The sequence below is a fragment of the Mesohalobacter halotolerans genome, from assembly GCF_006120725.1.
GTDB lineage: Bacteria > Bacteroidota > Bacteroidia > Flavobacteriales > Flavobacteriaceae > Psychroflexus > Psychroflexus halotolerans.
Genome location: NZ_SWMU01000002.1, coordinates 115,343 through 230,685, shown reverse-complemented (window position 1 = coordinate 230,685; position 115,343 = coordinate 115,343). Strand labels below are relative to the sequence as shown.

Annotated in this window: 102 protein-coding genes, 3 tRNA genes, 1 other RNA gene, 1 pseudogene and 1 riboswitch (2 of these 108 running past the window's edge); of the genes and pseudogenes, 60 read left to right on the top strand and 47 right to left on the bottom strand. The window is 35.4% G+C overall.

Annotation, left to right across the window (positions count from 1 at the left end):
• Both ccoN and ccoS read right to left on the bottom strand, forming a co-directional pair.
• Nucleotides 1-37 carry the start of a cytochrome-c oxidase, cbb3-type subunit I gene (gene ccoN, locus FCN74_RS05580; RefSeq protein WP_138931610.1) on the bottom strand. Its footprint begins 2,159 nt before the window's first position, so only the first 37 of its 2,196 coding nucleotides appear in the window; its start codon is at nt 35-37; its stop codon lies off the left edge, out of view.
• 3 nt (nt 38-40) lie between these two features.
• Nucleotides 41-232, bottom strand: coding sequence for a cbb3-type cytochrome oxidase assembly protein CcoS (gene ccoS / locus FCN74_RS05575; protein ID WP_138931609.1), 192 nt, complete (start codon nt 230-232; stop codon nt 41-43).
• 150 nt (nt 233-382) lie between these two features.
• Here ccoS and FCN74_RS05570 point away from each other — a divergent pair, with 150 nt between their 5' ends.
• The 12 genes from FCN74_RS05570 (at nt 383) to FCN74_RS05515 (ending at nt 15,043) form a co-directional block, all read left to right on the top strand.
• Entirely contained in the window at nt 383-1,696 is a 1,314-nt protein-coding gene (locus FCN74_RS05570) for a TolC family protein (RefSeq protein ID WP_138931608.1), read from the top strand.
• Nucleotides 1,697-1,701: 5 nt separating this feature from the next.
• Nucleotides 1,702-2,775, top strand: a complete 1,074-nt coding sequence (locus FCN74_RS05565; RefSeq protein ID WP_138931607.1) for an efflux RND transporter periplasmic adaptor subunit — start codon at nt 1,702-1,704, stop codon at nt 2,773-2,775.
• A 13-nt stretch (nt 2,776-2,788) separates the two neighbouring features.
• Nucleotides 2,789-5,977, top strand: a complete 3,189-nt coding sequence (locus FCN74_RS05560; protein ID WP_138931606.1) for an efflux RND transporter permease subunit — start codon at nt 2,789-2,791, stop codon at nt 5,975-5,977.
• 152 nt (nt 5,978-6,129) lie between these two features.
• Nucleotides 6,130-6,315: a YgaP family membrane protein gene (locus FCN74_RS05555; RefSeq protein WP_138931605.1), complete on the top strand. Its 186-nt coding sequence runs from the start codon at nt 6,130-6,132 to the stop codon at nt 6,313-6,315.
• Between the two features lies 1 nt (nt 6,316).
• Nucleotides 6,317-7,027, top strand: coding sequence for an acetolactate decarboxylase (locus FCN74_RS05550; protein WP_138931604.1), 711 nt, complete (start codon nt 6,317-6,319; stop codon nt 7,025-7,027).
• Between the two features lie 35 nt (nt 7,028-7,062).
• Entirely contained in the window at nt 7,063-8,145 is a 1,083-nt protein-coding gene (gcvT, locus tag FCN74_RS05545) for a glycine cleavage system aminomethyltransferase GcvT (protein ID WP_138931603.1), read from the top strand.
• A gap of 33 nt (nt 8,146-8,178) precedes the next feature.
• Nucleotides 8,179-8,991, top strand: coding sequence for a sugar nucleotide-binding protein (locus FCN74_RS05540; RefSeq protein ID WP_317128766.1), 813 nt, complete (start codon nt 8,179-8,181; stop codon nt 8,989-8,991).
• A gap of 42 nt (nt 8,992-9,033) precedes the next feature.
• Nucleotides 9,034-9,735, top strand: coding sequence for a flavodoxin family protein (locus tag FCN74_RS05535; protein WP_138931601.1), 702 nt, complete (start codon nt 9,034-9,036; stop codon nt 9,733-9,735).
• Nucleotides 9,736-9,840: 105 nt separating this feature from the next.
• Nucleotides 9,841-11,766, top strand: coding sequence for a PQQ-binding-like beta-propeller repeat protein (locus FCN74_RS05530; RefSeq protein WP_171047120.1), 1,926 nt, complete (start codon nt 9,841-9,843; stop codon nt 11,764-11,766).
• A 79-nt stretch (nt 11,767-11,845) separates the two neighbouring features.
• Nucleotides 11,846-13,045 carry a metal-dependent hydrolase family protein gene (locus FCN74_RS05525; RefSeq protein ID WP_212751759.1) on the top strand — a complete coding sequence of 400 codons (1,200 nt, stop codon included), beginning with the start codon at nt 11,846-11,848 and terminating at the stop codon, nt 13,043-13,045.
• A 151-nt stretch (nt 13,046-13,196) separates the two neighbouring features.
• Nucleotides 13,197-13,997 (top strand): copper resistance protein NlpE N-terminal domain-containing protein, encoded by an 801-nt coding sequence (locus FCN74_RS05520; protein WP_138931599.1) that lies wholly within the window; start codon nt 13,197-13,199, stop codon nt 13,995-13,997.
• Nucleotides 13,998-14,005: 8 nt separating this feature from the next.
• The gene (locus FCN74_RS05515; protein ID WP_138931598.1) at nt 14,006-15,043 is read left to right on the top strand and encodes a DUF481 domain-containing protein; all 1,038 of its coding nucleotides are present in this window, start codon (nt 14,006-14,008) and stop codon (nt 15,041-15,043) included.
• 108 nt (nt 15,044-15,151) lie between these two features.
• On the opposite strand, the gene FCN74_RS05510 is transcribed toward FCN74_RS05515, so the two are convergent.
• The 3 genes from FCN74_RS05510 to FCN74_RS05500 all read right to left on the bottom strand — a co-directional run bounded on the left by FCN74_RS05510 (nt 15,152) and on the right by FCN74_RS05500 (nt 20,385).
• A complete protein-coding gene (locus FCN74_RS05510) occupies nt 15,152-17,380 on the bottom strand; it encodes a S9 family peptidase (RefSeq protein ID WP_246062568.1) in 2,229 nt (742 codons plus the stop codon).
• Between the two features lie 204 nt (nt 17,381-17,584).
• Nucleotides 17,585-18,616, bottom strand: coding sequence for a YncE family protein (locus tag FCN74_RS05505; protein ID WP_138931596.1), 1,032 nt, complete (start codon nt 18,614-18,616; stop codon nt 17,585-17,587).
• Nucleotides 18,617-18,627: 11 nt separating this feature from the next.
• Nucleotides 18,628-20,385: a TonB-dependent receptor plug domain-containing protein gene (locus FCN74_RS05500; protein WP_171047119.1), complete on the bottom strand. Its 1,758-nt coding sequence runs from the start codon at nt 20,383-20,385 to the stop codon at nt 18,628-18,630.
• 108 nt (nt 20,386-20,493) lie between these two features.
• Nucleotides 20,494-20,711: riboswitch (cobalamin riboswitch) on the bottom strand.
• 378 nt (nt 20,712-21,089) lie between these two features.
• Here FCN74_RS05500 and FCN74_RS05495 point away from each other — a divergent pair.
• The 9 genes from FCN74_RS05495 to FCN74_RS05455 all read left to right on the top strand — a co-directional run bounded on the left by FCN74_RS05495 (nt 21,090) and on the right by FCN74_RS05455 (nt 33,526).
• Nucleotides 21,090-21,512 (top strand): hypothetical protein, encoded by a 423-nt coding sequence (locus FCN74_RS05495; protein WP_138931594.1) that lies wholly within the window; start codon nt 21,090-21,092, stop codon nt 21,510-21,512.
• Nucleotides 21,513-21,565: 53 nt separating this feature from the next.
• Entirely contained in the window at nt 21,566-23,134 is a 1,569-nt protein-coding gene (locus FCN74_RS05490) for a type I restriction-modification system subunit M (RefSeq protein WP_138931593.1), read from the top strand.
• 1 nt (nt 23,135) lies between these two features.
• Nucleotides 23,136-24,380 (top strand): restriction endonuclease subunit S, encoded by a 1,245-nt coding sequence (locus FCN74_RS05485; RefSeq protein WP_138931592.1) that lies wholly within the window; start codon nt 23,136-23,138, stop codon nt 24,378-24,380.
• Between the two features lie 2 nt (nt 24,381-24,382).
• The gene (locus FCN74_RS05480; RefSeq protein ID WP_212751758.1) at nt 24,383-25,597 is read left to right on the top strand and encodes a hypothetical protein; all 1,215 of its coding nucleotides are present in this window, start codon (nt 24,383-24,385) and stop codon (nt 25,595-25,597) included.
• Between the two features lie 24 nt (nt 25,598-25,621).
• Nucleotides 25,622-26,728: a DUF4268 domain-containing protein gene (locus tag FCN74_RS05475; protein WP_171047118.1), complete on the top strand. Its 1,107-nt coding sequence runs from the start codon at nt 25,622-25,624 to the stop codon at nt 26,726-26,728.
• Between the two features lie 10 nt (nt 26,729-26,738).
• Entirely contained in the window at nt 26,739-27,485 is a 747-nt protein-coding gene (locus tag FCN74_RS05470) for a DUF3800 domain-containing protein (protein ID WP_138931589.1), read from the top strand.
• Nucleotides 27,486-27,977: 492 nt separating this feature from the next.
• A complete protein-coding gene (locus FCN74_RS05465) occupies nt 27,978-29,519 on the top strand; it encodes a Fic family protein (protein ID WP_138931588.1) in 1,542 nt (513 codons plus the stop codon).
• Complete coding sequence (locus FCN74_RS05460; RefSeq protein ID WP_138931587.1) at nt 29,516-32,368, top strand: type I restriction endonuclease subunit R; 2,853 nt, start codon at nt 29,516-29,518, stop codon at nt 32,366-32,368. Before FCN74_RS05465 ends, FCN74_RS05460 begins: the two co-directional genes overlap by 4 nt.
• Nucleotides 32,369-32,389: 21 nt before the next feature.
• Nucleotides 32,390-33,526 carry a glycerate kinase gene (locus FCN74_RS05455; RefSeq protein ID WP_138931586.1) on the top strand — a complete coding sequence of 379 codons (1,137 nt, stop codon included), beginning with the start codon at nt 32,390-32,392 and terminating at the stop codon, nt 33,524-33,526.
• A 32-nt stretch (nt 33,527-33,558) separates the two neighbouring features.
• Here FCN74_RS05455 and FCN74_RS05450 read toward each other — a convergent pair whose 3' ends face one another.
• Complete coding sequence (locus FCN74_RS05450; RefSeq protein WP_212751757.1) at nt 33,559-33,957, bottom strand: DoxX family protein; 399 nt, start codon at nt 33,955-33,957, stop codon at nt 33,559-33,561.
• A gap of 157 nt (nt 33,958-34,114) precedes the next feature.
• Here FCN74_RS05450 and FCN74_RS05445 point away from each other — a divergent pair, with 157 nt between their 5' ends.
• The 6 genes from FCN74_RS05445 to FCN74_RS05420 all read left to right on the top strand — a co-directional run bounded on the left by FCN74_RS05445 (nt 34,115) and on the right by FCN74_RS05420 (nt 37,936).
• On the top strand, nt 34,115-35,281 hold the full coding sequence (locus tag FCN74_RS05445) for an ABC transporter substrate-binding protein (RefSeq protein WP_246062567.1): 1,167 nt from the start codon (nt 34,115-34,117) through the stop codon (nt 35,279-35,281).
• The gene (locus FCN74_RS05440; protein ID WP_138931585.1) at nt 35,281-36,303 is read left to right on the top strand and encodes an iron ABC transporter permease; all 1,023 of its coding nucleotides are present in this window, start codon (nt 35,281-35,283) and stop codon (nt 36,301-36,303) included. Before FCN74_RS05445 ends, FCN74_RS05440 begins: the two co-directional genes overlap by 1 nt.
• Nucleotides 36,304-36,305: 2 nt before the next feature.
• On the top strand, nt 36,306-37,076 hold the full coding sequence (locus tag FCN74_RS05435) for an ABC transporter ATP-binding protein (RefSeq protein WP_138931584.1): 771 nt from the start codon (nt 36,306-36,308) through the stop codon (nt 37,074-37,076).
• A gap of 164 nt (nt 37,077-37,240) precedes the next feature.
• Nucleotides 37,241-37,504: a GIY-YIG nuclease family protein gene (locus FCN74_RS05430; RefSeq protein WP_138931583.1), complete on the top strand. Its 264-nt coding sequence runs from the start codon at nt 37,241-37,243 to the stop codon at nt 37,502-37,504.
• Between the two features lie 120 nt (nt 37,505-37,624).
• Nucleotides 37,625-37,759: a GIY-YIG nuclease family protein gene (locus FCN74_RS12280; protein ID WP_262710021.1), complete on the top strand. Its 135-nt coding sequence runs from the start codon at nt 37,625-37,627 to the stop codon at nt 37,757-37,759.
• Between the two features lie 103 nt (nt 37,760-37,862).
• Nucleotides 37,863-37,936 (top strand) — tRNA-Arg (locus FCN74_RS05420).
• 365 nt (nt 37,937-38,301) lie between these two features.
• On the opposite strand, the gene FCN74_RS12050 is transcribed toward FCN74_RS05420, so the two are convergent.
• The 15 genes from FCN74_RS12050 to FCN74_RS05365 all read right to left on the bottom strand — a co-directional run bounded on the left by FCN74_RS12050 (nt 38,302) and on the right by FCN74_RS05365 (nt 51,892).
• Complete coding sequence (locus FCN74_RS12050) at nt 38,302-38,457, bottom strand: hypothetical protein (RefSeq protein WP_171047117.1); 156 nt, start codon at nt 38,455-38,457, stop codon at nt 38,302-38,304.
• A gap of 532 nt (nt 38,458-38,989) precedes the next feature.
• A complete protein-coding gene (locus tag FCN74_RS12045) occupies nt 38,990-39,151 on the bottom strand; it encodes a hypothetical protein (protein ID WP_171047116.1) in 162 nt (53 codons plus the stop codon).
• A 162-nt stretch (nt 39,152-39,313) separates the two neighbouring features.
• Entirely contained in the window at nt 39,314-39,877 is a 564-nt protein-coding gene (locus FCN74_RS12190) for an alpha/beta hydrolase family protein (protein WP_246062566.1), read from the bottom strand.
• Between the two features lie 48 nt (nt 39,878-39,925).
• Nucleotides 39,926-40,408: an alpha/beta hydrolase family protein gene (locus FCN74_RS12185; RefSeq protein ID WP_246062565.1), complete on the bottom strand. Its 483-nt coding sequence runs from the start codon at nt 40,406-40,408 to the stop codon at nt 39,926-39,928.
• The gene (locus FCN74_RS12180) at nt 40,386-41,216 is read right to left on the bottom strand and encodes a TolB family protein (protein ID WP_246062564.1); all 831 of its coding nucleotides are present in this window, start codon (nt 41,214-41,216) and stop codon (nt 40,386-40,388) included. Before FCN74_RS12180 ends, FCN74_RS12185 begins: the two co-directional genes overlap by 23 nt.
• A 99-nt stretch (nt 41,217-41,315) precedes the next feature.
• Nucleotides 41,316-42,143 carry an HAD family hydrolase gene (locus FCN74_RS05410; protein ID WP_246062563.1) on the bottom strand — a complete coding sequence of 276 codons (828 nt, stop codon included), beginning with the start codon at nt 42,141-42,143 and terminating at the stop codon, nt 41,316-41,318.
• Between the two features lie 76 nt (nt 42,144-42,219).
• A tRNA-Arg gene (locus FCN74_RS05405) sits at nt 42,220-42,291 on the bottom strand.
• Between the two features lie 85 nt (nt 42,292-42,376).
• Nucleotides 42,377-42,808, bottom strand: coding sequence for an FKBP-type peptidyl-prolyl cis-trans isomerase (locus tag FCN74_RS05400; RefSeq protein ID WP_138931582.1), 432 nt, complete (start codon nt 42,806-42,808; stop codon nt 42,377-42,379).
• Nucleotides 42,809-43,022: 214 nt separating this feature from the next.
• A complete protein-coding gene (locus FCN74_RS05395; RefSeq protein ID WP_138931581.1) occupies nt 43,023-43,286 on the bottom strand; it encodes a hypothetical protein in 264 nt (87 codons plus the stop codon).
• Between the two features lie 21 nt (nt 43,287-43,307).
• Nucleotides 43,308-44,258 (bottom strand): OmpA/MotB family protein, encoded by a 951-nt coding sequence (locus FCN74_RS05390; protein ID WP_138931580.1) that lies wholly within the window; start codon nt 44,256-44,258, stop codon nt 43,308-43,310.
• A 264-nt stretch (nt 44,259-44,522) separates the two neighbouring features.
• Nucleotides 44,523-44,597, bottom strand: a tRNA-Pro gene (locus FCN74_RS05385).
• Between the two features lie 160 nt (nt 44,598-44,757).
• Nucleotides 44,758-46,263, bottom strand: coding sequence for a histidine ammonia-lyase (gene hutH, locus FCN74_RS05380; protein ID WP_138931579.1), 1,506 nt, complete (start codon nt 46,261-46,263; stop codon nt 44,758-44,760).
• Between the two features lie 151 nt (nt 46,264-46,414).
• Nucleotides 46,415-50,062, bottom strand: a complete 3,648-nt coding sequence (locus FCN74_RS05375; protein WP_138931578.1) for an ABC transporter permease/M1 family aminopeptidase — start codon at nt 50,060-50,062, stop codon at nt 46,415-46,417.
• Nucleotides 50,063-50,073: 11 nt separating this feature from the next.
• The gene (locus tag FCN74_RS05370) at nt 50,074-50,970 is read right to left on the bottom strand and encodes an ABC transporter ATP-binding protein (RefSeq protein ID WP_138931577.1); all 897 of its coding nucleotides are present in this window, start codon (nt 50,968-50,970) and stop codon (nt 50,074-50,076) included.
• Nucleotides 50,971-51,019: 49 nt separating this feature from the next.
• Nucleotides 51,020-51,892 carry an AraC family transcriptional regulator gene (locus FCN74_RS05365; protein WP_138931576.1) on the bottom strand — a complete coding sequence of 291 codons (873 nt, stop codon included), beginning with the start codon at nt 51,890-51,892 and terminating at the stop codon, nt 51,020-51,022.
• Nucleotides 51,893-52,084: 192 nt separating this feature from the next.
• On the opposite strand from FCN74_RS05365, the gene FCN74_RS05360 reads away from it, so the two are divergent.
• A complete protein-coding gene (locus tag FCN74_RS05360) occupies nt 52,085-52,666 on the top strand; it encodes a hypothetical protein (RefSeq protein ID WP_138931575.1) in 582 nt (193 codons plus the stop codon).
• Nucleotides 52,667-52,722: 56 nt separating this feature from the next.
• Here the strand turns inward: FCN74_RS05360 and priA are convergent, their stop codons facing one another.
• Together priA and FCN74_RS05350 are read right to left on the bottom strand one after the other, a co-directional pair.
• A complete protein-coding gene (priA, locus tag FCN74_RS05355) occupies nt 52,723-55,176 on the bottom strand; it encodes a replication restart helicase PriA (RefSeq protein ID WP_138931574.1) in 2,454 nt (817 codons plus the stop codon).
• A 24-nt stretch (nt 55,177-55,200) separates the two neighbouring features.
• Nucleotides 55,201-58,260: a S8 family serine peptidase gene (locus FCN74_RS05350; RefSeq protein WP_138931573.1), complete on the bottom strand. Its 3,060-nt coding sequence runs from the start codon at nt 58,258-58,260 to the stop codon at nt 55,201-55,203.
• Here FCN74_RS05350 and dnaN point away from each other — a divergent pair.
• The 3 genes from dnaN (at nt 58,225) to FCN74_RS05335 (ending at nt 60,987) form a co-directional block, all read left to right on the top strand.
• Complete coding sequence (gene dnaN / locus FCN74_RS05345) at nt 58,225-59,343, top strand: DNA polymerase III subunit beta (protein ID WP_138931572.1); 1,119 nt, start codon at nt 58,225-58,227, stop codon at nt 59,341-59,343. The genes FCN74_RS05350 and dnaN overlap by 36 nt on opposite strands.
• A gap of 85 nt (nt 59,344-59,428) precedes the next feature.
• Nucleotides 59,429-60,463 (top strand): COX15/CtaA family protein, encoded by a 1,035-nt coding sequence (locus FCN74_RS05340; RefSeq protein ID WP_138931571.1) that lies wholly within the window; start codon nt 59,429-59,431, stop codon nt 60,461-60,463.
• Nucleotides 60,460-60,987 carry an IS1096 element passenger TnpR family protein gene (locus tag FCN74_RS05335; protein ID WP_138931570.1) on the top strand — a complete coding sequence of 176 codons (528 nt, stop codon included), beginning with the start codon at nt 60,460-60,462 and terminating at the stop codon, nt 60,985-60,987. The genes FCN74_RS05340 and FCN74_RS05335 overlap by 4 nt, the downstream gene beginning before the upstream one ends.
• Here FCN74_RS05335 and recQ read toward each other — a convergent pair.
• Nucleotides 60,984-63,167: a DNA helicase RecQ gene (recQ, locus tag FCN74_RS05330; protein ID WP_138931569.1), complete on the bottom strand. Its 2,184-nt coding sequence runs from the start codon at nt 63,165-63,167 to the stop codon at nt 60,984-60,986. The two genes, FCN74_RS05335 and recQ, sit on opposite strands and share 4 nt — an antisense overlap.
• A 76-nt stretch (nt 63,168-63,243) precedes the next feature.
• Here recQ and FCN74_RS05325 point away from each other — a divergent pair, with 76 nt between their 5' ends.
• Genes FCN74_RS05325 through lptB form a run of 5 tightly spaced genes read left to right on the top strand, consistent with a single transcriptional unit; the run spans nt 63,244 to nt 66,744 of the window.
• Nucleotides 63,244-64,206, top strand: a complete 963-nt coding sequence (locus tag FCN74_RS05325) for a KpsF/GutQ family sugar-phosphate isomerase (protein ID WP_138931568.1) — start codon at nt 63,244-63,246, stop codon at nt 64,204-64,206.
• Nucleotides 64,206-65,027 (top strand): twin-arginine translocase subunit TatC, encoded by an 822-nt coding sequence (tatC, locus tag FCN74_RS05320; RefSeq protein ID WP_138931567.1) that lies wholly within the window; start codon nt 64,206-64,208, stop codon nt 65,025-65,027. Before FCN74_RS05325 ends, tatC begins: the two co-directional genes overlap by 1 nt.
• On the top strand, nt 65,024-65,377 hold the full coding sequence (locus FCN74_RS05315) for a carboxymuconolactone decarboxylase family protein (protein ID WP_138931566.1): 354 nt from the start codon (nt 65,024-65,026) through the stop codon (nt 65,375-65,377). Before tatC ends, FCN74_RS05315 begins: the two co-directional genes overlap by 4 nt.
• 3 nt (nt 65,378-65,380) lie before the next feature.
• Nucleotides 65,381-65,986, top strand: a complete 606-nt coding sequence (locus FCN74_RS05310) for a hypothetical protein (protein ID WP_138931565.1) — start codon at nt 65,381-65,383, stop codon at nt 65,984-65,986.
• A gap of 17 nt (nt 65,987-66,003) precedes the next feature.
• Nucleotides 66,004-66,744, top strand: a complete 741-nt coding sequence (gene lptB, locus FCN74_RS05305) for an LPS export ABC transporter ATP-binding protein (RefSeq protein WP_138931928.1) — start codon at nt 66,004-66,006, stop codon at nt 66,742-66,744.
• Here the strand turns inward: lptB and FCN74_RS05300 are convergent.
• From FCN74_RS05300 to tgt, 6 genes are all read right to left on the bottom strand, one after another.
• Nucleotides 66,741-67,964: an asparagine synthetase B gene (locus FCN74_RS05300; RefSeq protein WP_394348025.1), complete on the bottom strand. Its 1,224-nt coding sequence runs from the start codon at nt 67,962-67,964 to the stop codon at nt 66,741-66,743. The genes lptB and FCN74_RS05300 overlap by 4 nt on opposite strands.
• A 125-nt stretch (nt 67,965-68,089) precedes the next feature.
• Nucleotides 68,090-69,598 (bottom strand): replicative DNA helicase, encoded by a 1,509-nt coding sequence (gene dnaB, locus FCN74_RS05295; protein ID WP_138931563.1) that lies wholly within the window; start codon nt 69,596-69,598, stop codon nt 68,090-68,092.
• Nucleotides 69,599-69,760: 162 nt separating this feature from the next.
• Nucleotides 69,761-70,717, bottom strand: a complete 957-nt coding sequence (locus FCN74_RS05290) for an acetyl-CoA carboxylase carboxyltransferase subunit alpha (RefSeq protein WP_138931562.1) — start codon at nt 70,715-70,717, stop codon at nt 69,761-69,763.
• Between the two features lie 10 nt (nt 70,718-70,727).
• Entirely contained in the window at nt 70,728-71,351 is a 624-nt protein-coding gene (locus FCN74_RS05285) for a hypothetical protein (RefSeq protein WP_138931561.1), read from the bottom strand.
• 69 nt (nt 71,352-71,420) lie between these two features.
• The gene (locus FCN74_RS05280) at nt 71,421-72,497 is read right to left on the bottom strand and encodes an LptF/LptG family permease (RefSeq protein ID WP_138931560.1); all 1,077 of its coding nucleotides are present in this window, start codon (nt 72,495-72,497) and stop codon (nt 71,421-71,423) included.
• Nucleotides 72,497-73,627 (bottom strand): tRNA guanosine(34) transglycosylase Tgt, encoded by a 1,131-nt coding sequence (tgt, locus tag FCN74_RS05275; protein ID WP_138931559.1) that lies wholly within the window; start codon nt 73,625-73,627, stop codon nt 72,497-72,499. The genes FCN74_RS05280 and tgt overlap by 1 nt, the downstream gene beginning before the upstream one ends.
• 166 nt (nt 73,628-73,793) lie before the next feature.
• On the opposite strand from tgt, the gene FCN74_RS05270 reads away from it, so the two are divergent.
• From FCN74_RS05270 to FCN74_RS05240, 7 genes are all read left to right on the top strand, one after another.
• On the top strand, nt 73,794-74,639 hold the full coding sequence (locus FCN74_RS05270; protein WP_138931558.1) for a transketolase: 846 nt from the start codon (nt 73,794-73,796) through the stop codon (nt 74,637-74,639).
• An 11-nt stretch (nt 74,640-74,650) separates the two neighbouring features.
• The gene (locus tag FCN74_RS05265) at nt 74,651-75,604 is read left to right on the top strand and encodes a transketolase family protein (protein ID WP_138931557.1); all 954 of its coding nucleotides are present in this window, start codon (nt 74,651-74,653) and stop codon (nt 75,602-75,604) included.
• Between the two features lies 1 nt (nt 75,605).
• Nucleotides 75,606-76,211, top strand: a complete 606-nt coding sequence (locus FCN74_RS05260) for a DUF1684 domain-containing protein (RefSeq protein WP_138931556.1) — start codon at nt 75,606-75,608, stop codon at nt 76,209-76,211.
• Between the two features lie 78 nt (nt 76,212-76,289).
• Nucleotides 76,290-76,922 carry a flavin reductase family protein gene (locus FCN74_RS05255; protein WP_138931555.1) on the top strand — a complete coding sequence of 211 codons (633 nt, stop codon included), beginning with the start codon at nt 76,290-76,292 and terminating at the stop codon, nt 76,920-76,922.
• 30 nt (nt 76,923-76,952) lie between these two features.
• Nucleotides 76,953-77,114 (top strand): DUF2256 domain-containing protein, encoded by a 162-nt coding sequence (locus tag FCN74_RS05250; RefSeq protein ID WP_138931554.1) that lies wholly within the window; start codon nt 76,953-76,955, stop codon nt 77,112-77,114.
• Nucleotides 77,069-78,376, top strand: coding sequence for a DASH family cryptochrome (locus tag FCN74_RS05245; protein WP_138931553.1), 1,308 nt, complete (start codon nt 77,069-77,071; stop codon nt 78,374-78,376). Before FCN74_RS05250 ends, FCN74_RS05245 begins: the two co-directional genes overlap by 46 nt.
• A 93-nt stretch (nt 78,377-78,469) precedes the next feature.
• Complete coding sequence (locus FCN74_RS05240) at nt 78,470-78,877, top strand: DUF2452 domain-containing protein (protein ID WP_138931552.1); 408 nt, start codon at nt 78,470-78,472, stop codon at nt 78,875-78,877.
• A gap of 3 nt (nt 78,878-78,880) precedes the next feature.
• Here the strand turns inward: FCN74_RS05240 and FCN74_RS05235 are convergent, their stop codons facing one another.
• On the bottom strand, nt 78,881-80,416 hold the full coding sequence (locus tag FCN74_RS05235) for a cryptochrome/photolyase family protein (protein WP_138931551.1): 1,536 nt from the start codon (nt 80,414-80,416) through the stop codon (nt 78,881-78,883).
• Nucleotides 80,417-80,598: 182 nt separating this feature from the next.
• Between FCN74_RS05235 and FCN74_RS12410 the strand changes: the two are divergent.
• Together FCN74_RS12410 and FCN74_RS05225 are read left to right on the top strand one after the other, a co-directional pair.
• Nucleotides 80,599-81,337, top strand: a pseudogene (locus FCN74_RS12410) (DUF5995 family protein).
• Between the two features lie 58 nt (nt 81,338-81,395).
• Nucleotides 81,396-84,029, top strand: a complete 2,634-nt coding sequence (locus FCN74_RS05225; RefSeq protein WP_138931549.1) for an AsmA-like C-terminal region-containing protein — start codon at nt 81,396-81,398, stop codon at nt 84,027-84,029.
• A 4-nt stretch (nt 84,030-84,033) separates the two neighbouring features.
• Here the strand turns inward: FCN74_RS05225 and FCN74_RS05220 are convergent, their stop codons facing one another.
• Together FCN74_RS05220 and fumC are read right to left on the bottom strand one after the other, a co-directional pair.
• Entirely contained in the window at nt 84,034-84,858 is an 825-nt protein-coding gene (locus FCN74_RS05220; RefSeq protein WP_171047115.1) for a glycerophosphodiester phosphodiesterase family protein, read from the bottom strand.
• Between the two features lie 88 nt (nt 84,859-84,946).
• The gene (fumC, locus tag FCN74_RS05215) at nt 84,947-86,353 is read right to left on the bottom strand and encodes a class II fumarate hydratase (protein ID WP_138931547.1); all 1,407 of its coding nucleotides are present in this window, start codon (nt 86,351-86,353) and stop codon (nt 84,947-84,949) included.
• A gap of 146 nt (nt 86,354-86,499) precedes the next feature.
• Here fumC and FCN74_RS12040 point away from each other — a divergent pair, with 146 nt between their 5' ends.
• Together FCN74_RS12040 and rnpB are read left to right on the top strand one after the other, a co-directional pair.
• Nucleotides 86,500-86,676, top strand: a complete 177-nt coding sequence (locus FCN74_RS12040; RefSeq protein WP_171047114.1) for a hypothetical protein — start codon at nt 86,500-86,502, stop codon at nt 86,674-86,676.
• Nucleotides 86,677-86,703: 27 nt separating this feature from the next.
• Nucleotides 86,704-87,030, top strand: an RNA gene (gene rnpB / locus FCN74_RS05210) — RNase P RNA component class A.
• Nucleotides 87,031-87,340: 310 nt separating this feature from the next.
• Here the strand turns inward: rnpB and FCN74_RS05205 are convergent.
• From FCN74_RS05205 to FCN74_RS05190, 4 genes are read right to left on the bottom strand one after another with little or no spacing between them, the layout of a single operon-like run.
• Nucleotides 87,341-87,889, bottom strand: coding sequence for an RsmD family RNA methyltransferase (locus tag FCN74_RS05205; RefSeq protein ID WP_317128773.1), 549 nt, complete (start codon nt 87,887-87,889; stop codon nt 87,341-87,343).
• 19 nt (nt 87,890-87,908) lie between these two features.
• A complete protein-coding gene (locus FCN74_RS05200) occupies nt 87,909-88,430 on the bottom strand; it encodes a class IV adenylate cyclase (RefSeq protein WP_138931545.1) in 522 nt (173 codons plus the stop codon).
• 60 nt (nt 88,431-88,490) lie between these two features.
• Nucleotides 88,491-89,252: a DUF3822 family protein gene (locus FCN74_RS05195; RefSeq protein ID WP_138931544.1), complete on the bottom strand. Its 762-nt coding sequence runs from the start codon at nt 89,250-89,252 to the stop codon at nt 88,491-88,493.
• On the bottom strand, nt 89,236-89,880 hold the full coding sequence (locus FCN74_RS05190) for a hypothetical protein (RefSeq protein WP_138931543.1): 645 nt from the start codon (nt 89,878-89,880) through the stop codon (nt 89,236-89,238). The genes FCN74_RS05195 and FCN74_RS05190 overlap by 17 nt, the downstream gene beginning before the upstream one ends.
• Before the next feature lie 125 nt (nt 89,881-90,005).
• Here FCN74_RS05190 and FCN74_RS05185 point away from each other — a divergent pair, with 125 nt between their 5' ends.
• A complete protein-coding gene (locus FCN74_RS05185) occupies nt 90,006-91,430 on the top strand; it encodes an ATP-dependent DNA helicase (protein ID WP_138931542.1) in 1,425 nt (474 codons plus the stop codon).
• Nucleotides 91,431-91,828: 398 nt separating this feature from the next.
• The gene (locus FCN74_RS05180) at nt 91,829-92,374 is read left to right on the top strand and encodes a glycosyltransferase family 2 protein (protein ID WP_171047113.1); all 546 of its coding nucleotides are present in this window, start codon (nt 91,829-91,831) and stop codon (nt 92,372-92,374) included.
• Between the two features lie 34 nt (nt 92,375-92,408).
• Here FCN74_RS05180 and FCN74_RS05175 read toward each other — a convergent pair whose 3' ends face one another.
• A complete protein-coding gene (locus FCN74_RS05175) occupies nt 92,409-95,057 on the bottom strand; it encodes a valine--tRNA ligase (RefSeq protein ID WP_138931540.1) in 2,649 nt (882 codons plus the stop codon).
• A 110-nt stretch (nt 95,058-95,167) separates the two neighbouring features.
• Between FCN74_RS05175 and FCN74_RS05170 the strand changes: the two genes are divergently transcribed.
• A complete protein-coding gene (locus FCN74_RS05170; RefSeq protein WP_138931539.1) occupies nt 95,168-95,554 on the top strand; it encodes a DUF1573 domain-containing protein in 387 nt (128 codons plus the stop codon).
• Nucleotides 95,555-95,557: 3 nt separating this feature from the next.
• Here the strand turns inward: FCN74_RS05170 and FCN74_RS05165 are convergent, their stop codons facing one another.
• A complete protein-coding gene (locus FCN74_RS05165) occupies nt 95,558-96,886 on the bottom strand; it encodes a retropepsin-like aspartic protease (protein WP_171047112.1) in 1,329 nt (442 codons plus the stop codon).
• A gap of 76 nt (nt 96,887-96,962) precedes the next feature.
• Between FCN74_RS05165 and FCN74_RS05160 the strand changes: the two genes are divergently transcribed.
• Together FCN74_RS05160 and murB are read left to right on the top strand one after the other, a co-directional pair.
• Nucleotides 96,963-98,153, top strand: a complete 1,191-nt coding sequence (locus FCN74_RS05160) for a pyridoxal phosphate-dependent aminotransferase (protein ID WP_138931537.1) — start codon at nt 96,963-96,965, stop codon at nt 98,151-98,153.
• Nucleotides 98,154-99,167, top strand: coding sequence for a UDP-N-acetylmuramate dehydrogenase (gene murB, locus FCN74_RS05155; RefSeq protein ID WP_138931536.1), 1,014 nt, complete (start codon nt 98,154-98,156; stop codon nt 99,165-99,167). It abuts the gene before it with no gap.
• A gap of 60 nt (nt 99,168-99,227) precedes the next feature.
• Here the strand turns inward: murB and FCN74_RS05150 are convergent, their stop codons facing one another.
• Nucleotides 99,228-99,899 (bottom strand): hypothetical protein, encoded by a 672-nt coding sequence (locus FCN74_RS05150; RefSeq protein ID WP_138931535.1) that lies wholly within the window; start codon nt 99,897-99,899, stop codon nt 99,228-99,230.
• 133 nt (nt 99,900-100,032) lie between these two features.
• Here FCN74_RS05150 and FCN74_RS05145 point away from each other — a divergent pair, with 133 nt between their 5' ends.
• The 6 genes from FCN74_RS05145 (at nt 100,033) to FCN74_RS05120 (ending at nt 105,691) form a co-directional block, all read left to right on the top strand.
• Nucleotides 100,033-100,941 (top strand): transcription antitermination protein NusB, encoded by a 909-nt coding sequence (locus FCN74_RS05145; protein ID WP_246062562.1) that lies wholly within the window; start codon nt 100,033-100,035, stop codon nt 100,939-100,941.
• Between the two features lie 55 nt (nt 100,942-100,996).
• Nucleotides 100,997-101,488: a DUF1573 domain-containing protein gene (locus tag FCN74_RS05140; RefSeq protein ID WP_138931533.1), complete on the top strand. Its 492-nt coding sequence runs from the start codon at nt 100,997-100,999 to the stop codon at nt 101,486-101,488.
• A gap of 8 nt (nt 101,489-101,496) precedes the next feature.
• The gene (gene yajC, locus FCN74_RS05135; RefSeq protein WP_138931532.1) at nt 101,497-101,793 is read left to right on the top strand and encodes a preprotein translocase subunit YajC; all 297 of its coding nucleotides are present in this window, start codon (nt 101,497-101,499) and stop codon (nt 101,791-101,793) included.
• A gap of 62 nt (nt 101,794-101,855) precedes the next feature.
• The gene (locus FCN74_RS05130) at nt 101,856-103,790 is read left to right on the top strand and encodes a M1 family metallopeptidase (protein WP_138931531.1); all 1,935 of its coding nucleotides are present in this window, start codon (nt 101,856-101,858) and stop codon (nt 103,788-103,790) included.
• A gap of 348 nt (nt 103,791-104,138) precedes the next feature.
• Nucleotides 104,139-104,513 (top strand): fluoride efflux transporter CrcB, encoded by a 375-nt coding sequence (crcB, locus tag FCN74_RS05125; protein ID WP_138931530.1) that lies wholly within the window; start codon nt 104,139-104,141, stop codon nt 104,511-104,513.
• Nucleotides 104,514-104,530: 17 nt separating this feature from the next.
• Nucleotides 104,531-105,691, top strand: coding sequence for a GlmU family protein (locus FCN74_RS05120; protein WP_138931529.1), 1,161 nt, complete (start codon nt 104,531-104,533; stop codon nt 105,689-105,691).
• A gap of 8 nt (nt 105,692-105,699) precedes the next feature.
• Here the strand turns inward: FCN74_RS05120 and FCN74_RS05115 are convergent, their stop codons facing one another.
• The 6 genes from FCN74_RS05115 to FCN74_RS05090 all read right to left on the bottom strand — a co-directional run bounded on the left by FCN74_RS05115 (nt 105,700) and on the right by FCN74_RS05090 (nt 112,683).
• On the bottom strand, nt 105,700-106,233 hold the full coding sequence (locus tag FCN74_RS05115) for a porin family protein (RefSeq protein ID WP_138931528.1): 534 nt from the start codon (nt 106,231-106,233) through the stop codon (nt 105,700-105,702).
• A gap of 5 nt (nt 106,234-106,238) precedes the next feature.
• Nucleotides 106,239-107,411, bottom strand: coding sequence for a M14 family metallopeptidase (locus tag FCN74_RS05110; RefSeq protein WP_138931527.1), 1,173 nt, complete (start codon nt 107,409-107,411; stop codon nt 106,239-106,241).
• Nucleotides 107,404-109,275 carry a CBS domain-containing protein gene (locus FCN74_RS05105; protein ID WP_138931526.1) on the bottom strand — a complete coding sequence of 624 codons (1,872 nt, stop codon included), beginning with the start codon at nt 109,273-109,275 and terminating at the stop codon, nt 107,404-107,406. The genes FCN74_RS05110 and FCN74_RS05105 overlap by 8 nt, the downstream gene beginning before the upstream one ends.
• A 132-nt stretch (nt 109,276-109,407) precedes the next feature.
• Nucleotides 109,408-110,907, bottom strand: a complete 1,500-nt coding sequence (locus FCN74_RS05100; RefSeq protein ID WP_138931525.1) for a TrkH family potassium uptake protein — start codon at nt 110,905-110,907, stop codon at nt 109,408-109,410.
• Nucleotide 110,908: 1 nt separating this feature from the next.
• Nucleotides 110,909-112,258, bottom strand: coding sequence for a Trk system potassium transporter TrkA (gene trkA, locus FCN74_RS05095; protein WP_138931524.1), 1,350 nt, complete (start codon nt 112,256-112,258; stop codon nt 110,909-110,911).
• Nucleotides 112,259-112,341: 83 nt separating this feature from the next.
• Nucleotides 112,342-112,683, bottom strand: coding sequence for a rhodanese-like domain-containing protein (locus FCN74_RS05090; protein ID WP_171047111.1), 342 nt, complete (start codon nt 112,681-112,683; stop codon nt 112,342-112,344).
• Between the two features lie 161 nt (nt 112,684-112,844).
• Between FCN74_RS05090 and FCN74_RS05085 the strand changes: the two genes are divergently transcribed.
• Nucleotides 112,845-114,194 carry an MBL fold metallo-hydrolase gene (locus FCN74_RS05085; protein WP_138931522.1) on the top strand — a complete coding sequence of 450 codons (1,350 nt, stop codon included), beginning with the start codon at nt 112,845-112,847 and terminating at the stop codon, nt 114,192-114,194.
• A 3-nt stretch (nt 114,195-114,197) separates the two neighbouring features.
• The gene (locus tag FCN74_RS05080) at nt 114,198-115,010 is read left to right on the top strand and encodes an ABC transporter substrate-binding protein (RefSeq protein WP_138931521.1); all 813 of its coding nucleotides are present in this window, start codon (nt 114,198-114,200) and stop codon (nt 115,008-115,010) included.
• A gap of 262 nt (nt 115,011-115,272) precedes the next feature.
• Here FCN74_RS05080 and ung read toward each other — a convergent pair whose 3' ends face one another.
• Nucleotides 115,273-115,343: the final stretch of a uracil-DNA glycosylase gene (gene ung / locus FCN74_RS05075; RefSeq protein WP_138931520.1), read on the bottom strand. It continues 595 nt past the right edge of the window; only the last 71 of its 666 coding nucleotides appear in the window; its start codon lies off the right edge, out of view — the gene reads right to left on this strand; the stop codon is at nt 115,273-115,275.

Here is a 115,343-nt window from a genome sequence, read left to right as displayed (position 1 = left end):
CGATCTTGTTATCGTAGTGAAACCGTTCTAATTCCATAATTTATTGTGTTTCGTTAACAGGTTTTTCATCCCTTTCTGAGTCTTCATCCACAAGCTCGTCGTCAAAGAGCATCCGCACAGATGGAGTATAGCTATCGTCGTATTGTCCTTTTTTTACCGAGAAGATAAAAAGCACAAAGAAGAAAATAGCGACTATGGTGCTGATGGCTAAGAGGATGTAAATGACACTCATAAAAGAATTTTGGTCAAAAATAGAGTGGTCATAAAGTTTAAAAAATGACCATCATCATATTTTAATGTAAAGGCAAACATATTCTTGTAAGTAACAAAAGTTACTGATAGAGCGTACCTCATCAACTACTTTTGCACTAAAATTTGAATTATGAAAGCAATTTGGTTTGGTGGATTGATTGTGATGCTTACTCAAATAAGTTGGTCTCAAGACTATAAATCTATTTCTATGGATAGTTTGAGTTCAGCGATTCAATCCAAAAACTTATCTATCAAAATAAACACAGAAAGTTTGAATATGACTCAAGCACAATATCGTGAATCCAATGCGGCTATTTTGCCACAATTATCAATTAGCCATCAAGGTTTTAGAACCAACAATCCAGTGATGGCTTTTGGGTCTAAGCTTAACCAAGGTGTTTTTAATCAAAGTGATTTTGATGTTAATGCGCTTAATAACCCTGAGGCTTTATCTAACTTCACCACTACTCTTGAGGTAGCGCAGCCTGTTTTAAATATTGACAAACTTATCCAACGAAAAGCTTTAAAATATGCCTCAAGAGCTCAAGAATTTCAAAATAATTATAGGACCTCAGCTTTAATTTTAAAATCAAAAACGCTTTATATGCAATTGCAGTTAGCTTACGGTTCTGAAAAAGTCATAGAAAAAGCCTTAAAAACTGCAAATCTAAATAAAACGCAAACCCAAAATCTTTACGAGGAAGGCTTAATTCAAAAAGCAGATTTGCTGGCAGCTCAAATGAGACATTCTGAGGTGGAGACACAAAGCATTGCTGTTCAAAATCAAATACAAAATCTTTCAGATCAAATCAAACAGCTCATACAAGATGAGGCTGAAGCGATTTTGAAACCAACAGATTCTCTTCAAATGATTGATATGTGGTCAGATTCGAGAATAGAAAGCACCAATATTGAAAACACATCAGACATTAAAGCTTTTGAGCTCAAAGCGCAGTCGTTTTCAGAATTATATAAAGCACAGAGATACAGTTTTTTACCAACTTTAAACGCCTTTGGCCAATTACAATTTTTTGATGATGAAATTTTTGGCACCTCTAGTGATAACTATTTCTTTGGGGCAGAACTCAAATGGGATTTATTTAAAGGGTATTCCCGAATTGCCAAACTTCAAAAAACTAAAGCTGAAGCTGAAAAAGTAGAATTAGAGCAACAAAATTATCTACAACAAAAACAAAATGATGTCAAGCAAAGCATCAGAAATATTGAAATGGCTGAACAAAATATGAATAGCCACAAAATTGCAGTACAACAATCACAAGAAGCTTTTCGTATTCTCAAAAACCGATACGATGAAGGTCTCGAAAAAACCACGGATGTCTTGGCTGCAGAAACCAAGTATGCCAACACACAGCTGGCATATCTTCAATCGGTGTTTAACTATAATTACAACCTTTTATACTATCAATTTTTAACTGAAAAATAATAAACATGACAAGACATAAATTCATATACGGTATTTTAACTTTAGCACTTCTATCCTGCGGTAGTTCTGATAAAAAAGACAAGAGTTCTGATAATCAGGCTGTTAAGGTTGAGACCATGAAAGTCAATAGCTCTACTCAGAATAGATTTAGTTTTAGCGGAACCATCAGTGCAAAGCAAATGTCAACTATAAAAACACGCCACGCGGGGTACGTGAAAAATATTTTAGTCAATGTGGGAGATAAGGTAAAGAAAAATCAAATTCTACTCAATATTGATAATGCAGATCTCCAGACAAAACTTCAACAGGCTAAAGCCGGAAAAGAACAGGCGCAGAAGCAGTTTGAGATTGCCCAAAAAGACCTAAAGCGTTATGAAAGACTTAAGGAATCAAACAGCATTTCTGATAAAGAACTGGAGCAAATTCAATTACAATACCAGTCTAGTCTATCAGCGTTTGAACAAGCCAAACAAAGCTACAATCAGGTAGCAGCTATGATGGACTATACTAATATCAAAGCGCCTTTTACTGGGACTATAAGCAATAAAATGATTCAAGAAGGCGATATGGCCATGCCGGGTATGCCGTTGTTAAGTCTAACATCTTCATCTCAACTCGAAGTAAAGTCCAATCTAAGTGAAACACAAATTACCAAAGTAAAACCTCGACAGAAGGTGAGTATACAAGTGCCTTCAGTCGGAAAAACTTTTAAGGGCATTATCACAGAAGTCAGTTCGTCTTCTGAAACTAATGGTAACCGATACTTCGTCAAGACTGCTTTTAAAAATACACCAAAAGAGGTGCTTTCAGGCATGTTTGCTAAACTATACACCGATTCTAGAACCCAAGGAGATTCAAAGGAAGTTTTAGTAAGCATTCCACAATCCGTGTTAGTTAGACAAAACGGTTTAGAAGGTGTTTATGTGTATGGAAAGAGCAATACCGCTTTACTTCGATGGATAAAAACCGGGCGACAAATAGGCGATCAGATTGAAGTATTATCAGGTTTAACGCCGCAAGACAAAATCATAATTTCAGCTGAAAGCAGGCTGTATAACGGATTGAATATAACAGAATAAAAAAACTTAAATCGTGAAAAACGGAATAGCAGGAAATATAGCCAAAGTCTTTTTAGACTCTAAGCTCACCATATTGTTAATGATCGTATTTATGGTCATTGGGGTTTACAGTTCATTTTTGATTCCTCGTGAGGAAGAACCGCAAATCGATGTCCCTATGGCCGATATTTTTGTGGGTTATCCCGGAGCCAGCCCGACAGAAGTAGAATCTCGAGTGGCAAAACCACTTGAGAAAATTGTCTCCAACATTACTGGTGTAGAATATGTCTACTCCACCTCAATGAGCGGACAAGCCATGCTGATTGTGCAGTTTGTCGTCGGCGAAGATATTGAGCGTTCGTATGTCAAACTTTACGACGAATTGATGAAAAATATGAACCACATGCCTGAAGGTGTGACGCCACTATTGGTCAAAACTCGGTCGATCAACGATGTCCCTATTATGAATTTGACCTTGTGGAGTGAAGAAGTGGATGATACACAAATGAAAAAAGTGGCCTTAACACTAAAGGATCGCATCGAACAGATTGAAGACATTTCAGTAGTTGAGGATATTGGTGGAAGACGAGAGCAAATTGACATCATCGTAAATCCCGAAAAACTGAACACATTTAAATTGAACGTTACTCAGATTCAACAAATGCTGAGAGCCAATAATATGCGTTTATCAACTGGGGAAATGATTCAGTCTAACGAAAGTATTTCTTTAAAAACCGGTCAATTTTTTAGCAGCATTGAAGATTTAAAACAACTGATTGTAGGTCAAATGGACCAAAAACCCATTTACCTTGATCAGGTAGCCAAAATCGAATATGCCGCATCAAGTCCTCAGAATTTTGTAAGTTTTGGATATGGTCTAGCCTCTACTAAACAGACCGAATATCCCTCTGAATATCCAGCAGTGAGTTTGTCTATTGCAAAACGCAAAGGTGCGGACGCCATGCAGTTGGCCAACGTAGTTATTGCTAACATAGACCAGTACCAAAAAGAATTTATACCTGATAACATCAAGGTTGAAGTTACCCGAAATTATGGAGAAACCGCTTCACAAAAAGTGTCTGAACTTCTACTCCATCTTATAGGAGCTATTATTGCTGTTACCATTATAGTTATGCTAGCCATGGGTTGGCGCGGAGGTCTTGTCGTGTTTTTATCAGTACCTGTAACCTTTGCCTTAACTTTATTGAGTTATTACCTTCTGGATTATACCTTAAACCGGATTACACTTTTTGCTTTAATATTTGTAACTGGTATTGTGGTTGACGATTCCATCATTATTGCTGAAAATATGCACCGGCATTTTAAAATGAAGCAATTACCGTTTAAAAAAGCAGCGATCTACGCCATCAATGAAGTTGGTAATCCTACAATTTTAGCCACTTTTACAGTCATTGCATCAGTTTTACCTATGGCTTTCGTTAGCGGATTAATGGGGCCGTATATGAGTCCGATGCCGATAGGCGCCTCAATTGCAATGATTTTATCATTGTTTGTAGCTCTAACCATTGTGCCTTATCTCGGTTTTATATTTTTAAAGAAAACCGAAAAAGCATCAAAAGAGGAAAAACCTAAAGACATTACAGATTCTAAAATCTATAAATTTTATAAAAAACTTCAACAACCTTTATTAGAGAATAAAGCTAAACGTTGGGGATTTTTGGGGATTATCTTTTTAATCCTGTTTGCGTCCTTTATTTTATTTTTTACTAACTCGGTCATCGTCAAAATGTTACCGTTTGATAATAAAAATGAATTTCAAATTGTTATCGACTTACCTGAAGGCAGCACTTTAGAACAAACTAATGCCGTCACCCAAGAAATTGCGCAGTATGTTCGTCAGCGCCCTGAAGTGATCAATTATCAATCTTATGTCGGCACGGCTTCACCGATTACGTTTAATGGCCTAGTAAGACATTATGATTTACGTCAAAACCAATACCTCGCTGATATTCAAGTTAATATCACGAATAAACATGATCGGTCAGCACAAAGTCACGATATAGCCAAAGACTTTAGAGCTGGCGTAAAAGCCATAGCTGACCAGTTTGGTGCAGAAATTAAAATTGTAGAAGTCCCACCAGGACCACCGGTTTTATCGACAATTGTAGCCGAAGTTTACGGGCCTGATTATCAAAAACAGATTCAACTGGCTGACAGCATCAAAACTATCTTAGGTAAAACTACAGATGTGGTGGATATCGACTGGCATGTAGAAGCTCCACAACAGGAATATGACTTGATTATTGATAAAGAAAAAGCACAGCTCAAAGGCATTCAATCAGTACAAGTTATACAGAATTTAAACCTTGTGATGCAAGATAAACCAATAGCTCAACTTTATGAAGAACAGTCTAATTTACCAACGCGTATTTCTTTAAAATTATCGGATGCGGACAAAAGTAATATCAGTCAGGCTTTAAATTTGCCTGTAATTTCCCAACAAGGTTTAGCTTATCCTTTATCTGATTTTATAACTGTAGATCAAAAAACCATTGATAAAAGTATTTACAGAAAAAATCAACGTCGGGTAGTTTATGTCACTGCAGAGATGGCTGGTAAACTCGAAAGCCCCGTTTATGCCATTCTCGGTATGGAAGACAAACTCAAAGCTATTGATATGCCTAAAGGATATAAAATAAATGAATCCTATATAGGATTACCAAAACATACTGATGATTTTACAGTCAAATGGGATGGCGAGTGGCAAATTACCCTAGAAGTCTTTAGGGATTTAGGTTTGGCTTTTTTAGGGGTCATTATCATCATTTATATGCTCATTGTTGGTTGGTTTCAAAGTTTTAGAGCACCTATTGTAATGATGATAGCCATCCCACTTTCTCTGGTTGGAATTATACTAGGCCATTGGATTATGGGGGCATTCTTTACAGCAACTTCATTTATTGGGATGATTGCTTTAGCTGGAATTATGGTCAGGAACTCCGTGCTTTTAATTGACTTTGTCAATCTTAAACTAAAAGAAGGCATGCCACTGAAAGAAGCGATCTTGCAAGCTGGTGCTGTAAGAACAACCCCAATTTTATTAACAGCGGGAACCGTTGTTATTGGAGCGTTTGTGATACTGTTTGATCCTATTTTTCAAGGACTTGCTATATCCTTAATGGGCGGATCGATTGCTTCAACAGTATTGACTTTATTGGTTATCCCCTTGATTTATTACATCATTGAGAAAAAGAAAGGATAAGTTATGGAGTTAGAGGTTAGAAGTTAGAAGTTAGAGGTTAGAGGTTAGAGGTTAGAGGTTAGAGGTTAGAAAAATAATTTTTGAATTTTAAACTTGAAACCTGAAATGGAAAACTTGAAACATTAAAAAATTAAATTTAAAAATAAATAATTATGAAAAATAGAATTGTAAGAGGCGTAGCCGGAAGTTTTGTGTTAATTAGCTTGCTATTAGCGATTTATGTCAACATCAATTGGTTGTGGTTTACCGCTTTTGTCGGTGCTAATTTACTTCAATCATCATTGACCAAATGGTGTTTACTGGAAGATATCTTAAAGAAATTTGGTATCAAAAATTAAGATGAAAACACTATTTTTTAGTTTGGCTTTATTGTTTTTAGCAGTGTCCTGTCGTGAGTCAATTAAGCTTAACGAAGTACAATCGGTTTCCGCGATGAAAAATGTGATGTGGAAAGGCGAGCTTGGGGCTAAAATACAGCTAGACACTTTAAATAAAAACGGACTTTACGGTATTGGGCCTTTAGAAGGCTTGGCTGGAGAAATTACTATTGATGAGGGTCAAATTTATATTTCTACAATAGATGACAATAATCAAATACGCGTTGAAAAACAAGCTCATGTTGGGGCGCCATTTTTTGTTTACACCAATACTAAAAAATTTTTTGAGATTAAGTTACCAGAGTATGTAACCAACCTTAATCTTCTCAACAAATTTTTATCTAAAAATCATGTTAGAGACGACGCTTATGTGTTTAAGTTAAAAGGCGAAATTGAATCTGGTAAGATACACGTGCAAAATCTACCACCAAATACCAAAGTCTCTTCTCCAAAAGAAGCTCATCAAGGTCAGGTTGATTTTGAAATAGATAATAAAGCCGTAGAGATGATTGGGTTTTATTCCAATTCTGCTCATGGCGTTTATACCCATCACGATACAAATATCCACGTGCATCTTATCACAGAAGATAGGATAATTATGGGCCATTGCGACGCTGCAAGTTTTAACCCAAAAACTATTAAATTATACCTTCCTACTGGCTCTAAATCCTAATATTTGCTTTATTTTTGTGCTCCAAAATTATAATAATGCACAAAACAGCTTTATACCAAAAGCACGTTGATCTCGGGGCCAAAATGGTTCCTTTTGCAGGCTTTGAAATGCCAGTGAGTTATGAAGGCGTTAATGTTGAACACCAAAATGTTAGAAACCACTTAGGTGTTTTTGACGTGTCCCATATGGGGGAATTTTTTGTTGAAGGTTCTCAAGCCGAAGATTTATTACAATACGTGACCAGCAATGATGTGTCTAAACTCATTGATGGTAAGGCACAATACACCTGCTTACCTAACTTGAAAAACGGCATCGTAGATGATTTAATCATTTATCGTTTTCATAAAGAAAAATATCTTCTGGTCGTTAATGCGTCTAATATTGATAAAGATTGGAAGTGGATAAATTCGCATAATACGTTTGATGCTAAATTAAGTGATGTGAGTAGTCAATATAGTCTTCTAGCGGTTCAGGGGCCAAAAGCTATTGAAGCCATGCAAAGTTTGACTGATGTCGATTTGTCTGAAATTAAATTTTACCACTTTACAGAATCCCAATTTACTGACGCTGAGAATGTTATTATTTCAGCTACCGGTTACACTGGAAGTGGTGGGTTTGAATTGTACATTAAAAATGAATATGCCAAACAAGTTTGGGATAAAGTTTTGGAAGCCGGGAAAGATTTTGGTATAAAACCCATCGGTCTCGCGGCACGAGACACCTTGAGATTAGAAATGGGCTTTTGTCTCTACGGCAACGACATTGACGAAACCACGTCTCCGCTTGAAGCAAAATTAGGGTGGATAACTAAGTTTGATACAGACTTTATCAACAAAGATAATCTCTTGAAACAGAAAGAAGAAGGCGTTGAACGCAAGCTGATCGCTTTTGAAGTTTTAGACAAAGGGATTCCACGAAAAGATTATCCTATTCTTGATGAAGACAATAATCCCATAGGCTATGTTACATCAGGCACACAATCGCCAAGTCTACAGAAAGCTATTGGATTGGGCTATGTCAAAACTGGTTTTCATCAAGTAAATCAAGAGCTTTTTATTCAAATCAGAAAAAAACAAGTGCGTGCTAAAATTGTAAAATTGCCGTTTTACAAAAAATAAGTTTTCACTAATCATCAACCCAAAACCCTTATTTTGAGAATTTTTATCATTGGAGCAAGTGGGTTTTTGGGGCAAGCACTGTTTAAAGAGCTCAATCCCTATTTTGATGTCTTTGGAACTTATTTCACCTCTCAAAAAAGCTACAATTCTAATCGCAGATACTATCAATGGAATGTAGAAAGTGAGCCCCTTACGCCTATTCTCAATGATATCAAACCTGATATTGTCATCACAAGTTTCAAAGGCGCTTTTCCCGCTCAAGTAGAGGCTTATCAGGAACTTATCAGTTATGTAGTGAGACATCGTAAAAAACTCATGTTTATTTCAACTTCTAATGTTTTTGACGCTTTTACCAATTACCCATCTTACGAATACGATAAAACCCTTTCTGGAAGTATTTACGGTCGGTTTTTGATAAAAATTGAAAACGCCTTGTTGCGTTTACCAAATGCGTATTATAACATTTTGAGGTTACCCATGGTGTTTGGCAAAACCTCGCCAAGACTTCAAGAAATTTTAAAATTACATAAACTTAATGAAGCTATTGATGTCTTTCCAAAGGTCATCATCAATGCCACGACCGAGAAAAAGATTTGTCAACAAATGCATTACATCATCAATCAAAGTTTACAAGGGGTATTTCATTTGGGCTCTACAGATGTCATTCACCACAAAGACCTGATTGAGGACATTTGTGAAGTGAACGTTTTAGAAGATCCAATTTTTAGAAACAACTATCAATCTAATCTAGATCGTTATCTCGCACTTTTACCCAAACACAACAAACTACCGGATAATTATCAAATTTCTATTCAAGATGTTATCAAAAGTTCCAAAATATTGTAAGTTATATTTATAATATAGGACTATCTTATAAATTAAAATACTATGGAATTTAGAGGACTTAAAGCCGTTTTTGTTAATTGCACTCTCAAAAAATCACCCGAGGACAGTCACACTCGTGGATTAATGGACGTTTCTGCTGGTATTATGGAAAAAGAAGGTGTTGACGTCAAACACATTAGACTGGTTGACCATGATGTAGCTTTTGGCGTTCAACCTAACATGACAGAACACGGTGCTAATAAAGACGATTGGCCAGACTTGTTTAAAACCATTTTCGCTGCTGATATTTTAATTATTGGCACCCCAATTTGGCTTGGTGAACGCTCCTCAGTAGCTTCTTTACTGATAGAGCGACTGTATTCTATGAGTGGCCATCAAAATGATAAAGGTCAATATTTATATTACGGTAAAGCCGGAGGATGTATCATTACCGGAAATGAAGACGGTGTCAAACACTGTGCAATGAATACGCTTTATGCCTTACAGCATTTGGGTTATAGCATTCCACCACAAGCCGATGCCGGTTGGATTGGTGAAGTTGGTCCTGGACCAAGTCACCTTGATAAAGAAGCCAATGCTAAAAACAACGATTTCACCAATCGTAATACTACATTTATGAGTTACAACCTTATGCATCTGGCCAAAATGCTCAAAGAACAAGACGGCTATCCGGCTTATGGTAACTCTAGAAAAGATTGGGATAATGGTAAACGTTGGGGTTTTCAAAATCCTGAGTATCGGTAGATCTGCGAAATGTTCCTAAAAAAAAATTCAAAGCCCATCTTGATTTTTTAGGATGGGCTAATTTTTATGTGTAATTTTAATAAAAAATATTTCAGAAGATTCAAAATGAATAGGATTTTAATATTTATCATTTTTATTCTATCAAGCTTCACTTCTACTGCTCAAAATAAAATTGACATTAAGGGTAAAGTCAAAGCTAAAATCATCAATCAACAAAATAGCAATCTCTTAGTAGCCACATCAAAAGCTACATATGGTATAGACCCACAAACTCAACATTTGAAGTGGACAACTAAAAAACTCAAAAAGGTCATTTATAAATCTTATATGGAGTTAGGTGAATCGTCTTTGATTTTACTTGAAAAAAAGCCATTGATCAACTCCAAGTTTTTGTCAAAACTTTTCAATACTAAAGGTGCATCTTTTATTATCCTCGACACCGACACAGGTGAGATTTTTTTCGATTCGACTCGATTAAACTATAAATCTATCTTTAATCTAGAATATTTTCCAAAAGATAAATCAATTTTGTTTACGGGTATAAAACATAAATCTTTCTTTCTATATCATTTAAAGTTAACAGATAAAGCCAAAAATTGGGAAGTCAAACTTGCAGACAATAAATTTATAAAAGCTGCAAAACGACAACTTATTGGTAATGACAATTTAATACCAAATCAAAATGGTAATATTTTTTGGGTTTTAGATAATCAACTTCGTGTTTTTAATGCAAAAAATGGCCAGGTAACCTCTGAAATTAATAATGTTAAAGATATTGATTATGAACCAAATAGTGATATTTTAATTACATATAAAGAAAACATTAATGTCTCAAAAGCCAATAAAGAGACTTTAATTTCAGCTTACCTTAGTGGTGATATGAGTTTGCTTTGGGAACAACCTGTTAAGGTTTTTGGCAAAATCAAAAAATCTATCTTGGTAGATGGCAGATTGATTGTCATAACCCAAACGGGGTTTGATGTAATTTCTCTCAAAACAGGCCAAAAGCAATGGGAAAAAAGCGAAAGTTTACCTTTATTAGAAGATGTTATTCCAACTGTAAATAATCAATACTTTGTAATACAGGATCAATTTTTTTTTAAAATTGATAGCACAGGGCAAAAGGCTTGGAAAAACCCTATCAAAATATTTAAATCAGACGATAGAGGCTTGTATTTTATTAAGCAACAGCGCAAATACGTATTAAGTATCACCCCATCATTTATTCATAAAATTAATTCAAATACTGGTGAGTTGATTGGAGAATCCCCTAAAACACTTAACACCTCTTCTTTTGCCGAAAGAGGTTTAAAACTTTTTAATAATCGATATCATGTTTGGTTTGACAGCGTAGAAAATACCTTTTTGATTTTCTCTAATAGCCGTTTATACCGCACTAAAGTCGAAGAAAAATTACAACCTCAACTCATATTCACCTTTGAAGAAAAAAGTGTTCCACAATTTGAGCGACGCTCAAATGGATATTTTTTTCGTCAAAACAACCATTTTGTGTATTTAGATGAGGAAGGTCATAAAATATATGATACAACATCCTCAAAAATTGTAAAACCCTCATTAATTAATACCACGCAATCCTTGGGGAAACAAGGATATCGTATTTATAGTGCAACTTTAGGTTTTATTCCTAAACAAATTGATAATGCCTTCAAAAGTGTTTTAGTATCAACCAATGTTGGCGTCTTAAATCGTTCATCAGCATTCGTTTATGGAAATTATCATAATTATACCACGCTATATGATGACTTTACAAGTCTTCCACAAGTTGATGTTGGTTCATACTTAGAGGATGATTTTAAAACTTCAAAAAAAGGTAAAATCGATAAAAACACTTATGTTTTTGTAACATACGAAGAAGAAAAATTATATTTTAAATCCCTCAATAAAGAAACAGGACAAATTGTTAATTTAAAATCGACTCCCTTAAAATCAACCGATATCATGATTGATCAAGCTTTGAAAATAGCTTATGTATTTTTTAAAGATCATATAGAAATTTACGGGTTAAATTAAAATTTTGAACTTGTTAAAAATTTTTACGTATTTCCTTTAAAACAGTTTAAAAAATTTTAATTTTAAAAAAATTTTAGTTTTGAAACTCATCTTAAACATACTATTCACTGCTCTGACGACTCAATTCATTGTAGCGCAACAAAGTATATTAATAAACGATGTCGAAATATTTAATGGTAAAGACAAAAACACCTATAATGCCAATGTGCTAATTGTTGATAACATTATTCAAAAAATATCAAACAAACCTATAAGAACTGACAAAAGCGGTAAAACCAGAATAATCGATGGGCAAGGCAAATTTCTCATGCCCGGATTGATTGATGCGCATTACCATGCCATGTTTGCGAGTTTACACCAAATCGTTTTACTGACAGCAAACCTAGGTTTTGTAAATATTGTCGCTGAAAAGAACATTGAATATCTTATGATGAACGGCTACACGAGTATAAGAGATCTTGGTGGGCCTATTTTTGGACTAAAACAAGCCATAGACAAAGGCATTTCAAAAGATCCTCGAATATGGCCTAGCGGAGCATTTATTTCTCAAACCGGTGGCCATGGCGATTTTAGATTACCTAATGAAATTCCATCAGATCCAACGCGAGGTTTATCTTATGTAGAACGCATCAATGCTGCAGCTATAGCCGATAGTCATGATGCTGTAAGACTAAAAACAAGAGAGCAACTCATGCAAGGCGCCAGCCAAATAAAACTCATTGCAGGTGGTGGAGTTTCCTCAGCCTACGACCCGCTTGATGTTACCCAATATACCATTCCAGAAATTAAAGCTGCTGTTGATGCTGCAGAAAACTGGGGAACCTATGTGACAGTTCACGCTTACACACCAAGAGCTATCCAACAAGCCATAGAAGCTGGCGTAAAGTGTATTGATCACGGTCAACTGGTCGATGAAGAAACTGTTAAAATGATGGTCGATAATAATATTTTTTGGAGTTTACAACCCTTTACAGACGAAGGTAATAAAGCTGGATTATCTCCGGAAAGCCGAGCCAAACAGCTTGAAATGTATAGTGGAACCGATAATGCTTTTGCCTTAGCCAAAAAATACAATATTGAAATTGCCTATGGTACTGATGTGCTATTCAACAAAGAAAAAGCTGCTGAACCCAACAAGCAACTCATTAAAATGAAACGCTGGTTCAACAATTATGAAATTTTAAAAATGGCGACTTCAAATAATGCGGATTTATTAGCCATGTCTGGAAACAGAAGTCTTTACAAAGGTAAAATAGGTGTAATAGAAGAAGGTGCTTAGGCTGATATGCTTATCAATGATGGTAATCTTTAAGACACTTTAGAACTCTTAGAAAAATGCTGATCAAAATATATTGATGGTGATGAAAAACGGTAAAATCTATAAAAATCAACTATAAAATATTTTAAATTCAACAAACTAAAACCTCAGTATGATGAATAATTTAAGTCTTATTTTTCTTGCCCTACTATTTATTGGCGTGTCCTGCAAAAAAAAGTCAGACACTGCAGATCAAAAACAGAATACACCTGAAAATACCGAAACTCAAAAAAAGCTTCCTACCACAGACAACAGTCAAAATGCATTAGATTGGGATGGTACTTATCAAGGTGTTTTACCTTGTGCTGATTGTATGGGAATAGAAACCCAAATCACGCTAAACAACGATCTGACCTACACCAAAACTCAAAAATATTTAGGTAAAAGTGATTCTACTTTTTCATCCAAAGGTCAGTTTAAATGGAATGAAGCAGGGAGCAAAATATACCTTGATAAAAATGAAAAACAGGCTTATCAAGTTGGAGAAAACAAACTTTTTGCTCTAGACTTGGAAGGCAAAAAAATATCTGGAGATTTAGAAGACTTGTATATTTTAAACAAACTATCTGAGGATCTTCGATGGCTTGAAACTTACTGGTCTCTTACAGCAATAAATGGCCAAGCCATTGATCCCGCTAGCCTACAAAACGAAGCGCATTTGATATTTAGAGTCAATGATAGCCTCGTAGCTGGCTCAGGGGGTTGCAACAGATTAAGTGGTAGTTATACTTTAAAACCTAATCAAGGTATTGGGTTTTCACAAATGCGCAGTACGATGATGGCTTGTGAAAATATGAGTGTTGAACAAGAACTCAACAAAAGTCTCCAAAAGGTTACACAATATAAGCTTCAAGACAATAGCCTTAAATTTTTAAATCAAGACAGTCAAGTCATATTAGAATTTATTAAATAACTATAATTATGGTTTTAAACCACCGAAGTTTAACATTCATTTTCGGATTAATTACATTTTTTATAACGACTTCATCTTTATTTGCACAAACCGATTCCTTATATCTAAAAAATAATGATGTTATTGTCGGCGAACTTAAATCTTTAAATAAAAGTGTTGCAGTTTTTGAAACAGACTATAGCGATAGCGATTTTAAAATAGACTGGGATGAAGTACTCAAGGTCAAAACACAAACTGAATATCTTTTGACACTAAGTTCAGGTCGTAGGTTTTCCGGACATTTAGAGAGTAGTTCAGAAAATCAAGTGCACGTTATTGAAAATGATTCAATAATGGTTGAAACACCAATCGAAGACATTGTCTATTTGAGAAAAATTGACAGTGATTTTTGGAGTAAATTTGATGCTTCTTTGAGTGTGGGTTACAACTTTACAAAAGCTAATGACCTTTCTCAGTATAGCGTAAGAAGTTATTTTGGGTATAGGGAAAAACGCTGGCTAGCTTCCACACGCTATAATCAAATCATTTCTTCACAATCCGATACACCAGAGACCCAGAGGTTAGATGCCAATTTGATTTACAATCGGTTTTTAAGGAAAAATTGGTTTATCCTAGGTGAGGTAAATTGGCTATCCAACACTGCTCAAAATTTAGATTTACGTACAGTCAGCAAAGTCGGTTTAGGGAAATATATCATACAAACCAACAGTTCATACTGGGGTTTACAAGCAGGTGTTTCTTTTAATAACGAAAGTTTTAATACTGATATGGGTGGCGTTAGCAACAACAGTGCAGAAGGTTTCTTAGGCACCGAAGTCAATCTTTATGATATTGGTGACTTTAGTTTATTAAGCCGCGTGATGGTTTATCCCAGTTTAACAGAATCTGGTCGTTGGCGTACCGATTTTAATATGGACCTCAATTACGATTTACCTTTAGACTTTTTTATCAATCTAGGACTGAGTTTAAATTACGATAACCAGCCCGCTCAAGGCGGTGAAGAAACTGACTATGTTTTTCAGACTACTTTTGGTTGGAGCTTATAACCTCTTTTAAGGAAGACCAATTATATCTCCATTAATTTTACTCGTGGAAACGAAAAAAAGCGAACCCCAGTAAGGTTCGCTTTTCATTTGTGAATTTCAGAATCAAAACTAGCCTTTGACTTTGCCATACTTTAATTGCTGAGCCAGAAAGCCCATCATCGCTTCATACAAATCCATTCGGTTTTCCTCTTTCGCAAAACCATGACCTTCATCGTATTTCACCATATACGGTACATTTACACCTTTTGCTCGAAGCTGTCTAACAATTTGATCGCTTTCGTCTATATTAACCCGAGGATCGTTTGCTCCCTGAACCACAAATAATGGTTTTTTGATCTTATCCACATGGAATGCCGGCGAAACTTCATTCATAATGGCTTTTTCTTCTGGCACATCGGGGTCGTACCATACGGCTTTTAGAATATCTAAATAGGGCTTCCAGTAGGCCGGAATAGTTTCCATAAACGTAAACAGGTTAGAAACTCCTACGTAATCTACACCACAGGCATAAAGGTCCGGAGTTTTAGTCAAACCACGTAACACGGCATAGCCACCGTGGCTTCCACCGTAGATGGCTGCTCTGTCTTTGTCTACCCAGCCTTTGTCGATCACGTATTGTAAACCGTCTTCAACATCGTCCATAGCTTTACGACCAATTTCTTTAAAACCGGCTCTTAAAAATTCTTTTCCATAGCCACCGCTGACTCTAAAGTTGACTTGCAGCGTGGCGTAACCACGGCTGGCAAACAGTTGTGCTTCGGGATTAAAACCCCAAGAATCTCGAATCCCCTGCGGACCACCGTGTGGATTGACCACAACCGGTACCGGGCCATCAGCAGCTTCTTTAGGTAAGGTGATGTAACCGTGCAAATCTAAGCCGTCTCGACTTTTGAAGGAGATTGGGATCATATCGGCCATATCTTCTTCTTTTAATTGCGGCATAAGATCGTATAACAGCTTGATCTCATCATTTTTCACATCATAAGCATAATATCTGCCGTAAAGTTTATCACTGGTCACGTATATCAAATATTGGCTTTCATCATCCGTTTTATCTGAAAGGTAAAAATTGTAGTCGCCAAATTCTTTGGATAACTTCTTGTGCAGTTTCTTATAATACTTACTGACGGGAATGATCTTATTTTTTTCACCATTATAACTGAAATAATCGAGCTCCCAGTTACGGTGTCTGGAAATTGAAGCTCCACCCGCATCGTACTGATCGTTGGAAAACAGCTCCTCAATAATTTCTTTTTTAGCCAGGTCGTATTTATAGATCTTAGCTTTATCGGACTCCAGATTAGAGATCACGTAGGCATCATGCGGATTGTCTGATGCATAATCAAAGCTGATGATGCCAAAACTTTCATACCATTTGGTCGTCTGCATTAGTTGGTAGTCTCCGGGTTCAACTGCATAATAAAATTGGGTATTCACACCGTCCTTTAAACGCATAAATCCTCTTAGATTTCCGTCTTTATCAAATTCGTAACCCATAATTGGATTCTCCAGATCTTTGTTCTCGTACAATTGTTCCAGTTCACCGGTTTTGATGTTGATCTTATACGGATCAAATACTTGAGGATTGTTCTTATTCATAGAGATAACCATATGGTCTTTATCGTCTTTAAGCATGGCAAGTATCTCTACTTTCACGCCTTCGTAAGGCGTTAATTCTTTCTGGTTGCTACCATCAACGTCTACGGCAAACATATGGTAATCCTCGTTTCCACCTTTATCCATCACGTAAATCAAACGGTTTTCATTGGCCCAGCCGTAACCCCTTACGAGCTCTTCACCTTCGGTGATAACCCTTTTGACAGCGTTGGTTTTGGTATTCTTCACATAGACGTGATTTTTAAGATTTTCGTCTTTTTCACGATAGCTCATGTAAGTTCCGTCGGGAGATAACTGAAAGCTGGAAGATGCTGGTTTAGCAAAATAATCTTTGACCGAATATTTGTAATTACCGGTATCTTGCTCTGCCAGAGCTTTCAAATCTTCTTCTGAGCTGGGTAAACTCACATCGCCCGGTTTTTCTAATTCGCCTTTAGTGAGTGTTAGCGGAAACTCCATTCCGGCTTGCTTAAGGGTCCCGTTCATCGCGTCACCATCAACTTTAGCCTCGTAAGTAAGCTGGCCACCCATAGCTGACAGGGTGATGGTATTGTCATTAAATGACACTTCGTCTAATGGAATTCCTGTAGCGCCCTGAGCGGGGCTGTCCATCGTAGCGGTGAGGTTGTCATCTTCACCAGAAAAATGAAAAATAAGTGGTAATTCTTGTCCCATGGCGTTGAGCTTACCGCTCCAATCACCATTTATCGTTTGTCCCATAGTTACATTTAAAAACAGCAAAAATAAGACAACCCACGTGGTTTTGTAGTATTGCATAGTTATAAGTTGTTGATTATATAGTATTAGTAAGATTTTTGGAAAATTGTTACAGTCTCTGCTTTAAATTCTTAAAGTATTTAGAAAGTGATAATGTATTATGAGCTTAAGCGTTAGAAACTATTCAATAGATATAATCAATTTTATTTAATTAAAGTAAAACCCATTTGGCCCTAAGCCGACATCGGTTTCAAACACCAAATTGCCATCCAAATCGTAAATTTCCACAAAACCATTAGAGGCAAAGTCGGTGGCATCGGCAAGATAGATCAAACTTTCATTGACCTCAAACCCGTACATAGTTCCAAACTCAGAGTCGGAATCATAAGAAATGAAAGGATCGCTACTTAATACCGTTTCTGATAAAGGGGTTTGATAAACCGAATTGGCAAATGTATAATAAAGTACACCATTTGAAATCCTCAAATTTTTTGCCCCAGATATTTCTGAAGGAAGGCTTTTGGTGGTGATTAGCTCTTGCGAAACGAGATCAATCGCATCTATTCCTGTTGCATGAAGGGCATAGAGCGTATTGGCATTGATTGAAATGCTTTGCAACGCCTCACCGGTGTCAAGTTCTGCTTCAATAGTATTGGTGCTGGGATCAATCACAGAAATGCCACTTCCAAACCCAAAAGCTGAGTTTTGTACATAGAGTTTAGTCCCATCAGATATGATGTGTTCGACAACCACATCAAAAGCGATGATGGTTTCAGTTTCTAAGGTATCAAGATCTATGACTGATACAAAATCGTCTGCGTTGGTCGTAAACGAAGCTTGATTGGTTACATAAGCCTTACCGTCTACCACAGTTCCGTAACGGGGTACGTCCAAATTTGCAGTGATCTCCCCTACTTTTTCAAAAGTAAATCGCTTGACGATGGTGATGAGGTTAGACCCATTGCTGATGATGTAAGCTCGGTTATTGTCGTCAAAAAATATGCTTTGTACAAATTGCCCCAAATCTTCACCGGAATTGACGCTATTGTAGATCTGTTGGTCTACGCGACTGTAATCGTTAGAAATGAATGTGACACTTCCTATTCCGCCTTCATTAAGGACGAGTGTGCCGGAGTCAAACTCCCCTTTTGGTGCCGGCATGTTCACATCATCATCATTGCTGCACGCTGTAAGGATTAATAAAGCAAATAACAGGTAAATTCTAAAAAAAGTTTTCATCTTGTATGGTTTTAAAACGAGGTTAATAGTTGAATGGTCAATGCACGTCCCGGCATGGGTCTGTTGTCTACAGCTTCGTAGGCCAGGTCAAAAATATTTTGTGCCCTCAGGCTGAGTCTAGAATTTAACAGTATTGGAAATCGCTTTCCGATTTGCAGGTCCAGCAGGGCATAATCCTCAACAATTCGGTTGGGATTGTTGTCGGTTTGGGTAAAGACTTCGCCGTTATACAGCCAGGATAAGCCAAAATCCCATTGGTTGATGTTGTAGATCAGTTTGGCATTCGCCGTGTGAAAAGGCACGTAAATGAGTTGATTGTCGGTAGATTGATCTTCTGATACCGTATAGCCATAATTGGCCTGAAACCGGGCTGATTGATCGTCTGATATTTGATAATCATAACGCAATGAGGGTTCAAGGCCGTAGGTTACAACTTCGTCGGTATTTTGGGGTCGCCAAATTCCGAATTCGTCGGGAAGCCAACGGATCATGTCGTTAATATCATTGTAAAACCCGGTGAGCGATAAGTGAAGCCCCTTAGCCTCAAAATTTACACCGGCTTCGGTTTGAATAGCAGTTTCGGGCACCAGATCGGGGTTCCCGCCATTAACCCAAAACATGTCGTTGAAGGTTGGCAGACGGTAATTTCTGGAGGCATGTACACGTAAACTCCATCGATCTGTTAAATGGTATTGACTCCCAAAGCTGAACAAAAATGGGTTTTCAAAATCATCATTTACATCCTGGCGGAGTGTAAATTCGTAATTCCACTGCTCGGTTAGTTGTTGCTGAAACACCAGCGAAATTCCCGCCACATCACGTTCAGCACTATCGAGTTGATTACCTTTACCCTGAGCATTTTGATAATTAAGGATGGTTTTCAATTTGATGTCATCCAGACTGTAAAGCAATTCGTATTGCATAACCTGAGTGGCGACTTCTGAAGTTGAAGAGGTATTTCGTAAAAGGTTATCAAAAAAGGTGAATTGCTCGGTCAGGTAAGCCAATTTTAATTTCGATTGAATATGTTTTGATGAACTCTGCCACTCGATCATGTTTCGGGTATCGATATTATCGTAGCGAGTCCGTGGTTCGGTGGGTCTGATCAATGAAAAATGACGCTTGCCAAAGGTGAAGTTGCTGAAATAGCTCAGTATGTTGTCATCAGACAGGTCATATCTAATTACAGCATCAAGGCTGTTCATTTCAAATTGTCCGTTTTGATTTTGTCGGTCTTGTTCAGGAATCTCATAATCGTTATCCGATTGTCGACTGACCAGGGCCAATTTAAACTTCAAATCCTTCCATTGGTTTTGATAAGCATATTGGGTTTCAAACGTATTAAAGCTGCCGTAAGCGGTTTGGAATTGATGTTGTTCTTCAACATGCTTGCTAAGATTTTGATTGAGGTGAATACTTCCGCCGATAGCGCCGGTGCCGTAAATGTTGCTGCCGCCCCCAAATTTGACATCGATACTGGATAAGTTGGCCGTGAGCAATGTGTTGAAGTCGGTTTGCCCGGTCAGTGCGGAATTGATATTGATGCCGTTCCACAACACGGCAGTTTGAGCAGCTGTAGTTCCACGGAAGGCCGCTGAAGATACCATACCGTACCCGTTTTGCCTAAAATAAATTGGGGTCTGACGTTGCAAGAGGTCGGTCAGTGCAAAATTGTGCCGGGCAATGGCCTTTTCTGAAATGTGGTGTTGTTTCTGACCAGTGTTGAACAGCTTGAGGTTAGCATCAGACAGGTATACCGTATCCAGCATCTGGATCGGTTCAGTCTGTGCCCCGGCATTTACACATAGGCACAGCAATAGCATTAAAACAATGGTATACTTCATACACATTCTCAATCTTTATCCCGAAGATTGTCGAATTGATTAAAGCATGAGGCAGGTCTCCTGGCTGGCGTCTTCTTAAAAACCTTCCCGTGTCGTTGTCTCCGAAACAGTGGCATGAAGTTGGTTAAGAAGCTTCCACATCAAATTGGAATAAGCTTACAGTTGCGGGAACAGCTGTCGATTTTAACGACATTCCCTTTTAATCTACGAGCCTAAAATGGTCTCGTAAAACCAAATGCACTGCAAAGGTAGGGATTTTGTTTGGATTTGTTGTTGGTTGTTGGTTGTTAGTGAGCAGTTAGCTGTGATGAGTGAATTGTGAAGAGCGAAGAATCAGGAGTTGTTGGTGGTTTTGAAGAACTCGTCTGTAGGCAACCAAGGCTAATAACTTTATGCTATGCCGGTCAAAAGACTAATTACAATATAAAATAGTACCCTTGCAGGTTAACCCCAAAAGAATTCCAGAGAAATTGCAGAATGCCCCTAAGGTTCCCAAAAAGATTTATATTTTTAGGGATTAAAACACTATCTATGTCTGAAGACCACAAAAAACAATACGACCCCCAAATCTGGAATATCGCCAACGAACTCCATAACAAAATGGGCCACAACAAATCTAGAAAAAAACTATGAGCAAAAAAGAAACATGGAGAACCAGAAAATACTGGTCTGAAGTAGGTGGTATGCTAATTGAAGAATTTATAGCAGTAAAGGGTTCCAAAGCTTCAGGAAAAAGACTAATTGACGGTCTGATTATATTAGGTGAAGAACATAAAATTTATGAAGGTAAGACATATGATATTGAGGGTAAAGATGTTATTATTGTTCAGACAAAAGCATACCGTATTGGGATGTATCTTCTCGGTCAAGCTTACTTTAGCCAATATTTGATCAAAAATCATAAACCTAAATCTATTAAAAGTGTAGCTATATGTAGTAAAAACGATGAAGTTATTTCACAAATCGCAAATACTCACAATGTAGAAATAGTCGTCATTAGTGACAATGACTATGACCAAAAACATGATGTTGAAAAATATAAAGTGGATTAGTTGCCAGATTTTTCGCTAAGTAGTAATTTTAAAGCACTAATCAAATCGACCCCATGTCTGAAGACCACAAAAAACAGCTCGAAACCCATCTTTGGAATATTGCCAACGAACTGCGTGGCAAAATGGACGCCGATGAATTTAGAGACTATATTCTCGGCTTTATTTTTTTTAAATACCTGTCAGAAAAGTTGCACCTGTATGCAGACGAGATCCTAAAGCACGATAACATTAGCTTTACTGACCTCGATGCCGACAATGCTAAACATGTTGAACTTCTCGAAGCCGTAAAAGAAGAAAGCATTAGCAAATTGGGCTATTTTTTGTATCCTAACGAGTTGTTTTCACAAATTGCGAAACGTGGCAACAGCCAATCGGTAGACTCAAGCAATTTTATCATAGAAGATTTGACCGCTATCCTCAACAACATCGAGAAAAGTACCATGGGTACCGAAGCCGAAGATGATTTTGGAAACTTATTTGAAGATTTGAATTTAAACTCGACCAAACTCGGTAAGTCGGTTGATGCACGAAACACCTTGATCGCTAAAGTCCTCGCCCATTTGGATAAAATTGACTTTAACCTTCAGAATTCTGAAAGCGACGTGTTAGGTGATGCTTACGAATACCTGATTGCGCAATTTGCCAGTGGCGCAGGGAAGAAGGCAGGTGAATTTTATACGCCTCAACAAGTCTCTAAAGTCTTAGCCAAATTGGTGACCCTGGATAAAACCAAAATTAAATCGGTCTACGACCCAACTTGCGGGAGTAGCTCCTTATTGCTGCGTGTTTCCAAAGAAGCCAATGTGGCCTATTTCTACGGACAGGAACTCAACCGAACCACTTACAACCTGGCACGGATGAACATGATCCTGCACGATGTGCATTACAAGCGTTTTGACATCCGCCAGGAGAATACTTTGGAAAAGCCACAACACTTTGACCAAACATTTGAAGCGATAGTTGCCAATCCGCCATTTTCGGCAAAATGGTCGGCTAACGATCTATTTTTAGGGGATGAACGCTTTAGCCATTACGGCAAACTGGCACCAAAATCTAAAGCCGATTATGCCTTTGTACAACACATGCTGTACCATTTGGACGACCAAGGCACAATGGCAGTGGTCTTACCTCATGGCGCCTTGTTTAGAGGTGGCGCCGAAGGACATATTCGTGAGTTTATCATTAAAGAGAAAAATTATCTGGATGCGGTGATCGGCTTACCGGCTAACATCTTTTACGGCACGAGTATCCCGACCTGTATCCTGGTGTATAAAAAATGCCGTGTACACGATAAGGACATCTTATTTATCGATGCCTCGGAACACTACGAAAAAATAAAAACCCAGAATTATTTGACCGAAGAACACGTCCTAAAGATCATTGACACCTATCGAGAACGACAAGACGTCGATAAATACGCCTATGTGGCATCGCTGGACGAAGTGGCAGAAAACGACTATAACCTGAATATTCCAAGATATGTCGATACCTTTGAAGAAGAGGAACCTGTGAACTTGGATCAGGTAAGCGAAGATCTAAAAAATCTTGAAACGGACATAGCAGAAACCGATAAAGCGATTTCCGGCTATTGCCAGGAGTTGAATATTAAAACGCCGTTTTAAGATGAATCAATTAACGAAACTTGTTCCAGAATTACGGTTTCCTGAATTTGATGGAAAATGGAAACAAGACCCACTAAATAAATTAGCCAAAGTTAATCCTAGAAATAAAGAATTGCCTGATAAGTTTATATACATTGATTTAGAAAGTGTTACAAAAGGTATATTAGTCAAAGAAGAAACAATATCTGCACAAGAAGCACCTAGTAGAGCTCAAAGAGTTTTAGAAAAGGGAGACATTTTGTATCAAACCGTAAGACCCTATCAAAAAAATAACTACTTTTTCGATAAAGATGGAGATTATGTGGCTTCAACCGGCTACGCTCAAATAAAGGCCAAATATGATTCTGAATATTTATTTCAATTTTTGCATAATCAAAACTTTGTAAATATTGTAAATAGGCGTTCAACAGGTACAAGTTACCCCGCAATTAGTCCATCAGAGTTGGTTAAAATAAAAGTAAATTATCCTACAGTTCTCGAACAACAAAAAATCGCTTCCTTTTTAAGCCAGGTAGATAAAAAGATCGACCTGCTCACCCAAAAAGTTGAACAGCTGGAGTTGTATAAAAAAGGGGTGATGCAAAAGTTGTTTAGTCAGGAGATTCGGTTTAAGCCTGACCTGAGCGGAGACGAAGGTGAGGATAATGGGGAAGCGTTTCCGGAGTGGGAGGAGAAAAGGTTAGGCTTAATTGGAGAAACCTATAGCGGTTTATCGGGAAAAACAAAGGATGATTTTGGTGATGGTGATAATTACATTCAATACAAGCAAATTTTTGATAACTCAAAGATTGATATTAAAGACTGTGGAAAAGTAGAGCTAAAGGAAAATGAAAAACAAAATGAAGTTAAATTTGGTGACGTTTTCTTTACGGTTTCTTCAGAAACACCTGATGAAATAGCTACTGCATCTGTATATTTGGGGGAAACAACTGAACCTTTATACCTTAACAGTTTTTGTTTTGGATTTAGAGTGAACCAAAACATTATCAACCCATTTTTTGCTCGTTATTTATTTCGTAATTCGATTTTCAGACGAAAAATTATGCCGTTGGCTCAGGGAAGTACTAGGTTTAATATTTCAAAGTCAAGCTTTATTAAGTTAAAGATTAAAATACCCAACCTCAACGAACAAAGTAAAATCGCCAATTGTTTATCGGCAATCGATCAAAAAATAGACTATACACAACAGCAGTTAGATCAGACTAAGATGTTTAAAAAGGGGTTGTTGCAGAAAATGTTTGTGTAGATATGAGCACTAGAATGTCAAGACAAAATAGACTTAAAGAAATTATCGATGATGATAAGATTTTCAAAGGTAATGATATTCATAGTCTAAGTGAAGGCAGAAAACTCCTATTCTATGGAGCAGATGAGGGAGAGTTAATTGATATTGATATACTGATTACAATTGAAGATTTTATAACATACACAAGTAATGTTTATTATGAGTGTTCGAGAGAAGATGAATTTGACATAAACTCTTATAATTATATCGTTTTTAAAAATTTTAAGTTCTCAAAACAACTTCAAATAAATAATTCGTTAAGAATTGATGTGAAATTTGAAAATTGTAGTTTCAATATTTCACCTTTTATATATGGATCAGCATATGAAATTAAAATTAAATTTGATAATTGCGAATTCAACACCTTAACAAATAATAATGTAGATTTTAAAGAGTATGTAGAGTTTTTTAATTGCAGGTTTATTAATCACACTGTTTTCTTGAAATGTTATTTTTATAAAAACATATCCTTTACAAAATCAGTTTTTTTGCACAATACATTTTTCACACACTCTTCTTTTGAAAAGCAATTGATTTTTACAAGAACTAAATTTGGCAATAAAGAAAGGCCAGTTGGATTGGATTTATCTCAATCAATAATAAATGGTACCATATCTTTTTTTATGGTTGAATTATATTCATATCCATCTATATCAATAAACATATACTCTGATACATATGATAATGTGCTAAAACATGGTTCTTATATTCCTATTGAAAATAAACGAGAGACATTTAGAATAATAAAAAATCAACTAATAGGTCAAAACAATTTAATTGAAGCTGAAAAGTATTTAAAATTTGAAAAGCAAACTTTTTTAGAAGAAAAACACCTTGAGGTCATATATGAGTACAATGATTTCAAAAAGATAAAATTGTTATTAAGTGATTATTTGATCCTTAAACTCAATAAATATTCCAATTATTTTAAAACCAGCTGGCTTACGGGTCTTGTTTTTATATTGGTAGTCACCTTCATATTCCATTGTGTACTGAGTATCTCAAAATCGTATGACTTCGAAAACTTAAAGAATTATGTTAGTTTGATTAACTTAACAGACTTCGAGTTATTAAAAAATGAACAGAACACCAAATTTTATGTGACAGTATTTTTTGCAAAGCTGTCTATTGGTTTTGGTATATATCAATTAGTCCAAGCCTTTAGAAAATTTAAATAGAAATCCATGTATAAAATTAACAGAGTGAAAAACGATATACAGCGCTTAGAAGAATCTTTGTTTAAAGATTTAGGATATCGTGAACGAGAACATCTACAAGAATGGATAGCTAAAAATCCAGAAGTCTTAGGCGAAGATTTGTTGATTATTCAAAAAGAATATCAAGGTTTTAATGACACCAATGAACGCTTAGACCTATTAGCTATTGACAAAAGTGGTGATTTGGTTATCATTGAAAACAAATTAGACGACACGGGCAGAAATGTAGTTTGGCAAGCGCTCAAATATGCTTCATATTGCTCAACCTTAACCACATCTCAAATTATCAGAATATACCAAGAATATTTAGATCAAGAACAAACCGAAAGCAACGCTAAAGAAAATATTTTAGAATTTTTAGAACGTGAGGACGATACAGATTTGTTACTTAACGCCAACGACCAACGTATCATTTTTATAGCTAATCAATTCAGAAAAGAAGTAACTTCAACAGTCTTATGGTTACTCAATCATGAAGTAAATATACAGTGTTTTAGGGTTTCACCATATCTATTTGATGGAGATGAGTTTTTGCAAATTGAGCAGATTATACCTATTCCAGAAACCACAGAGTTTATGATAGATGCCAAACAAAAAGAAAAAGAAAATAAAGGCGTGAGTAAAAAAGTGCAAGAGACAAACGCGTTGTTGTTAGAATTTTGGAGTCAACTTAAACAACAACTTAAAATACGAAACTTGGATTATTTGGATAGAGTGAGTGCAAAGCCCCATTACTCAATTGGCTTTTGGAAAAGTGCCGGTAAATTTGCGTTCTGTGTAGGTCGAAAAAGTTTCAGGGTAGAATTATACTTTATGAACGATTCAGACAAGATCTATTTTGATAAAATGTATGCTTACAGGGAACAATTAGAGAAAAAAATACCTGAATTACAATGGCAAAGATTAGACAATAAAAAGGCATCACGTATAAAAATTGAAACTAAAAATACTGGAGAACATAGTTTTGATTATAAATTTGATGACAAGCAAAATTGGGAGGGAATCATTAAATGGTATTGCGATACAATGGAAAATTTTTATAAAGTGATATATCCTGTTTGGGGAAAAGTACAACAAGAGTTAAAGGCTTAAAGCAGGTAATATGCATATATTATATGTAGACGAAAGTGGCGATCCCGGTGTTCATAAATTCAGTTCACCGCATTTCATTTTATCTGGTCTAATAATAGATCAAAATGACTGGTCGTCTTGTTTGAGTAATCTTAAAAAGTTTAGGAAATCTTTGTATAAAGTATATGGTTTAAATCAAAGAACAGAAATACATGCCTCAGAGCTTATTAGAATTAATAAACTAAAAACATATCAAAAAATAAAAAAGATTAACAGAATAAAAATTTTAAAAGATTATGCGAATCAAATACCTATAATTTTTAATAATTCCAAAGTAATCAATGTTTGTCTGCACATAGAAAACTTTGAGGATAGAGACATATTTGAACTCGCTTGGTCAAGACTCATTCAACGTTTTGATACTTTCTTAAAAAGACAGGCCAAGGATAAAGGTATTGTGGTTGTTGATGATACTGACAGTATTAAACTTCAAAACTTGCAACGTAAGATGAGAATTTATAACCCAACACCAACGCATTATGGAGAAGGTTCATATAATGCGCCCATAAACAATATTTTGGAAGACCCATTTTCAAGAAATTCGGCTCAATCTTATTTTATACAAACTGTTGATATTATTGCTCATTTGCTTTATAGAAAAGAATATCCTAAAGGAAGTTTAAAAAAATATGGCATGGAGCATTTATTCAATAGGTTAGAACCAGTATTATTGAAAAAAGCAAGTAAATCTGATAATTTAGGTATCGTAAGAGCATAAAAAACCTCGGTTCAAAAACCGAGGATTTTGTTGCGGCCCTATTAAGACAAACGGTCTTAATCGAGTCGACTTATTATTTAATGTAATACAAATTTAATATATTATACTACTTAAAACAAGTTTTTAATTAAATATTTGTAAATGAGTAGATTATCTTTTAAAAATTTTAAAGTAACTCAATAAGTTTTTTAATTAAAGAGATTCCCCATGATTAGACCAGACCAAAACGTTTAAAAAGGGGTTGTTGCAGAAAATGTTTGTGTGGTGTTGTTTTGAGCACTTTGTTGAAAAGCGCTTAACTTTTTATAATTTATAAATACCTGTTTTGTCACATAATTATTGTAATATACCTGAAAAGCCATTAAAATACCTGTTTTTGACAGTAGAAATAGCAACCTATTTTTCCGATACATAACTAAATTATACCTATTTTTCCGAAAGTATACCTATTTATCCATATATTTGAGCATTAAACGTTTTTCACCATAAACCATGAATAATACCTGTTATTCACGTAAAATAAGTGTTTTTCACGGATTAAAAGCTCCTGAAGTCGCCACGCTTGTAGGTTATGGGGCTATAATAGAAGTCTTAAAATTAAACATGCCATTGCCTGATAAGTTGGCACTCATAAGTGATAAAAGACGGAGTTACAACACAGATAAGTGGAAGGTATTTTCTTCAAGGACAGCTTTTGAGGATAATCTCTATAAACATTTGGTCTTTGCACTCAAATATGAAGGCATTAACCTTTTATTCTTTAAAAAACTATTTGGAAAATTAAACGAAAAAGCTATTATTGAGTTACTTCAAGTAGAGCCAACTGGTCAGTACAGCCGTAAAATTTGGTTCTTGTATGAATGGCTTTTAGACAAATATTTACCTGTAGAAGATTTAAGTATTAAAAACTATGTGCCATTAATAGACGAGAAATTGCAATACGCTATCCCGGGCAAAAATTCTTCACGGCATAGGATCATTAATAATCTTCCGGGTACTCCGGAGTTTTGTCCGTTAATCTATAAAACCGATAAATTAGAAGGCTATATCAATGCCAGATTATCAGACCAAAAAAACACGTATTTAAATGGCATTCACAAAGATGTTTTACAACGCGCCTCTTCCTTTTTACTTTTAAAGGACTCCAAAGCTTCATTTACGATAGAACAGGAAAATCCGGGAACCAATAGAGCGATGCGTTGGGGCAAAGCCATCGGTCAAGCTGGAGCCAAAGCCTTGAGCATAGAAGAAATAGAGCGTTTACAGCAAATCGTCATCGAAAATGCTCGTTTTGTCAAGCTGGGTTTAAGAGCAGAAGGCGGATTTGTTGGAGAACACGATCGGCTCACCGGAGACCCCATTCCCGAACATATCTCCGCCAAGCCAGAGGATTTATCCTCATTGTTAAATGGACTCGTCGAAGCCAACACATTGATGCAGGATGACAGCTACGATGCTGTGTTGGCAGCCGCATCCATAGCCTTTGGTTTTGTGTTTATACATCCATTTCAAGACGGAAACGGACGTTTACACCGTTACCTCATTCATCACATCTTGGCCAAAAAGCGATTGACGTCTCAGGGATTAATTTTTCCGATATCCGCTTCAATTCTAGACCATATTGAGGATTACCGAATGGTGTTACAAAGCTACTCCCATCCCTTATTGGATTTTGTGGATTGGAAAGCAACCGAGAACAATAATGTAAAGGTATTTAATGATACTGTTGATTTTTACCGCTATTTCGATGCGACCAAACAAGCCGAATTTTTGTATGATTGTGTTTTGGACACCCTAAAACGGATTATACCACAGGAAGTTAATTATTTATTGAATTACGATGAATTTAAACGCAGTATAAGTGATAAATTTGAAATGCCGGACAACATGATTGCCACATTGGTTCGATTTTTAGAACAAAATAATGGCATCCTGTCAAAACGTGTCCTAAACAAAGAATTTTCAGTTCTGAAAGACCATGAAGTAGAATGGATACAAGAAAGTTATAATAACATTTTTTCAAACAAACCATGACCCACCAAAGTGAAGCCACCTTAGAAAAAAAACTCATTGACCAGCTTAATGGTTTAGGCTATAAACGTGTCGAGATTCGTTCTGAAAGTGACTTGCTGGATAACCTCAAGCAACAATTTGAAGTTCATAACGAGGTCAAATTGTCCGACCAGGAGTTTAAAAGAGTCTTAAACATTCTCAACAAAGGTTCAGTATTTGAGCGAGCAAAGCTTTTACGCCAAAAGCATTTTATCGAGCAGGACAATGGCGATATTTTGTATTTCGATTTTCTAAACACGACTGCTTGGTGCAAAAACCAATTCCAGGTCACTAACCAGATCACCATAGACGGCAAATACCAAAACCGTTACGATGTTACCATCCTTATCAATGGCTTACCCATAACACAAATCGAGCTAAAACGCCGTGGTTGCGAAATGGCTGAAGCCCACCGACAGATTTTGCGCTATAAAAGCCATTCCTTTGCATCGGGTTCTGGCTTGTTTCAGTTGGTTCAACTGTTTGTCATCAGCAATGGTGTAAACACAAAATACTTTGCCAACAACCGATTAAGGGCACTCAACTTTAAACAGACCTTTTTTTGGGCGAAGGAAGATAATACCAAAATCAGTCAGCTTACAGCGTTTGCAGAGACGTTTTTAGAGCCTTGCCATTTGTCAAAAATGATCAGCAAATACATTGTTCTGGCAGAAACAGACCGATTGCTCATGGTGTTGCGCCCTTACCAGTACTACGCCACAGAAAAGATCATCAAACGTGTCGAAGAATCCAATAAAAACGGATACATCTGGCATACCACGGGTTCAGGGAAAACACTGACCTCGTTTAAAGCCAGTCAGCTTATAAAAGATTTACCTGAAGTTAATAAGGTTGTGTTTGTAGTCGATCGGCGGGATCTGGACTACCAAACCACCAAAGAGTTTAATAACTTCTCAGACGGCAGTGTCGATGGTACAGACAACACCAAAGCGCTTGTAAGGCAGTTTGGCGACGACACGAAGCTTATAGTCACTACCATACAAAAACTCAATAATGCCATTAGCAATAAGCGTTATGCGAAGGTTATGGCGCCTTTGCAAGAGAAAAAAATGGTTTTTATTTTTGACGAGTGCCACCGTTCTCAATTTGGCGAAACCCATAAACGCATTAAGGCGTATTTCAAGAACGTACAAATGTTTGGGTTTACGGGCACGCCTATTTTTGCTGAAAATGCGGTTAAAAATCAATTGGGTAGACGAACCACAAAAGAATTATTTGGAGAGTGTTTACATAAATACGTCATTACTGATGCCATTCGGGATGAAAACGTATTGAAGTTTTCTGTGGAGTACATTGGTCGATACAAACGAAAAGCAGAAAGCAGTTTAAATTTTGTAGACATTGAAGTCGAAGACATCGATACCAAAGAAGTCCTGGAATCCGAAGATCGGCTTGAAAAAATTGTCAATTACATTATTGCTTCGCACCCCGTAAAAACACACAACGAGGAGTTTACTGCCATGCTATGTGTATCCAGTATCGACGCTGTAAAAAAGTACTACGAGATCTTTAAGCAGAAAAAAGAAGCGGGGTTGCATGATTTACGTATCGCTACCATATTTTCCTACGACAGCAACCAGGAAGTCGATGAAGCCGATGGTATTACGACCTTAGAGTATAATATGGCAGCCGAGGAACCAGCCTCCTACAACTCTAACAATAGAAAAGCCTTAGACGCATATCTTGACGATTATAATGCAGAGTTTAAAACCCAATATTCTACCAAATCAAGTCAGGATTTCTACAATTATTACAACGATGTATCCAAACGGGTAAAAAACAAAGAAATAGACCTCTTGATTGTTGTAAATATGTTTCTCACTGGGTTTGATAGTAAGCCATTAAACACGCTTTATGTTGACAAAAACTTACGTCATCACGGCTTAATACAGGCGTTTTCACGGACAAACCGTATTCTAAATTCCAAAAAATCACATGGTAACATTATCGTATTCAGAAATTTAAAAGAGGCTACCGATGACGCTATTGCCTTATTTTCAAACAAAGACGCCAGGGAAACGATTTTAATGGAACCTTATGAGGACTATCTAGATGCCTTTGTTGAAGCCTATAAAAATTTAAAGGAAATTACGCCAACAGTTGACAGTGTCAACGGATTAGCGTCTGAAATAGAAGAAGAACAATTTGTAAAACGATTTAGAGCGCTAATGCGAATAATCAATGCCTTAAGTACGTTTTCCGATTTCAGTTTTGACGATCTGGAAATGGACAAACAGGATTTTGAAGATTACAAAAGTAAGTACCTGGATCTATACGAAAAAACAAGACAGGATAGCGAAACTGAAAAAGCTTCTATTTTGAACGATGTTGATTTTGAGGTCGAATTGATACACAAAGACAACATTAATGTGGCTTATATTTTGAACTTGTTGGAACAGTTTACCGATAGCACTGAAGAAGAACAAGAACAAAAACGTAAAAAAATTTCAGACTTACTGTCTGGTGACCTGGAGTTGAGAAGTAAAAAAGAATTGATTGAAAAATTCATAGACCAACACCTCATAAACGGCGATATAACCAGTGTTCAGGATGCGTTTGAACTGTATTGGAGTGAGCAACAGAAAAAAGCATTCCAAGCCATTTGCGAAGAAGAAAACTTAAATCCAACAAAGGTCGAAAGTATTATCGAAGAAAAAATATACACCAACGAAGTGCCCGAACTGAGAGAAAAAGTACGAAAATCTATGGAACAGGAACAATCTATACTCGTCCGTAGAAAAAGTATACCTAGAATCATCAGTAAAATTAATAACTTTATTCAGACCTTTATCGAAGGAATGGCAGCTTAAAAAGTAAAACCATCTCAACCCATGAACATTCTCATCGCTCCCGATGCTTTTAAAGACAGCCTTTCGGCAAAGGCGGTGGCCAGTCATATCGCTAAAGGAATTAAAAAAGTATTACCAGATGCAAAGCTGACTCAAATCCCACTGTCCGATGGTGGAGAAGGCTTGTTAGAAGCTTTAGTCACTCCTTTAAAGGGTGAATTGATCACCGTCAAGGTCAACGATCCTTTAATGCGACCGATTGAGGCGTCTTATGGTATTTTGGGAGATGGTCAAACTGCGGTCATTGAGCTTGCCGCAGCGTCTGGTCTGGAACGTTTGCATCCTAATGAAAGAAATCCCCTTGTCACCTCAACTTATGGAACCGGTCAGCTTGTTCAGCACGCACTTGACCGTGGCTGTAAAAAACTCATTATCGGTTTAGGTGGCAGTGCCACCAACGATGCCGGGATGGGACTCGTTAAGGCATTAGGGGGACAATTTCTGAATTCACAGGGTAAACCCATCGGACAAGGCGGCGGTGCTTTAGCTGATCTAGATTGTATCGATCTGAGTCAATTAGATAACCGTTTAGCTGATTGCAAGGTCATTGCGGCCTGTGATGTAACCAATCCTTTAACCGGTCCACAAGGCGCTTCTCATGTGTTTGGGCGTCAAAAAGGTGGACAATCTCAGGATTTGGAACAACTAGATAGCAATTTATCGCATTTGGCAACAATCATCCAAACACAACTCGGCAAGTCTGTTCAGACCATTAAAGGGACTGGTGCAGCCGGAGGAACTGCGATGGGATTGTTAACCTTTACAAATGCAGAATTAAAACCGGGAATTGAGTTGATTATGGATGAACTACAAATGGAAAACCACATCAAAAAGACTGATTTAATCATTACCGGAGAGGGCCGAATCGATCAGCAGACCCTATATGGTAAAACCCTGATAGGTGTTACAAAAAAAGCAAAGCACCATCGGATTCCGGTGATTGCTATTGCCGGTCAGGTTGAAACGGATCTCAAGGCAGTTTACAAGTGTGGTCTTACTGCTGCTTTTGCAATTGTTAATCAACCTATGCATTTAGGAGAAGCTATTGAAAACACAGGTATTTTAATCGAATCTACAGTAGAAAATATATTTAGAACACTTGGCATCAAGTTGTTATAAATAATGAGTTTTAGCAACTCAAGCTATTTGCTTTAGGTTCTTACTTTCCAAGCCCAGTAGATGAGCAGCGGATGAATGAGCAGCAGACGCGTCCATGAAATCCAAGGTGAGACACATAAGCCATGCTCCACACAAGAGCCAATTTGAATAAAATAGATATGTGAAGGAATAAAGAGGATTAGTAATGTAATGATTCCATATACCGCATAGCGTCTCAGTTGGGGTAAAGCCACACCAATGGCAAGCAGAATTTCCAAAACTCCACTGGTATAATTAATCACCTCCGGAAAAGGCAAATACGTCGGGATTAATCCCTTATAGAATGGCGGGTTTATAAAGTGATAGCTACCGGCAACGAGGTAGAACCCAATCAATAAACGCCTTAGAAACCTAGTCATTTTTATGCTAAATTTAAACTGATAAAAGGACAATAAATATAGAGGTTTTAAAAATCAGATCAAATTCCTATCACATCAAGTTTTTTCTTAAGTTCTAGAAAAAACAATTGACCTCAACCAGTTAAACCTTTAGTTAGCTCATATAAATATCATTTGCATATAGTGTGCAGCTAAATCAATAATCTTATTTTTGCTCATAAAAAAAGTTATGTTGAGAAGCTTGTCAATTCTTGGGTTTATAATGTTAATGTGGTCTTGTGCCGATACACTCGAAAAGCCGAAACCATCAGCGTCTGAGAAAAAACAAGCACCTCGCACATTTAAAATAGATTACGCACAAGGCTTTGAGGTTCAAAATTTTGAGGGTTACAAAATACTTAGCATTACAGAAGCTTGGCCAAATGCCGACAAGACTTTTACGTATTTACTCCAAGAGTCTGAGGATATTGACATATCTGGAATGGGTTATGATTATAAAATTAAAGTACCAATTGAGCGCCTTGTGGTGACATCAACAACGCATATCCCGGCACTTGAAGCCTTAGGTATCTTAGATCATTTGGTCGGGTTTCCAAATACTAATTATATTTCTTCAAATCAAGCCAGAGCTCTTATTGAACAAGGACAAATCAAAAATGTAGGCCAAGATCAAAATTTAAATACCGAAGTTTTGTTATCGCTAAAACCTGATGTCGTGGTGAGTTTTGCCGTAAAAGGGCAAAATAAATCTGTAGAGAGTATTAAAAATGCTAATATTCCAGTCTTGTATAATGCCGATTGGGTGGAGTCTCATCCTTTAGGCAAAGCAGAATGGATCAAATTTTTTGGGTTGCTTTTTGATAAAAACGATAAAGCTCAACAAATATTTAATACCATTAAAGATGAATATGAAAAAGCAAAAGCCCTAGCCTCAAAGAGTCAAACCAAACCTAGTGTGATATCCGGAGCATTGTGGAAAGACCAATGGTATTTACCCGGTGGTGAAAGTTGGCAAGCCCAATTAATAGCAGACGCTCATGCAGAATATCTATATGCTGACACAAACACCAGCGGGAGTCTATCACTTTCATTTGAACGTGTTTTAAACGACAGTCAAGACGCTGAGTATTGGATTGCACCAGCGCAATATACCTCATATCAACAAATGTTGGATCAGCAAAAACACTATAAAAAGTTTAAAGCCTTTCAAAATAAAAATATTTATACATTTGCTAAGACTAAAGGGCAAACCGGTGGAGTACTGTATTATGAGTTAGCTCCACAACGTCCGGATTGGGTGCTTAAGGATTTAATTCATATATTTCATCCTAAGCTCTTAAATACTTATGAACCTCAATTTTTCAAACCTTTAGATTAGTGAAAACGCTTAAACTTAGCTTAATAAGCATTTTGATCCTAATTTTGGTCTTACTGTTAAATATCAGTTTGGGTTCAGTTTCTATTCCTTTACAAGACATCACACGAGTGATATTCACAGGAGAAAGTTCAGTCGATACTTGGACGTACATTATCCTCGACTACAGACTTCCGAAAGCTATGACGGCCATTATTGTGGGTTCAGGTTTAGGAGTCAGTGGATTATTGATGCAAACTTTTTTTAGAAACCCCTTGGCCGGACCATATGTATTAGGACTGAGCAGCGGTGCAAGTCTTGGTGTAGCTTTGCTACTCATGGGTAGTGGGATTTTAGGATTAAGTTTTACAAACTACTTGTGGTTTTCCAAAACAGCTGTCATTCTCGCCTCTAGTCTTGGTAGCCTGATGGTTATGGGCGCAGTGCTTATTACCTCCGTAAAGATAAAAGACAGTATGGCGTTGTTAATCATCGGGTTAATGTTTGCGAGTCTTACTGGTGCAGTAGTCAACCTTCTCTCCTACTTTAGTGCTTCAGATGAACTGCAACAATTTGTGTTTTGGTCTTTAGGTAGTTTGGGGGATTTATCCTGGAGTGAAGTTTCCATTTTAGGGGTGTTTTGGTTTTTAGGCTTAATTCTTTGTTTGTTTCTCATTAAACCTTTAGACGCCCTACTTATCGGTGAGTCTTATGCTAAAAGTTTAGGGGTTCACATCAAGTTGTTGCGTTTTATGACAATTATTGCGACATGTGTTTTAACCGGAAGTATTACGGCCTTTGCTGGTCCAATAGCGTTTGTTGGATTGGCTATACCTCATCTTATGCGTCTAATTTTAAAAACAAACAAGCATCTCATTCTGTTACCTACGGTTTGTATGGGTGGCGCTGTGGTGATGCTGATTTGCGATAGTATTTCGCAATTGCCCGGTGTTGATTATACTTTACCTATAAATGCTGTCACTTCACTCTTTGGAGCACCAATTGTGATATGGCTTATTCTCCGTTCAAGACAACTTAACTTTTAAGCATGCGATTAGAAACAAAACAGTTGAGTGTAGGATACAACAAGCCAAAAGTAGAAGTGGCCAGTGGTATTAATATAAGCATTAAAAATGCTGGCTTAACTGCTGTTATAGGTGTGAACGGTTCCGGTAAATCTACCTTAATTAAAAGTTTATCAGGACTTATAAATCCACTTCAAGGAGACATCAAATTGTACAATCGTCCTTTGAACACATATACTGTGAAGGAAATTGCTCAAAAAATAAGCTTGGTACTAACCAAACAGCGCCTTCCACAGCATTTGAAAGTGATTGATTTCGTTGCCTTGGGTCGACAACCTTATACCAATTGGATAGGGATACATGAGTATCAAGATAAAAACCACATCATAAAAGCCCTAAAGCAAGTAAAAATGTACGAGGCAAAAGATAAAGCGTGTTCGAGGTTAAGCGACGGGCAACTTCAAAAAGTACTTATTGCTAGAGCTATTGCTCAAAATACACCATTGATATTACTAGATGAGCCGACTTCACACTTAGACATGTACCATAAAGCCATGGTATTAAATTTATTAAAAAGCATCAGCACTAACCACGATAAGTCTGTGATTTTTGCTACACATGAGATCAATTTAGCCTTACAGCTTTGTGATTCTATCATCCTTATAAAAGATAAACAAGTGATACATGATACACCACAAAATTTAATTCATAGTGGTATTTTACACGAACTTTTCCCTCAAGATTTAATTAAGTTTGATGAAAAGGCACAACTTTTCAAAATGAATCGAATATAAATTTCTCTAAATTTTGTGATAAGGTATAAAAGAAATATATTTGCAACCCCAAAAAGGCCTCGTGGCTTGCCCGAATGAATTACATTCAGGCGGGCGCAACTGAATACCCGCCCGAGCCGAACTGACGTTAGGCACTTTCGGGCAGGGCGCATAAAATAAAGGTTATGTTTTACGTATACGTTCTTTATAGTAAAAAGTTTGATAGATATTATGTAGGGATGACAGTAGATATAGAAAGACGTTTGTCTGAACACAACTCAGGTAAAATGATTTCTACTAAAGCCTACAAACCTTGGATTATAGCTCATTTTGAAGTTTTAAATACTCGTAAAGAAGCAAGAAAAAGAGAAAAATATCTGAAGTCTTCAGCTGGACGAAGGTGGAGAAAGCAAAATATCAAAATTGATATCGATGATAAAGTTAATTAAGATATCAAAAAAATAAGGCCTCGTGGCTTGCCCGAATGAATTACATTCAGGTGGGCGCAACTGAATACCCGCCCGAGCCGAACTGACGTTAGGCACGTTCTGGCAGGGCGTATAAGAGTTATGAAATATTATGTTTATGTTCTTAAAAGTAAAAAGGATGGAAGTCTTTATAAGGGATTCACAACTATAATACAAGAAAGAATAAATGAACATAATAATCGAAAAACTAAATCAACAAAAGGTTTTAGACCTTAGGAATTAGTATATTGCGAAATATTTTTCACTAAAAAAGAGGCAGTTGAAAGAGAAAAATATTTTAAAACAGGCTCTGGAAGAGAATTTCTAAAGAGCAAAATAAGGCCTCGTGGCGCAACTGAATAGCGCATCTGATTACGGCTCAGAAGGTTGCAGGTTTGAATCCTGCCGAGGTCACAATAAGTACAAAACCACCCTGACTACTCTGTCAGGGTGTATTTATTTAGACCAATGTCAAAAGTGAAACTTTTGTAAATCAGGCTAAGTAAATACATTAACTGCGGTAGCAGTGGTTTTGTACCCGCCTGATCGGCAGGGCAGGTTTCCAGCATTGAAATCAATCAGGATCTATAAATCCGCAAATCCTAATCTAAAACCATAAACTATTGTAAGCACAAGATAAAAAAGCCACTCTGACAATAATGTCAGAGCAGCTCCTACTTTCATACAAACATATTTAACCCTTATTTGTATGAACTATCAACATGAAAAAGTTAATCGTATCGGCTAAAAGAGAATTAACATTGTTTTGCAGATAGATTTTATCGTGCAATTCGCTCCCAGTCTAGCAATTCGTAACCTGAATTACTAAAACTGTCGTGGAAGTCCATCATAGTACAAAAGTCGTTATAGGTACGGTGTTTTTCTTGATCGGTACTTGACTCCAAGATGCCAGCAACACCCGGTAGGTTTTGCATGATCATTTAAGTTTCAATTGTTTGGTCTATTTGCGGATATACAATTTTATATTTCAATTCATATTTTTGACCAATTCAACGTTATTCACTTTACACGATGAAAACGTGAGAATTAAAAAAAAGAACAAAAATTTTAGATTTTTAATCGTAACATATCTGCTATTTGCAATGGTTTGCGATGTAACGCGTGTCCTATGCGCTAGTTTTCTTTTAGGGTATAACATAACTTTTGGTTTTGGTTAGTATTTATGTTTTTTTATTGAATATTATAAATCAATACATATATAAACCAAATATCAAAAATATAAATTAAAGTTGGTTGAGGTTTTTCCTCATTAATTGTTAAAATTTAAATGTATCCCTAAATAATGTTGTCTAATTTGAATAAATAGAAATAAAATAATAAATAAATTGTAGGATTAATTTTATACAAGGATTTACAGCCTTATTCCATTTCAAAAAACCAAGCTACGGTTTAAATGAAATAAATATTGAAGTTAAGCAAGTATTTGTATTTTTATTAAAGTAAATTTTATTTTTTCCAAGTTCCACCATACTTGTAAAATGGGTTGTCTTTTTTGACCCTAAGTAAACAGTCTTTACAGACAAAAACCCATGATTTTGGCTGTTTGTATTGAATACGATACATGGTAGAAAAATCTTTACCACAAATATTGCAATACTTTACGCGCATAAATCTAGTCTTTTTTTGAAGTTTAAATTTTAAAAAATATCAACACCAACACAATAGGAGTATCGATAACACATACACCACAATCTATGTTTAATAAAGTTTGGCATAAAGGTGTTTTGAAAATTTAAAGTCATAGACCTGCATACGGTGTCTTTTTTGCTTTTACTTTTGTGACAATTTTTCTTTTTTAAGATGTTCATCTAAAAATTTTAAAATTTGGCTATAAGCTTCAATTTGATTTTTTTTCTTAACAAATCCGTGACCTTCATCTTCAAATAAAACATATTCAACTGGAACACCATTGGCTTTTACAGCTTTAACGATTTCATCAGATTCTACTTGAAGAACCCTTGGATCTTGAGCGCCCTGTAAGACTATTAAGGGTTTAGTCACTTTTTCAGTGTGAAACAGTGGAGAAATCTTTTTTAACCTGATAGAATCTTTGGTATAGGGATCTCCAAGTTCTTTGTATAATGACTCTCTAAATGATTCCCAATACGGTGGAATACTTTTTAATGTTCTTAACCAATTGGTTACTCCAAATAAATTGACACCAACATCAAATTCTTCCGGAGTGTAAGTCAAAGCTGCCATTGTCATATAACCACCGTAAGACCCGCCAATTATGCCAATGTTTTCACTGTCAATTTCTGGTTGTTTAGCAAGCCATTTTTTACCTTCAACACAGTCTTGCAAATCTTTTTCGCCGTGATTTTTATCATCCATTTGAAAGAAGGTTTTACCGTAACCACTGCTGCCTCTGTTGTTTACGGCCTAAACAGCATAGCCGTGATTGACCATATACTGGATAAGTGGACTGAAGTTTTGTCTGCTTTGCCCACCGGGTCCGCCATGAACCCAGACCATAGCCGGAACATTTTGGGTTTCGGAAGCTTGTTTAGGTAAATAATAGATAGCCGGTATTTCAACACCATCAAAAGATGGATATCTAATCACTTGGGCTTCTACTAAATCTTCTGCGTTAATCTCTTCATTTAGCACATCTGTCAATTTATTTAAAGTTTTACTTTCAAGCGTGTAGGAATACAAATTAGATGGCATATCTGATCCGCCAACATACATTCTCATGCATTTTTCATCTTGACTGAAACCTACATTTGTAATACTTTGATTTTTAAAATCTGGAAGGTTAATGGGTTGCTTAGAGTCTGTATCTAAAACTTCGATGGTATTTTTTGCATCTTCATTTACAAATACAGTCATGTAGGAATATTCAGGAGAAAAAATTGCGCTCACAATATCCCAAGATTTCTCTAGGACTTTTTGTTTTTTCTCCGGTTTCTAATTCATAAGACATCAAATAAGAAAATTCACTATCATCATCTGTAGTATAATAAAATATAGAATTGTCAGCTGAAAAATCTTGTGATGAATTTTTACTTTGATTGTCGTTGATTTTAGTCATCTCTTCTGTCTGGACATTATAGATGAATAAATCAGTATCATTTGTATTGATACTTTTGGTTAAAGCAAAGTAATTTTCATCATCTGAAATTCCACTTAATTCAAGTCCATCATCATTTTGATAAATCATTTCAGAAGAATAGTCATCAATCGACAGTTTGTAGACATCAAAAAAACGTGCATCTCTTTTGTTAGACCGAAAGTAAAAATAGTTTTCATCTTTAGACCAACCATAAAATGATGCTTTAGCACCTTCTGTTGGAGTAAGATCTTTTATTGTTCCGTCAAGCTCTCTTACAAAAATGTGATTGATTTCATCGCCATTGCCATCTGCGCTCATCAGCATACGTTCATCATTAGGGAAATAACTTACCGCATACATCGAGGTAGTGTCTGATTGGGTAACAGGTTTCATCTCTCCGCCATCAACAGGTATAGTATAAACATTGTATATCCCGGTACGGTTACTGGTGACGAGTAATTGGGAATTGTCTGGAGAAAAACTACCTCCACGAACAGATTCATTATCCATAAACTGCTGGATAGTATATTGCTCAACGTCTGCTTTTGTGTTTGCTTTGTCCGTTTTGCAAGAAAACACTATGATTATCATCGCTAATCCTAAAATTTTTAATTTCATCGTATTTCATTTTTTTAAGTGAACAGTCATAACTGCATGACTTAAATATACATAAAAAAATGAATATAAATGATGAAAGATAAACCGGTGACTACACTTTTAATATTTTGAACCTATAAGCTGTTCAAGGATATGTTCTACGCCTTCATTTGTATTGCTATGAGTCTCAAACTTAGCGATACGTTTAACGTTAGGATGAGCATTTTTCATGGCAACACTGTATTTGGCTAATTTCATCATGTCAATGTCATTGTTATAATCACCAAAAACTAAAGTTTGATCTGATGAAATCCCCATTTTATCCAAGAGTTTTTTCAAGGCGTAGGCTTTGTTGGAATGTAAATGCGATATATCAAGCCAATTTTGTCCGGATACAATGACTTGAAAATCATTTTCTAGAGGTTTAACATGTGGATAAACATGCTTTTCTGAAGACTCTGAATGAAAAACAGCTATTTTTAAAAATTCATCGGATTTTAACTGAGTTAAATCGTCAACAGACTTTACAGCCGTGTAGTATTCTTTTAGCCGCGATGTAAAATCAATATCATCACTTTCTATATATGCTGAGTGCTTACTACATAAAACGATAAAAGCATTTTCAAGTGTTCTCAGAGTTTTGATACAGCGATTGACATCAGTGTTTGACAGTTTGAGTAAAGCTTGAAGCTCATTGTCATGTTGAAGCATTCCACCATTTTCAGCAATAATGCTAATTTGATTTTTGATCGGTTCAAGTTTTTCAATCAGGCTATGATATTGTCGACCACTTGCAGCTACAAAATGAATATTTAAAGCCTTAAGTTTTTTAAATTGTTTAAAAAAACGAGGACTAACTTCATGGTTGTCATTCAATAGCGTTCCATCCATATCGGATACAACAAGTTTTATAGTTGAAAAATCTATATCTATATTTTTAATATCCATACGTTATTAAATGAAAAATATATTTAGCGCATAGTTTTTAGCAAAATAAACTAAATATATTAGATTGATTAATCAGTAGCTCCGCTATGAATCGAACCTAGATCTAAAGTTTAGGAAACTTTTGTTCTATCCGTTGAACTACAGAGCCAAAAAATATAAAATTAACTCAAATCTGCTACAAAAAAAACCGCTCGTATAAGCGGTTTTTTTAAATCAATTTAGCAATATTTATATTACTTAATTTCTAAAACTTCGATATCAAAAGTTAAATCATGCCCCGCTAATGGGTGATTAGCATCAACTATAATATGATCGTCATTTACTGCAGAAACTCTTAATTGTTGTTCACTTCCATCAGGATTTTTAGAAACGAGACCCATACCTACTTCCGGTTTGATTTCTTCTGGTAGTTGCTCTTTACTCACTTTGTGGAACAAATCGTCACGAACATCACCATAAGCTTCGTCTTTAGGAATATCTATAGTTTTCTTTTCATTAACTTTCATATCAATAATTCCTTTTTCGAATCCTGGAATTAACATTCCTTGTCCTAGGGTAAACTCAAGAGGTTCACGTTCTAAAGAACTGTCAAAAACTTGATCGTTTGAAGATAATTTTCCAGTGTAATGCACTTTTACAGTGTCTTTGTCTTTTACTTGACTCATAAAAATTGTATTTTTTTGCAAAGGTACAGATAAATCTAAGTTTACAAACCTAAATGCTTTAAATATCAATTATTTAATATTTAAGACTAAATATTTTGATTGCTTATTAAAGGATTAACCTTGTATAATATTAGCTATTTTTATTTCATTTTAGTATAAAAACAAAAGATAGATGTGTGAACTTGAACAATAATTCACTTTTTAAGGTGAAAAACTATTGGTCTCTACCTCTATTTTTTATAGCCTCTCTTATAGAGTCTTTTTGGCGTTGTCTTTCTTCTCTTCTTTTTTTGGCCGCTTCTGCTCTTTTTCTCTGTTCAGCTGCTCTTTTTTCCCTTAGAGACATTTTCCTGTTTTGTCTGTTAAAGGTTTCTTCTTTTGCTTTAGTTTGAGTAGAATCTGAGGGTTTTGTAATGTTAGTTTGTGCTTTACTTTGATCGGTTTTACTTTCAGTGTTGTTATCTTGATCTTGTATCACAAATACTTCCTCTTTTTGTTCCTATTCTTCTTGTGGAGTTTTGGGCTCTATTATAGTATTCTTTGGTGCTTGAGACTTGTCTTGGTTGGTTTTGGCACCTGTTGGAGATTCGTATGATTGACTGTTCATATCACCGTTTATAAGAGCCATGTAATGTTCTACATCAGGCATCAAAAGAATTGTGGTTCTTCTGTTTAAAGCTCTACCTTCTTTTGTAGAATTATCAGCTACGGGAGCATATTTTGAACGACCTGAAGCAATTAAACGTTCTCCTTCAACACCAAACTTATTTTCTAAGGTTCTCACAACAGACGCTGCACGTCGTATGCTTAAATCCCAGTTGTCAACAATGTAAGAGCTTTCAGCCAACGGCATATTATCGGTATGGCCATCTACACGAACATCAATATTGGGCTCTGAATTAATCACATCAGATATTTTCGCTAATAGTCTGTAGGCCTTTTTATCAACCCAATAGCTTCCGCTTTTAAATAAGACCTTATCTATAAGTGTAATTAAAACAACGGGTTCGTGTACTTTTACATCTATAGCTTCATCAATAGATATACCTTCTTCACCAATCTGATTAGATAAATCTTTTTTAATATTATAGCCTACGGCGAGATTGATTGAGTCTTCAAGGGTTTGAGCTTGTGCAACCTGATCTGCTGACATTTGAGACAAAATCTGATTGACGTTAGATTTTGATTGCTCTGACAACAACTGACCGCCAGCCGTAAGTTCAACTTTATTTTTGGCGTTCCCCTGCAGTTCTGAAATAATGTCTTTATAAGATTTGACTTCTTCTTCAATAGCTTTATAGTTCATCTCACACGCTTCTTTTTCTGATTTAAGTTCAGCGATTTGATGTTCTAATTCACTTTTTTCAGTTTCAGCTTGGTTGAGTTTCTTTTTAGACACACAAGAAACTAAAATTATTACCAATATAATAATAACATAATTGAATTTCATAACCCTGGTTTAGTTTGAATAAAATTACTGATTACAATTTGAGGTCAAATGACTAAATTGAAAAGTTATTAAAAAAATAATTAACATTTTAGGTATTACGCCTACTCAGCATTATTTATAGGTGACCGAAATTTATAGCTATGATTGAAAGATTAAAAAAATCGGGATGAGCGTCCCGAAGTGTCGGGAGAACCTCCGATCTAAAAGAAAAAGTCGGGATGAGCGTCCCGAAGTGTCGGGAGAACCTCCGATCTGAAAAAAAAGTCGGGATGAGAGGATTCGAACCTCCGATCTCGCGCCCCCCAGACGCGCACTTTAACCGGACTAAGCTACATCCCGAAATTTGTAGTATGCGAAAATAAAATTAAAACTTATTAAAACAAAAAAATCAATGCCTTTCGCTTTAAAAAATGTTGTTACCTCGTCTCCAAGTTTCTAGACGGCCCCAGAACAGTACTTTAACCAGACTTAGCTACATTTTGAAGTTTAGTCTAGTAAATTAAAGTTTTAAATAAGCTTTAGCATCCTTTGAATCTAGAAAATCTCGGGTTTTTGAGATTTCTTCAGACATCAAAATATCATTATTGACTATGGGAACCTTTTGCTGATATAACTTCAAAAAATCTTCAATATGCTTAGAGCTTTTTAAAGGTTTTCTAAAATATAAAGCTTGACTTGCATTAAACAGCTCTATAGCCAGAATAGTTTTGATGTTATCGACCACTTTAAGAAGTTTTGTCGCAGCATTTGCACCCATACTTACATGGTCTTCTTGGCCATTTGAGGACACAATAGAGTCTACTGAGGCCGGCGTACACCATTGTTTGTTTTGGCTCACGATACTGGCTGCTGTATATTGAGGAATCATAAAACCACTGTTTAAACCAGGATTATCAACTAAAAAATCTGGCAAACCTCTCAAACCAGAAACCAATTGATAGATGCGACGCTCAGAAATATTACCCAATTCTGCCATAGCTATTGCAAATACATCTAAAGCTATAGCTAAAGGTTGCCCGTGAAAGTTACCTCCGGAAATGACTTTGTCGTCATCCACGAAAATATTGGGATTGTCAGTCACTGCATTTATTTCTGTAGTTATGGTTTTATTTACATAATCTAAAGCATCTTTGGTCGCGCCATGAACTTGAGGTATACATCTAAAAGAATAAGGATCCTGGACATTTTCTTTTTCTCTTTTAGCTATCTCACTTCCCTTTAAATAAGCTCTAATCTTCTCTGCTGTTTTCAATTGACCCGAATGAGGGCGAACGCGATGTACTAATTCGTCAAAAGGTGATAAATTACAATCAAAAGCATCTGTAGAAATAGAACCAATTAAATCGGCATAAGCACTTAAATAATTTGATTGAATTAAATTCCAAACACCGTGAGCACTCATAAATTGGGTGCCGTTTAATAAAGCCAATCCTTCTTTAGACTTAAGGGACAACGGTTTGAGATTAAATAACTTAAGAACATCATGACTTTCTGTTAGGTCGTTTTTATAGTACACCGTTCCTTTACCAATTAAAGGTAAAGACATATGGGCTAAAGGTGCTAAATCCCCGGAAGCTCCTAATGATCCCTGTTCGTATACAATGGGTGTAATGTGATGATTAAAGAAAAAGACTAAGCGCTGTACGAGCTCTAAACTCACACCAGAGAAGCCATAGCTTAACGATTGTATTTTTAAAAACATCATTAAACGGACAATTTCAACCTTGACTTTATCACCTGTACCACAAGCATGCGATAAAACAAGGTTTTCTTGAAGTTGAGCTAAATGCGCTTTGGAAATTTTGACATTACACAGCGATCCAAAACCTGTATTTATCCCATACATAGGTTGCTCTTCTCCAGCTTGCTTTTCATCTAGATAGGCTCGAGACTTTAAAATTCGCTCTTCAGCCTCTTGACTTAATACAAGTTTGCTGTCATTTAGAATAGCCTCAAATTGGTTTACAGCAATAGGTTTAGAATCTATGTAGTGAACTTTTCGCATTCAGGTTAGGTTTGGTCTTTGCGAAATTAACATTTTATAGTCTAAAGTCTAGACATTCTTTAAAGGAAATCAAATTTTTTAGATAATCTTAAATTTTAACTGAAAATCAAAAAACTGAAACGCTATATATTTATTTGAGTTTGGACTTCTATCAGTCTAAAGTTTTTCTATTATCACCACTATCGGTATCAATTAATTTATTACAAGGGTCAATACCTACTTCTGTAGGTTTTTGATTGACTTTAATTTCAAAAGTATTGTAAATGCTATCGATAATGACTTTCTTAAGGTAAATAGGTTTATCAACGGACTTTCCGTCTTTAGAAGATTCTGTAAAAATACCTACTTCTACATAATCATTCATCGGCCAAGATTTGATCGTATCGTTTTCAATAATATGTATTAAACTATCTTGGTCTTTGGCGTATAGTCGCTTGCCTTTGTTATTGGATTTATATTTAGAAACAATGGCCTCAATATTTACGGTATAAGTGCTATCTGCATTGACAGTGTATTCTGCTTTTTCGATATAATTGTCGTATAGCGTAATTGTTTTAAACATGTCTTCAACCAAATACTTTAAAGTGTCTGGTGTGTGTTTTTCAAGATGCTTTACAAATTCAATTGAGGTGGTATATGGGGGTTCTTGAAAGGCAACTTTATCAATATACTGGCTTAAGATATTATTAAATTTGTTTTCGCCGAGATAATCACTCATCGCATATAAAACCAGTGAACCCTTATTATAGTGAATGTATTGCTGATTTTCGTTAAGCATTAATGGCAGTTCTTTTTGTTGCTCAAATGTTCTGCCGCGTAAATACCTGTCTAAAGCATCTTTTAAGAATCGTCGCATCTGGCTGGCACCGTATTCTTTTTCTAAAACCTTAAGCGAACTGTATTCTGACATACTTTCAGACAATAAAGTTGCACCGCGTACATCAGCTCCTATCACTTGATGCGCCCACCATTGATGTGCAACTTCGTGAGAGGTTACGCTAAAAGGATAATCTACACTTTCTTTATCTTCATCATCAACTTTAGCAATAAAACCTATGGTTTCTGAAAATGGAACGGTGTTGGCAAAAGATTGCGCAAAACGACCTGAGAATGAAGGAAATTCCATAATGCGCAATTGCCTAAACTGATACGGACTAAAATTTTCTTCATAATAATCTAGAGACAGTTTAGCACCTTTCATCATACGCTCAATATTAAAATCGTGAGGTTGATGATAAAAAATTTGAATGTTGATGCCGTTGTGTTTTTCTTCATAAACTTCATAATCTGCTGACATGACGTTGTAAAAGTTGAGAATGGGCTTATCCATTTTATAATGGTAGTAGCTTCTTCCATTTTTAGTTTTCTCATCAATAAGATAACCGGGCGCAATGGCTATTTGATCGGCTGAAGTTGTAATTTTAGCTTCAAAATTTATCCAGTCTGCATCTTTTGAAATATAAGTATTCCCTAAGGCGGTTGAGTCGTATGGTGACTTCATGCGTTGCTTGGTTGGCAAGTCATATTTTTCTCTTATTTTATTACTTCTTATTTCTCTAGACTCTGCATAACCAAAGTTTGGCAACATCCCGTTGTTGAGAAAAGTGCCATTAGAACGTATAGGTGAACTCCGTTCTAAAATAGAGTTAGGCTCATTTTGCATTTCAAACGCAAATGTCATCGTATCCCCTGGCATAAGTTGTTTTTCAAATTGATAAACGTCGATGTTGTAAAAAGTATCATTTAAAACCACTTTACCTGGTTTGGAGAATTGATAAGTCTTAACATCATCTCTAGTGTTTAATAATATTGAATCTATAGGCTGCTTAGTCTTGTTCTTAAGGATAAATTTACCTTTAGCGTTATAATTGCGTTGTTTTGGATACAAATCTAGTGTAATAGACACATCTGTGATTCTGGGATGAGGCAATGCGGCGTATTTGTTATAGGTATTTTCAAATTTCACCTGTTGCTTTTCGCGTTCAATCCCTGTGTATCTTTCATTTGAAATATTATCGTGATAATAAATCCAGCTCCCTAAGCTGATGAAAGTAAATAAACCGACAATTAAACCAATGAGCTTTGGGGTGTTTATTTGTTTAAAAGCTTTTTGTAGTCTTTGTTGAGCAGAATTCAGCATTACGCGACGGTAAAACTGCAAACTCAAAATGTACAGAACTATAGCTAAACCGAACCAATACATACGATATACAAAAAACTCTAAAATTGAATCATTCCACCCTACCATATCAGAATAACTCAAGCTTGTAAACGCATTAAACCTAAATATAGCTTGTTGAATACCAAACTGAGGGAAAAAGCCCAAAAGAATATAAAAGCCTAACAACACGACAAACCCAACAATATAATTTTTAAAAATTTGATGGGTAAAAAAAGAAAGTGCTGTCCAAACTAAAATTGATAAATAATTGATTACAAAAGCACTAAATAAATAATGACCAATCTCAAGTTTGTAATAATTTTGGAAAATTTGAACACCAACAGCCAACAAAATCAATAGGATATAAAATGTAGCCTGCACCCAAAATATTGCTATAAACTTAGATAAACTAAACGCCCAATTAGGATACGCTGTCGCATTAACCAACTGATCCATATTTGAAATTTTAGATCGGTTGATTAACATCCCTGAAAACAAAAAGGTCATAATAATCATAAAAAAGCCCGAAATATTTATTATTAATTGGGCCATTTCTCTCGTTACTGGATATGTGGGAGTGCCAGATATTTGGTTTCTTACCGACAAAACAGATAAGGCAATCAAAATAACAATCAGCATAAAGCCAATAAATATCTTGTTTTTAATCACATATTTATAATCGAAAATACTTTGCTTAATAGCAAAATTCCAAAGTGTAGAAGCTTTCATAGAAGTCTTTACACTTGGGATTTTAACATTGATGAAATAATTAAAATTAGATTTTACCAGTCGTTGACCTTTTCTCTTAAACCAGTTGATTACAATCCCTTGTTGGTTAAAATTAAATTTGAAATACACAGCTGCAAAAATCAAAAAACTTACCCCTAACCAAATCAAACGATTGTATAGTAAATAGCCATTAAAAGGTAAAAAATTATTATTTTGTTCAAAAACCGTCCAATATTCTATATCTAAACCTAAAGCAGAAAACCCTAAAGGGTCAAGGTAAGCTGCTAATATTTTGTAGTCTTCATAATTAGATAACACTTCTGTAAACGACTGTAAAACCACTAAAATTAAAACTGTAATAAAACCCGCAAATATATTTCGACTAAAAGTGACTACAGCAAACACCACGGCTCCAAAAAATAATACATTAGGCAAAACCACATATAAAAATGATTGTAGATAAAATAAAAAATTATGCTCAGCAACTAAATCTGGATTGGTAAATGGAAAAATAGTTCCAATAAAAATACCCAAATAAATCAAAAATATGATGAGTAATACTACACAAAACGAGCTTAAAAATTTACTCCACAAATAGCTCGACTTTCGCATGGGATAGGCGTACAAAATATGATGCACATTATGCTTAAAGTCTTTGTTGATAGATGCTCCGATAATCGAAGGCAACATAAAATACAAAAACACACTAATTGAACTGATGAGGCCCGTAATATTAATGGCGTTATTAACATAAGTTGCTGAAGTTGTTGTAGCTGTGACATTATCAAACAAACCTGCCGCTGAAGCCATTATAAACAAGGATAATAAAAATAAGATTGAAGAATACACATAAAAAATGGGCAGTCTAAACCAAGATTTAAATTCAAATTGAAATATTTTTGAAAACATGTTTTTAAAATTTAGGCATTCGAATTATGAACTTCATCCTCTTTCAGACTCACAAAATATACGTCACTCAATTCCGGCTCGATAACATTAAAACCATCAGCTGGTTTCATATCACTTCGTACTCTTATGTTCAAGGAATGGTCTTGATTATAATTTCTTGAAATGACATTAAATTCATTGACGTGATATTCTAATGCATCCTTATCAATAACTTTATTCCATATTTTGCCTTTTAAATTCTCAATAGCATCTGTTGGTTTGTGGTGATTTAAAAGCTTTCCACCATTCAAAATGGCCATATCGGTACAAAGTTCTTTTACATCGTCGACAATATGGGTTGAAAGTATCACAATATGATTGGTGCCAATATCACGCAAGACATTCAAAAAACGATGCCTCTCAGCTGGGTCAAGTCCTGCGGTTGGTTCATCAACTATAATAAGGTGTGGATCATTGAGTAAAAGCTGAGCGATACCAAATCGCTGTTTCATACCACCAGAATAACCAGCTACAGATTTTTTTCTAACATCACTGAGGTTAGTGATTTCTAATGCAAAGTCCACAATTTTTTGACGATCTTTTTTGCTTTCAACACCTTTAAGCTGAGCAAAATAATGTAAAAGTTTTTCTGCAGATAATTTTGGGTATACTCCAAATTCTTGAGGCAAATAGCCCAAAACTTTTCTCAAGGCCATTTTGTCTTCTCGAATATTAATATCCCCAAGAGTCAATTCACCTTGATCGGGTTCTTGAAGCGTAGCAATGGTTCGCATTAGGGTAGATTTGCCAGCGCCGTTTGGGCCTAATAGACCAAACATTCCTGGTTCGATTTCAATACTGACATCGTCTAAAGCTTTGACCCCATTGGAATAGGTTTTAGATACACGAGAAAGTCTTAATGTTTGCATGAGAGTTTTATTTAATTTATGAGTATCTTTTTTTTAAAATTGTTACAAATCATGTCATTAAAAACTTTAATTCTTCACGATAGACCGAAGGTGTTTTTCCAAAAAAGGCCTTAAATAGTTTATTGAAATGAGACAAATTATTAAATCCACTATCGTAACAAACTTCTGAAATGCTAATTTGTTTTTCATGTAAGAGTTTAGCGGCATGGGCAATACGATATTCATTTACAAACTCTGTAAAAGTTTTGCGTGTCATTTTTTTAAAATACCGACAAAATGCCGGAACGGTCATACTAGCTACATCTGCTATCTCTTCAAGACTTATACTTTTGGTGTAATGTTCCTTGACATAATTAAAAATCAAATTGATTTTTTCACTTTCTTTGGTAGAGGTTTCTAAAGTAAATTCTTGAACATTAAGAATGGTATAATCTTTGGCTTCATCCATCGCTTTGAAAACATTGAGCATGGCAACAATACGCTCAAAGTAATTCATATCGTTCATCTCCTCAATCATTTTTCCGATATTACGCTTAGATTCGCCATGAAATACTAAACCACGCTTTGCCCGTTCCAGCAATCCAGACATAAAAGACATTTCTGCAATATCAAAAAAAGCCTGATGAAGCAAATCAGGAGACATCTGCAAGACGGTTTCTCGTTTGTTGTTGGTCAATTTCTCGGTCAACCCACAATGAGGTAAATTGGAACCGATAAATATTAAATCTCCATTCCTGTAATAAGAGACATGGCTTCCTATCTGACGACGACCTGAGCCACCGTTGACGTAAACAATTTCTAGCTCTGGATGATAATGCCAGAAAGGTTTGACGTTTTCGACATGTTTTGAAAATCGCTTGTAAACAATAGAACTCCCAAAAGGAGGTTCAATTTTTTCAAATTCTGGTTTGACTAGACTCATGATATTTTAACTCTAATTTGTGCTAAATTAATTAAATAACTACAATATGGTATAATTTAATGATATTTTAATTTTAAATATATGTTAAAACAGTATTTATGTTAATATAGCATCATTAATGGTTATTTTTGACCAAACTTAAAGTGAACTTCAGTGGTATGTTTGTACTATAATTATAAAAAAATGAAAATTATGAAAACTATGAAATTAATGATTACAGTAATAGCTGTTTTACTTTCTGCACAAGTTAGCACAGCCTCTGACATCAAAATCAGAACAAATGAAAATGCAGAGATCGTCATTGAAGCCAGTGAACTAACTGGTGAGGAACACATCAGAATTTTTGACGAAGAAGGTACATTACTTTTTTACGAAGTAATCAACGAACGTACATACTTAAAAACTTTTGCGCTATCTACTTTACCTAATGGAAAGTATTTTGTGAAATATGAAAACGAAAGCAAAATTAATACTGCGGTTATTGTCAAAAATGGAGATCACGCAGAAGTGACTTCAGATTTCAATCGCATAAGTTTTAAGCCAATGATTAGACAAGATCATAACTTTTTGAACGTCGGGATAACAAATCCTCAACTCGAGAATGTTAGAATTAGTATTAAAGACGAAAATGGTTATGAATTGACCGAAATTAAAAATCTCAATGATTTAGTAGTTAAAAAAACATTCGATACAAGAAAATTACCAAAAGGTAAATATAGTGTACAAGTAAATGTTGGCAAGCAATCATTTACCAAAATGCTTGCAATTCGATAGTCATTGTGTTAGGTTTAGTTTTGAAAAAGACTGCTCTCGTTAGAGTAGTCTTTTTTTTATGTGTAAGGGTCAACATCGACATTTAAACGGACGCTTTTAAATTTTGAAACAGCTTTATAACGCTCTATGCCTTTTATGAGGTAAGATTTGGTCTTTGTTATAGATTGTTCAGGAGGTATTTTGACAATAATGTGTTTAATGTATTTGTTTCGTATTCTGGCTATACCGGGAAATTCTGGACCTAATATATTTTTGCTAAAAATTTGTTTGAGGTAAATTCCCATCCAGTCTGCGGCTTCATTCAAACGATTGTAATCTTTAGACTTAAAAACCAACTTTATTATTCTGTAGTAAGGTGGATAATGAAAGTGCAATCGCTGTGCCATTTCTTGCTCATATAGGTTGGTATAATTTTCTGTAATGACATCTTGAATAACACGATGTTGAGGCTGAAATGTTTGTATTAACACTTCACCTTGTGTTTTGGTACGACCTGCTCTTCCAGCAACTTGCGTTAATAGCTGATAACTTTTTTCAAATGCTCTGAAGTTTGGAAAGTTAAACAAGCCGTCTGCATGCATGACTGCAACCAAATCAACATTTCTAAAGTCCAATCCTTTAGTCAACATTTGGGTGCCAATAAGGATATCAATTTCGAGATTCTCAAATCCGGCGATGAGATTTTCAAAATCGTATTTTCCTCGAGTGGTATCCAAATCTATTCGTTTGACATTCGCTTTTGGGAATAAATCCTTGGCTTCGTGTTCTATTTGCTCTGTGCCAAATCCCATTGAACTAAGATCTTGACTTCCACAGGACAAACACTTATTTTGAACCGCCATTCTGTACCCACAATAATGGCATCTTAAAGTGTTATTGGTCTTATGAAGCGTTAAACTGACATCACAATGTGGGCACTGCGGTGAATGTCCACAGGTTAGACATTCTATAATCGGAGAATAGCCTCTGCGGTTTTGAAAAACTATGATTTGCTTCCCTTTACTCAGCGTTTCAGTGATGCGCTCGACCAATGTATCCGAAAAATGACCTTTCATTTTTTTTCGTTTATACTTGTCTTTTAAGTCAATGGTCTTTATGACAGGTGGTTTAACGTCACCAAAACGTTTATTAAGTTCTACATATTTAAATTTTCCCTCCTTAACATTGTAAAAACTTTCTAAACTCGGAGTCGCCGAACCCATCAACACTTTTGCGCGATGAATCGAAGCTAGAACTACAGCCGTGTCTCGCGCATGATATCTTGGTGAAGGATCATATTGTTTATAACTGTTTTCATGAGATTCATCAACAATAACCAATTTTAAGTTTTTAAAAGGGAGAAATATAGATGAGCGTGTTCCAACAATGATTTGTCCAGAATCAGCGTTTAATACATGTCTATAAATCTCTACGCGTTCATTGGCCGAATATTTACTGTGATAGACAAACACCTTATCAGCAAATTGGCTTTTTATCCGTTGAATGAGTTGAGTAGTAAGTGCAATTTCAGGAAGTAAATACAAAATTTGCTGTTGCTTTTCAAGGTACTCTTTAATTAGCTTGAGATATATTTCTGTTTTTCCTGATGAAGTGACCCCTTTAAACAGCACGACATCATCCGAGTTAAAATGCGATTTTATAGTTTCAAAAACTTCGCGTTGAGGTGTTGATAGAGAAAAGTGGTTTGCTGTTGTAATTTTGCTGTTTTTGATTCGATCTTGCTGTATACTAAATTCTTCAAAAACACCTTTATCAATAAGAGAATTTAAAACTGAATCACTTGCATCGATTTGTGATTTAAAGTTTTGCTTTGATAAGGGTTTGGTTGACTTCCCCATTAATTTAAAGTAATGTAATACGACCTCTTTCTGTTTATGAGCTCGCCCAAGATTATTGAGTAAAGTTTTTAGGTTTTCAGTCGTTTCATAGGTTTTATTTATCCTAATATAAGTCTTCAGTTTAGGCTTATACTTTCGTCTAATGTGGCGGTCTATACTTATCAAATCCCTACTTATAAGCTTATTTGCCACCTTGAGACCAGAAGTTTTTCCCAGTATTTTTTGCGCATCACTCATTTTGATTTGAGTGTGCTTTTCAACAGCTTCTAGGAGTAGGTATTCATCGTCAGATAAATTTTGTTTTTTATAACTTATCTTATCGTTAAGTTGAAGTAAAGTTTCGCTTTGAATAAGTAAAGCGTTTGGCAAGCAGGCCTTTAAGATAAGCCCAAAAGATGACAAGTAATATTTTTTAACCCACTTAAACAATTTGAGTTGGTTAATGCTGAGAATTGGGTAGTGGTCTAAAACTTCTTTAACAGGTTTAGCCTCATAATGCAAAGGTTGGTTTTGGTGAATATTGACTACAACGGCTGTGTAGAGTTTTTTTTTACCTAAAGGTACAGCAACTCTGGATCCAATCTGACACTGATGACGCATTTCCTCACTTAGACTGTAAGTGAGTAAATTCTCAATATTTAAAGGTAAAATGACATCAGCATAATAGCTCATATTAGACTTTGAAATATAGCATTGTTATTTTAAAATCAATTTTTTAACAGCAGATTGGTTCTGTGATTTTATCCTGACAAAATATATACCTGAACTCAAATCACTTAAGTTAAAGCTAAAATTATTAGAAGAATTTTCATGGGCGAAGGATCTTAAAGCTCTTCCATTAAGATCAATTATATCAATTTTTACGTCATCACTAATATTTTGATTAAAATTTACCACTACTCGACCAGAGCTTGGGTTTGGATAAATACTGAACTCTATTGATGCCATGTCGCTAACTGATAGAGTTTCTTCATAACACAATTCAATTCCAAAACTATCAATGCTTCCGCCATCTCCCGGAAACATGTCATTTACTGTTAAAATCCAATCCCCATTGAGGTTTTCTCCTACAAAAGTTGATAATTTTTCATCTGGTTTTATAAGTCCTAATAATGCCGGTGGGTTAAATCCATTACAACTTTGGGCTAAGCCTTTATCATCAAAAGTTACATCAACATCGTCCAAATTATCACAAGGTTGATCTAAGAGTGTAATTGTAGTACCTGCCGGACTCGTTAATGTCACTTCTAAATCAGCTAACCAGGTATGAGTCAGTTCAAAATTAACATTAATATCTTCAATGAAATTAGTTTGAGATACTCCGGATATGTTAATTACAGATTGTACGAGATTAGGTCCTGAACTGACGATATTTACCGGTGTATCATTTGAAAATGTAATTGGTAAACACTCTAGGGGTTTTGTAGTAAAGGAATCCACTGTAAAGCTGCCCATCACACAATTACTGATAGGTCTAACCCGCCAATAGTATTGTTGATCGGACTCCAATTCAGGGGTGATGACTTGCGTATCTTCAGTGATTTGGCTAAAAAATAATGAATCAAAATTTGATGATGTTGACAATTCTACCTCATAATCAGAAGCTTCTGGAATTCCGTCCCAATTTAAGACTGGAGACAATGAGCTTAATTGAGTACTATTTGGATTATTAATTGACAATTGAGGTAAAGCTGATGCAGGCTTAATGTTTAGATTAAAATCAAAGCTAAAACTTTCACTGCCTGATGTTGCCGTAACGGTAAAAGGATAATCTCCGGGTGATACAGTTGATAAGTTATCTATATTTAATGTTGATGTCCCTTGGGAATTTATATTTGAAGGGGAAAAGGCTTCTGATAAATTTGCAGGCAAACCACTTGCACTTAAGTTGATATTTCCATTAAAAGAATCGATAGAATTAATTTCTAAGTCGAATGTAGCAATTTCATCGGCACAAAATGAGCGATTGGGTATATCAGTTTGAAGTGCAAAATTAGATTCTGCAATTCCACTTATCACTATACTGTAATCTTGAGCAAGGTTTTGTAATGTCCCTTTATGCGTAATTTGTATCGTGTACTGTCCGCTAGCGTTATCAACCTCAACTTTTTCAACATTATCAACACTGTTATCAGATTTTGTAGCAGGGGAATTGGGTAATAATGCGGTAAGTTTCCACGGTTTAAATTCAGTAAACCCATCGGGTGCAATTACTCGAATATCTAAATCGTTGACTAAACGAGGTGTAGAATCGTCTGCGCTACTGGTATCTTGTATAGGTCCAGCCGGGTCTGACCAAGCTATTGTAGCCACTAATGGGGTGTTTGGATCTACAGCATCTACTGTAAAAGAATAGGTGGCGCCATTATTTAATGTATTTTCTTCAATTATAGAAGTAAAATTTTTATTTGTCAAAAGATCAGCTGCAGCAGCGGTATCCATAAGACCCCAACCAAATTTATAGTCTGGTCCGGAGTTATCTCCGGCTTCTCTAGCTGTATGAATCACCAAAGCTCTCATCGAAGCGGCATTTAAAAAGCCATTGTACATGTTGTTGTGATGTTGATGTAATAAACCAATACTTCCACTTACGCTTGGTGCAGCCATAGACGTCCCTGAAAAATTGGCATAACCAGTATCTGAGTTGGCAATAGAAGAAAATGTATTGGTTCCTTTGGCTGAGATATCAGGCTTAATCCGACCATCATCAGTTGGTCCCCAGCTACTGCTATTAGACATCACAACACTTGAGGCATCTTGATAATTATTGACTTCTAAAACATTGGCAACACATAAGATATTTTTAGCTAAATTTTTTCCGGAAATCAAATCAAACCCATTTTTACTGTCATTAAACGGTCCACCTTGTGAAGGTAGTACATTTCTGCTATTGCCAGCTGCAAAAACGGGAAGATAGTACGGAGCATTATAAACTAACTGGTCTACATTGGCTGATACCGACAAATATGCCCCAAATAAAGCATCTGGAATGGCTGCAGGATTTATGCCGTATGAGTGATTGGATACTAACATCCCATTGGAAGCCTCTGAAGTCATTTCTGCGGTGTCATTTCCAAAATCATAGGCTGAAAGATCAGCTGCAAAGGCCATTCCCTTTGCATTGGGATTTACTCCTGAAGCTATCATAGTTCCGGCAACGTGTGTTGCATGACTACTTAATCCGTTTGGATTATCGAGTTGAGTGACTCTATCGACTAATTCTTGATGCGTCGATCTTACTATACCACCATCCCATATTCCTAGATTTATGTCTTGGCCATCTAGTGCTAATCCGGATGAACCGTTAGGATGAACCAAATTTGTATTGATGGTTTGAGCAGAACCGGCATTGTAAGTTTGAATATAAATCAAAGTTCCATCCTCTAAAACTTTCTCTAAAATGGAAACCCCGCCATTGTCTAATGTTTTTATAAGCTCAATATCGTGTTCTAAAGCATAAGCAATGGCTTCTCTTTTGTCTTTCTTATATTGTTTTGAATATTCTCCTGCAATCTCATTTAAAACTCTCAAGTCATAATTTGAAGTAATCTCTAATCTTTCTTGAAAAGTTTGAGCATTAATAAAGTGGTAACTTAATGTAAATATGAAAACGCCAATTAATAATTGTTTATAAGTCATACCAATCGTTAATAAATCTGAACTAAATCTAAGTAAATTAGCAATATTTAAAATATATTTGTTCTTTAAAACAGTAAAAATATGAATTTCATCGTTTCCAGCTCCTATATGTTTCAAAAACTTCAGGTTTTAGGAGGTATTATTAACAATTCAAATACTCTAGCCATACTGGACAATTTTTTATTTGAGTTAGATCATAATAAACTTAAGGTTTCAGCTTCTGATTTAGAAACTACAATTTCTTCTACTCTGGAAGTAGAGTCTGAATCTAAAGTTGAGTTTGCTATACCGGCAAAAATATTACTAGACACGTTAAAAACATTTCCTGAACAGCCTTTAACCTTTAAAGTTAAAGACAATAACACTGTAGAAATAAGTTATCAAGGCGGTAAGTCAGAAGTTGCTTCAGTTTCTGCAGAAGACTTTCCTAACGCTGTTGAGGTAGAAGATGCTGCTACCACCAAAATCATGGCAGCTACACTGGCAACAGCTATAAGCAATACTATATTTGCAACGGGCAATGATAGTTTAAGACCGGTAATGAATGGTGTATTTTTTCAGTTTTTAGAAAACGATGCACGTTTTGTAGGAACAGATGCTCATAAACTTGTAAAATATACGAGAGAGGACATCAAAAGTGATCAACAGGCTGAGTTTATCATGCCAAAAAAACCGCTCAACCTCCTCAAAAATATTTTAATTGGTAGCGAAGATGATATCGTCATTGAATACAATGAAACGAATGCTAAATTTTCTTTTGAAGACTTCGAGTTAAACTGCAGATTAATCGATGGAAAATATCCCAATTATGAAGCAGTTATTCCGACTGAAAATCCAAACAAACTCATCATAGATCGTCAACAATTCTTAAATACTGTCAAGCGAATTTCTATTTTTGCCAATAAGACGACTCACCAGCTTAAGCTTAATTTGTCTGGTGCTCAACTCAAAATATCAGCTCAAGACGTAGATTATTCCAGTTCTGGCGAAGAGCGTCTAGACTGTCAGTATAACGGTGATGATATGGAAATTGGGTTTAACTCACGGTTTTTAATTGAGATGCTAAGCAATTTAACATCAAAAGACGTTCAACTCGCTATGAGTATGCCTAACAGGGCAGGTATTCTTACACCGGTTGATGGGTTGGAAGACGGCGAAAAGGTTACAATGCTTGTAATGCCAGTCATGTTAGGCAATTAATCTATCTTCTTTTAACTTCGTTAATTTTTATTGAATACCAGCAATAAATATCTACAGGCTTGCAGGTTAGTTTATCTTTGCAACTATGTTTAGAAAATTTGCAAAAATTTCACTGATTACCATTTATCTTGTCATCATCGCAGGTGCTGTTGTAAGAATGACTGGGAGCGGTATGGGATGTCCTGATTGGCCAAAATGTTTTGGTTATCTTATCCCACCAACGGAACGCCAAGAACTTGAATGGAAACCTGAACATGACTATTTTAAAGGTCAAGTTATTATTGTTGATAAAAGCTTAAAAGTTGCCAATCAGGCATTTACTTCAAATAAAGTGTTTAATGAAAGCCAATGGAGTAATTATGAAAAACACGATTATGCTACTTTTAATGTTTGGCATACTTGGATAGAATATATCAACCGTCTTTTAGGGGCATTATCTGGGATTTTTGTTTTACTCATGTTTGTGAGCTCATTTTTGCATCGAAAATCAAAACCTAGGCTTATATTTTGGTCTTTTATCACCTTAATTTTATTGTTGTTTCAAGCTTGGCTTGGTGCGACGGTAGTGTATTCAAATTTATTACCAGCTAGAATTACCATACATATGGTTGTGGCATTGATCCTTGTAGCCTTACTTCTTTATATCGTTAAAATTTCCAAATCCGACAATGAAAATGAGCAAGTCGTAATTTCAAAAGGATTTAAATATCTGGTTGGGTTGAGCTTAATTTTATCTTTGGTTCAAATTGGGTTAGGAACTCAGGTACGCCAGTTTGTGGATGAAGTGATTAAATCAATAGGGTATGACCAAAAGCAACTTTGGTTAGAACAGCCAAACGTCAAATTCTACGTTCACCGTTCTTTTTCGATTTTGGTTTTGGTGACAAACGCTATAATTTGGTACATCAACAGGAAGTTTGGCTATCAACTGGACCAATTGACCAATGGATTATTAGCTGTAATCGGTATTGAAATATTAACCGGTACTGTTATGTATTATTTTGATTTTCCATTCCTTACTCAACCACTACATTTAATCATAGCTGCCTTGATGTTTAGTTTACAATTTTATATATTCGTCAATATCACAACTCGATCTAAGAAAATACAGTCCGTATGATATATAAATTCAGAGTCACTCTAGATGTCCTTGATGACGTATTTAGAGATGTTGCCATAAGAAAAACCGATACTTTTGAAGATTTGCATTTTGCAATCCTACAAGCCTTTGGCTTTGAAGGGCAAGAAATTGCTTCCTTTTACAAGTCAGATGAACAATGGAACCAAGGTGAAGAAATTGCACTTGAAGATATGAGTGATGGGCAGTCTAAATTGAAAATGATGAGTGAAACTCATCTAGAAGATATTTTATCTGAAAAACAAACCAAACTCATCTATGTGTATGATTTTTTAAACATGTGGACATTTTATGTTGAGTTGGCTGATATTACAGAACCAGAATCTAGCCGAAACTATCCTGACTTGCTCTTTGCACAAGGACAATTGCCTGAAAATCCGCCTGAAAAAAAGTTTGAAGCTGATTTATTTGACCAGTTTAGTGATGAATTTAGCGAAGAATTGGATAATGACGGTTTAGATTTAGATGATTTTGAAGATCTAGATTTTGATGAGCGGATGAATTAATTTGCCACTTCACTTATAAATTTGATTCGGTAAAGTCTCAACTCTTCATCTTCATAGTCCCCGTCAAACTCTTCCAGGGCTTCATCTATGCTATCTGCTTTTGCTTCAAGAAAGTATTCGTGAATATCCTCTTGTTGGTCTTCGTCTAGTATCTCATCCACCCAATACGAGATATTAAGTTTTGTACCACTGTAAACAATAGCTTCCATTTCCTTAATCAGCTCTTCCATCTCCATCCCTTTAGAGCTCGCAATGTCGTCTAAGGGCAATTTCCTGTCGACATTTTGAATAATATACAACTTATTAGCACTATTAGCTCCAGTAGATTTTACAACTAAATCGTCCGGTCTTACTATATCATTATCTTCGACATATCGGTTGATAAGGTCGATAAATTTTTTCCCAAACTTTCTAGCTTTACTTTCTCCCACACCATGTATGTAGCTCATCTCATCCATATTTACGGGATATTTTAAAGCCATGTCTTCTAAAGATGGATCTTGAAAAATCACAAATGGCGGAACTTCCTTTTGTCTGGCAACTTTTTTTCTTAAATCTTTAAGCATTTTGAGCAATTTTGGGTCACTCGCTCCAGTTTTGCTGATGTTGGCTGTCGATTTTTCATCGGAGTAATCGTGATCTTCAGCCATCATAAAAGACTCTGGTTGTTTTAAGAAGGCTTCGCCTTTATCTGTTAATTTAATAACACCGTATGATTCTATTTCTTTGTGCAAGTAGTCATTTACCAAAACTTGTCTGATTAAAGCTTTCCAAAATTCTTTAGTTTTTGATTTGCCTTGACCAAAAATATCAGATTGGTCCGTTTTATGGGATTTAATAATAGCGTTTGGAACGCCCACCAAAATATTGACCAGCTCTTTCATTTTATAAAGCTGTTCAGTTTGCTTAACGGTTTTTATTAATAACGCAACATCGTCTTTGGCTTCAACTGTTTTTTTAGGATACCTTACATTATCATCCATGTCGCCACCTTCTCCTGTTTCGTTGTCAAATTCTTCGCCAAAATAATGTAGGATAAATTTTCGTCGCGAGACAGGAGATTCTGCAAAGGCTACAACATCTTGTAGTAATGCATATCCTATTTCTTGCTCTGCTAAAGGTTTATTACTCATAAATTTCTCCAGCTTTTCAATGTCTTTGTAACTATAGTAAGCCAAGCAGTGACCTTCTCCACCATCACGACCAGCGCGCCCAGTTTCTTGATAATAACTTTCTATACTTTTTGGAATATCGTTGTGGATGACAAAACGTACATCAGGTTTATCTATTCCCATACCGAATGCAATGGTCGCCACAACAACATCAATTTCTTCCATCAAAAACATATCCTGGTGTTTAGAACGAGTTTTGGCATCTAAACCAGCGTGATATGGAACAGCCTTTACACCATTGACCTGTAAGGTTTGAGCAAGCTGCGACACTCTTTTTCGACTAAGACAGTATATTATCCCACTTTTTCCTTCATTTTGCTTTACAAATTTTATAATGTCACTATCAACATTAGCTGTTTTATGTCTTATCTCATAATATAGGTTTGGTCGGTTAAACGAAGCTTTAAAGACATTAGCATTTGGCATTCTCAAATTTTTAAGGATGTCCTCTTGTACTTTTGGTGTAGCAGTGGCTGTTAAACCTATTATAGCAATATCGTCACCAATGCGGTTGAGTATTTTTTTTATGTTTCGGTATTCCGGCCTGAAGTCATGACCCCATTCTGAAATACAATGTGCCTCATCTATTGCTAAAAAGGAAATATTTTGTGTTTTTAAAAAGTCGACATATTCGTCTTTGGTAAGTGACTCCGGGGCAACGTATAATAATTTAGTATGGCCGTCAGAAATATCCTGTTTGACCTGCCTAATTTGTGTTTTATTCAAAGAGGAATTCAACACGTGAGCAACACTGTAGTTGTCAGAGAGATTTCTCAGCGTATCAACTTGATTTTTCATCAGAGCAATCAAAGGAGAAATGACGATAGCTGTTCCTTCAGATATTAACGCCGGAAGCTGGTAACATAATGATTTACCACCGCCTGTTGGCATAATGACAAATGTGTTTTGATTGTTTAGGATGCTTTTGATGACATCTTCTTGAAGACCTTTAAATTCTGAAAAGCCAAATATTTTTTTAAGATGCTGTTGTAGTTCGATTGACTTCAATTTATTTTTGTTTTACGTACATTTGCAAACCTAAATATAAGCAATATTTTAAAGTCTGCAAGTCAATTAAAAATTTATGAACCATTCACAAATCAAAAAATTCGCAAAGGATAGCATACAAATGCAGGCAGAAGCCGTAAATCATTTAAACCAATATATTAATGAAGATTTTGAGGCGGTTGTAAAGTTGATTTTAAAATCTAAAGGCCGTGTAGTGATTACTGGTATTGGCAAAAGTGCCATCATTGCACAAAAAATTGTAGCTACCATGAATTCTACAGGTACGCCAGCTGTTTTTATGCATGCCGCAGACGCTATACACGGTGATTTAGGCACAATACTTAAAGATGATATTGTTATTTGTATTTCTAAAAGCGGCAACACGCCAGAAATCAAAGTTTTAGTGCCTTTAATTAAAAATTTTGAAAACAAATTAATAGCATTGACGGGAAACCAGAAATCTTATTTAGCAGAACACTCAGACTTTACCTTGCTCACTCCTGTAAAAAAAGAAGCTTGCCCCAACAACCTCGCACCTACGACAAGTACTACAGCTCAATTGGTTATGGGTGATGCCCTTGCAGTTACTTTACTTAAAATGAAGGGGTTTTCTAAAAAAGATTTTGCAAAATACCATCCCGGAGGTGCTTTAGGTAAAGCTTTATACCTTAGAGTTAGTGATATTACAAAGCAGAATTTAAAACCTCAAGTTCATCCAGAAAATTTAATGAAAGAAGTCATTATCGAAATTTCTAAAAATATGCTTGGCGTAACCCCTGTCATAGAAAATGAAAAAATTATCGGTATTATAACTGATGGGGATTTAAGGCGAATGCTGACAAGTCATGATGATATTAAAGGTTTGAAAGCTAAAGATATCATGACAGAGCATCCTAAAACCATTAACAATAAAGCTATGGCTGTAGATGCTCTTGAGATACTTGAAAACAATAGTATCACTCAAATTATTGCTGAAGAAGATGGCAAATATAAGGGCATCGTTCATTTGCATAATTTAATTAGAGAAGGCATTATTTAATGGCAAAAACAGTACACAAAAATGAAATGTCTTTTTTAGACCATCTTGAAGACTTGAGATGGCATATTATCAGAGCATTAATTGCTGTTGTGGTTTGTGCTATAATCGCTTTTATGTTTAAAGGTTTTATTTTTGATGTCATTTTATTAGGGCCTAAACACTCTACATTTCCTACCTACGAAATCTTGTGTAATTTATCTAAAGTCTTAGGTTTAGATCAAAGTTTTTGTTTTGAAGAATTGCCCTTTAGAATTCAAAGCCGAAAAGTTGCAGCTCAATTTAGCGCTCATATGTGGACATCAGTTACTGCAGGTTTTATAGTTGCATTTCCGTATATTATATACCAAGTGTGGTGTTTTGTTTCACCCGGCTTATATTCTGGGGAAAAGCGCAGTGCTAAGTGGTTCATTTTCATCACCTCCTTTTTATTCTTTTTAGGCGTATTATTTGGGTATTACATTATATCACCGTTATCCATTAGATTTTTGGGAAGTTATCAAGTCAGTTCAGAAGTTTTTAACGACTTTGATTTAGAAAGTTATATCGGTTTGGTCAAAACTTCAGCTTTAGCCTCGGGAGTAATGTTTGAATTGCCAGTAATCATTTACTTTCTGGCCAAATGGGGTTTGGTTACCCCAGAATTTTTAAAAGTGAATAGAAAATACGCTTTAGTATTGATTTTAATCCTTTCAGCAATCATTACACCGCCTGATATTGCCAGCCAATTTATTGTCTCAATTCCTGTGGTGGTATTGTATGAAATTAGTATAATGATTACCAAAATTATATATAAAAAACAACGTAAAACACAATTAAAATGATAGATAAAGTTGACGAATTTGAAGCCTATAGGGCTAAAATGAATGATAAACTCATAAAAGAAAATAACAAAGTCATCAAACGTATTTTTAATTTAGATACCAATTCTTTTGCTGAAGGAAGCCTAGATAAAAAAACAAAAGAATTGTTGGGCTTAGTGGCTTCATTGGTTTTGAGGTGTGATGACTGCGTCAAATATCATTTAGAGTCTTCTTATAAGTCAGGTTGGTCAAGAAGCCAAGTTATGGAAGCTTTAAGTATTGGCACTCTTGTTGGTGGTACTATTGTTATACCTCATTTAAGAAGAGCGCATGAGTTTTGGGAAGCCATCGAAGAAAAATATAATAACTAAAATATGAAAGCAATCATCAAACCTATAATTCGGCTAGCTATATATGCTGTCCTTTTCTATTTGTGTACCATTCCAATTGAAGCTGATTTTTTAATTGGTCAAGCCAACGAGTCGAATGCTATAGAACTTGCACAACAAAGCATCTTACTGATTACCATTATTTTAGGATTTATATCTTTAGCTTATACGGCACAGTACAAAACCTTTATGGCAGTGATGAGTTTGTTTATAGGCTTACACCTCATTAGAGAATTAGATGCCTGGTTCGATACTCATATCTTTAATATAGGTTGGTTTCCATACGTTGTCGTATTAGCTATTGTCATGTTTTACATTTTAATTAAAAATTTAAAATCATTTTCTAATCAAATTAAATCTCTAAGTCATACTGCGGGATTTGGAATTTTTCTTATTTCCCTAGCCAACTTACACGTATTTACCCGTATTTATGGCAAACCCTCTAATTGGGATAATATTATGGGGCAGAATTATCTTTACAGTGTCGAGCGCGCCTCTGAAGAAAGTGTAGAGTTAATAGCTTATATGATGATCTTAATTGCTGTTATTGAATTATTTATATTTGTCAAGAGAGATAAAATCTTAAATTAATGTCAGAAGTCAACCAAATTAAACTCAGAGCAGAAAAACTCGTTAAAAGCTATGGTGGTAAACGTGTAGTAAAAGAAGTATCTTTAGAAGTCAATCAAGGGGAAATTGTAGGATTACTTGGACCCAATGGTGCTGGAAAGACAACAACATTTTATATGATTGTTGGTATTATAAAACCTAACAAAGGACAAATATTTTTAGAAGGTCAAAACATCACAAAATTTCCGATGTACAAAAGAGCTCAAAATGGCATCGGCTATTTAGCACAAGAAGCTTCTGTATTTAGAAAACTAAGTGTGGAAGACAACATTAAAAGCGTACTGGAGTTAACAAGTCTTAACAAAAAACAACGCACTGAAAAAACCGAACAGCTTTTGGAGGAATTTGGCTTGACTCATATTAGAAAAAATCGCGGTGATTTACTCTCTGGTGGTGAAAGACGTCGAACCGAAATAGCACGAGCTCTTGCCACAGATCCAAAATTCATATTACTCGACGAACCCTTTGCCGGTGTTGACCCTGTTGCTGTAGAGGATATTCAAAAGATTGTCGCCCAACTGAAACATCGTAATATAGGAATTTTAATCACAGACCATAATGTTCAAGAAACCCTAGCCATTACCGATAGAACGTATTTGATGTTTCAAGGTGGTATTTTAAAACACGGTATCCCAACTGAACTGGCAGAAGATGAAATGGTCAGAAAAGTATACTTAGGTCAAAATTTTGAATTGAGAAAGAAAAAGTTATTTGATTAAGTTTTGTGTTTTTTCTTTTCTGCTGCAGGAAATAAGATATTATTTAAAATCAATCGGTATCCAGGTGAGTTAGGATGCAGTTCTAATTCTGTTTTAGGATCGCCTACACGATGCTGATAATCTTCAGGATCGTGACCTCCGTAAAATGTGAAAAAACCTTTGCCCTTTATGCCGTGAATATATTTAGCTTCGCCATTTAATTTTGTTTCACCTAATACTAAAACATTAGACTTTACATGAGACGCATCAAATGAAGTGGTCTGTCCCATAAACCCTTTTACGATAGCCGTATGGTTTTGACAAAGCATGGTTGGAATGGGATCCCATTTGGCTGAAAAATCCATAAGCGTAAAATAATCTTTTTCTTTAGGAACACGACGTTTACGCGTCATATCTATACTAGAAAATTCATACACAAGTGGACTTTTTTCGAGGATAAAATCTTCAAAGGCAAAAGTTTTATTGAAATCAATTTTGTTTTGGTAACCCGGTTCACTCGGGTCACCATCAAACATAGATTCACAAATATCTACGCCTTCAGCTGATAGGGCAATATCAAAACTATCTGTTGCACTGCACATGGCAAACATGAAACCGCCACCTATGACGTAATCTCTTATTTTTTTAGCTACAGCTAATTTTTCTTGTGAAACTTTATCATAACCTAAAGAATTTGCTAAATCTTCAGCTTCTTTTTTTTCTTGAATATACCATGGTGCAGCACGATAAGCTCTATAAAATTTGCCGTATTGTCCGGTAAAATCTTCGTGATGAAGATGCAACCAATCATACAGCAATAACTCATCGTTTAAAACAGACTTATCGTAAACGGTTTCATAAGGAATTTCAGCATAGGTTAATACTAAAGTCACAGCGTCATCCCAAGGTTTTTTTCCACTTGGTGTGTAAACAGCAATTTTTGGCGCCTTTTCAAGAAGAACAGATTCTTGGTTTTGACTTGGGCTGTCGATATTTGACAATATGGTTTCTGCTTCAGCGTTACTGATAATCTCATAAGTCACACCGCGAATTGTACACTCTTGTCTTAAAAGTTCAGAATCCGGAATCATGAATGCACCGCCACGATAGTTAAGTAGCCATTGAACTTTTTGTCCATTGCTTAGCACCCAATAGGTGATACCATAGGCTTTAAGATGGTCATTTTGAGAATCAACATCCATAGGAATAACAACAAATGAAGCTTTTACACTAAAGCTCATCAAAATGAATATCGAGATTAATCCTATTTTTTGCAGCGTCATAAATCCAATTATATAACAAAAATAAAGGAATAATAAACCTTGCGTCTTAATATATTAATAAAAGTTAGATTATAATTTAAGATTTAATACGGCATATCATTGTCTGGAGAAGAATCGTCAAAACCCGAAGTTGGTGGAAAATTAGGCAAATCATCGTCATTTATCTTAGAGTTAACTTCTGTAATGGTTTCCATATTGATGTTCTCAAATCGACCAAATTGACCGATAAATTTGAGCTTAATATTATCTAAGCCACCGTTTCTGTGCTTGGCCACTATAAATTCAGCTTCATTTTTGGTTGGTGTAGCAGCTTCATCATCCCATTCATCAATGCCATAATATTCCGGTCGGTAGATAAATGAAACTATATCGGCATCTTGCTCAATAGCACCGGATTCTCTCAAATCACTCAGCAAAGGTCTTTTAGTACCTCCACGGGTTTCTACCGCACGAGACAGCTGTGATAGGGCAATAACCGGAATATTTAATTCTTTGGCTAAAGCTTTTAAGTTTCTAGAAATGGTAGAAATCTCCTGTTCACGATTGCCTGATTTATTACTTGCACCACTGGTCATTAATTGAAGGTAATCCACAACAATGAGCTGGATACCATGTTGAGATGATAATCGTCTAGCTTTAGCTCGTAAATCAAAAATGGAAAGTGATGGTGTATCATCAATATAAAGTGGGGCTTTTTCTAATGCCTTTACTTTTACATTGAGTTGCTCCCATTCGTATTTTTCAAGTTTTCCGGTTCTTAATTTTTCGGAAGACAACTGGGTTTCAGACGAAATTAAACGTGTAATTAATTGAACAGCAGACATTTCCAACGAGAAAAAAGCAACAGGAATGTCACGTTCTACTGTGATGTTTCTGGCCATAGAGAGTGTCAGTGCTGTTTTACCCATACCGGGTCGAGCTGCCACAATAATCAAGTCACTGGGTTGCCAGCCTGAAGTCAATTCATCGAGTTCGTCAAAGCCGGATGGAATTCCACTCAAGCCTTTTTGGTTTGCAATTTCTTCAATACGCTTTTTGGCTTGAATTACCAAACTTTGTGCAGTTTCAGAGGATTTGTTGATATTACCTTGAGTCACTTCATAGAGTTTAGATTCGGCGTTATCCAGCAAATCAAAGACATCGGTAGATTCGTCGTAGGCCTCCTCTATAATTTCACTAGAAATCTGAATTAAACTGCGTTGAATAAACTTCTGAAGAACAATACGAGAATGGTACTCAATATGTGCTGAGGAAGAGACTTTTTGAGTTAATTGAATGAGATAAAAATCGCCTCCGATGGATTCGAGTTTTTTTTCTTTTTTTAAATGACTGGAAACTGTTAATAAGTCTATAGGTTGACCTTCTTCAAACAGGGTTTTAATCGCTGAAAAAATGTGTTGATGGCTTTCTTTGTAAAATGCTTCAGGTTTTAAAATATCGATGACTTCATCTACACCTTTTTTGTCAATCAACATAGCACCTAACACAACCTCTTCTAAATCAACAGCTTGAGGCGGTATTTTGCCTTTTTGCAAACTGATAACATTTCCTTTTTTTGTATTTTTATTGCTAAACGACTTTTGATTTTCCATACAGCGAATGTAAACAAATTGTTAAGACAAATCCACATTGGAACAAATTCCCTCATCAACATATCATTAACAAAAAGCTGTTGATAAGTAGTATCAATGTGTTGATAACTTGATTAATTAAAAATAAAAAAACTTAAATAATTGGGTGTGAAGATTTAAAGATTAGCGTTCTTTTAATTCACCCATGCCGACATACTTTTCAATACGTTTTTCGACTAATTCTTCTGGTGATAAGTTTTTAAGTTCTTCAAAAGTTTCCAGAATTGCTTTGCTGACGATTTTATAGGTTTTGTCCTTGTCACTATGTGCACCACCAATGGGTTCGTTGACAATTTTATCAATCAATTTTAAGGACTTCATGTCGTCTGCTGTTAACTTTAGTGCTTCAGCTGCCGTCTCTTTGTGTTCCCAGCTTCGCCATAAGATAGACGAGCAGGATTCAGGTGAAATTACCGAATACCAGGTGTTTTCCAGCATAAGTACGCGATCTCCGACACCGATTCCCAATGCTCCACCACTGGCTCCTTCACCAATAATCACAACAATAATGGGAACTTCAAGTTGAGTCATCTCATAAATATTGCGCGCAATAGCCTCACCTTGACCACGTTCTTCGGCTTCTAGACCAGGAAATGCTCCTGGAGTATCAACAAAACAGACAACAGGAATATTAAATTTCTCTGCTTTTTTCATCAAGCGCAGTGCTTTTCTGTACCCTTCGGGATTGGCCATGCCAAAATTTCGGTATTGTCTGGTTTTGGTATTAAAGCCTTTTTGCTGACCAATAAACATAAAACTTTGGTCTTTTATTTTACCTAGACCGCCAATCATCGCTTTATCATCGCCAAAATTGCGATCTCCATGTAATTCTAAAAATGAGTCTTTACATATATTATTGATATAATCTAAAGTATATGGACGATTAGGATGCCTAGAAAGTTGAACCCTTTGCCAGGCATTGAGGTTTTTATAAATGTCCTTTTTCGTTTCTCTGAGTTTCTTTTCTATTTGTTTGCAAGTATCTGAAACATCAACTTCACTTTCTTCTCCTATTACACAAGCTTGCTCGTATTTTTCTTGGAGTTCTTTTATAGGAAGTTCAAATTCTAAGTATTCCATGTTTGTTTTTTTAAAGTTTTATAGCTTTAGTTTGTTTACCCATTTTATTGGAAACATTTAGCGGTATAATAGAGGTTTTAGTCTTAATAAAATCATTTTCACTATCATAACTTCTTAATATGTCGTAGGGTGGTTTGACATCCCTTAGAAGTGTACCATTTCTTCGAAAAAGTTCGTCGTCTTTATTTTTCTGAAGCTGTTTTGCTATCAAATCTGTAAGGTTTTGAAGTAAATTGATAGCTGTCGAGTATGTTGGAGCAGCTTTTAAAAGCGCTTTAGCTCCTAAATTAACGGCTTCAGATTTTAATATATTTTCCATGATTTTTCCAAAATCTCTTACATCTTTATCGCTTTCCATAAATAAAATCGAATAAGCCAAGAACTGTCCGGGGTTATTTGGACCATATATCAAATGTCCTTGACCGTCAAAACTCACAGTTTCATTTTTTCTGACATTTGGAAATGGTAAAATATTAAAATCAATTGAAGTATCGTAAGCGCCTTGTTCGTCAATTGCCATCGAAACAATATAGGGTTCACTAAAGCGATCTAAAAAAAATTCAGATTTGCGCTTGAGCTTAAATGACTTGACGACAACTGCAATCTTATCTTTATGTGGATTAAATTTGTCCATTACTAAACGGGTTATCCAATAACAAATATAAAGACAAGTTTTGAAATTATAATGTACAAACCGGAAAAACTATCGCTTGGCTTTTTGTAAAAGGAATATTGCCAAAATTCCAAAAATAAAATTAGATAACCAAACTGCTATAAATGGTGAGAAATCTGATTTTTCGGCTACCGTTCCAAAGACTTTATCTAAAAATACATAAGAGAAAGCAATTACAATTCCTATGGCCAGGTTAATGCCCATTCCACCGCGCTTTTTAAACGAGGAAACAGCCACAGCTATAATGGTGAGAATAAAAGTCGAAACAGGAACGCTCCAGCGTTTATACAAATCGATCATATATAAATTGATGTAAGGCGATCCGCGTCGCTTTTCTTCTTCAATGAAATCGAGCAATTCAAAATAATTTTTACTCTCCGCAGCATAAATAGTTGGCGTCAGTTCGTCGAGTTCAAACGGTAAAATAGTATCGTGTGCAGACTTTTTTGTGATAATATCTTCGCGTTCTGTGATGGTTCTTTTAATGTAGGGTTTTAGTGTATAATTCAGCGAATCCGGATTAAACTTTATCTGGTTGGATGTGATTTTAAAGGTCATGCGTTCACCTTCAAAATGCTCAAGTGTAAAATTATAAGCGGTCTGATTTCTTGGACTATAGCTTGAAGCGTAAATGTATTCGTTATCATTGATTTGTCTATAAATATCTTTGGTATCCCTAACTGACTTGTTGTTTTTTAAATATTTGTAATAGAAAGAGTTATAATCTTCACTTGAATTTGGGTAAATATACATACTAAAACTCAACGCAATAAAAAAAACCACTGTAGCGCCAATAAAATAAGGTCTTAAAAACCGCATAAACGACACGCCGGAACTCAAAAACGCTATGATTTCAGAGTTATTTGCTAACTTGGACGTAAACCAAATGACCGATAAGAATAAGAGTATGGGAAAAAGAAGATTGGCAAAATGTATAACAAAATTGAAATAGAAGTATAAAATTTCGTCTAACGGGACTTTATTTTCCGTGAGGTTGTCGATTTTTTCAGACAGATTGATAATGATCCCAATAGGGACGAACATGATCAACATAATGAGAAAGCTGATCAAATAGCGTTTTAAGATGTACCAATCTAATATTTTCACTACAATCTGTTTTGCATTTGATTAACCATCATTGTTTTCCAACTCATAAAATCACCATCTTGTATATGTTGTGCTGCTTGCCTTACTAATTTCAAATAAAAGCCTAAATTATGAATACTACAAATTTGTTTAGCGAGTAATTCGTTGACCGTAAACAAATGTCGAACATAAGCCCGACTGTAATCATGATCTACCCAGGTGGTACCGTCGCTATCCAAAGGACTAAAATCGGTTTTCCACTTTAAATTTTTGATGTTAATGCTGCCTTGACTTGTAAAAATCATGCCATTTCTAGCATTTCGTGTGGGCATGACACAATCAAACATATCAATACCTAAAGCAATGTTTTCCAGCAGGTCAATTGGTGTACCCACGCCCATGAGATAACGCGGTTTGTCTTTGGGTAAAACATCTGTGACAACATCGGTCATTTCGTACATTTCGTCGTTGGGTTCACCCACCGAAAGACCACCAATGGCATTACCCGGCAAATCCTTATCAGCAATATATTGTGCAGATTCTTTACGCAAATCTTTATAGGTACTACCTTGTACAATAGGAAATAGGTGTTGCTGGTGACCATACAAATCGTCGGTTGCGTTAAACCGTGTAATGCACCTTTCTAACCACCGGTGGGTCATGTGCATCGAACGTTTGGCGTAGTTGTAATCACACGGATAAGGCGTACATTCGTCAAAAGCCATCATAATGTCAGCACCAATCAAGCGCTGAGTATCCATCACATTTTCAGGTGAGAACCAATGCATAGAGCCATCAATATGAGATTTGAATTTGACACCATCTTCTGAAATTTTTCGGCGTTCAGACAATGAATAGACTTGATAACCACCGCTATCGGTCAAGATGTTCTTAGACCAATTCATAAACTGATGAAGTCCACCAGCCTTTTGCAGAATATCAGTCTCAGGCCTAAGATATAGATGATAAGTATTACCTAAGATAATGTCCGCCTTAATATCATTCAACAACTCTCTTTGATGGACAGATTTTACCGTTGCAATAGTTCCAACCGGCATAAAAATCGGGGTTTTAATTTCCCCATGGTCGGTTGTGATTACCCCTGTACGTGCTTTTGAATTGTCATCCGTTGAATGAATGTTGAATGTCATGAAGAAAGTTTAAATCGCGACAAATATACTGATATCCATGGCATTTTAAAGAATTTTACCATTTCATTAAACCTAAAAAAGAATATTGATAAGTTCGTTAATAACTGCCCATAAAAACGTTTTCGTTGCGCAATTATTAGTTTATTTTTGCACAAAACGATACAAGATGACTACATCATCAAACCTTCAAGAGTTCGTCACTCAAGTCCGACGTGACATTTTAAGGCAAGTTCATAAAGTAAATTCTGGTCACCCCGGTGGATCATTAGGGTGTACAGAGTTTTTTTCAGTGCTTTTTAAAGAAGTTCTTCGAGCCAAAGACCATTTTGATATGGATGGCAAAGACGAAGATCTCTTTTTTTTATCCAATGGTCATATTTCACCAGTTTATTACAGCGTTTTATCCCGATGTGGATACTTTCCAGTGGAAGAATTAAAAACCTTCAGGCATATCAATTCCCGATTGCAAGGCCATCCGACAACCCATGAAGGTTTACCGGGTGTAAGGACAGCTTCAGGTTCTTTAGGACAAGGACTTTCCGTTGCACTTGGCTCGGCTTTGAGTAAAAAACTTAACGGCGATAAGCATTTGGTGTATTCTTTACATGGTGATGGTGAGTTGCAAGAAGGACAAAACTGGGAAGCCATCATGTTTGCAGCAGCCAACAAAATTGACAACATCATTGCTACTGTAGATTATAATGGTCAGCAAATCGATGGATCAACCGACGATGTTTTGCCCATGGGCGACTTAAAAGCTAAATTTGAAGCCTTTGGCTGGGACGTGATTGAAGAAGAAAACGGCAATGATATCGATGCAGTGCGAAATGTTTTAGCTGAAGCTAAATCTAAAACCGGACAATCTAAACCAGTTGTAATTTTGCTCAAAACCATCATGGGCAACGGTGTTGACTTTATGATGCATACACACGCATGGCACGGTAAAGCGCCAAATGATGAGCAATTGGAAATCGGATTAAAACAAAATCCTGAAACTTTAGGAGATTATTAAAAAGAATAGTGATGAAAACATATACAAATACAGGAAATATTGATACACGCTCTGGTTTTGGTGCTGGTTTAGAAATACTTGGCGATAGCAATCCTAATGTCGTTGCACTTTGTGCTGATTTAACGGGTTCTTTAAAAATGAATGCCTTTAAAGACAAACATCCGGATCGCTTTTTTCAAGTCGGCATTGCCGAAGCCAATATGATGGGTATTGCTGCTGGGTTAACCATAGGCGGTAAAATCCCATTTACGGGGACGTTTGCCAATTTTTCTACAGGTCGGGTGTACGATCAGATCCGTCAAAGTATTGCGTATTCCGGAAAAAATGTCAAAATTTGTGCTTCTCATGCGGGCTTAACTCTAGGTGAAGATGGCGCAACCCATCAGATTCTGGAAGACCTCGGTTTGATGAAAATGTTACCGGGTATGACCGTTATAAATACCTGTGACTTTAACCAAACCAAAGCAGCTACTATTGCTATTGCTGACCATGATGGCCCGGTTTATTTGAGGTTTGGGCGTCCAAAAGTGGCAAATTTTACACCAAAAGATCAATCTTTTGAAATTGGAAAAGCCGTAAAGCTTCAAGAAGGCACTGATGTAACCATTGTGGCCACAGGTCATTTGGTATGGGAAGCCTTAGAAGCGGCAAAAACCTTACATGAACAAGGTATTGCTGCTGAGGTTATTAATATTCATACCATAAAACCATTAGATGACAAAGCCATTTTATCCTCTGTAAAGCAAACAGGGTGCATTGTCACTGCTGAAGAACACAACTATCTCGGTGGTCTAGGAGAAAGTGTTTCGCGAGTTTTGGCTCAACATCATCCTACACCTCAGGAATTTGTGGCGACTCAGGATACTTTTGGCGAAAGCGGAACTCCTGCACAGTTGATGGAAAAATACGGGCTGAATGCTAAAGCTATTGTAGAGAAATCTAAAAAAGTCCTTAAACGTAAATAATATGAAGTGGCTTAAATCCTTAATGTTGTGCATCATCATGACCACTTCGGTGATGAGTCAGGAAATGGAATATACGGATGAGATAAAATCTTTTCAGGAGGAACTTAATGCATTTTATAAGAGCCCCGAAGAATCACCCTTATCCAAAAAGGATCTTAAACGCTTTCAGTCTCATGACTTTTTTGATATCGATCCGGATTACAAGGTCTTAGCTGACTTTAAGGTAATTGAGTACCCGATTTTTACCATGATGAAGACCAGCACCAGACGACTCTCTAAGTACAAAGAATACGCCATAGTAAACTTTGAACTCAATGGCAAACCCCATCAACTCACTGTTTACCAAAGTACCAAACCCCCTTCGGAACCGAAGTATATTGATTATTTGTTTTTACCCTTTACCGACCTTACAAACGGACAGGAAACTTATGACGTCGGGCGATACATCGATCTCAAGATTCCCAAGGGCGATACCATTGTAATTGATTTTAATAAAGCTTACAATCCTTACTGTGCGTACAGTAAAAATTACTCCTGCGCTATTCCACCCGAAGAGAATCATCTTGAGACTCAAGTCAAAGCCGGTATCAAATCGAGTAACCTGTAAGGTTTAGGTTTTAAAACTCGTTTAAAGTTTGCAGAATTATTAACAGACGTCAAAGGATGTTCTCATTAGATTTGTGACATGAGACATTTGACATCTGATGACATCCAAAGCCTGCCAAGCAGATTCAGAGCACAATTTATCAATTCGATTACCGGCGTAAAATCAGCCAACTTGATTGGAAGTGTATCAGCCCGAGGGAATACCAATCTTGCCATTTTCAGCTCTGTAGTTCACCTCGGGAGTAACCCAGCTTTATTGGGCTTTTTATTGCGACCGACTACAGTTGAGAGACATACCTTTAATAATATTAAAGAGACCTCAGCATTTACTATAAATCAAGTTCAAACGCATTTCATTGACAAAGCCCATCAAACCTCTGCAAAATACAATCATAATATTTCAGAATTTGAAGCTGTAGGTTTAGAAGAAGAATTCTTAAGCGATTGTAAAGCGCCGTTCGTGAAGTCGGCTCCGCTTAAAATTGCGTGTCGGTATAAAAATGAGTATGTTATAGAAGAAAATGGCTGCCGACTGATCATTGGTGAAGTCACCGATGTATTCTATCAAAAACAAATTCAGTCTAAAGATGGATTTCTGGACCTCACACAAACTGATACGGCAGGTATTTTAGGAAGCGATGCTTATGTTAAGATTGATTTACTCCATAGGTATGAATACGCTCAACCCGATCAGGTTTTAAAAACTAAATAATAATAGAGTTCAGTCAAACGAATTATAAATATGGCACATCGTAAACCCCATTTACCAGAAAAGATCTGTCCGGTGTGCGGAAGACCATTCAAATGGCGAAAAAAATGGGAGAAAAATTGGGATAACGTAAAATATTGTAGCAAAAAATGCAGAAGAAACAAGTCAACATCATCTGGTTTAGAAACGATTTAAGAATTGATGATAATCCAACACTCCTCGAAAGCCTTAAGTCGGAGTTACCTGTAATTGGTCTCTATTGTTTTGAACCACGCCTATACGAAAAATATTTTTACGATCTAAAAAAAACGGAATCGTTTAGAGCACAGTTTATTATTGAATCTGTGAAGGACCTCAAGGCTCAGCTTCATTCACTAAATATTGGACTTAAGATATCGATGCAATCACCTGCCGAAGCGGTTCAACAGTTATCAGAATCGTATTCGATTCAAAATGTATTTTTCCAAAAAGAATGGACTTCAGAAGAAGTAGATGTTGAAAATGAGCTTAAAGCTAAGCAATCAGACATCACGTTTAAAAGCAATCTTGGTCAATTCCTTTACCACCCGGAAGACAGTCCTTTTGATAATTATGACGAAATTTCTCAGGTGTTTACCCATTTCAGGAAAAAATGTCAAAAGTTGTCTGAAGTGCGATCGGTTCTACCAAAAACAGAGCCACAATCAGATGAAAATTATATTAAATTTGATGATAAAGTCCCTGATTTAGCATATTTAGGGCTTGAACCGTTTGAAAGAGATTCACGAACAGCATTTCCTTTTAAAGGTGGCGAGACGGCAGCTTTTGAACGAATGAATTATTATTTTTGGGAAACTGAAAAGCTTAAATATTATAAAAAGACCCGAAATGGATTATTAGGAAAAGATTACAGTTCAAAATTTTCTGCATGGCTGGCACATGGCTGCATTTCTCCTAGACGGATTTACAGTGAAGTTAAAAAATTTGAAAAAGAAATCAAAAAAAATCAGGATACCTACTGGTTGATTTTTGAATTGATTTGGAGAGACTATTTCAAATATGTGTCCCTAAAACACGGCAATGCTATTTTCAAAATTGGAGGAATCCTTAAAAAAGACTACGATTGGCATCGCAATAAAGCAGCATTTAAAGACTGGACTGCTGGAAAAACAAAGGATAATTTTGTAAATGCAAACATGATAGAGTTAAAGCGAACCGGGTTTATGAGTAATCGCGGCAGACAAAATGTTGCAAGCTATTGGTCTAAAACCCTAAAACAAGATTGGCGAATAGGTGCGGCTTATTTTGAAGCTATGTTAGTTGATTATGATGTGCATAGCAATTGGGGAAATTGGATGTATAATTCCGGGGTTGGCAATGATCCAAGAGACCGCAAATTTAATACCCAATTACAAGCCAAACGCTACGACAGCAATGGGAAATACAGAAGAACCTGGTTACAGGATCAGTTGTTTTAGTGAGATAATCAGATGCCTAAAAACAGGTTAAAACTTTAAGCATTTTAAGTTGGTGTATTTAATTTCTTTTAAATTTGATTAAAATCTGAAATTATGTCTGAAAAAAAGCCAGATCAAGTTGTTTATAATGAAGAAGAAGATAAGTATGAAGCTGGTTTATTGCCTTATGCCACCAATGCGTCTGCACCTAAAATTACTTCTGAAGATTTAACTGGCTGGAAAAATACTAATATTCATAAAGCTAATCATCAGATTAAGACTGAATACGACAAATTAAAGTCTGCCTACGATGATTTGATGCAACAATATGAATATAACAAATTGATATACAATGCTGAATTTAGTTTTGAACCGATCGTAGGGCAGGTCTATCATTTGTATTTAAAAGACAATGATCAGAGTTTTTTATCCATCATTTCACCCGACGAATGTTCTTTCAAATTTAAAGGAAGCTTTAAACTCAATGACGATAAAATCTGGTTACGGGTTGATGAAGATTAAGCTCTAGTACTTATCCGGATTTGCAATAATATCTTCTGCCCTACTGATATGATTTTCTAAAGTCTCTTTATTCATTTTATTGAGCACACTCATCATCATATTCATTCTGTTATTATTCTTGAAATACTCTCGTTTTTTATGAAGAAAATTCCAATATAGATTATTAAACGGGCAAGCATCTTCACCTTCTTTTTTGGAGACTTTATAATGGCAGGATTTACAATAATTACTCATTTTATTGATGTAACTCCCACTGGACACATAGGGCTTGGTCGCTACGATGCCAGCATCAGCAAATTGACTCATTCCTCTGGTATTGGTAAGTTCTGCCCATTGTATGGCATCCATGTAAATGCCGAGATACCAATCATCCACTTCATCAGGGTCAGTCATGTTGAGTAGTGCAAAATTTCCGGTAACCATCAATCGCTGAATATGATGTGCATAAGCGTGGTCAAGACTTTGATTGATGGCGTGACTCATACAATTCATTTTGGTTTCGCCAGTCCAATAAAAATCTGGGAGCTTATTAGTATTATCCAATTTATTTAAAGATTCATATTCGGGCATTTTATCCCAGTAAATGCCGCGCATATATTCGCGCCAACCCAAGATTTGCCTCACAAAACCTTCAATTTCGGAAATATCGATTTCGTCTTTTCTATCGTAATAGGTTTCTACAGCAGAATTGATGACCTCTTTTGGAGACAGCATTTTGGTATTCATAGCAAAGGAAAGACGAGAATGGAACAACATTTTTTGATCGGTATGCATGGCATCTTCATAATCGCCGAAATGTAAAAGTAAATACTTGCAAAAATAGTCTAAGACTTCTAAACATTCTTTTCTATTGATGGGCCATTCAAAATGCTCGGGGTCAATTCTACCTATATATTTGATGTCTTTAGTCCTAATACTTTCATAAACATCATTAACGTCATGGGCAAATAATTTGGCTTCGGGAATCTCAGGCTCACCTTTCCAGACTTTTCGGTTGGATTTGTCAAAATTCCAATCGCCGCCCTCAGGTTGTTTGTCGTTTTCCATCAATATCGCATGCTTCTTTCTCATGTCGCGGTAAAAGTATTCCATAATCATGGTTTTTTTACCTTCAAAAAATTCAGCGACCTCTTCTCTACTCGTATAAAAATGTTCGGTATCATAGGCCTGGCTTTCAATGCTCAGCACTTCACAAAACGCTTTTAATTTTTGATCTAAACGGTATTCATCAGGATATTGATATTCAAATTTTTCTATGCTATGCTTGGATATGATGTGTTTGAGATTATCCTCTAGGTTTTGTTGGTTTTGGTCATCATCAATCTTATAGTATATGACTTGATGTCCTTCATTTTCAAGATGCTCGGCCAAAGAACGCATGCCCATAAAAAACCCAATGATTTTCTGAATATGGTGATTGACATAGCCTGTTTCCTCTAGAGTTTCGGCCATAAAGTAAATGGTATTATCATCGGTTTGGTCATACCAGGAATGTTGGTAATTGAGTTGGTCGCCTAGGATAAATCGCAAAGTTTTCATTAATTGTTTTTTTCTAAAATAACTTTTATCATTTAGAGTATATCTATCCTGAATAATTTTAGTTAATATTTAGAATAATTTTAGACTCGGGTTTGATTTTTTACAAAAAAAAAGCAATGGAGTTTTTTGAAAAATGGAATCTAATCAAAATTTAATTATGTTTGAATAGATAACGAATTGTTATGTCTTCTGCTGAAACAATAAATGATATATTAGACGAATTAGACCAAATCATAGCTGAATGTGAAGCTACAAATCACAGATTAGGTGTGTTTGCTTACGTCTACAGACGAACAACCGCGGAAATTGCCAAAGAAATAGCCTTAGGACATTTTGAAGACAATAAACGCATGGAAGCCTTTGATGTTGCTTTTGCCATGCTTTACATCAATGCATACAAAAACTATAAAGTCAACAAACCTGTAAGTAAATCTTGGGCTTTTGCCTTTGAGCAAGCAGAAAAACCCATTGACCATAATTCAGCATATTTTAATGGGAATGAATGCGCACATCAATCTAGATCTGGCCATAGCGACAGCAGCAACCATTGAAGGCCAAAATATAATGGACCTGAAAAATGATTTTGATAAGGTAAATGCTATCCTGCGTCAAATTACAGATGAACTACAATAGCGAATAAGCCGAGTTTCTCCACTATTCTTTTTACTCGATATCCTTGGTCAACGCTCGGACGAAAAAATAGTTGATTTTAGCCTGCAAAAAGCGAGATCTTACGCCTGGCATGGCGCTAAAACGATTTGGTCTCAAGAGGTAAGCGAACGTAACAAAACGATTCAAAACATGGATGGTTTTGCCCTAAAGTTAAGTCAACTTATTAGTTATCCCAACTCATGGATATTGAAACTAATTTTGAAAGTAATTGGAGCCTTTGAAGAAAAAATGTCAGTCAAATTATATTAACACTATATAAATAAAATTTAAAATTCTAAGCTCGATATTTGTAATATAAGTCACACTTATGAAAAAAGCTTTAAAAATCACCGGTATTGTTTTATTGGTTTTGGTATTACTTTTAGCCGTAGCTCCTTTTTTATTCCAAGACCAAATTGAAAAGAGCATCAAAAAAACAGTCAACAAAAATGTGAATGCTCAAGTGGAATGGTCTAGTCTAAACTTAAGTTTGTTATCAAACTTCCCAAACGCCAAAGTAGGCTTAGAAAATCTTTCCATTATCAATAATAAACCTTTTGAAGGCGATACCTTGTTTTATGCAAAGGAATTTGAATTAAAAATGGGATTGTTTGAGATTTTTGACACAAAAAATCTCAAAGTGGATGGTATATTTATGGATAATGCTGTGGTGAATATTATAGCAAACAGAGATGGCATTGCTAATTACGATATTCAAAAGGCGTCTGATACTGCTCAAGATGAACCTTCAAACAATTCTTCAACTGAAGACGCTTTAAATTTAGAATTAAGTGCTTATCAAATTTCAAATTCTAAAATTATATACCAAGATGCCGAGGCTATGAAGTTAACTTTAGAGCATTTTAACCATACTGGTCAAGGCGATTTTTCTAAAAATGTATTTGTTTTAAAAACCCATACCGATGCTAAAGTGTCTTTTGTTTATGACAGCACGGCTTACCTCAGTCAAAACAATATTGTCTTAGATGCTGATTTGGCGATGGATCTAGACCAAATGCGTTTTAGCTTTAAAGACAATAAGGCACTCATCAATCAATTGCCTTTAGCCTTTGATGGTTATGTCCAAATCAATGACAGCAGTCAAGAACTGGACATTAACTTTACCACTCCAAATTCTGACTTTAAAAATCTTTTGGCTTTAGTGCCCGAAGAATATGCCGGAAATTTTGATGGCGTTTCCACTCAAGGCGAGTTTAATCTTGATGGACGACTCCATGGGGTGATTGACGATAAGCATATACCTAAAATCAACATTGTTTTAAACAGTCAAAATGCTGAATTTCAATATAAAGACTTACCCAAAAAGGTCGGTAATATCAATCTAGATCTCAAACTATTGAATGAGTCCGGACTTGTGGAAGACACCACAATCGACATTAATACCATAGATTTTAGTATAGATCAAGATAGATTTTCTGGTTCTGCACATTTTAAAAATCTCACCAAAAACATGAAAGCCGATATTGTTGCTGAAGGTGTCATTAATCTTAATAATCTAAGCCAAGCCTATCCAGTAGAAACTAAACTAGGTTTAAATGGAGTGTTAAATGCTGATTTTGAAACCCATTTTGATAGGAATAGTATTGAAAATGAACAATATCAAAATATTAAAAGTAAAGGTCAATTACAATTAACTGATTTCAAATACGCCTCCGAAGAATTGGCAAATCCATTTGAAATTAAGACCGCACTAGTCAAATTTAACCGCGGTGATGCAGAGTTATCAAATTTTAATATGACAACTGGACAAACTGATATTCAAGCACAAGGAAAACTCAATAATTTAATCGGTTATATGTTTTCTGATGAAGATTTGAAAGGTAGTTTTAAAGCCAATTCTAACAGGTTTAGAGTCAATGATTTCATGACAACATCTGCAGAAGAATCATCAAAACCTACTGGTTCTGAATCTAGTGAAGAAAGCACAAGTCAGGTATCAACTGAGGAAGCCATAAAAATTCCAAGTCAATTAGATTTGAGTCTAGATTTTACAGCCAAAGAAGTGGTTTATGAGAACTATAATTTAAAAAATGCCACAGGTCAATTGAGTATCAAAGACCAAAAAGCAAGTCTTAACAAAATTCAAGCCGACTTATTTGGTGGGAAAGTTTTGGTTGATGGCAATGTCAGTACAAAGACAGAAACCCCAACATTTGGTATGAGTCTTCAATTGCAAAATATTGATATTGCGTCTTCAATGCAAGATGTAGGATTACTCAAAGGATTTACTCCAATTCTTAAATCACTCGTCGGAAAATTTACTACTGAATTTGATTTTTCCGGTGACATGACTGAAGGGCTCTCTCCTATTCTAACAAGCCTAAAGGGTTCTGGACTGGCTAATATTATTCAAGCCAGAGTCGAACCTTCTAAAATGCCACTTACCAATTCACTTAATAGTCAGTTGAATGTTATCGACTTTAACAAATTGAAGCTCAATGATGTGGCAACCACATTTAAATTTAATAATGGTGCTGTAAATGTTAAGCCCGTAAAATTTAAAATAGAAGATATAGATGTTAATCTCCAAGGCAGCCACAGTTTAAATAATGTTATGGATTACACTGTCAATCTAAATCTACCGGCAAAATATTTTGGTAATGAGATAGGCAGTCAATTGGCTAAACTGAGTATTACCAAAGTAAAAAATATGAAAGTGGATCTCCCTATTGGAATCAGTGGAAATTTAAAACAGCCTACTATAAAAGTTGATATGCAATCTGCAGTCAGTAATTTAACCAATCAAATTATTGAACAGCAAAAAGATGAGCTTATTGGAAAAGCCGGAGAAGAACTCACAAATTTACTTGGTGGCAATTCAAAAAATGATAAAGCTTCTGATTCGACTTCTACAGAAGATGACAAGGTCGAAGAAACGGTTAAAAATGTACTTGGCGGTTTACTTGGTGGAAAGAAAAAGAAGAAAGAAAATGACAATTAAAACCTCAAGATTTGTGCAAAACTTTAGCCTTGTTAGGATAATCGGTTATTAATCCATCAACTCCCATTTCAAGTAAGGTTTTCATATCAGAAATATCGTTAACAGTCCAAGGAATGACTTTGACTCCACTATCGTGAGCTTGTTTGATATCTAAGCTGTCCAACACTTCATATTGTGGACTGTAGATGTCAGGCGTTCTTTCAAGACTTTGGAGGTTATCGTAAAAATTACCCTGCCCGACTAGGTAAGCGACGGCTAGCTGAGGATAATTGTCTTTAACGTATTGAATCACCCGTTTATCAAAGCTTTGAATAGTGATTTTATTTAATGGAATCAATTCCTCCTTAATGGATTTTACAACCAAGTCAACAAAAACTTGAGGACTTGGATGAAAAACATTATCGGTTTTGGGTGAAGACTTTAATTCGATGTTCAAACCTACCCTTTTGCCTTTATCTCTTAGATGTTCAGTACTCAGTTTGATAACCTCAGTCAAAAGGGGTTTATGGGTCTTAGCCAGGGTTTGATCTGGAAAATCAGGGTGAACCAGACTGCCGCAATCAAAGCTTTTGATCTCTTCATAGGTCATATTATAGAGGTTGTATGCTGTTTGATCTTTAATTTTTTCCCCGTTAGGGTCGAGACATATCTCAGGATTCATATAAGCCTCATGAGAAACCACAACCAATGAATCTTTAGAAATAACAACATCGAGTTCAAGTGTATTGACACCCAGATCTACAGCTTTTTGAAACGCCGGAAGACTATTTTCCGGTAAAATCCCTCTGGCGCCTCGATGGCCTTGCAGGTCAAACTTGTAAGATTTCATCGCTATGGATTTTTTGTTATTCTGTTTTTTACATGAAAATATCACCAAACATAATCCGAACAACAGAAAAATTAATTTAAACCGCATGCTAAAAGGTCTTGTTAAGGTCGCCGATCATATTTTCAGGTTTTACCCATTCATCAAATTCACTCTCGGTGAGGTGACCTAACTCCACAGCAGCCTCTTTGAGTGTTGTTCCGTCACTGTGGGCTTTATTGGCAATTTCAGCAGCTTTATAATAGCCAATCTTGGTATTTAATGCAGTGACCAGCATCAAACTGTTATTGAGCAATTCATCAATACGTTCTTGATTGGCTTCAATACCAACCACGCAATTATCAGCAAAAGAAATACAAGCATCCCCAATCAATTCAGCACTTTGAAGCAAATTGGCTGCCATTACGGGTTTAAACACGTTAAGCTCAAACTGCCCTTGCATCCCTCCTACATTGACAGCGGTTTCATTTCCTATGACTTGAGCGCAAACCATGGTTAAGGCCTCACATTGCGTTGGGTTGACTTTACCAGGCATAATTGAAGAACCGGGTTCATTGGCAGGAATGATGATTTCGCCAATGCCACTTCGCGGTCCCGAAGATAACATCCTGATATCGTTTCCAATTTTATTCAGTGAAACCGCAAGTTGCTTTAATGCGCCATGAGTTTCTACTAAAGCATCGTGAGCCGCTAAAGCCTCAAATTTGTTTTGTGCGGTTTTAAACTCAAAACCTGTAAATTTAGAAATGTAATCGGCTACTTTGACATCATAACCTTCAGGCGTATTTAAACCTGTCCCAACAGCAGTGCCTCCTAGAGCTAACTCTTGTAAATGAGGTAAGGTATTTTTTAAAGCCTTTAGTCCATAATCCAGTTGAGCTACATAGCCGCTAAACTCTTGACCTAAAGTCAAAGGCGTAGCATCCATAAAATGCGTTCGCCCAATTTTCACCACCTTTTTTAACGCTTTGGCTTTTTGATCGAGAGCATCTCTGAGGTGTTGTACGCCAGGAATAGTATTTTCAATAATTTTTTTATAAATCGCAATGTGCATACCAGTAGGAAAAGTATCGTTTGAAGATTGGGATTTATTGACGTCATCGTTGGGTTGTAAGGTTTTTTCGCCTTCACCCAAGGTTTTTCCGGCCAGAATGTGGGCACGATTGGCGATGACCTCATTGACATTCATGTTGCTTTGAGTGCCAGAGCCGGTTTGCCAAATCACTAAAGGAAATTGGTCGTCATGTTGACCTTCTAAAATTTCATCACAAACTTGAGCAATAAGATCACGTTTTTTGGTATCCAAAACCCCGAGTTCTGCATTAGTATAAGCTGCAGCTTTTTTGAGGTAAGCAAAACCATATACAATATCGAGAGGCATTGAAGCCTGAGGTCCGATTTTGAAGTTATTACGAGAACGCTCAGTTTGTGCTCCCCAAAGTTTATTCCTTGGTACTTTTACATTGCCTATTGTATCTTTTTCTATTCTGTATTCCATTCGATTTTTTTTTCACAAATTTAATTAAACTAGCAGTAATATAGATTTCTAAAATCAATAATGTGTTGTAAATTTTTAATTTAATTCATTTTCTAAATGCTTTTGTTTTGTAAAATTCATTTATATTTGTAGTCAAAATGCATATTATGTTTGAGTTTGATCAATATCTGGGTTTCATATTATTTTTGACCATTCTTACGATTGGGTTTTGGTTGTTAATATTTTTAACCGCCATTCTTCCCTATTGGATTGGAGGTTCATTGATGGAGCGTTTAAAAGAAAACAAAAAACACAAGCAAGAGCAAGAACAAGAATCGGTTTAAACACGCTTAAATTTCTTACCGTTTAATAAAACAAGCCGTCTTATCGTCCCGTCCCGAAACTTCGGGATCTGGAAGGAAAGTCCGGACACCAAAGTGCAAGCATAGCGGGTAACACCCGTCGCTCTGTCTATTACGTCAGTGTTGGACCAGTGCAACAGAAAGCAAGTACAGTTAGGCTGTAGTGAAATCAGGTAAACTCTATGCGGTGCAATACCATGTATACCAAGGCTCGAATGTGGCACGCATGATCTTGGAGGGTTGGTAGCTTGATCCCAATAGTAATATTGGGGCCAGATAAATGATAAGATTCCGTCTCGACGGGAACAGAATCCGGCTTATAGGCTTGTTTTATTTATTAAAGCTTTACTTCTACTTTTTCAGGGTTTGAAGTATAGTTCAACATCATCAAAATCAGATTGTTTTGTGTATTAGATTTATTTAAAAGGCTAAGTCTTTAATGTTTGGAGTTAGCGTCTTCAATGTTATAAGTTCGAGACCTTCGGCTATCACTTAGGATAGACTTTGTCGAGAACTACTTACATCTCGTCTGAGCCTGTCTTGAGCTTTTCGAAAGGCTCGATGTTGAAACAGGTTAAAATGGAAGTATTAAAGAACTTCAATGTTTTGATAGAATGAAATACGTATCAAAAATTTTTTTATAATCTTATCTATCACTAAACCAGGAAAACACAGAATGCCCATATTGTCGTTTTTGGTCAAAATTGGGATGACCGGACAAGTCTGTGTGTTTAGAATGTTCGACGATTAAAATTCCATTGTCATTCAATTGCTTTTTGGCCATAACCGTGTGAATTAATTTATAAAATTCTTCTTCACCCATTTCATAGGGTGGATCGGCAAAAATAATATCAAACCTATTCTCAGAAGTTTCCAAAAAATCAATGACCTCTTGAGTCTTTACTGTCATATCAATCCCGAGCTGCTGTGTGGTTTGAGATATAAAATCAGTACAACCTCTATGTTGATCTACTGCAGTAATATCTCGAGTTCCTCGAGAAGCAAACTCTAATGAAATCGAACCTATTCCTGCAAACAGGTCTAAAACTTTTAATTCATCAAGAATATAGCTGTGGTATAAGATATTAAAAAGCGCCTCTTTTGCCCGGTCAGTGGTTGGTCTTACCGGTAAATGGTTTGGAGCGATGATTCTTCGGCTTTTAAATGCACCGGATATTATTCTCATAAATTTAATTATTTTTTGGACTTATTATTCATGTCATTTTTTCTAATACCAGGTCGCTGTAAGACATCTCAATGGTATCAGATTGGCTTAATTCAAAAAAGTTGAAATATTTATGGCATTGTTGCTTCAACTCTTGTATGCTAAACTTTTGATTAGTATCAATAGCTTCAACTTCTATAAAAGCCCCTAATTTTTTGACAATATCAAAATGAAATTTGATATTCTTATAAAAATATATTTTTCGTTTTTTATCAACTATGACTTTTACACCAAATTGTTTAGTCAATATTTGTTTTAGCGCAGGATCGGGTTGATGTTGATATAATATGACATCAGATGGTTTTGCGCCAGAGAGGTTTTCTCTGTCATAGTTGATCAAAGCATTTTCAATACGGCCTTCTCTCAATTTTAATCTTCCATATTTTACATTAAAGTAGGTGTCTATTTGGTGGTCAAGTCCTTGATAATTCGGCTGAAGTGATAACAACTTACGTTCGTATTTTTTGATATCACTAACTTTTGCTTTAAACTCATAGTTTTTAATATTCATTGCCTTGAATTATTGATTATAGGTGGGCTTTGGAATTTAAGCAATCTTTCAAAAATAATTTTAAACAACAAGTGAAGCTAAATTTTTTTGTTCACACTTAACATTTAAAATGTATTTTTTAATCATTTTAAGCCAAGCGCTTTCATCTTCACTATTGTGATACAATTCAAGTTGAAGTGTCCTTTGATTAAAATGGAGTTGTTCTACACAAAACAAAATATAATAGACCAAATCTAAGTCGGTTTCATAGTTGAAAGTATTACACAGCTTAAATTTGCGACCTTCATAGGCGACAATATCTAAACTCGTGTTTTGGATATATACCATCAGTCTTTCAGTTTGTTCAAATGTATTTGGGTATGCGTGTTTAATTAAGGCGTGTGTGAAGTGCTCAAATTCAAATTCTTGAACCTGGTCTAAGAGGGCGTTGTGGTAATTCATTAAAGGAATGTAAACCTGGTATGCCTTTATTGTTGGGATGTGCTCAGATACAATTTGATCTTCTTCAAACAGTTTGACATTGTATTTAAGATAATCTGCTTTTGCTTGTTCTTCGTAATAATCCTGAGGTATTAAACTATAAAACCCATTAGAAAACCCCAATTTTACTGCATCAAATTGATAGTTGTGTATAGTATCAAGCAATCGCTTTTGGAATAGATTCAAGCTTTTTGAACTTAAAATATCATTGATGGCTATGAAGTCAAGAGATATAGATTTTTGAGGTTCTTGGTGGTGTAAATAAAACAAAAATCCATCCTGACCGATCAAGATGGATAATTGTTGAAATGTATTGATGTCTGTTTTACTCTTGTTTACCATAGTTTATTGGCCAGTTACCACTGGTATCAACCTCATCCATAGAACCTACTTTGATGTATGGTCCATTTACGCCATCAACAGAAATGGTTTGCTTTTCCTGAATTATCAATTCCGGATCTAAACCCTCTAAAATGATAGACTTATTGACTTTTGCTTCAAATACCGGAACGCGGTTTTTATTTACGGTTACATAACCCGATTTCATTTCAAACTTTTTATCTTCGGTAGTAGGTACAATTTCAAGTTTAGAATAATCGTAATTACTAAACAAAGAATCTTTGACCATTACTGTGCCAAGGGTATCAATCACGACATCTTCAACCATTTTATCAACACCATAAGTTTTAAGGTATTCTTTATCGAGATAAGAGGTATCGCGGCGTTGCGTCAAGGTAAATTCTGCAGTATCAATAAATTGAGTTAAACTGTCAAAAGAACCTGTGAATTTGCCGGTAACATCGCGATGAGCCAATTGTGCTTTTCTAATCTTATCCATCTTTTTGATGACTTGTGCGTAGCGCTTTTCTTTTTCCTTATTAAACTCTACGGGTCCATAGATAGCTTTGTAATTTAAATACACTAGTACTACAATAGCAACCCATAAAACAATTTGAAGAACTAATTTCATATTTTATTTAAATAATGTTTAGACTTTAGACAAATCTACAATTTTTTTTTTATCCAAAAAGATTAAGGCTATAAATTCATTTTTATTTCCTTATTTTGGACGTAATTATTAGTGAAAATCTACACATGACCGAGCATGAACTTTACAACTATTTAGCCACTGATTTTGCCTACACCCCAACACCCGATCAAACCACCGCATTAAAGCGTTTATCAAAATACTTGATCGACAACGATAACGAACAAATATTTTTATTGAAAGGCTATGCCGGTACGGGAAAAACAACCATTATCTCAACCGTTGTAAAAAACCTGTCTAAATTACGATTAAAATCCTCATTAATGGCGCCAACAGGTCGTGCGGCAAAAGTCATGAGCAATTACTCCAATAGACCAGCTCAAACTATTCATAAACGCATTTATTTTCCCCAAAAAAACAGTAAAGGTGGCGTTAACTTTGTGCAAAAAGACAATAAATTTAGAAACACTGTATTTATTGTAGATGAAGCTTCTATGATTCCTGATTTTTCATCTGGTGATGATTTGTTTAGCGGTAATTCTTTGCTGGACGATCTCATCGAGTTTGTTTTTAGTGGTGAAAATTGCAGGTTAATTCTTATTGGGGATACCGCTCAGCTTCCGCCCGTAAAAGCAGAATTGAGTCCGGCTTTAGACCAAGATACCTTAAGGACAAAATACCATACAGAGGTGATTCCTATCGAACTGACTAAAGTGGTTCGGCAACAACTCGACAGTGGTATATTACGCAATGCAACCCAAATGCGTGAAGGCTTACAAAACGAATTTCCGGAGCATTTTCAATTTAATTTACAGCAACAAAATGATTTGATTCGGCTCATTGACGGTTACGAAATTATGGATGCCATCAATTCAGCTTATGACAATGATGGCCATGAAGAAACGGCTATTGTGGTGCGTTCTAACAAACGCGCCAATCAATATAACCAACAAATTCGTCAGCGAATCTTGATGCGAGAAGGCGAAATTGCCGTAGGTGATTTTCTCATGGTCGTCAAGAACAATTATTTTTGGTTGAAACCCACTTCAGAAGCCGGGTTTATTGCTAACGGCGATATTATTGAAATTCTCAAAATTAGAGGCCTTTTTGATTTGTATGGCTTTCGTTTTGCCAAGATTAAGGCTCAAATGGTCGATTATCCGGATATGAATGCCTTTGAAACCGTTATTATATTAGATACCTTAGAAATGAATACCCCGTCATTACCGTTCAAGGAATCCCAAAAACTGTATCAAGAAGTTTTAAAAGATTATGCCGAGATCAAATCCAAATACAAGCAGTTTTTAAAGGTGAAGAATAATGAATTCTTTAACGCGCTTCAGGTCAAATTCAGTTACGCCATGACGTGTCATAAATCACAAGGCGGCCAGTGGAATACGGTATTTGTGGAGCAACCTTACTTACCGGAAGGCCTTGATGAAAGCAGTTTGAGATGGCTTTATACCGCTTGTACCCGCGCCAAAACTAAATTGTATTTAATCGGCTTCCAAAATAACTTTTTTGAAGATTAAGTTCTATCTTTAGTCTACGGTCTTCCGTCTACGGTCTACTGTTTACGGTCTTCCGTCTACTGTCAACTGACGACTGACGACTGACGACTGAAGACTGTCAACTGCCGACTGAGGACTGTCTTATGTCTACTGTCTACGGTCTTCGGTCTACTGACAACTGCCGACTGTGGACTTTGGTCTGACGACTGTCTTCTGTCTACCGTCTACGGTCTTCTGTATTCTGTATTCTGTCTACTGTCAACTGACGACTGTGGACTGTCAACTGACGACTGTCAACTGAGGACTGTGGACTGCCGACTGACAACTTTCAACTTTCAACTTAAAACTTCCAAACTATATCAAAATAATTGTAATCTTGTATTGATAATTTTTTGTATACCATGTCCGAAACCCCTTTAGTGTCAATCATCATCCCAACTTACAATCGCGCACACCTGATCGGGGAAACGCTGGATTCGGTCTTAGCACAGACCTATCAAAATTGGGAATGCATTATTCTCGATGATGGCTCAACCGACAATACAGATGATGTGGTTGGGGAATATGTCCTAAAAGACCCACGGTTTAAATATTACCATCGCCCGGACGAGCATTTACCCGGCGGTAATGGGGCGAGAAATTTTGGGTTTAAGATGAGTAAAGGAGACTATGTGAATTGGTTGGATAGTGATGATTTATTTTCTGAAAATAAAATTGAAGAGCAGTTAAAATTAATTATTGGTGAATCTAAAACAGTCAGTACTTGCAGATGGGGAAGGTTTGAGAATAAAAATAATTTTAGTTTAAAAGAACTCAAATTCAACAGACTGCCACGCCTCAAAATTGAGGCGCGCAGTGACGTAGACATCAAGCTATTGTCACATCGAGCCATCCTGACCGGCGAGGCAGGTCGATTTTTTGAATGCAATGGAAAAAATTTGTATCGAGATGTAATCTATATTTAGAACTTCTTTATAGCTAAGCTATTTAATAAGTAAATTACTTTTCCAAAGCATGCAAACTTTCTTTTAAGGTTTCAATTTTAGCAAGCGCGTCAGCTTGTTTTTGTTTTTCTTTGTCAACCACCTGTTTAGGGGCATTATCGACAAATCGCTTATTGGACAATTTTTTTTCTACCGAATTTAAAAAACCTTGGTAATACTCTAAATCTTTTTGAAGTTTTTCTTTTTCTTCTTCAACATCTATTGCGCCCTCTACAGGAATATAATAAACGTTTGATTTTACACTGAAACTTAAAGTGCCTTCTTGTTGTTCTTTGACATAACTCAAATCACTAACTTGACCTAACTTTTTAATTATAGTGTCAAAATCTTTTGTAAAGTTTTCTTTGTTTTCAACCTTTAAATCAATCGCTGTTTTAAAAGGTATATTTTTGGACTTACGTACTGAACGAATTTGCGTGATGATTTCTTTAGTGATCTCAAAATTCTCAATGATATCTTTATCAAAATCTTCTTGCTTTGGCCATTGTGATATGATTAAAGCCTCATCACTCTTTCTTTTTTTAATATTTTGCCAAAGTTCTTCTGTAATAAAAGGCATAAATGGGTGCAATAGCTTAAGATTATCTTCAAACAATTGTATACAAGCAGATTTAGTTTTAGCATCAATGGGTTGTTGATAAGCCGGTTTTAAAATTTCTAAAAGCCAAGAACAGAAGTCATTCCAAACCAACTTATAACTGGTCATCAGCACATCTGAAATACGGTATTTGGAGTAGTGGTCTTCAATTTCTTCTAATGCCTGCTGCAACCTATATTTATACCATTCTAGACCTATTTTAGCGTAATTGGATTGAGGTAAGTCAGGATTGACCTTCCAAGATTCAATCAGGCGATGAGCATTCCAGATTTTATTGGCAAAAGATTTGCCTTGTTGACAAAGGGCTTCGTCAAACAACAAATCGTTTCCGGCTGCACTACTTAATAATAAGCCAACCCGAACCCCATCTGCGCCAAACTCATCGATTAATCCTATGGCATCTGGTGAATTGCCCAAAGATTTAGACATTTTTCGGCGCTGTTTGTCTCTCACTAAACCGGTTAAGTATACATTGTCAAATGGTTTCTGATCAGCAAATTCATAACCGGCCATAATCATTCGAGCTACCCAAAAGAATAGGATGTCCGGACCAGTTACTAAATCTTTTGTTGGATAATAATACTTAAACTCTTCATTGTCTGGATGTCTTATCCCATCAAAAACAGACATTGGCCATAACCAAGACGAAAACCACGTATCTAAACTGTCTTCATCTTGTATGAGGTCTTTTACTGTCAAATCAGGTTTTTCAAACTTGTCTTGTGCTAATTTTAAAGCTTCGTCATGACTTTTGGCCACGACAAATTTTGTGCGATCCACACCATCTTTAGTTTTTAAGTAATAAGCAGGAATTTGGTGACCCCACCATAATTGGCGAGAAATGTTCCAATCTCTCACGTTCTCTAACCAATGTTTATAGGTGTTTTTAAACTTTGAAGGAAATAACTTTACAGATTCATCTTTCATCACAGCCTCTAAAGCCGGTTGTGCTAAATCTTTCATCTTCAAAAACCATTGCTCAGAAAGTTTAGGTTCTATGACAGCTTTAGTGCGTTCAGACAACCCTATTTTATTGGTATAATCTTCAGTTTTAATTAAATATTTGTTTTTGCTCAGCGCTTGAGCAAAGGCCTTTCTCGCCTCAAATCGATCTTGACCTTCATATTCTAATCCGTAGGCATTAAGCGTCGCATCATCATTAAAAATGTCTATTATCTCCAAATTGTGATTCTCGCCAATAAGCTTATCGTTTTCATCGTGAGCCGGTGTGATTTTTAAGCAACCGGTTCCAAATTCCATATCCACATAATCGTCAAAAATGATAGGAATTTCGCGATTAACGATAGGTACGACAGCTTTTTTCCCTTTCAAATGTTTAAACCGTTCGTCATGATGATTGATACAAATCGCAGTATCGCCAAAAATAGTTTCCGGCCTTGTTGTGGCTATAGTTAATACTTCATCACTATCGACAATCGGATATTTCACATAGTACAACTGACCTTGTTGTTCTTCGTAAATCACTTCTTCGTCAGAAAGGGTAGTTTTGGCCTCTGGGTCCCAATTCACCATGCGATAGCCTTTATAGATCAAACCCTTGTTATATAAATCAATAAAAACCTGTATCACAGAGTCGTACATATCATCATCCATGGTAAATTTGAGCCTGTCCCAGTCACAAGATGCGCCAAGACGTTTCAACTGAGATAGAATTTGACCACCATAATCGTGGGTCCAATCCCAAGCGTGTTTTAAAAATTCATCACGACTTAAATCTGTTTTTTTAATGCCTTCAGCCTTGAGTTTAGCGACGACTTTAGCTTCTGTGGCTATAGAAGCGTGATCTGTTCCAGGCACCCAACACGCATTATAACCTTTAAGCCTAGCACGTCTGATCAACACATCTTGAATGGTATTATTAAGCATGTGACCCATATGTAAAACACCGGTGACATTAGGAGGCGGAATCACAATGGTATATGAAGGTTTATCATTAATTTCTGAATGAAAAAAATTATTTTCCATCCAGTATGTATACCATTTTTGTTCTACTTCCTGATGCTTATAAGATGACGGTGTGGCCATAAAAATTTAATTAGATGGCAAAAATACAGATTAGCATGATAATTGTGTTAATATTTGTTTGATAATATTAGAGATTTTGAAATTGAAGTTTTTAAATTTATATTTGGAACATGATGAAGCCCTTCGATAAGTTTTTTTTATTATCATTTTTGTTGTTCATGACTTTAATGAGCGCTCAAGATTCAAATGCTTTAATATTTGAAGAAGACACTTGTGATTATGGTTCGCTCAAGGTTGGGGATACAGCTGAATGTATTTTTAATTTCAAAAACACAAGTAAAACTGTGATAAAAATCATAGATATCAAGAGCAATTCCAGACATATAGAATTTGAATTATCAAATGATACAATTAATCCCTCTGAAAAAGGACAGCTTACTGTAATTTATAATTGTAAAGTTGAAGGACCAATTAGAAAAACCATAACAATCTTTACAGACACTAAGCCAGATGTCTATACTGTATTGGTCAAGGGTAGGATACTTCTAAAACCATAAAAATTATTCCAAAAATCGACTTTTTAAAATCAGTGATTTCTCATAAATCCGACCGCCTCTTTTGATTTCAAATTTTATTTCTTTGCCTTCTTCAGAGCTAAGGAGTTTGGTTATTTCTTCCAAATCATATCGGTCACTTCGTCTCCCTTGTATTTTGGTTATAATATCACCTTCTATAAAACCGGCCTCAAAAGCAGAGGAGTTTGGTCTAATTGCCCCAATTTTTAAAATTGGTTCTAATTGAACGAAAACTTTGGCTTTTGTTTCTATTCTTTGAGTTGCATTAGAACTTCTTTTATTCGTGTTGGTTTGAGGAAAAATATTTTGGAAATATGTTCGAGCTTGAAACCCATCATACTTTAAAAGCAAACCGCTCATATCATAATTAAATATATCTTCAAAAAACCTATTTGGTTTTAGGTAAACTGCCCCATTTTTATAGTCTAATATCCAATGGAATCTTTTCAGAACTTCAGAACCTAAAACACCGCTTTTATCAGTAAAGTTTACCCCTTTGTATGAAGTGGTGTCTGGATAAGCTATTTTGGGTTTTTCAAGTTTTATATCTCCGATTTTAAAGCTATGGGCTTTAGACCTTATTCCTTCAATAACATCAGCAAAACCATATCCAAGAATATCTTCAAAATTTTTATTTGGTATCTCTGTATTGGCATTTGGTTTTAACCAAATAGCATCACCCGACCCTGTATCTATTAAAAAAATAAATTCATGCCATTCATCTAAGACATTAATTAAAGCTTTTACATAAGGTTTACCTTTATGAATTCTTAATTTTAACTTACTGTATGATCTTAGTTTTTTATTAAAATATTTTGGATTATATATTTTTATGAATGCCTTAGAATAATTGATTTTAAAAACATGATTTTTAAAAAAATCATAGCCTAAAATTCCCTGTACAGGATAACCGATCTTATCTGATACATTAAACTTATCGTCAAATATGACATAGACATCATGAGATTGGTCTTTAAATTTGTCAATTGATAAAGTATTATTCTCAACTTTATAAGCAAAGGTTTTGTGCTGACCGGAGACCCCTTTAATTAAAATTTTTTTTGATGTTTGTTTTAAAATATTCTCTTTTTCCTTTAACCCAAATACAACGGTTTTGTCAACCCCGGTATCAATCAAAAAATTCATGGGCTGACCATTGAGTTTTACCTCCATTATAATTAAATTGTTAAAATTGACAAAATTGACTTTATAAGATCGTTTATTGTCTCTGTGAAATTGAAAACCTTGATCTTGTGCATTGCAGTCTAGTGTAACAATTGAAATAAATAAAAGTAACTTGATCAATTTTAACATGAATGTAATATACAAACTTTTTAAAATGTATATAACATCAAAATTAAAGCCATAAATTCGCAGTAAAAACTTTTTTATGCCAAATATTTCTAAAAAAGGCGTGGCCATGCCGCCTTCACCCATAAGAAAACTTCAACCTTACGCTGATAAAGCCATTAAAGCAGGAAAACATATTTATTATTTAAATATTGGTCAGCCTGACATCAAAACACCTCAAAAAGCCTTAGATGCTGTAAGAAATACAGATATCGAAATTTTATCTTACAGTCCATCACAAGGGTTTGAAAGTTATCTTCATAAACTGGTTCAATATTACAAGCATAATACTATCGACATTGACTCATCTGAAGTTATCGTTACCACTGGTGGAAGTGAAGCGCTATCATTTGCCATGGGAAGTATTACAGATTTTGGTGATGAGATTATTATTCCGGAACCGTTCTATGCTAATTATAATGGATTCTCAACCGCATATGGGGTGACGGTAAAACCTGTAACTTCTAAGCTTGAAGACAATTTTGCCTTACCTCCTATTTCAGATTTTGAAAAACAAATCACACCAAAAACAAAAGCAATACTGCTTTGTAACCCAGGAAATCCCACAGGATACCTGTATACTAAAGATGAAATTGAAGCCATTGCTGATTTAGCCTTAAAACATGATATTTTTGTAATTGCGGATGAAGTCTATCGTGAATTTACATATGACGGTGCTGAACATTATTCTATTATGAATGTTGAACGCCTTAGAGAACATGCCATTATGGTAGATTCTGTGTCGAAGCGGTTTTCGATGTGTGGTGCGAGAATTGGCTGTATGGTTTCAAAAAATCAAGAGGTTATAAAAACAGCCATGAAGTTTGCACAAGCTAGGTTAAGCCCGCCAACTTTAGCTCAAATTGCAAGTGAAGCAGCACTTGATGTCGACAAATCCTATTTTAAAGATGTCAATGCAGAATATACTGTAAGAAGAAATATCCTGGTAAAAGGGTTGAAAAAAATTAAAGGCGTTAAAGTCGCTGAACCCAAAGGCGCATTTTACTGTGTAGCCCAGCTGCCTGTAAATAATACAGAAGATTTTGCGCAATGGCTTCTGGAAGAATTTGAAGATCGTGGTGAAACCATTATGGTTGCACCTGCTTCTGGTTTTTATTCTACACCCCAAACAGGTTTAAATCAAATTCGTATGGCGTATGTTTTAGAAGAAAAATCTTTAATAAGATCCATAAATATCCTCGAAAAAGCCCTTCAACTTTACAATGCCTAGATGGAGTTAAAAACTAACTTTTCACTTAAACCTTATAACACTTTTGGTATTGATGTCAAAGCCAAACAGTTTATAAGCGTGTCTTCAGTTGATGAATTAAAGCATGTTTTAAAACGATTTTATACTGAAGAAATATTTGTTTTAGGAGGTGGAAGCAATATGTTACTCACCGAAGATATTTCAAAAACTGTCTTACATGTCAACATTAAAGGAATTCAAACTATAGAACAGACTGAAGAATATGTCGTTTTAGAAGTTGATGCTGGAGAAAATTGGCACGACTTAGTAGTTTGGACATTAAATCACAATTATGGTGGGCTTGAAAATTTATCGCTTATTCCTGGAAATGTTGGCACTTCACCCATACAAAACATTGGTGCTTATGGCGTGGAACTCAAAGATGTTTTTGTGTCCTGTGATGCTATTCACCGACAGACCTTAAGTCATAAAACCTTTTCTGCACAAGATTGTAAGTTTGCTTACAGACAATCTGTTTTTAAAAATGAATTAAGAAATCAATACATCATCACAACAGTAAGATTTAGACTAACTGTTAATAATCATCATATTAAGACAGATTACGGTGCCATAAAAAAAGAATTAGAAAAATATAAAATCTCAAACCCCAAGCCTCAAGATATTTCGAAAGCTGTTATCAATATTAGACAATCTAAATTGCCGGACCCAAGTGTTTTAGGGAATTCTGGAAGTTTTTTCAAAAACCCAATTGTAAGTTATCTAAAATACAAAGATTTAAAAAGCCAATATCCTGAGATACCTTCATACAAAATTGACAAAAATCGTATTAAGATTCCCGCAGGTTGGCTCATAGATCAATGTGGGTTAAAAGGTTATCGAGATCAAGATGCCGGTGTACATAAGAAGCAAGCCTTAGTACTGGTCAACTACGGGAAAGCCAGTGGCCAAGACATTTTAAATCTTTCAAAAAAAGTACAACATGAGGTTTTCCAAAAATTCTCTATTCAACTGGAGCCTGAAGTCAATATCATTTAATACTCCACCACTCATGTCTTTTCTCATAACTTAGGTCGTTTCCTCATGTTATGGCTTAAATTATTTAGGGTAACTGATCCTCGAAATTTTAACCTCAGCGCTTACTGTTTTATTCTTTGTTATAATCCATTCCATAGCAACCGGAATTCTGTTGACAGTAATGTAGCGCTCAAGATCAATACGGCCTTGATCAAAAGGTGCAGTTGAAATATCTGTTTGGTATTCTATATTTTTGATGATGTGTGTAATAGGATGTGTTGAGATTTTAAACTCTGAATTGGTCAATTCCGATTGATATCTTGATAAGGCTATGGAATCATTACTAGATAGCTTTTGGAAGTTTTCAGACTTTAACCAAAACGGTAAGGCATAAGTTTCTGTAATCCAGAATAATATCTTTTGATGCTTTGTGTCTATGGTGTTTGCACTTATCGTAGTATCAATTTTTGAATTTAAAATTCTGACCTGTTTAGACTTTGTATCCAGGATTAAATATCCATCGTAAAAAACAGTATCCGAAACGTTTACCTGAGCATTAAACTTAACTTTCGCTTCAGCATTAAACTTTTGAGTATTATAGGCGCTTTGTATAGAATTTAAAAATTGCTGATCTTCAGTAACTTTTACATTTTTTAAAGTCTCTGAATTATTTTTCTCATCAGGTTTGTCTGTCTTACAACTCAACAAACAAAATAAAAGACCTATTAAAAATAAATTTCCGCGTCGTCGCATACAATTGCTTTTTGTAAAAATAATGAATAATAAATAAGAGAAACTTAACTAATTTGATAAAAAAAATTAATTTTGAAATCAAAATAAATGTTCTTTACAAATGTTGACAAGAAGACATATTCGAACTAAAGTCATGCAAAGCATATATGCTACCAAGCATAGCAATCAAGAAAGCCTTAAAAACGAAGAAAAGTTTCTTAACAAAAGCATGCAAGACATGTTGGATTTGTTTATCATTAATCTGAATTTGCTTATCAATATCCAAAAACACGCTTCTGAATATTATAAAAAAGGCCAAAAGAAACACTTAGCTACAGCACAAGATAAATCACCAAACTTAAAATTTGTCAACAACAGATTACTTGAGAAGTTGGTCAATTCAAAAGTTTTAGACAAAATCAATAGTCAAAAAAAATTAGATATTTGGGTGTTTGACGATGAATATCCTGATTTATTATGGAAAGATATTCTAAAGAGTGAAGCTTACAAGCTATACCTTGAAAGCGATGTGGACCACTATGATGCGGACAAAAATTTTATTATTGAATTATATCAAAATATTATCGCGCCTAATGATAAGCTATACGATTACTTTGAGGATAAAAAATTAACATGGATAGACGATTTACCTATTGTCAACACGAGTATAAACCGCTTTCTAAAATTTATACCAAAACATGCAAAAGACCTCAAACTTCCGGACTTGTTCAAAAACGAAGACGATCGTGAATTTGGATTAAACCTACTGCGTAAAAGCTTATTGAATGAAGATGACTACAGTAAAGATATAGTAAAAAATACACAAAACTGGGACAAAGATAGAATAGCAGATTTAGACTATATTTTATTAATCATGGCTTGTACCGAATTTACGAAATTCCCAAGTATACCTATTAAAGTTACAATAAATGAGTATTTAGAAATTGCCAAGGATTATTCCACACCTAAAAGTAGTAACTTTATCAATGGACTTTTAGACAAAATAGTAAAACAATACAAAAATGAAGACAGGTTGAATAAAAGTGGTCGAGGTTTGATATAATAAATAAATTGTGATATTTTTGAAAAAATTTTTAAAACCAAAAAAAATGACACATATGAAAAATTTAATGTTATGTTTACTTGCTGTAAGTGCAATAACTTTTACATCTTGTAAGAAAAATGCAGCCGATAAAGTAAAAGCTGAAAATGTAGAAGAAGCTACAGAAAGAGATGCTAAAGAAGTCGTTTATCCAACTTTAGACTTTGATGAAAAGACACATGATTTTGGTACCATTGATGAAGGTGAAATTGTAGAACATACATTTACTTTTACTAACAATGGTGATGCGCCATTAGTTATCACCAACGCCAGAGGGACTTGTGGTTGTACAGTACCCGACTGGACCAAAAAACCGGTAGCGCCAGGTGAAACCGGAGAAATGCTCGTAAAGTTTAACTCAAGAGGAAAACGAAATCAGCAAAACAAAAGTGTAAACATTACTGCAAATACAGAATCCGGTAAAGAAAGACTACAAATCAAAGCATTTGTAACACCTAAAGCTGGCTCTGGAAACGCCAAATCGGGTTCACCAATTCAAGTTAAATAAATATTTAGATGGGAGATATAGGAGGCTTATTGCCAATGATATTAATCTTTGTGGTTATCTTTTTTTTCATGATAAGGCCACAAATGAAGAAACAAAAACAAGAAAAGCAGTTCAGTGCAAATTTAAAAAAAGGCGATAAAGTTGTCACCAAAAGCGGAATGCACGGTAAAGTCATCGATTTTAGCGAAAAACTCGATGCCGTCATCCTCGAGACTGGTGCCGGTAAAATCACCTTTGACAAATCTTCAATTTCTTTAGAGATGTCTCAAAAACTGAACGCACCAAAAGATGATAAAAAGAAATAATTTCAATCATTAAATTTACAAAAGCCGAGCTTATCCTCGGCTTTTTTTATACCTAAAATATCATGAAGACAAAAGTTAATTTTTTAATGTGTGTCTTAGTGTTGGTCTTAACAAATACTTTGAATGCACAAGAGGTAAAACCAAACAATCAAGACTTATTCAGTGAGTTTATCGATAGGACTGGAAATCGCTACCGCTCGGCTTCAGGTGTACCTGGACCAGAATATTGGCAAAATCAAGCCAACTATAAAATTGATGTCAGTCTAAATCCAGAGAATCACAACATCAAAGGTCACGTAGAGATTGAATACATCAATAATAGCCCGTTTGATTTGAACTTTGCCTGGTTGTTTTTGGAGCAAAATAGATTTACACCTAACTCTAGAGGAACTTTGACTACGCCCTTAGGAGGAAACCGTTACAAGGGTGATGTGGTTGGTGGTTATAAATTGTCTAACATAAAGGTTAAAAATAGTGGCTCGACAAGTAGCAAACACATCATCAACGATACGAGGATGCAGGTTTTTTTTAAAAAACCTTTAAAGGCAAAAGGTGGCAAAGCTATTATCAGCATGGATTTTGAATTTGTGATTCCTGAAAAAGGTATGGATAGAATGGGACGTCTTGAAGTCGAAGATGGAACGATTTATGCACTTGCACAATGGTATCCTAAAATGGTTACATTTGACGATATTCAAGGCTGGAATATTATGCCTTATCTCGGAGCTGGTGAATTTTATCTGGAATATGGAAATTTTGAATATTCTGTAGAGGTCCCAAGAGAATATATTGTCGTTGGCTCTGGGCAATTGCAAAACCCAAAAGAGGTGCTAACAAAAAAGCAACAGAAGCGATTAGATGAAGCTAGACAATCAGATAAAGCTCAATTTATCATAAAACCTAAAGAGGTAGGTCAAACTGATAAAATTAGACCTGATGGCAATAGTTTTACTTGGAAATTTAAAATGCAAAATTCTAGAGATGTGGCTTTTGCTGCCTCAAAAGCTTTTATATGGGATGCCGCAAAAATTGACCTCCCAGATAACAAAAACGCCTTAGCACAGTCAGCTTATCCTAGAGAAAGTCATGGAGACAATGCTTGGGAACGCTCTACCGAGTACACTAAAGCTTCAATAGAGCACTACTCAAACCAATGGTTCCCTTATCCTTACAAAAACGCGATTAATGTCGCAGCTGATGTTGGCGGAATGGAATATCCAGGAATGGCATTTTGCAGCTACCGTTCAAGGGCAGGCAGCTTATGGGGCGTCACAGACCATGAATTTGGTCATATTTGGTTTCCCATGATTGTTGGGAGTAACGAGAGAAGGCATGCCTGGATGGATGAAGGCTTTAATACCTTTATCAACCTCTACTCTACCGATGCTTTTAATGATGGTGAATATCCAAACCGTATGCTATTGGCAAAACAGAATCTTATCTCCTGGTTTTTAAGCCCAAATCGTGAAGCTATTAACACCTTTCCCGATGTAGCTCAATCTCAAAACTTAGGTATTGTGGCTTATTATAAACCGGCATTGGGATTATATATTTTAAGAGAATACATATTGGGACCAGAACGTTTTGATTATGCCTTTAAATCCTATATCAAAGCCTGGGCCTATAAACATCCAACTCCTGGTGACTTCTTTAATATCATGGAAAATGCAGGGGGTGAAAATTTGAGTTGGTTTTTTAAATCTTGGTTTTATGGCAATGATAATATTGAATTGAGTATAAAAGCAGTTACACAAACCGATGAAGGCTATCAAATTGAATTTGAAAGCTCTGGTATACCAATGCCTGTCGTTTACAATGTCTATTATAAGGATGGGACAAAAGACGAATTGAGATTACCGGTTGAAATTTGGCAACGTGGTGATACCTGGACCACAGCTTTAGAGACAGACAAACGCATCAAAAAAATTGTCATTGATCCCAATCGAATTTTACTCGATGTTAAACCGCAAAACAATAGATGGGAAGCTCAAGATTAATCAACTTTTAACCACATTTTTGAAGCCTAACTTCCACAAGTTAGGCTTTTTTTATTTTTCAATTTTATTTCCAATTAAATTTTTAGTTCTCACCCTAAAAAGTTTAGGTGACTTTTAATATAAAATCCATTTAGCCTATTGACTTAAGAAAACATTTAACAATAAGTGAGGTAAAACCTCAACAATAATCTACATCATCATCGTAAATTTGTTCAAGCAAGGTTGGTTAGCACATTTATTTTCATACACCTCCTTAAATAAAATCCAACCTTGCTTTTTATTCACTTTTATTTACCTCTATTTCATTAAATTGTTTTTTATACGTAGTTCTTATTTTATATTTGCTGTATGGGTTTACAAAATCTATTATGGATTTTTATTGGTGGAGGACTCGGAAGTGTATTCCGCTATTTGGTTTCAAAAAGCCTAAATCCCTTATTTAATACACTATTTGTAGGAACATTGACGGTAAATATCATTGGGAGTTTTATTATGGGCTTGCTTTTAGCACTTGAAAGCAAAACTATTATACAAAACCCATTGTATTTGTATTTAACAGTTGGATTTTGTGGTGGTTTTACTACATTTTCAGCTTTTGCTTCAGAAAACCTTAGACTCATCAAGACTGGTGAATATACTCAAGCTTTAATCTATAGTTTAATCAGTGTCATTGCTGGAATAATCTCAGCAGGCATTGGGTTTTATTTAACCAAACAGATTTAATTAAAAAAAACCAATTTATGAATGTTGTTTTTATTGAACCTTATCGCGATCAACTTTTGTCTTTAAGCTACACTAAACCCATATCTGAATTGCGATGTGGTATTCTTAAAATGGGACAAAAATGGAAAATACATTGTCCTAATTTTCAGTTTTCAAATTTAACTGAGGATTATTTAAGTAAAGTTTGGCCACCTCATATTGAAGATGACAACCTTTTTGTAAATGCATCTGTTTTTCCTAATCAAACTTTAGTTGAAAGTCTTATGGATTTAAAACCTAGTCAGGCGCTTAGGTATAACGATGTTCTTATAGCTTATCGCTCTGCTAAGAAGGATAAATATAGCGAGGTGAAAGTATACCATAAAGAAATTTCAATATTAAAGAACACTTGGGATATTTTCAAATTAAACCATTTTGCTATTGAAGCAGATTTTAATTTACTTACAAAAGATAAAAAGTCTGAACCTATACCCGAGCATGTGTTAGCTATAAATCCCGATCAAATATTTATAGAAAAAGGTGCAAAATTGATTAGCGGCACTTTAAATGCTACTGATGGTCCCATATATATTGGTAAAGATACTGAGGTAATGGAATCAGTAAGTGTTCGAGGTCCATTTGCACTTTGTGATCACGCTGTGTTAAAAATGGGTGCAAAAATATATACAGGCACAACAGTTGGGCCTTATTCTAAAGTTGGCGGTGAAGTGAGCAACTCTGTTATACAAGGTTTTTCTAATAAAGGACACGATGGTTTTTTGGGTAATTCAGTTATTGGAGAATGGTGTAATCTTGGTGCAGACACCAACATCTCAAATTTAAAAAATAACTATGCTGCTGTAAAACTTTGGAACTACTCTAAGCAAGGCTTTACAGATACAGGGTTACAATTTTGTGGTCTTATCATGGGTGATCATTCAAAGTGTGGTATCAACACCATGTTTAATACAGGAACGGTTGTTGGTGTAAGTGCTAATATTTATGGTGAAGGTTTTCCACGAAATTTTATTCCGAGCTTTAGCTGGGGTGGAAAAACAGGATTTATCACCTATAAGTTTGAAAAAGCCATTGAAGTCGCAGATATTGTGATGAAAAGACGAGATAAAAAAATAAAAGCTCAAGAGGTTAAAATCTTAGAACACGTATTTGAAATATCAAAAGCTTATAGGAGACGATAAGGCTAAAACTATAGAAAAGAGTAGCCTAAAGAAAGCATAAACACACCGTTTTTACCATCTCCTCCATCAATAGTATCTGTCAAACCAAAAACATAACGCGCATCTGCTCTAAGACCTGCTGGTAAGTCAAAACCTAAACCGGCAGCACCGGACAAATCAAAAGTTTCTGCCTCAACTCCTGACCTCACAGAATCTTCTAAATTATCATCGATTAAGAAACCAAATTGTGGTCCGGCCTGAACATTTAAACCGCCTATCAAATAGAATTTGAACAATACAGGAATATTAACATAATTGAGATCAAACTCTGTAGCATCAATTTCTGCACCTTGTTGCGAGTAAAGCAGCTCAGCTTGTAAACCTATTTTAGTAAATTTTGCGCTGAGAAAAGCACCGCCAACAAAACCGGTTTTATTGCTGGCCTCAGTCGCATCGTTAAGAGTTGCAAAGTTAACGCCTAACTTTGCTCCAAAATCAATTTCTTGAGCATAACCCAATTGAGCTGTAATTAAAATGACTATTAATAATTTCAAGTTTTTCATGATATTTAAGTTTTGGTTAAATTTTGATATGGACTTACAAAAGAAGATAATTTAGGAAGTTTTTTTAATTTCCGTTCTTGTTTTGTAAAGTAAATTTTCTGTTCATCTATCTCTATACTTTTACGATATCCTAATGCAAACATAAGCCTTTTTGGAATAAACCGCAGTAAAGGCTTTGAGATACTTAAAGTATAAAAATTAACTTTTTCTATTCCCGGAATATAAGTTAAAATATTTTCTGCTTTTATTTTTCTAAATATTCTGGCAACTTTCAATTTAAATCTATTCATGTGTTTTACGTAGAAAAACCCATCCTCACCTTTTTTCTGGTATAACGGCATAAAGATTTGAAAGTTTTTAGGAGCATATATAGATTTTTCGTTGAGGGTTGCTATACGTTCACCTTTTTTAAGTCTTTGAAAATTTAAATAATTACCGCACATATTAAAAACGTCGTTAGGTTTTAAGTCTTGCCTAAAAACCACTTCAAAATACTTTGCTGGTTTTGATCTAAAATATTGATCTAATATTCCCATATTTATTAAGTCTTCAGAGGATATCATACCTGTATGATAAAGGGCTTTATAACAAAATACTTTCAATTCTTTTATAGAATCTTGTGAATAGTGCTCTCCGCCTTCAAATGCTAGCGAGACATGACCTAGGTCATTCAAAAGATTTAACAGTGCCCCTTCTATAAAAGATTCGACATTAAAAATTACAGGATATCCAAGGTTTCGCACAAACGCTCTGTTTATTAAAGCGTCATTCATAACAATAAAAGGGTGTGTAGAACCAGAAGTCGTGTGGAGGTCAATACAAAAAACCTTAGACTTAGAACGTTTTAAGATATCATACAACACATTATATATTTCAGTCAGTTCATGATATTCACTCACGCTGGGCTTTCGGCTAGACTCTTCTAGATGAGACTTTGTCCATATACGGTTTAAATCTTTGTCAAGAAACCTGTATTCTTGTAAGTAAGCCTCTTGATTTCCAAAAATACCGTACAAGTTTCCTTGAATTTTATCAGAGAAATCATGAATATGATCAAAAAAAGATTGAAGTGCCAAGTAACCCGCTTTTTCATTACCGTGAATACAACAAAAGAAAATAAGCGTTGGCCAATCCGGATTTTTTTCAATTGAAGCAATTAATCTTTCTGGTTTAGGCATCGATAGAAAATTGTTTAAAATGGTCAGAATTGACGATACCAACTAGTTTTTCATCGGTTATAACCGGTAGTGCAGATACCTTGTATTTATCCATCATTTCTTTAGCCTTAATAAGCTCAACATCTGGATTTATGGTTTTTACATCTGTCTGCATTATAGTTTTGATTGAACGCGATTGCTTAATGCTGGAATCTACTTTATCAATATCTTGCAAAGCTACGATTCCTGAGAGCTGATGCTCATTATTTTCTACTAAAATTTGATTTAAATTATTCCATTCCATAAGGTGTTGCAAGATGAGGATGGGATCATTTTCATGAACAACAACCAAATCTGTTGTCATCACATCTGAGACTGTAAAGTCAGATATACTACAAGGTTTTTTATTGATATTAATATTCCTCCATTGGTGAACTGGGATATCTTGTTCTTGATTTTTTAACATTTGATGGGTAATAAAAAATGCCGTTCTTCTTTTCGTAAAATGTTTTTTGAGACAATTGTAGTTTTTACTCATCCATTCAGAACCCGTTTTATTTTTTTGAACTCTTGACTTTACAATATCAAGATAAGTTGTGATCTCATCATCTGAAATACCATAACTTTTGAGGCCCTTTTCTGCTAAAGGTAAAAGCTCTTTTAATATCAAAGATTTAGCTGATACCTGTTTACCAAACCATTCAAACTGAATGCTCAAACCGTGTTTTGCGGCTTTATAAAAATTTTGTCTAGCCGCTTTAAAATTCATTAGCTTTGGCAAATCCTTATACTCATCGGGCATACCAGACATCAAACCTATCCAAAAAGCGACGTTAGCAACTTCATCAATTAAAGTTGGACCCGTAGGAATATAACGGTTTTCTATTCTCATATGAGGTTTACCGTCACTGACACCATAGCACAATCTATTCCATTTGTAAAGATTACCATTATGCATTGCTAAAGCTTTCATCTTTGGTGGTTTGCCTTTACTTAAAGCCTCAGAAGATTCTTCATCAATATCTGCGGTAATGAGAAGTGGATAATGAGAAATATCATTTTTAAAAATTTCTGATACGCAGTTGTGAACCCAGTCGTGACCAAAGGTTACACGAGGACGTTGTTCCCTTAAAAGATAAACCGAATTACGTGAATCTACTGTTTGTTGAAATAAAGCAATTCGAGTCTCAGACCATAATTCTCTTCCTAACAATAGGGATGAATTTGTGCATGCTGCTAAAACAGGTCCAGATATCATCTGAGCCCAGTTGTATTTCTCCTTGTATTCTCCAGGCTTTAACTGTAGGTGAATTTGAAAACTCGTATTGCCGCTTTCTGCCAATATGGAATCCAATTCCATTTTAAGCTCATCAACGCCTGAAATTCGCACTTCAAATGATTTTTCTTCTGTTTTTTTTAAAATATCATTGAGGACAATATAACGTTGATAAGGTGTAATATTTTTAATATTGAAATCTGCTCTTTCAATTGTTGGCAGAATACCAACTAAAGGAAAGTGGACATTAAATGATTTTGACTTTGTCTTGAGATGATTGAGATGAGACTTTAAATTTTCATGCAATTGTTTAAAAACACCTGCCTTAAGGGTTTGTGGCTCTAAGTTAATTTCTAAATTAAATTGGGATAATTCTGTCGTGAATAGGTCACTTGCAATATGGTCTAAAATTTCCAGAGCTTTACATGTTGGCTTCATTTTATCATCTGTTATAGCCAATTCTTGTTCTGCCCCAATCCTTATGGTATCATTTGGAAAAAGATCATTATTAAGCATTTGATCTAAAGTTTCAATGTCTTTTAAAAGGTAGTAAGTGAATGCTTTACGCGCCTTTATGTCTGCTGTTGAATTGATACTTTTCCCGGACATATTGTTTTTTTTTAAATAAACATTAACCCAAATTAGAGATAAATTTGTAAAAACTCAACTTTTTAAATGAAAAACTAGTAAAAGCTAATAAGTATCAGTAATTGACAACAAGATTTTGAACAGAATATCTATTTAATATTTTTTCCAAAAATAAGATGTAAATAAAATAAGTACTGTAAAGAGCTCTAACCTACCAAGCAACATTAAAAAACTACTCCACCATTTTGCTAAATAGGGTAAGCCATTATAATTATCAACAGGACTCACATCACCAAATGCCGGCCCAACATTTCCTAAGGATGAAGCTGCAGCTCCGACAGAGGTCATAAAATCTAAACCAAGTAATGACATCACTAAAGTCCCTACAATAAACGATAACATATATAAAATAAAAAACCCTAAAACATTGTAAACTATCTTTTGGTCTACAGATTTACCATTGTACCTCATAGGCAAAACTGCGTTGGGATGTAATATTCTTTTAAATTCTAAAATCCCATTTTTAATTAAAAAAACTTGTCTCACAATCTTGACACCACCGGCTGTTGAGCCAGCAGAACCCCCAAGAAAAAAAAGTCCAAAGAAGAAAATACTTATAAATGGCAACCAGGCCGTAAAATCTGAAGTCACAAAACCAGTTGTTGTTATCACGGCAACAACTTGAAATAAAGCATGTCTAAACGTTGCTTCTATTCTGCCTAACAACATTGGATGCTGCGTTGAAGATAAGGTTAGATCACCCTGAAAATAAACGGCAATAAATGTAATTAGCGTAATTATACTGACAAATAATATGTACCAGCGAAACTCTTCATTTGCCATTAAACGCTTAAACTTAAGTTTGAAAGCCAGGTAAAATAATACAAAATTTGTCCCTGACATAAACATAAATAAAATGATAATGTATTGTATCCAATAATTGTCATTCCAATAAGCAATACTAGCGTTTTTTGTAGAAAATCCACCTGTAGACAAGGTGCTTAACCCGTGATTTACAGCATCAAACAAACTCATTCCAGCCAGATTTAAAAGTAAGGTCTCTAGGGCTGTAAATGAAAAATAAATTAACCACAACCTTTTGGCCACATCGGTAATTTTAGGTTTAAGTTTATCTGTATTAATACCTGGTGCTTCGGCGGTAAACAATTGCATACCACCAATACCAAACATAGGTAATATAGCAATAGTGAGCACTATGATACCCATACCTCCTATCCAGTGGGTTAAACTTCGCCATATCAAAACACCTTTGGGTAGTATTTCTATATCTTCAACAATAGTAGCACCGGTAGTTGTATACCCCGAAATGGTTTCAAAAAATGCGTTGGTAAAGCTGGGAATTGACCCTGTAAAGATATAAGGTAAGCTTCCACTTAGAGCCATAATTATCCAACCTAAAGTAACGATAAGGTAGCCTTCTTTAGTGCCGATGTCTTTATCGTGCTTTCGTGTGAAAAACATCAACAAAATACCTGAGGTCACAACAACAATAAATGATGACAAAAGTTGTGATAAAATAGCAGATTCTGAATAGTACCAACTTGTTAATACACTTGCGGACATAAAAACGCCATTAAAGACAAGTAAAATGCCCATGACATGTAATATTATAGGAAAGTTGAGCTTGGTCATGCTAAACAAATAATTTTTCAACTTTATGAATAGACATGGGCAAAGAACAAACCAGCACACGGTCTCCAGCCTTGATGGTAAAATCACCTAAAGCAATAATGCCCTCGCCATCACGTATAACACCAGCTATAATGGAAGTTCTCGGTATTTTAATATCAGCTATTTTGGTGTCGCAAATCTTACAATCAGCCTTGACCTCAAATTCTAAAAGTTCTGCATTAAGATTATTGAGTTTTGTTAAAGCTACAATATCGCCTTTACGGATGTATCTAAAAATGTTATTGGCTGCTATAAGTTTTTTATTGACTAAAGTATTGATACCAATTGACTGACTTAACTGAAAATAATCCATGTTTTCAACTAAAGCTATAGTCTTGCGCACATTCTTAGAGTTAGCCACCAAACAAGACATAATATTGGTTTCAGAATTTTCTGTCACCGAAATAAATGCATCCATTTCTGATATTTGTTCGTCTTCCAATACATCTACATTGTGACCATTTGCATTGATTACAAGAGTTTTAGGAAGCATATCTGCAATTTCTAAAGCTTTCTCATGATCTTTTTCAATTAGCTTGACCTTAAATTTTTGGTTGCAAAGTTTTTGAGCCAAGCTTCTGCCAATATTACTGCCACCCAAAATCATCACATTTTTAATTTGATGCTTATGCGTTCCAGATAATTTATACAATTCATCAACTCCAGATTTGTCAGTGACAAAATATACACGGTCTTTTTTATAAAATTTAGTATCTCCTCTCGGTATAAGGGTGTACTGTGTTCCATGCCTTTGTATAGCGACAGGCATAAAATGCAATCCAGGGTAGTAATCAGCTGCTTCTTTTACAGTTAAGTCTACAAATGGCGCATTTTCTGATAGATCTAATCCTATCATAGTCAATACACCGTCGTCAAATTCGTAGGTATCTATAAAAGCTGATTGACTGAGTAGTAGCATGATCTCTTCTGCAGCGAGATGTTCGGGTGAGATCATTTCATCAATCCCTAATTGCTTAATATTGAGTTTATCCTTACAATCTATAAATTCAGGATTTGAAACACGAGCAATAGTCTTTTTAACTCCAAGTTGTTTTGAAATAACACAAATGGTAATATTTGTAGATTGGCTTGAAGTAACCGAAATTAATAAATCTGTTTGTGAGACGTTAGCACTATTCAAAAGGCTCAACGAGGTGGCATCTCCATATATGGTTTTAATATCCAGATTCTTGTCTGCGTAGGCTAAACGGTCTTTATCTACATCTATTAAAACGATGTTATGTGACTCGTAAGACAGAAGTTTTGCAAGGTGAAACCCTACTTCTCCAGCACCAGCTATAATTACTTTCATAAAGCAAAATTAGACATTTAAGGTAAAATATCATAATTTAATCTACGAAGAACAAATAAAACTGATAAATCAATATTTAAATATTATAACCTAGACCAAGCAATCATCCCACCTTTTAAGTTATAAATATCTTTATATCCCATTTTCTCAAGCTTTCGAGCAGCTGTCATACTTCGTTGACCACTTCTACAATACAATAATACAGGCTCATTAATATTTACTTTAGTTTCACACAAGTCTTCAAAATTACTATCAAAAACATCAATATTTATAGATCCTTTAATGTTCTGTCTGTTGTGTTCAGCCGTTGATCTCACGTCAATGAGTTTCAGTTTTGTATGAGAGTTAATAAATTGTTTTAGTGAGGCTGCCGTAATATTTTTTACATTTGATTGTTCTCTGAAAAGTTTAGAAAGAAAAGACATATTAAAAATTTTACACAAAAATACCATCTTCGCTTTGACTTCTCCGTAACTTATGTTACATGAAAAGATTGACTTCTATCATAATTTAATGAATAAAGTTTTTAAAATTTACAAAATTCATGTTAGGCTTTGTAAATTTGCATTTTTAAAAAAAATATAAGATGTATATCGAACAATTTAGAGATAAAGCCTTATCTCATTATTCTTACGTTATTGTTTGTGGTAATAAAATAGCCTTGGTTGACCCGGCTAGGAATCCAATGCCCTACTATCAATTTGCTGAAAAACACCAGGCAAAAATTGCAGCTGTATTTGAAACTCATCCACATGCTGATTTTATAAGTAGTCATTATCAAATTCATCAAGAAACCGGGGCTAGAATTTATGCCAGCAAAGATTTAGGGGCTGATTATCCTCATGAAACTTTTGACGAAGGAGACCAATTGACGTTAAATAATACTGAATTTTCAGCCATTAATACTCCAGGTCACTCACCTGATAGCATTTGCATCTTAGCAAAAGATACTCAATCTTCGAAGCAAGCATTATTTACCGGAGACACCTTGTTTATTGGTAATGTAGGAAGACCCGATTTACGAGAAGATGTAGGCAATATGAAAGCAACGCGAGAATCCCTAGCCAAACAAATGTATCACAGTATTCAAAATAAATTTTCTCATCTGCCGGATGAAGTTTTGATTTATCCCGCCCATGGTGCAGGAAGTCTATGCGGAAAAAACATGAGCCATGCCTCTTCTAGCACTTTAGGTAATGAACGAACAGGAAATTGGGCTTTCAAATCACAAACCGAAGATGAGTTTGTAAAAGAATTATTAAGCGATCAACCATTTATCCCTTCTTATTTTGGACATGATGTGGACATGAATAAAAAAGGACCTGAAAAATTCATGTCAAGTATCTGGTCAATCCCATTAAACTTAAATATTGCTTCTATTGAAGAAAACCATTTGATCATAGATACTCGTGAGCAAAGTTTGTATAAATCTTCTCACTTACCCAATAGTATCAACATCATGGCAAGAGACGATAATGACAAATTTGAAACTTGGCTTGGTGCAATTGTTAAACCTAATGAACCTTTCTTTTTGGTTATTGAAACCATAAACGATTATCAGTACATATTAGAGCGAGTAGCAAAAATTGGTTACGAAAAACAAGTCTTATCGGTTATTACATTAAATGAAAAGATTAAAAATGAGAGTGATGAATTATTAGATATCGATAAATTTAAATCCCAAACCGATAAATATACTATCATAGATATTAGGAACAAAAGTGAATTTGATGAGGGTTTGGTATTTGAAAATGCAAAACACTTCCCCTTAAATCATTTGAGAGAACAAGCCAAAAATATTCCAGATAATAAACCCATCGTGGTCCATTGTGCTGGCGGTTATAGAAGTACTGCAGGATACAGTATTATTAAAAACATTAAGCCAAAATCAGATGTTTTTGATTTGAGCTTTGCTATATCCGATTTCAAGTCCTAGTTTATGCTCAAAATTAATATCGGTGGTGTTCCGGAGCATTTTAATTTTCCATGGTTAAAATGTATCGAAAATAATGCATTTCAGGAGGTTGCACATGTCAATTGGAAAGATTGCCCTGGCGGGACAGGAGAAATGGCAACAGCCTTAGAAAAGCAAAAAATAGATTTAGCCATTATGCTTACTGAGGGCAGCATCAAAGAAATTGAATCAGGTAAACCTTTTAAAATTATTCAAAAATATATAGAAACTCCATTACTTTGGGGAGTTCATGTTGATGCAGAAAGTTCTTACGAAACATTTGATGACATTCAAGCTAAGAAAGCCGCTATAAGTCGGTTTAATTCTGGATCTCACTTAATGACCTATGTTTTGGCTAAAAACAACTCTTGGAATTTTGAAGCACTGAATTTTAAAGTTTGTAAAAATCTGGACGGTGCAATTAATGCCTTACAGAAAAAATCTGCAGATTTCCTATTATGGGAAAGATACACAACAAAACCTTATGTAGATAATGGAGACTTAAAATATTTAGGCAATTGCCCAACACCTTGGCCTTGTTTTGTTATCGTGAGTCGAGAAGACTTTTACAACAAAAATACGCAAGAAATTCTTCAAATACTCAACATTATAAATTCAGAAACTTCAAAACTTAAAAATGATCCAAATCTCCCAAGCGTTTTATCTGAACGGTATCAGATCAAATTAGAAGATGCTAGAGATTGGCTTTCAAGTACAGAGTGGAGTCAGCAACAGCTTAAGACAGAAAACTTTCAAGATTACAAAGCTTTACTAAAAAATTTTGGTATTCTTAGATAATTTGGTAAAACCGACGCAACCTTTTTAAGATTTGTCTATCTACTTATAAATACCCAATCTGAATGTATTATATTTTAATCGTCTTAGTTGTACTAATAGCAATAAACTTCTTACTACTTAAGTTTAGTAGTAATGATTGTGTTTCAACAAAAAACAAAACGACCAAAAAAGTCAATATGCCAGAGAGAAACACTTTAATTTCTCAAACTGCTATGGCTGACAAATAATCTTGGTTTACTTCAAAAATTCATTTTTGTGATGACTACCAGTCTATGAGGGTTTTCCCATGTTTTAACAGATAAGTATTGGCTTCACTAAAGTGTTTATGGCCAA

What these genes read in the sequence shown, in the direction of transcription:
- ccoS (WP_138931609.1), bottom strand. Translation starts at nt 232, where the DNA reads ATGAGTGTCATTTACATCCTCTTAGCCATCAGCACCATAGTCGCTATT.
- FCN74_RS05570 (WP_138931608.1), top strand. Translation starts at nt 383, where the DNA reads ATGAAAGCAATTTGGTTTGGTGGATTGATTGTGATGCTTACTCAAATA.
- FCN74_RS05565 (WP_138931607.1), top strand. Translation starts at nt 1,702, where the DNA reads ATGACAAGACATAAATTCATATACGGTATTTTAACTTTAGCACTTCTA.
- FCN74_RS05555 (WP_138931605.1), top strand. Translation starts at nt 6,130, where the DNA reads ATGAAAAATAGAATTGTAAGAGGCGTAGCCGGAAGTTTTGTGTTAATT.
- FCN74_RS05550 (WP_138931604.1), top strand. Translation starts at nt 6,317, where the DNA reads ATGAAAACACTATTTTTTAGTTTGGCTTTATTGTTTTTAGCAGTGTCC.
- gcvT (WP_138931603.1), top strand. Translation starts at nt 7,063, where the DNA reads ATGCACAAAACAGCTTTATACCAAAAGCACGTTGATCTCGGGGCCAAA.
- FCN74_RS05535 (WP_138931601.1), top strand. Translation starts at nt 9,034, where the DNA reads ATGGAATTTAGAGGACTTAAAGCCGTTTTTGTTAATTGCACTCTCAAA.
- FCN74_RS05530 (WP_171047120.1), top strand. Translation starts at nt 9,841, where the DNA reads ATGAATAGGATTTTAATATTTATCATTTTTATTCTATCAAGCTTCACT.
- FCN74_RS05520 (WP_138931599.1), top strand. Translation starts at nt 13,197, where the DNA reads ATGATGAATAATTTAAGTCTTATTTTTCTTGCCCTACTATTTATTGGC.
- FCN74_RS05515 (WP_138931598.1), top strand. Translation starts at nt 14,006, where the DNA reads ATGGTTTTAAACCACCGAAGTTTAACATTCATTTTCGGATTAATTACA.
- FCN74_RS05510 (WP_246062568.1), bottom strand. Translation starts at nt 17,380, where the DNA reads ATGGGACAAACGATAAATGGTGATTGGAGCGGTAAGCTCAACGCCATG.
- FCN74_RS05505 (WP_138931596.1), bottom strand. Translation starts at nt 18,616, where the DNA reads ATGAAAACTTTTTTTAGAATTTACCTGTTATTTGCTTTATTAATCCTT.
- FCN74_RS05500 (WP_171047119.1), bottom strand. Translation starts at nt 20,385, where the DNA reads ATGCTGGATACGGTATACCTGTCTGATGCTAACCTCAAGCTGTTCAAC.
- FCN74_RS05495 (WP_138931594.1), top strand. Translation starts at nt 21,090, where the DNA reads ATGAGCAAAAAAGAAACATGGAGAACCAGAAAATACTGGTCTGAAGTA.
- FCN74_RS05490 (WP_138931593.1), top strand. Translation starts at nt 21,566, where the DNA reads ATGTCTGAAGACCACAAAAAACAGCTCGAAACCCATCTTTGGAATATT.
- FCN74_RS05485 (WP_138931592.1), top strand. Translation starts at nt 23,136, where the DNA reads ATGAATCAATTAACGAAACTTGTTCCAGAATTACGGTTTCCTGAATTT.
- FCN74_RS05480 (WP_212751758.1), top strand. Translation starts at nt 24,383, where the DNA reads ATGAGCACTAGAATGTCAAGACAAAATAGACTTAAAGAAATTATCGAT.
- FCN74_RS05470 (WP_138931589.1), top strand. Translation starts at nt 26,739, where the DNA reads ATGCATATATTATATGTAGACGAAAGTGGCGATCCCGGTGTTCATAAA.
- FCN74_RS05465 (WP_138931588.1), top strand. Translation starts at nt 27,978, where the DNA reads ATGAATAATACCTGTTATTCACGTAAAATAAGTGTTTTTCACGGATTA.
- FCN74_RS05460 (WP_138931587.1), top strand. Translation starts at nt 29,516, where the DNA reads ATGACCCACCAAAGTGAAGCCACCTTAGAAAAAAAACTCATTGACCAG.
- FCN74_RS05455 (WP_138931586.1), top strand. Translation starts at nt 32,390, where the DNA reads ATGAACATTCTCATCGCTCCCGATGCTTTTAAAGACAGCCTTTCGGCA.
- FCN74_RS05435 (WP_138931584.1), top strand. Translation starts at nt 36,306, where the DNA reads ATGCGATTAGAAACAAAACAGTTGAGTGTAGGATACAACAAGCCAAAA.
- FCN74_RS05430 (WP_138931583.1), top strand. Translation starts at nt 37,241, where the DNA reads ATGTTTTACGTATACGTTCTTTATAGTAAAAAGTTTGATAGATATTAT.
- FCN74_RS12280 (WP_262710021.1), top strand. Translation starts at nt 37,625, where the DNA reads ATGAAATATTATGTTTATGTTCTTAAAAGTAAAAAGGATGGAAGTCTT.
- FCN74_RS12050 (WP_171047117.1), bottom strand. Translation starts at nt 38,457, where the DNA reads ATGCAAAACCTACCGGGTGTTGCTGGCATCTTGGAGTCAAGTACCGAT.
- FCN74_RS12045 (WP_171047116.1), bottom strand. Translation starts at nt 39,151, where the DNA reads ATGCGCGTAAAGTATTGCAATATTTGTGGTAAAGATTTTTCTACCATG.
- FCN74_RS12190 (WP_246062566.1), bottom strand. Translation starts at nt 39,877, where the DNA reads ATGGATGATAAAAATCACGGCGAAAAAGATTTGCAAGACTGTGTTGAA.
- FCN74_RS12180 (WP_246062564.1), bottom strand. Translation starts at nt 41,216, where the DNA reads ATGAAATTAAAAATTTTAGGATTAGCGATGATAATCATAGTGTTTTCT.
- FCN74_RS05410 (WP_246062563.1), bottom strand. Translation starts at nt 42,143, where the DNA reads ATGGATATTAAAAATATAGATATAGATTTTTCAACTATAAAACTTGTT.
- FCN74_RS05400 (WP_138931582.1), bottom strand. Translation starts at nt 42,808, where the DNA reads ATGAGTCAAGTAAAAGACAAAGACACTGTAAAAGTGCATTACACTGGA.
- FCN74_RS05390 (WP_138931580.1), bottom strand. Translation starts at nt 44,258, where the DNA reads ATGAAATTCAATTATGTTATTATTATATTGGTAATAATTTTAGTTTCT.
- hutH (WP_138931579.1), bottom strand. Translation starts at nt 46,263, where the DNA reads ATGCGAAAAGTTCACTACATAGATTCTAAACCTATTGCTGTAAACCAA.
- FCN74_RS05375 (WP_138931578.1), bottom strand. Translation starts at nt 50,062, where the DNA reads ATGTTTTCAAAAATATTTCAATTTGAATTTAAATCTTGGTTTAGACTG.
- FCN74_RS05370 (WP_138931577.1), bottom strand. Translation starts at nt 50,970, where the DNA reads ATGCAAACATTAAGACTTTCTCGTGTATCTAAAACCTATTCCAATGGG.
- FCN74_RS05365 (WP_138931576.1), bottom strand. Translation starts at nt 51,892, where the DNA reads ATGAGTCTAGTCAAACCAGAATTTGAAAAAATTGAACCTCCTTTTGGG.
- FCN74_RS05360 (WP_138931575.1), top strand. Translation starts at nt 52,085, where the DNA reads ATGAAAACTATGAAATTAATGATTACAGTAATAGCTGTTTTACTTTCT.
- priA (WP_138931574.1), bottom strand. Translation starts at nt 55,176, where the DNA reads ATGAGCTATTATGCTGATGTCATTTTACCTTTAAATATTGAGAATTTA.
- dnaN (WP_138931572.1), top strand. Translation starts at nt 58,225, where the DNA reads ATGAATTTCATCGTTTCCAGCTCCTATATGTTTCAAAAACTTCAGGTT.
- FCN74_RS05340 (WP_138931571.1), top strand. Translation starts at nt 59,429, where the DNA reads ATGTTTAGAAAATTTGCAAAAATTTCACTGATTACCATTTATCTTGTC.
- FCN74_RS05335 (WP_138931570.1), top strand. Translation starts at nt 60,460, where the DNA reads ATGATATATAAATTCAGAGTCACTCTAGATGTCCTTGATGACGTATTT.
- FCN74_RS05325 (WP_138931568.1), top strand. Translation starts at nt 63,244, where the DNA reads ATGAACCATTCACAAATCAAAAAATTCGCAAAGGATAGCATACAAATG.
- tatC (WP_138931567.1), top strand. Translation starts at nt 64,206, where the DNA reads ATGGCAAAAACAGTACACAAAAATGAAATGTCTTTTTTAGACCATCTT.
- FCN74_RS05315 (WP_138931566.1), top strand. Translation starts at nt 65,024, where the DNA reads ATGATAGATAAAGTTGACGAATTTGAAGCCTATAGGGCTAAAATGAAT.
- FCN74_RS05310 (WP_138931565.1), top strand. Translation starts at nt 65,381, where the DNA reads ATGAAAGCAATCATCAAACCTATAATTCGGCTAGCTATATATGCTGTC.
- FCN74_RS05300 (WP_394348025.1), bottom strand. Translation starts at nt 67,964, where the DNA reads ATGAGCTTTAGTGTAAAAGCTTCATTTGTTGTTATTCCTATGGATGTT.
- dnaB (WP_138931563.1), bottom strand. Translation starts at nt 69,598, where the DNA reads ATGGAAAATCAAAAGTCGTTTAGCAATAAAAATACAAAAAAAGGAAAT.
- FCN74_RS05290 (WP_138931562.1), bottom strand. Translation starts at nt 70,717, where the DNA reads ATGGAATACTTAGAATTTGAACTTCCTATAAAAGAACTCCAAGAAAAA.
- FCN74_RS05285 (WP_138931561.1), bottom strand. Translation starts at nt 71,351, where the DNA reads ATGGACAAATTTAATCCACATAAAGATAAGATTGCAGTTGTCGTCAAG.
- tgt (WP_138931559.1), bottom strand. Translation starts at nt 73,627, where the DNA reads ATGACATTCAACATTCATTCAACGGATGACAATTCAAAAGCACGTACA.
- FCN74_RS05270 (WP_138931558.1), top strand. Translation starts at nt 73,794, where the DNA reads ATGACTACATCATCAAACCTTCAAGAGTTCGTCACTCAAGTCCGACGT.
- FCN74_RS05265 (WP_138931557.1), top strand. Translation starts at nt 74,651, where the DNA reads ATGAAAACATATACAAATACAGGAAATATTGATACACGCTCTGGTTTT.
- FCN74_RS05260 (WP_138931556.1), top strand. Translation starts at nt 75,606, where the DNA reads ATGAAGTGGCTTAAATCCTTAATGTTGTGCATCATCATGACCACTTCG.
- FCN74_RS05255 (WP_138931555.1), top strand. Translation starts at nt 76,290, where the DNA reads ATGAGACATTTGACATCTGATGACATCCAAAGCCTGCCAAGCAGATTC.
- FCN74_RS05250 (WP_138931554.1), top strand. Translation starts at nt 76,953, where the DNA reads ATGGCACATCGTAAACCCCATTTACCAGAAAAGATCTGTCCGGTGTGC.
- FCN74_RS05245 (WP_138931553.1), top strand. Translation starts at nt 77,069, where the DNA reads ATGCAGAAGAAACAAGTCAACATCATCTGGTTTAGAAACGATTTAAGA.
- FCN74_RS05240 (WP_138931552.1), top strand. Translation starts at nt 78,470, where the DNA reads ATGTCTGAAAAAAAGCCAGATCAAGTTGTTTATAATGAAGAAGAAGAT.
- FCN74_RS05235 (WP_138931551.1), bottom strand. Translation starts at nt 80,416, where the DNA reads ATGAAAACTTTGCGATTTATCCTAGGCGACCAACTCAATTACCAACAT.
- FCN74_RS05225 (WP_138931549.1), top strand. Translation starts at nt 81,396, where the DNA reads ATGAAAAAAGCTTTAAAAATCACCGGTATTGTTTTATTGGTTTTGGTA.
- FCN74_RS05220 (WP_171047115.1), bottom strand. Translation starts at nt 84,858, where the DNA reads ATGAAATCTTACAAGTTTGACCTGCAAGGCCATCGAGGCGCCAGAGGG.
- fumC (WP_138931547.1), bottom strand. Translation starts at nt 86,353, where the DNA reads ATGGAATACAGAATAGAAAAAGATACAATAGGCAATGTAAAAGTACCA.
- FCN74_RS12040 (WP_171047114.1), top strand. Translation starts at nt 86,500, where the DNA reads ATGTTTGAGTTTGATCAATATCTGGGTTTCATATTATTTTTGACCATT.
- FCN74_RS05200 (WP_138931545.1), bottom strand. Translation starts at nt 88,430, where the DNA reads ATGAATATTAAAAACTATGAGTTTAAAGCAAAAGTTAGTGATATCAAA.
- FCN74_RS05195 (WP_138931544.1), bottom strand. Translation starts at nt 89,252, where the DNA reads ATGGTAAACAAGAGTAAAACAGACATCAATACATTTCAACAATTATCC.
- FCN74_RS05190 (WP_138931543.1), bottom strand. Translation starts at nt 89,880, where the DNA reads ATGAAATTAGTTCTTCAAATTGTTTTATGGGTTGCTATTGTAGTACTA.
- FCN74_RS05185 (WP_138931542.1), top strand. Translation starts at nt 90,006, where the DNA reads ATGACCGAGCATGAACTTTACAACTATTTAGCCACTGATTTTGCCTAC.
- FCN74_RS05175 (WP_138931540.1), bottom strand. Translation starts at nt 95,057, where the DNA reads ATGGCCACACCGTCATCTTATAAGCATCAGGAAGTAGAACAAAAATGG.
- FCN74_RS05170 (WP_138931539.1), top strand. Translation starts at nt 95,168, where the DNA reads ATGATGAAGCCCTTCGATAAGTTTTTTTTATTATCATTTTTGTTGTTC.
- FCN74_RS05165 (WP_171047112.1), bottom strand. Translation starts at nt 96,886, where the DNA reads ATGTTAAAATTGATCAAGTTACTTTTATTTATTTCAATTGTTACACTA.
- FCN74_RS05160 (WP_138931537.1), top strand. Translation starts at nt 96,963, where the DNA reads ATGCCAAATATTTCTAAAAAAGGCGTGGCCATGCCGCCTTCACCCATA.
- murB (WP_138931536.1), top strand. Translation starts at nt 98,154, where the DNA reads ATGGAGTTAAAAACTAACTTTTCACTTAAACCTTATAACACTTTTGGT.
- FCN74_RS05150 (WP_138931535.1), bottom strand. Translation starts at nt 99,899, where the DNA reads ATGCGACGACGCGGAAATTTATTTTTAATAGGTCTTTTATTTTGTTTG.
- FCN74_RS05145 (WP_246062562.1), top strand. Translation starts at nt 100,033, where the DNA reads ATGCAAAGCATATATGCTACCAAGCATAGCAATCAAGAAAGCCTTAAA.
- FCN74_RS05140 (WP_138931533.1), top strand. Translation starts at nt 100,997, where the DNA reads ATGAAAAATTTAATGTTATGTTTACTTGCTGTAAGTGCAATAACTTTT.
- yajC (WP_138931532.1), top strand. Translation starts at nt 101,497, where the DNA reads ATGGGAGATATAGGAGGCTTATTGCCAATGATATTAATCTTTGTGGTT.
- FCN74_RS05130 (WP_138931531.1), top strand. Translation starts at nt 101,856, where the DNA reads ATGAAGACAAAAGTTAATTTTTTAATGTGTGTCTTAGTGTTGGTCTTA.
- crcB (WP_138931530.1), top strand. Translation starts at nt 104,139, where the DNA reads ATGGGTTTACAAAATCTATTATGGATTTTTATTGGTGGAGGACTCGGA.
- FCN74_RS05120 (WP_138931529.1), top strand. Translation starts at nt 104,531, where the DNA reads ATGAATGTTGTTTTTATTGAACCTTATCGCGATCAACTTTTGTCTTTA.
- FCN74_RS05115 (WP_138931528.1), bottom strand. Translation starts at nt 106,233, where the DNA reads ATGAAAAACTTGAAATTATTAATAGTCATTTTAATTACAGCTCAATTG.
- FCN74_RS05110 (WP_138931527.1), bottom strand. Translation starts at nt 107,411, where the DNA reads ATGCCTAAACCAGAAAGATTAATTGCTTCAATTGAAAAAAATCCGGAT.
- FCN74_RS05105 (WP_138931526.1), bottom strand. Translation starts at nt 109,275, where the DNA reads ATGTCCGGGAAAAGTATCAATTCAACAGCAGACATAAAGGCGCGTAAA.
- FCN74_RS05100 (WP_138931525.1), bottom strand. Translation starts at nt 110,907, where the DNA reads ATGACCAAGCTCAACTTTCCTATAATATTACATGTCATGGGCATTTTA.
- trkA (WP_138931524.1), bottom strand. Translation starts at nt 112,258, where the DNA reads ATGAAAGTAATTATAGCTGGTGCTGGAGAAGTAGGGTTTCACCTTGCA.
- FCN74_RS05090 (WP_171047111.1), bottom strand. Translation starts at nt 112,683, where the DNA reads ATGTCTTTTCTTTCTAAACTTTTCAGAGAACAATCAAATGTAAAAAAT.
- FCN74_RS05085 (WP_138931522.1), top strand. Translation starts at nt 112,845, where the DNA reads ATGTATATCGAACAATTTAGAGATAAAGCCTTATCTCATTATTCTTAC.
- FCN74_RS05080 (WP_138931521.1), top strand. Translation starts at nt 114,198, where the DNA reads ATGCTCAAAATTAATATCGGTGGTGTTCCGGAGCATTTTAATTTTCCA.